A 115,343-nucleotide genomic window follows, 5' to 3' on the forward strand; every position below is an offset into this window, starting at 1 on the left:
GCGCGTATGAACCGTTACCGGGGACGGCAACCGCTGACCGCCCTGCTGATATTGCTGGCTTTCACCCTGCTGGTGCTACCGCTGTCGCTGCGCTACGGCAGTGAAACCCTCAGTTTTAGCGCGCTGTATCAGGCGATCAACCCGACGGACAGCCACTACTTTGCCCTGATGGACTATCGCCTGCCGCGCACCCTGCTGGCGATGGGGGTGGGCGCGGCGCTGGCGGTGTCCGGCGTGCTGGTACAGGGCGCGATCCGCAATCCGCTGGCCTCCCCGGAAATTCTTGGGGTGAATCACGCCGCCGGGCTGATGTCGATCGCCGGACTGATGCTGTTCCCGGCGCTGTCGGCGGCCTGGCTGCCGCTGCTGGCCTTTGCCGGTGCGCTGCTGGCCTTCCTGCTGCTGCGGCTGCTGGCCGGAGGTCACGCGCCTCTGCGCCTGGCGCTGCTGGGCGTGGCGCTGACCGCCTTCTACGCCAGCATCACCGACTATCTGATGCTCTCCCGCCCGCTGGAGATCAACCAGGCGCTGCTGTGGCTGACCGGCAGCCTGTGGGGGCGCGGCTGGCCCTTTGTCTGGCTGGCGCTGCCGTGGCTGGCCGTGCTGCTGCCGCTCAGCCTCTTATTGTGCCGCAGCCTCGATCTGCTGGGGCTGGGCGACGAGCAGGCTGCCACGCTCGGGGTGGATGTCCCCGTTGCGCGCCGTCGCATTCTGCTGCTGGCGCTGGCGCTGGCCGCGGTCAGCGTTGCCGTCTGCGGACCACTCAGTTTTATTGGCCTGGTTGCGCCGCATCTGACCCGGCGGCTGGTGGGCGGCCGCCACCGCTGGCTGATCCCCGCGGCCATGCTGACCGGCGCACTGCTGCTGATGCTGGCCGACCTGCTGGCGCGCACGCTGCATCCGCCGCTGGAGCTGCCCGCCGGGGTACTGACGGCGGCGATCGGTGCGCCCTACTTTTTCTGGCTGTTAATGAGAACCCGCTAATGATGCCACTATCCGTCGAAGGGCTGAGTGCCGGTTACACCAGTACGCCCATTTTGCATAATCTTTCGCTGACGCTGCCCGCCGGGAAGATCACCGCCCTGCTTGGCCCGAACGGCTGCGGTAAGTCCACGCTGCTGCGCTGCTGTTCGCGGCTGCTGAAGCCCAAAGCCGGCAGGGTCATGCTGGGCGATGACGATCTGGCCGCGCTGAGCGCTCGCCAGCTGGGGCAGCGGCTGGCGCTGCTTCCACAGCAGCACAGCGTGCCCGAGGGGATCAGCGTGCGGGAGCTGGTGGGCTACGGGCGCAGTCCGTGGCTTAACCTGTTTGGCCGCCCGGGCGAGATCGATCGCCAGCGGGTGCAGGCGGCCATCGATGAAGTGCAGATCGGCAACCTCGCCGAAAAGCCGCTCAGCACGCTTTCCGGCGGCCAGCGGCAGCGGGCGTTCCTGGCTATGACCCTGGCGCAGGACACGCCGCTGCTGCTGCTGGACGAACCGACAACGTGGCTCGATATCAACCACCAGGTCGAGCTGTTACGGCTGCTGCGCCGCCAGCAGGAACAGGGCAAAACCGTGGTAACGGTGCTGCACGATCTGAATCAGGCCAGCCGCTACTGCGACCATCTGGTGCTGATGATGGCCGGTCAGGTGGTCGCCAGCGGCACGCCAGAGCAGGTCATGACCCCGGAACGGCTACGGCAGGTGTTCAGTATCAATGCGCAGATTCATGCCGATCCGGTTTGCGGACGGCCAATGTGCGTGGTGGTTTAATTGACCAATTTGCCTGGATAACTGGCACTTTCCGGAAACCCCCTTCCTCTGAAACCCTTGATACCACGATAACTGACATATTCACGACGTTATCCAAGGGTTTATCTTTGCCAAAAATGGTCAATGAGGTAATGTTTGCTATCTCAAGATCGGTGGTTTCCTGGGACTACAACGCGTCTATCCTGGAAGGTCAATGAAAAACAAACACAGCACGGTTGCCAATTTGCGCCGGGAGTTCACGCGTAATGTTATCGCGCCAGTGGTGGCGGTGGTGCTGTTTTCTCTGCTGGGGTGTGGGCTTACCGCCTGGTGGGTCACGGCACAGAGCAATAATAAGGCGCTGGAAAAACAGCAGCAGGTGATCAAAAACCTGCTGGCCCAGCATCTTGAAGAGTTCAGCCAGCAGCATCGCAACCTGCTGCGGGAAGCGCAGCCGGTTTCACTGCTGCTGCAGTCCGATGCCGCCGCCCCGTGGCTGTTCCGGCTGATTGGCGATGATGAGGTCTATCTGGTGGACCCCCACCAGCGCCCGCTGGCTGCCTGGCTGTCGGACGCCCCGGCTCCCGTTGAACGCTACCATGAGATAGCCCAGGCGCTGGCTCCGAACCTGCATGCCTCGAACGTGCTGACCAGCGATTTTATCCGCCTGCGCGAGCGGGTGGCCGAAGTGGCCGTTGCCAGCCTGCCCGGCGACGATCGCGGCTATCAGCTGGTGTTTATCCGCTACCTGCGCAGCAGCTTTGTTGATTTTTTAACCCATCGCGGCGTGGTGACCAACTTCAGCTTCAGCCCCAGCCAGCCGGACCAGCCAAACAGCGCCGGCTTTCTGCTGACCTCGCACCAGGGAACGCCGGTCAGCGACGTCTCGTGGGAACCGATGCGCCCCGGCAGCCAGATGCTGCTGTTTACCGGCCCGCTGATTGCGCTGGCGGTGCTCAGTATTGCCCTGATGTGCCTGGTGATGACCCGCCGCCTGTGGCACTCCTCGCTGAATCTGACCCGCTCGATGCAGAAGCTGGCCGCCAGCGAAGCCCGCGCCAGGCATATTGCGCTGCACGATATTTTAACCGGCCTGCCTAACCGTAAATGGATTGAGCAGCAGCTTAATCATCGCCTCAGCATGCTGACGGTCGATCGGGATAATCTTGCCCTGCTGCTGCTGGATCTCGACCACTTTAAGATCGTCAACGACACCTACGGCCACCACACTGGCGATGAGCTGCTGATGGAGGTCAGTAAACGCCTGTCCAGCCTGCTGCCGATCAAAGATTCTATTGGCCGACTGGGCGGCGATGAATTTGTCATCATGATGGGGAACGTCACGGATGAGCATCAGGTAGACCAGCTGTGCCAGCAGATTATCGCCTGCCTCTCTCAGCCGATGCAGCTGAACGGCAACGCGCTGTGGATCGGCGTGAGCATCGGCGTGGCGCTGGCGCCGCTCGACAGTACCGAACGGCTGGAGCTGATGCGTAAGGCGGATATCTCCCTTTACGCCGCCAAGGCCGAAGGCGGCGGACAGTACCGGCTGTTTATTCCCGCGATGGATGAAGCCCTGCAAAAGCGCCAGCGGCTGGCGCAGCAGCTGCGCCTCGCGCTGGAGAACGACAGCGGGCTGACCCAGCTGTACCAGCCGATTGTTGATATCAGCGGGAAAAAACCGGTCGCCGTCGAAGCGCTGCTGCGCTGGCATCATCCCAAACTGGGTGCCATTTCGCCGGCCGATTTCATTCCGCTGGCGGAAGAAACTGGCCTGATCATTCCTCTCGGCGACTGGGTCGTTGAGAAGGCCTGTCAGATGGCCACCACCTGCCCGCGGCTGATCGTGGCCATTAACGTTTCGCCGCTGCAGTTCCTGGCCGACAACTTTATCAGTACCCTGATGGACACGGTGGCGCGCCACTGTATCGATCCCCGTCAGATCGAGCTGGAGATTACCGAAGGCGTGCTGCTGGAGGATAAAGAGCGCGCTTTACAGAACATCAATACCCTGCGTGAAGCCGGATTCAGTATCGCGCTGGACGATTTTGGCACCGGCTATTCCAGCCTCAGCTATCTGATTCAGTTCCCGGTCGATACCATCAAGATCGACCAGACCTTTACCCAGTCGCTGGGCGTGCGCGATAACTCGGCGACCATCGTCGAATCGGTGATCACCCTCGGCCACAGCCTGGGGATCACCGTGACGGCGGAAGGGGTGGAAACCGACGCCCAGCGCATGATGCTGGAAGCCGCCGGCTGCGATCTGCTGCAGGGCTTTTTATTCAGCAGGCCGCTGACGGCGGACCAGCTGCACGCCCTGCTGGATGAACAGCGCCCGTAGAGAGCTGAACGTTGCTTTTATCCAGCCCGACTGCACAAATGTGGCATAGAGCCATAATGCTTGCGCAAGCGTCCAGGATGCGGGTGGCTTCAGCTACGTTGCCTGCGAGCGTCGATACTCACCGGGCGTCTGCCCTTCGTGCCGTTTGAATGCCCGCCCAAAGGTGATCGCGGAATCGTAGCCCACCCGCTGCGCGATGGTTTCCAGCGCCAGCTCGGGATGCCGCAGCAGGCAGCGCGCGCGCCAGATGCGCCAGCGGCCGAGATACTCTCCCGGCGTTTCCCCGGTCACCTGCTTAAAATAGGCGCTGAACGCCGAACGCGACATCCCCGCCTCCTTCGCCATCTCATTCAGCCGCCACGGAAAGTCTAACCGCTGATGGATCTTCTCCATCACCGGGCGCAGGCGGCTGTCGGCCAGCGCGGCCATCCAGCCCTGCTGCGGCTGGATTTGCTGATAATGCGTGCGGATGGCCTGCACAAACAGCACGTCCGCCAGCCGGCTGATGACAATTCGCGATCCCAGATGCGGCCGGTCGGTTTCCAGCGCCAGCAGCTGTAGCGTGGCCGCCAGCAGCGGCGATCGTCCCGCATCCGCCGGGATCGTCACGCAGTCAGGGAGCAGCGACAGCAGCGGCTGAGCGCCGCTGGCGTCAAAGGTCAGCCAGCCGCACAGCAGCTCGGCCTGGTCTCCCTCACCGCCAAATACGGCGCTTTTACCGGCGCAGTCGGCAAAAACCGCCTCGCAGGTGCGGGTCGGCGTTTTCGGATCGTCGCTCAGCGACAGCAGCACGCCCGGTCTGGCAATAAACCCCTCTCCGCGGTGCAGCCGCCGCGGAGGCTGGCCGTTGACCGTCAGCCAGCCCTCGCCCTCCAGCATAAAGCCAAAGCGAATCGACGCACTTTCAACAAAACTGACGCCCCACGGCGCGCGCGGCTGCAGGCGCGAGTGCAGCGCGCCGCTGACGCGCATCGCGGCAAAAACATCATCAAGCGGATCCATTTCAGGCCCTCTTCCTGGACGATTAGTCAGTAAAAATACCTTTCCAGTCATTATCTGTACAGCCCGGGGCACGTAAGGTAGCGGCATTACATCAGCAGAGGACACCACCATGTACAGCTATCGCCTGAATGATTTTGGCAGCATCGACCATCTCCAGCGCGTTGAAGAGCCGCGCCCGCGGCCCGGACGCCAGCAGGTACTGATCCGCGTGGCCGCCGTCAGTCTGAACTATCGCGATCTGGCGATCCTGCATGGCAAAAGCACGCTTGCCCCGCAGGCCGGGCTGATCCCGTTGTCGGACGGCGTCGGCTACATCGTGGAGTGCGGAGAAGACGCCACGCGCTTTGCCTGCGGCGATCGCGTAGCGGGGATCTTTTTCCCGCAGTGGCTGGGCGGCAGCCTGACGCCGGGTAACAGCGGCGGCGCGTGGGGCAGCCGCGCGGACGGCTGGCTCACCGAGTACAAAGTGATTGATGAAGCGTCGCTGGTTTCCGTTCCGGATTATCTCAGCGATGAACAGGCCGCCACCCTGCCCTGTGCGGCGGTAACGGCCTGGAACAGCCTGACTCAGTCGCGTCCGCTGCAGCCCGGTGAAACGGTGCTCACCCAGGGCACCGGCGGCGTGGCGCTGTTTGCCGTGCAGTTTGCCCGGCTGATGGGGCTGAAGATTATCGCCCTGACCTCCAGCGAGGAAAAAGCGGCGCTGCTGCGTGAGCTGGGGGCAACGCACACCGTGAACTACCGCCTGCATCCCGACTGGTATCAGCAGGCCAGGGCGCTGACCGACGGCGTGGGCGTACAGCGGGTGGTGGAGATTGGCGGGCCGGGAACGCTGCAAAACTCGCTGAAGTCGACCGCCTCCGGCGGCGAGATTGCCCTGCTGGGGTTCGTTGCCGCCGGGGACGAGTCCGTTGATTTCATGACCCTGTTTACCAGCGGTGCCACCGTCCGGCCTTTCAGCGTGGGCAGCCGGGAAGATTTCGAGCGGATGAATCTGGCGCTGGCGCAGAGCCGGTTAAAGCCGGTTATTGACCGGGTCTTTTCCTTTTCGGAAACGCGGGAAGCGTGGCGTTATTTCGATCGGCAACAGCACTGCGGGAAGGTGGTGATAAAGATGGATGCCGTAAGGCAGTAGAACGGCTCAGGGGACAAAACTCAGGGGACCACGCTCCGCGTAGCCCCCTGGAAAATACTGCGTCTTTGAAAAGATTTCCTGAACTTATTATTTTATAAATTATCAGTTATCTTTCTTTATTTTCACTCTATTCGCGTCGATCTCAGCGAGAAACTGAGCGGTATAATCGAGAAATTGCCCTGGTGAGGCGTAAACAAATCTTGTCAAACCACCCGGCAAATTGATAATAGTGTGATCTGTGTTGCTGCTCTGCCCGGTCGTCACTACAGTAGTTCTTTTCGTCCCACTTGGGAACGGGAGAAAAACACTCTTGTCAGTCGAAAGGTAAAATGATAATTACCCATTGTTAATGTGCAGGTTATCTTATTAATTTACTTTATTTCATGATGTTGGACTAACAATGAAAATGACTATGACTGACAAACCGGCTGCCGCGGATGAAGAGCTCGTTATCGACAGCCTGTGGGCCCACAACGCCAGAACGACTCCCGTTGATATTCACCCTCTGTTTCTGACTTTACGCAATGAGCAGGACCAGATAGTGGCCGGTCTTGTGGCCCGCACCTGGTGGGGAGGGCTGGAGGTGCAGTACCTGTGGGTCAGCGATGACTGCCGGGGCCAGGGCGTCGGCCGCGAGCTGATGCAAAGCGCAGAGCAGGAAGCAAAAAAACGCGGTTGCCATATGGCCTATGTCGACACGTTTGATTTCCAGGCGCGGGGCTTTTACGAAAAGTTAGGCTACGCCGTCTACGGTGAACTGGGTGATTATGCCCATCAACATACCCGACACTATCTGGCGAAGAAGATCGGATAATGGAGGGCCACAGGGGGAAGAGATGAACGTATCAGATGCGAAACAGCACTCCAATTTGAGCGCACTGATTGCCATGATGGAACACCTGGCTGAACCCTGGGGCATCAAAGATTCAGAATCACGCCATCTCTATATGAATGATATGGCGTATCGCTACACCAGCACGCCAAAGGAGTTCGCCGTTGAGGGAAAGCTCGACAGCGAATTTCCCGCCGCCTGGGCCGAATGCGAAGACGAACTGATTGAGCACGACAGGCGCACTGAAGCCAGTCACGGGCGGGTGGCGGTGATTGAAACCCACTACTGGTTCGGGCAGGACAGCCTGACGCCTTACGTCAGCGAAAAGATCCCGCTGTACGGCGACGGCGGCGTGTTTATCGGCGTGGCGTGGAATGCCAGGCTGCTTGATACCCTGTCGCCGCTGAAATACATCACTCAGCAAAAACCCGGGGTGCTGACCACCGAAGTGAGTACCGATCTGTTTACCCGCTCCGAGCTGGATACGCTGTTTCTGCTGCTGCAGCGCTTATCCACCAAGGAGATCGCCCGCATCTATAACCTCAGCCATCGCACGGTAGAAAACCGGATTTACAGCATCTACCAGAAGGCCGGGGTGCACACGCTGAATCAGTTTGAAGAGTATTGCCGTCACGCAGGATTAGACAATTTTATACCGGACCGCCTGATCGAAAAGGGCATCCAGTTTATTTAATTTCAAGGAAACAGAACGTGATAAAAATAGAAGACTACCCGCTGAGCCGCGTTCCTGAGAACAAGCGCGTCTCCTTCCTGAGCGTTGCCGTAGTGCACATGGGCATGCTGACCGCGCTGGATCAGTTTATGCTCGGCTCGGTGCTGGGTGACTCGATGGACCTGGCCAGTGCATTTCTGGCCATTTTAGCCGGCAGCGTTATTTTCGGCATCGTCACCTACGGTCTGGGCTATGCCGGGATGCGGGAAGGGATCTCCGGCAGCCTGCTGGCGCGCTGGTGCGGCTTTGGCCGTGTCGGTTCCGTGCTGATTGGCCTGGTGGTGGCCGTCAGCCTGCTGGGCTGGTTTGGCATTCAGAACGCCATCTTCGCGAAATCGCTCAACTTCGCGCTGGGCGACAGTCTCGGCTTCCCGCTGGCGGCCAGCCTGTCCGGTCTGCTGCTGACCGTGCTGGTGACCTTCGGCTTTAAAGCGCTGCGCGTGACCGCCCGCATCGCCGTACCGCTGTTTATCTGCCTGGTGGCGTTTATCTCCTTCCACACCCTTTCCGGCCATACCCTGCAGCAAATCATCGATCTGCCGCCAACCGGTTCGCCGCTGACCATCAGCGCGGCGATTACCATGGTGGTCGGCGGTGCAATCGTGGCCAGCCTGATGACCCCGGACCTGACCCGCTATTCAAAGTCGTCTAAACACGTCGCGGGTATTACGCTGCTGACCATTATTGCCGGTGAGTTTATCGTTAACGGCCTGGCGATTCTGATTGCCCGAACGCTGCAAACGGCGGATGTGGTAACAATTATGTCGCAGGCGGCGGGCGGTGTCGGACTGCTGGTGGTGATCCTCTCTACCCTGCGCGTTAACGACCTCAACCTCTACTCCTCTTCGCTGGGGGTGATTAACGCGGTGGAAGGGATCTGCGGCAAAAAGCTGAAATATCGCAGTACCACGCTGGTGATCGGCCTGCTGGGAACCCTGCTGTCGGTGCTGGGGATTCTGGATCGCTTTGTGGATTTCCTCACCGTGCTGGGCGTGGTCTTCCCGCCGATCCTCGGCATTATGCTGGTGGATTACCTGCTGCTGCGCACGCACCGTGGCCTGCTGGACCGCAGCCGCCAGCGGGGTGAACTGCCGACGGACAGCGAAACGCCGGTGATTGGCTGGGTGGCGATCGTCGCCACGCTGGTGGGTAGCGCAGTGGGGTTACTGACCGAATGGGGCGTGCCGACCATCAATTCGCTGCTGATTTCCTGCGTAATTTATTACGTGGTTAAACTGGCGCAGCGGCGCAACCGTCCGGCAGCGGCATCGGCCTGAAACCACTAAGGCGGACATCGTCCGCCTTAACTCTCCCTCTGCAATTCACTTCATCATGCGGCGTGCAACCACGCTGTTTACCAACACGTAACCACAGCCTGCAACCAATCCGGCCAGGGAAAACAGCAGCACAATCAGCGTGCGTTTTGGCGCATCGCGGATTAGCGGCTCGAACGGCGCACGCATGTATTTAAACGGCACATCCTCCGGGGGGGAGATGTTCAGCGCATCCAGCTTCTCAAGGTACAGGCGACGGCTCTGCAGTTTGTCGTTCAGCGCCCCGGCGGGCAGCGATTTCTCAATGTCCAGCTTGCGCGCCAGGCCGTCAGCACCCAGCGTCACCGAAAAATCCGGGTCGTCCTGAATCGTGGTGCCGTTACTCCACGACGGTCTTTTAATCCCAGCCGATCTGGCAATATCCAGCGCGTACTGCAGGCGGTCGATCTTACTGCTGTGTTTAATCTCCTCCTGCATCATCTCCAGATCGTACAGCGCTTTTTCTTTCATTCTGGCTTCGTCAATCTGATACTCCAGCCGCTGATACAGCTCGTCGTTCACCTCGCCGGTAATATAGTTAATGTAGCCTTCCAGTAAATCACGGGCATCAACGGCGGTTTCGGCGGTATATTTCAGATCGTAGTAGCGATACTCTTTTTTATCCGCCTCTTTATCCTGCACCGAGCTATGCGAGTCGATATTCCCGTGCAGGATGTCGTTAATCAGTCGGTGGCGTGAATCCGCATCATCCGTCTTTTCTGACGCCAGCTTTTTAAAATAGTTGGTATTAACCAGATATTTCTCACGCAGGCTGCGCGAGTCGAAATTACGCATAAATTCAGACAGCAGTGAATCTGGCGTAATATCCGTTTTAATCCCCAGTACCGACAGCTCGGTAAGAATATTATTGATATTTTTCAGCTGCGCCGGTTCGGCCGGCACCAGCATCGCCGTGCTGGTCCAGCGCTGCGGCATAATAAAACTGACCGCCACCGCGATCAGCGCCGCGACGAAAATAAAGGCCAGAACGGTCAGTTTCCGCCGGAGGATGATGGCGAAAATATCCAGTAAATCCAGTGGGTCATTCGGTTCGGGAAAGAGGGGAAGAGCAGACGGTAGCGGCGAATGATTCGCAGCATTATCCGGCGTGGTACTCGCCATGTAAAACTCCTGCAGTACAGTATGTAGATAAATCGTAAATTATCCGCATCGCAATCCGTTGCGGCTGCCAGAGTGTAAACGAAAAAAGACCGCGTTTTTTACCGAATAATTGCAGCAGCCTAATTTTAATAAAATCATTACGCAGCAACAGGGAGGAGCGGCGGAAAACAGGGCAGAGAAACGAGGTGAATACGGCCTGATATTACGCTAAATACGTTTCAGGCCGCCCCGGCTGTTTAATTCCGCTACGCCTTCTTTGCCCCCGATTTACCAATCGCCCGATACAGCTCCTGAATACGCTTCATCGATTTAATCGTCCGCTGCGGCGCGGTGGAGGCCACCGACAGAATAATCATCTCCAGGCATACCAGCACCGTGCCGTGCAGCGGCACTTTGCCATTTTCCCCGCCGCGCGGCACGTTGATCACCACCTGAACCTCTTTGCTGAAGCGGGAATCGGTGGCGTGGGTCAGCAGAATGGTGGGGATCCCCAGCCTTTTCGCCTCGCGCAGCGTCGTCAGCCCTTCCCGGTGGGCCGACTTCTGCGCCATCATCACCAGCACGTCACCGCGCTGCAGATTGATCAGCTGTTCGGCCAGCATCACCCCGGTGCGGTTAAGCGCGGTGCCGGGAATGCCGTTGCGGCTGAACAGGCGTGCGGCGTATTCGGCCAGGATGCTGGAGGCACCGATGCCGAAAATCGCCACCTGCCGCGCCTCCGCCAGCAGCGCCACCGCCCGGGACATGGCGGCACGGTTATGGGGTTCAGACAGCACTTCACAGGCGCGCTGGTGCCCTTCCAGAACAAAATCGATGCTGGAGTTCACGTCGCTGGCGAGCGCATTCACCGTTGAGCTCATTTTTTCCGCCGAGGAGATCCCCGGCCCGAACCAGCTTTCCATGGTCTGCTTCAGATCGCGCAGCCCGGCAAACCCCAGCGCCTGAATGGCCCGGACCACGGTGGCGTCGGAAGTCTGCGTTGCGGCGGCGATTTCCATCGCCGTATGTTCCAGCACAACCTCGCGGTTATCGTTGATGTAGCTGGCTACCGCCATCAGGCGCGGCGACAGCCCCGGACCGCGGGCGCGAAAGCGTTCACCGTAAATATCCACGCGGGTTTTGGTTTTTTGGGTCAGCAGTCTGTTCATCCCTGCCCCTTGATGAATTCATTCAGCCGCTGGCGCTGTGCGTGCAGCATGACCTCATTCAGCGGCAGATAGCCCTCTGGCGACGCGCTTTGTGCGGCCACCACCTGCTGGCCGGCATCGGACAGCGCCAGCCGCAGGAACGCCGCCAGGCGGGGTTCAGGGACGCCGCCGGGGGGCAGATCGAACCACAGCGTAACGGCACTCCCCAGCGGATAGTCCCCCGCCTGAACCGCCTGCGCGTCGGGCATAAAGTAGGCTCCTTCGCGCTGGCCTAACGGCAGCACGCGCACCCCATCACCGAATTCGGCGGCATTAAACCAACCGACGGCGCCCAGCGAGAAGGGATCGGCAGCCACCGCTTCCAGCACCGCGCGGCGGTCCGGCAGCGGTTCATAGTGGTGGGGGAACTGCCGGTTGGCGAGATGGGCGCGGCGAAAACCGCTGGCATATTTACCGTCATCGCGCAGGCCGTAGAGATGAATGCGCCGGTGCTGCCAGGCGCCACTCAGCCCCAGCTGGGACCAGCAGGTGATATCCCCCTGCGGCGTACCGGATGAAAACACCGCCGCCAGCTGCGCCATACTCAGCCCGGCCAGCGGATTATCACGATGCAGCCAGATGGCGGGCGGCGTTTTCGCCCCCGCGCGCGGGCCGTATCCGCACCAGCCCACCTGAATACCGGTCGGCGAATACCCCTTAACGTTGCGAAAAGCCGCCAGCTCCTGCGCCCAGGGCGCGCGCGACATCGGGGCCAGCAGGCAGGCATCCGCCGCCAGCGCCATGATTGCGGTAGACGACCCGGCCAGAGACAGTTGAAAGCACTGCTCCGGCCGCTCGGCGGACAGCATCGCGCACCACGGCTCGATCAGCGACGCCATGCCGTCATTGCCGGTAATGTTAAAGAATTCAGACATCAGGCTCCCTCCGCCAGATCCAGCTTTAGCCGCTCCGCCCGGGCATCCGCCGCGCTGAGCGGCAGATAACCGTCGGGCTGGGAGGCAATCATCTGCTGCCCCTGCCGCGACAGCGTAAAGCGCAGAAATTCCCGCTGCAGCGCATCCAGCCCGCCGCCGTAGCGCGTTGCCGGGTAGAACCACAGGTAGCGCCCCAGCGCGTATTCGCCCGCCGTCATCTCCGGCACGGTGCCGCTCAGCCACGGTCCACTGTCGTCAGCGGCCAGCGGCAGCGCGCGCAGCAGGGCAGTTTCCCGGCCGATGGCCGCCACGCAAATGGCCGACGGCTCCTGCTCCAGCCGCGCCAGCAGGCGATCGGTGCCGACCAGATATTCACAGTCGGCGCTGAGCGCCCGCCCGCCGAAGTGGTGCTTCTGCATATAGCTGCCGAAACCGCTGAACTGCTGGGTGGTCAGCGGCACAATGCGTCTGTCCGCCCACTCCCCCGTCAGCCCCAGCTGCCCCCAGCGGTTGAAGTCGCCAGCGGGGTGACCGGCGGTGAAGATCCGGGCCAGCTGGCTGAGGCTTATCCGCGCCAGCGGGCTGCTGTGATGCACGTATACCGCCAGCGAGGTTGCCAGATGCTGGCGGGTATCCAGCGCGGCGCACGCCACCCGAACCGCCAGCGGTTCCGCACCGCGCTGTTTGCGCCAGGGGACGCTTTCCATCGGGGTGATTTCACGCCCCATCACGCTCAGCATCGCCTTATCGTTGATGGCGAAGGCCATCGCGGTCGGGGTGCCCTTCAGCTCAATGGCAAAACGCACCTCAGGGTGATAGTGCGCGAACCCGGCGGTCAATTTTTCAAGGATATAACGCGCGTGGCCGGAGCCGCTCAGGCGCACGGCTCCGTCAGCGGTCAGCCAGCCGACGCGGGCTTCCGCCGTCAGCGGCTGCGGCAGATAGTCGGTCAGTTCCGCATCCAGCGGGCGCGGAACCCATCCGGTGCGTTCGGTTAAAGAATTCACAAATGCTCCTCAGAAGATGTCGGATTTTTGCGGCGCTGCCGCCGCTTCCAGTACATCAGCAGCCCGGTGATAAAAAACAGCGGCATGCTCAGGCTGGAGATCGTTATCGCCAACCGGCCCGGGATGCCAAACAGCGCGCCGGTATGGATCGGGTCCATATCGGTCAGAATACGTTCACCGGCAGGCAGACTGCGGTAAAGCGTCTGCCGGGTAACGTTCAGGGTGCGGGGGTTGATGCTCAGCTCATCCAGCGCGCGGGCGTGGGGTGCATCAACCGGCAGAACGCGGACGCGAATCGCTTTCCCCGGCGCGGGAATAAACAGCAGCGCCGACCGGTAGTGACTGCCGTAGCGCTGGACCACCTGCTGCCAGACGCGATCCCAGTCCGCTTCCACGGGCTTTGCCGCCGTTTTTTTCTCAGCGGGGAGCTTCTTCACCACCTCTGCCGGGGCGCTGCCGAGCAGCCACGTCACGCCCTGGCGATACCACTGCGATGACCACCACAGGCCGGAGAGCGCACTGACCAGATAAAGCACGGCCAGCCAGCTCCCCGCCACCTGGTGCAGCATGCGGTACAGGGCACGGCCGCTGAGGCGAAAGTCCGGCCGCAGCCACTCCCGCGCGCTGCGGCTGCCCGCCGTCCAGCGCAGCCACAGCCCGGAGAGGGCAAAGAAGATCAGGCTGACGGCGCTGGCACCGGTGATCGCCCGTCCGATGGCGTTATCACCGTTCGGGGAGAGGAAGCGGTGCAGGTTGCGCACCGTAGCAAAGAACACCGCGCCGGTGGCTTCCCCGAGGATTTGCCCGCTGTACGGATTAATCAGCACCCGCAGGTTGCGCTGCCCTTTACCGCGCTGAAAGGCGGCGGTCCAGGCGCGGTCTGCCTGCTGCTCAATCTGTAACGACATCAACCGCTCGCCGGGCCGCTGCTGGCGTAGCGCGGCAATCATCGCCGCCGCCGACATCGGCACGCCATCCTGCGGCGGGCTGACGGTCATCTGCGGGCTGAGCGCCTGCATAATTTCATCTTCAAAACTCATCGTCACGCCGCTCAGCGCCATAAACGACAGGCTGGCGCCGAGGGTGATCCCCAGTAGCCAGTGCAGTTTCAGCAGAATAAGGCGCGAACGCGTCATGGATTATTTCGCCACCGGCATCGGGCGCCCGGCGATATGCGACTGCACCTGCGCCACCATCAGGCTCAGCGCCGCAAAGGAGTTAGAGATCGTCTCTTCACGCGGCAGCAGGATGTAATGACCGCTGCGGCAGGCGTTCAGGAACTGGCACCAGCCGGGCATAATGGCGTTCATCGCATCCAGCTCTTCCTGCGGTTTCCCGCCGGTATCGGAACGCCAGGTATCGAAAATAAAATCGGCGTCCAGCTCCGGCAGCCGCTCGGCGCTGACCTCAATACGATCGCCGTCGGGAATGCTGTCAATCAGCGGCGGGAAGCGGAAACCGGCATCGCGCAGCACGCGGCCCAGCGCACGGTAGGTGTGATGGACGGTGATTTTGCCCTTGTTCGCCTGGATCACCGAGACGGTGATGTGCTGGGTATCCACCATCAGCTTCAGCTGTTTGATCTGCTCCTGGTAACGGCGCTCAAGGATCGCCAACTGCTTCTGGCTGCCGGTCAGCTGCGCCAGCTTGCTGTAGATGCGCGGCGCACCGCCCACCAGGTGGTCAATACTGACCGTTGGGGCAATCTTTTCCAGCTGTTCGATGGCGGTGTTGCGGCTGGGCTCGGTGATAATCAGGTCGGGCTTTGCGGCGGCGATGGCTTCAATATCCATATCGGCGGTGCCGATAAACTGGATCGATGAATTGTCGAAATCCACCCCGGTCAGCAGCCCGCTGGAGCGCAGGAAGTGCGAACCGTCCGCCCGCGTGCGCCCATGGCTGGCCACCGGCGGCACGCCCAGCTCAATCAGGGGGATGGTAATATCCAGATCGTGCAGCGAAACAATGCGCTGCGGATGCAGCGGCACGGTGACGGTACGGCCCAGATCGTCGGTGAACTGCTGCGTTGGTTCGGCAGCGGTGGCGCTCAGGCAGGTCAGGAATAACAGGGAAATTAGCAGGCGCATAGCCATCCTCAGGGTTTTACAGCGCGTCACGACGACGCCACAGCAGCAGAAGAAAGAACGGACCGCCCACCAGCGCCATCACAATACCCGCCGGAATTTGCAGCGGGGCGAAGGCCAGCCGCCCGATGGAGTCCGTCAGCAGAACCAGCAGTGCGCCCAGCAGCGCGCTGCCGCTGAGCAGTGCCACCTGGCCGCCGCGCAGCAGAAAGCGGGCCATGTGCGGCGCAATCAGCCCGACAAAGCCCAGACTGCCGACGCAGGACACGCTGGCCGCGGTCAGCAATACCGGGGCGCAGAAGCGCACCAGCGACAGCCGCCGGAGGCGAACACCCAGCCCGGTGGCGGACTGGTCGCCGAGCAGCGCCACGTCCGATGCCCGGGCGGTCAGAAACAGGATCAGCGCCCCCGGCAGCGCCCAGCAGAACGCCACCGCCAGCAGCGACCAGGTGGCGGAGTGCAGGCTGCCCGCCATCCACACCAGCGCGGTCTGCACGTCGCGCACGTCGGCGGTGGTCATAAACACCCCGATCCCGGCGGCAAATGCCCAGGACACGCCGATGCCGATCAGAATAAAGCGCGGCCTTGAGAAATCGCGCGCCAGCAGCACCACGATCAGCGCCACCAGCAGCCCACCCGCCATACCGGCCAGCGGCCGCCACAGCAGGCTGAGCGCGGGAAACAGCAGGATCAGCACCAGCACGACGGCGCTGGTCCCTTCCTTGACGCCGATCAGCCCCGGATCGGCCAGCCCGTTGCGGGTGATCGACTGCATTGCCGCTCCGGCCATTCCCAGCATCGCCCCGCTCAGCAGCGCCATCAGCAGGCGCGGCAGGCGAATATCCCAGACGATATAGTGCTGCTGCGCAGTGAGCTGCTGCGGGTAAAACAGCGCCCGGCCGATGTCCGAAGCGGGAACGGGCAGCGTGCCCTGCGTCAGGCCGAACAGCGCCAGCAGCAGCGCAACCGCGGCCAGCAGCACGCCCGTCGCCAGCAGGCGCGGGCGCAGCAGCCGCGTGAACGGCCCCAGCCTGAGCCGCCGAAAGCCCGGTCGTTGCGCGGCTTTTTTCATTTGAAGTACCTGGCAGCGATAAAGATAAATACCGGCGCACCGACCAGGGCGGTCATCACCCCGGTCGCCAGCTCCTGGGGCGCGATCAGCACGCGGGCCACCAGATCGGCCAGCAGCAGCAGCAGCGCCCCGCCCAGCGCGGACAGCGGCACCGCCAGGCGGATATCGTCGGTCATCAGCCGCCGCACGACGTGCGGCACCACCAGCCCGATAAAGCCGATGGGGCCGGCCACCGACACCGCGGCCCCGCAGAGCAGCGCCGCCGCGATCAGCCCGATCAGTCGGGTCCGGGCGATGTGTACCCCCAGCCCGCTGGCCACCTGATCCCCCAGCGCCAGCACGTTCAGCCGTGGCGCAATCGCCAGCGCCAGCAGCATACCGACCAGCGCGGGCAGCGCGGCGGCGGCGGTCACCGACCAGCTAAGCCCGGCGAGATCCCCGGCCAGCCAGGTGCGCATTTCCAGCAGCGTCTGCTCGTCGAGGATCAGGATCGCGGCGGTCACCGAGGAGGCAAAAGCCGAGAGCGCGACGCCGCAGAGCGTCACCTTCAGCGGCGTCATTCCCGTGCGCCCGGCGGAAGCCAGCAGCATCACCACGGCAAACAGCGCGGCGGCCCCGCAGGCGGCAACCAGCGGACGGCTGGCCAGCAAACCGCCCCACCCTGCGCCGGCCGCCGAGGCGATCACCACCGCCAGCGCCGCCCCGGCATTCAGCCCGAGAATATGCGGTTCACCCAGCGGGTTACGGATCACCGACTGCAGCAGCAGCCCGGCCACGCCCAGCGCCGCGCCGGTCAGCAGGGCCGCGACCAGCCGCAGCAGGCGCAGCTCGACAATGACCTTATGGTCGAAGCTGCGCGGATCGAAGTGCAGCAGCGCCTGGAGTACGGTTGAAGGGCCGATGTAGCGCGCGCCCAGGCCAAGATGCACCACCGACCCGGCCAGCAGCAGACCAAGCAGCAGCGGCAGCGCCAGCGCGGGGCGCAGCGGATGGCGATCGACGGAGTGGAGCCGGCTGCGCATCAGCGTTGGCCATCGCGGCGGCGGAACGGCATAAAGAACGGTTTCTGCGTCAGCGGGTTAATCGACATCTGCACGTCAACGTCAAAGGCCGCTTTGATCATCTCCGGCGTGCAGCTTTCATCTTCGCCGGTGACGCCCAGCAGACGCCCCTGCTTTAAAAAGACCAGCCGGTCGGCGTAGTTCACCGCGAAGTTAAGATCGTGCAGCACCACCACCACGGTACGGCCGTGCAGGCGGGTCAGGTCGTGCAGCAGTTCGAGGATCTCCACCTGATAGCGCAGGTCGAGGAAAGTGGTGGGTTCATCCAGCAGAATGGTCTGGGTTTGCTGCGCCAGCGCCATGGCAATCCAGCAGCGCTGCCGCTGACCGCCGGAGAGGCTGTCCACCGGCAGATGGGCGAATTCGGCGGTGCCGGTCAGCCGTAACGCCTCCTCTACCGCCGCTTCGTCCGCGTCAGACCACTGGCGCATAAAGTTCTGCCACGGGTAGCGCCCGCGTGAAACCAGCTCAAATACGGTCAGCCCTTCCGGCAGCAGCGGCGACTGCGGCAGCATGCCCAGCTGGCGGGCCACGGCTTTGGTGGGCTGCTGATGAATGCTTTTACCGTCCAGCATCACGCTGCCGCCAAGCGGGGCCAGCATGCGCGCGATGGTGGTCAACAGGGTAGATTTTCCCGAACCGTTGGCGCCGACCAGCACGGTCATTTTCTTCGCCGGAATGGTCAGGCTGATATCATCGACGATGATCTGCTTTCCGTATCCGGCCGACAGCCGATCCAGCACGATCCCCTGCTGCTGCTGAGCGATACGATCGCCGGTATTCTGCTCCACCCGCTGTGGCATTCACTACTCCTGCACCGCAACGGCGTGGCTCCGGGCCAGCGCGCGCGTAAGTCTTAAATAAAAATAACTCTCATTATCTTTCTCGATCATGCGTAGAATGGATGTAGTAGTCAAGAAATAACGCGGCGCTTATTAAAACATCGCCCTGCAATGTTTTATGGAGTTATCAGGAAACCTGAAATTACTCAACACAAAATAAAATCAACAGGTTAAAAAACAATAACCCGACGATAAATGTGACAAATCGGTGTTAAAAAACCTGCATGATTTTTTCCTGATTTTTGCGTTTACTACTACATAACCGCATGTTTGAATGATTCTCAATTACATATCTGACCCCGCAAGACGGGCTAACGGATAGGCAGCGGTAACGTAATCAATCGGGCAATGAAATAAGAAACCTCTTCTCATCGATCCAAATGACGATGGGATACGTGCGGGATAAAAATTAAATGAGTGAGTTAACACCTTCTTTTCTGGGAAAAAAAGGTTACGCGTTGTTTTCAGCGATCTTCATTGGTGCGCTGTCATCTTCAGTAGCGATAGCGGCCCCCACCCCGGATGCCACCGGCACCAGCGACAAAACCGTTAAAGATGCAGGCACCATGACGGTAGACGCCAGCGTCGCCGATGCCGATAAACCGATGACGTCCGGCTATCAGCCGCTGAACTCCACGACGGCCACGCTGACCAATATGCCGCTGCTGGATATTCCGCAGGTGGTGAATACCGTCAGCGATCGGGTTATTGAGGATCAGCACTCCACCACGCTGGATGAAGTGCTTAATAACGTCAGCAACGTGGTGCAAACCAACACCCTGGGCGGCACGCAGGACGCCTTTGTGCGCCGTGGCTTCGGCAGCAACCGCGATGGTTCGGTAATGACCAACGGCCTGAAAACCGTTCTGCCGCGCAGCTTTAACGCCGCCACCGAGCGGGTTGAAGTGCTGAAAGGTCCGGCCTCAACGCTGTACGGTATTCTCGATCCGGGCGGGCTGATCAACGTGGTCACCAAGCGCCCGGAGCGCACCTTTGGCGGCTCGATCTCGGCAACGTCCACCAGCTTCGGCGGCGGTAACGGAACCGTGGATCTGACCGGCCCGATCGAAGGTACCAACCTGGCGTATCGTCTGATTGGCTCCTACCAGCACGAAGACTACTGGCGCAATTTCGGCAAAGAGCGCAGCAGCTTTATTGCCCCGTCTCTGACCTGGTTCGGCGACGATGCAACGATTAACATCGCGTATTCCCACCGTAACTACAGCACCCCGTTCGATCGCGGCACCATTTTCGATCTGAATACCGGGCACGCGGTCAATGTGAATCGCGAAACCCGCTTTGATGAAGAGTACAACATCACCGACGGCGAATCGGACCTCGCGCAGCTGAACGCCGAATACCGTATTAATAACCAGTGGACGGCGAAGTTTGACTACAGCTTCAGCCAGGATAAATACAGCGATAACCAGGCGCGCGTGATGGCCTATGACGCCACCACCGGCAACCTGACCCGCCGCGTTGACGCCACGCAGGGATCGACCCAGCGCCAGCACTCGGCACGCTTCGATCTGCAGGGCGACGTGGTGATTGGCGGCCTGTACAACGAGATCCTGACCGGGGTGGCGTATGAAAACTACGATCTGCTGCGCACCGATATGATCCGCTGTAAGAACGTGCAGGACTTCAATATCTACAATCCGTCCTACGGCTCGACCGGCAAATGCACTACGGTATCCGCGTCGGACAGCGATCAGACTATTCAGCAGGTCAGCTACTCGGCCTATGTGCAGGACTCACTGTATCTGACCGATAAGTGGATTGCGGTCAGCGCCCTGCGCTATCAGTATTTTACCGAATACGCCGGTAAGGGTCGTCCGTTCAACGTCAATACCGACAGCACCGACAATGCCTGGGTACCGAAGTTTGGCCTGGTGTATAAAGCCACGCCGGGTATCTCGCTGTTCGCTAACGTTTCACGCTCGTTTATGCCGCAGTACTCGATTGCCAGCTACATCGGCGAGCTGCCGCCGGAAACCGCCACCGCGTGGGAAGCCGGTGCCAAGTTCGATCTGTTTGACGGCGTTACGGCCAACGTGACTCTGTTTAACATCAATAAAAACAACGTGCTGTATACCGAAACCATCAATGATGAAAGCGTAGCGAAAACCGCCGGTCGGGTGCGTTCACGCGGGGTCGAGGTGGATGTGGCCGGCGCGCTGACGCAGAACATCAACGTCATCGCCAGCTATGGCTATACCGATGCCAAAGTGATGGAAGATCCCGATTACCAGGGGAAGATGCTGCCAAACGTGCCGCGCCATACCGGATCGCTGTTCCTGACCTACGACTTCCACAACGTGTTTGATGGCAATACGCTGACCGTGGGCGGCGGCGGGCATGCGGTCAGCCGTCGTTCCGGTGACAACGGTGAAGACTACTCCCTGCAGGGCTACGCGGTCGCCGATGCCTTTGCCTCTTACAAAATCAAGGCAGAACATCCGGTTACGCTGCAGGTTAACGTGAAGAATATCTTCGACAAAACCTATTACACCTCATCAATCGCGACCAATAATCTCTCTAACCAGATTGGCGACCCGCGTGAGGTGCAGTTCACGGTGAAAATGGATTTCTAATCCGCACGTTTAAATTAGCGTTCATCCCGTTGTAAAACGTAGTTTAACTCCTGAAGTACATCGGATGTTATGACGACGCCAGTCGTTACCTTCAGGAGATTCACTATGGCAGAGCAGCAATTTGACTATATTATCATCGGCGGCGGTTCCGCAGGCTGCGTTATCGCCGCCCGACTGATTGAGGCCCAGGCAGGTAGCGTCCTGCTGCTGGAAGCGGGCGGCCGTGACAGCAGCCTGTTCCACAAAATGCCCGCCGGACTGGTAAAACTCTCACCCCATACACGCTGGCCCTATCGCACCCTTCCCCAGCAATACGTGAATAATCGCATTATGCAGGTCGGCCAGGGCCGGGTTCTCGGCGGCGGCAGCGCCGTCAACGGCATGATCTATCTGCGCGGCCAGCCGCAGGACTATGACGACTGGGCAAATCAGTACGGCTGCCAGGGCTGGGGCTGGGAAGATTTGCTGCCGTGGTTCAGAAAAGCGGAAAAAAATATCAGCCTGAGCGGCAAATATCATGCGCAGCAGGGGCCGCTCAGCGTGAGTGAAAGCCTGTTCCACCATCCGTTAACCCAGGCGTTTGTCCGCGCCGGGCAGGAGCAGGGGCTGACGTATGTCAATGATTTCAATAACGGTAGCCCTTCGGGTATCGGGCTCTGGCAAACCACCACCCACCATGGCGAACGCGCCAGCACCTCACGGGCCTACCTCGATCGGGTCAAGAACGATCCCCAACTGACCGTGATCACCGGCGCGGAGGTGCAGCAGCTGATTGTGGAAGGCGACCATGCCCGGGGTGTGATTTACCATACGCACATTCCCCATCCTCACCAGGCCTTTGCCCGCCGGGAAATCATTGTTTGTGCGGGGGCTTTCGGTAGTGCAAAAATTTTGCAGCTGTCGGGCATCGGGCCGCAGAAACTGCTCGACAGCCTGGGTATTCCTGTCTGCGCTGATTTACCCGTTGGCAAGTACTATCAGGACCATCTGCATATGTCGCTGAATGCCACCGTGACCACCGCAAACAGCATGTGGGGGGAGGACCGGGGTCTGCGCGCGGTTAAAAACTTCGTGCAGTGGCACTGTTTTCGCAGCGGCCTGCTGACCAGCAACATTCTGGAAGGCGGGGCGTTAATCGATACCACCGGCCGCGGCCGGGCCGATGTGCAGTTCCATTTTCTGCCGGTGCTGGATAATTTTGAGAACGGACCCGATGCGAACCCGGCGGGCAGCGAGCATGGGCTGACGGTCAAGGTAGGATTTCTGCAGAGCCAGTCGCGTGGTGAAGTCCGGCTGACCAGCAGCAACCCGGCCGATGAACTGGCGATTGATGCCGGCTATCTCAGCGATCCTGCCGATCTCGCCGGCCAGATCAGGGCGGTAAAAGCGGGGCTTCGCCTGCTGCGCAGCCCGTCCCTGCAGTCCGTGGTCGGGCATATTTTGCAGCTGGATGAGGTGAATGAGGAGGATGAAGAGGCCATTACTGCCTTTATTCTTAACGATATTAAAACCGTCTATCACCCGGTCGGCACCTGCCGTATGGGCCCATATCCGGCAACGTCCGTGGTCGATCTGCAGCTGCGCGTACACGGTATGTCGGGTTTACGGGTGGCAGACTGCAGCATCTTTCCTCAAATCCCCAGCGGCAATACCAACGCGCCAACGATAATGATCGCCGAGCGCGCGGCCGATCTGATCCTCACCGAGGCCGCCAGCCCGGTTTGCTGACGGCAGTCCCACCCGGCTTCTGCCCTGTGGCAGAAGCTTCTTATTCAACTAGAATTAATAGATTAGCAGATAAATCTTAAAGAGATTAATTCTCATTCCGATGATATTCAGGGCTGTAATTATTAATAAGAATGGTTATCAAACTTATTTAAAAATCGAAACGAATTATATTTAATTAAAATAAAAAACACATATAAATCATAATATTGAATACATAAAAATAAATTTAGCTTTTGCTATAATAAACGGTTTTTATTTTATCAGGATGCGTGCATAATGCGCAGAAATCACCTGTCATCCACAGAAAATAATAATTTTAAGGAGTCACCATGCTGACCAATGAAATGACCGCGAAGCTGAACGATCAGCTTAATCTCGAATTCTACTCTGCTAACCTCTATCTGCAGATGAGTGCCTGGGCTAACGATAAAGGCTTTGATGGTGCTGCCGCTTTCCTGCGTGAACACTCCGTAGAAGAGATGCAGCATATGCAGCGTCTGTTCAACTACCTGAGCGATACCGGCGCGATGCCGGTGCTGGGCACCATTGATGCACCACCGGTGACCTTTAACTCACTGAGTGAAGTGCTGGAGCAGGCCTACCAGCACGAGCAGCTGATCACCTCAAAGATCAACGAACTGGCTCATTCGGCGATCACCAGCCAGGACTATTCAACCTTCAACTTCCTGCAGTGGTACGTGGCCGAGCAGCATGAAGAAGAGAAGCTGTTCAAATCTGTTCTGGACAAGCTGGCGCTGGTTGGCAACACCGGTCAGGCTCTGTTCTTCCTGGACAAAGACCTGAAAAAACTGAGCGAGCCGGGCGCGCACTCCGCACCGTAATTCGCGTTGCCGGGCGTCAGCGTTTTGTTCTACGCCGCCGGATCCTTCGCCACCGAGCCACTCCCGAAAGGGAGTGGCTTTTTCATTATATGCCCACGCCATCACTCTTTTCCTTCGGCGGCGGCGCGGCGGGTGGTGCCTGGCTGACCAGGCGTTTCAGATACACCGCTATCGCTTTCAGATCCGACTTGCTCAGGTGCGGTGCGCTCGGCTGCTCGCCCTGGCGGGCGCGATCGGAAGCCATGCTGCGATCGTCATGGCACCCATCGTCCTGTGAGTCGCTTCCTGCATGAAGGGTGGCCGATGCCGCAATCAACAGAGCTGATAACCACCGCCGGGTATAAAGTTTCATGGCTCACTCCCTGTTATGCCGGTATCCGAAACTCAACGCGCTGTCCCCGCCTGGCGAAACCTCACCGACGGCAGGACACCGCTGTGAACCTGCGAATAAAATAAGGGAGAACGAAAAAGCGAACCGGTGTGAAGTGTTAGGGGATATGAGTGAAACGGCTAATAGCGGGATGTTATTCGCGCAAGACGCTGATTATTAGTCATTTAGACAAAGGGTGCGAATAGCACCCTTTGTCTGCCGATCAGTGGCTGGCCGGCAGGGTAACCCAGTAGCCCGGCTGGTAGGCCACCGGCAGGAAGCGCTGGTGGAATTCGCGGAAGGTAGCATCCGGATCGATGTCCTTAAACAGCTCCGGATGCAGCCATTTGGCCATCGCCTGAATCGCCACGAACTGATACGGACTGTCGTAGAACTGATGCCAGATAGCGTGTGCATTGCCGTTGGTGGCGACCGGCAGCGTGCGGAACGCCGGGCGCGCCATCAGCGCCGTCAGGCGTTTTGTTGCTTCCGCGAGATCCGCTCCCGGACCCACGCCCACCCAGCCACCGGCGGTATTGTAGTTCTTCCAGTTAGCGCCGGTCACAATCACCACATCAGGGCGCGCGGCGATAATCTGCTCGGGGTTCAGCGTGCCGAAGGTGCCGGGGATCAGCCCTTTGGCAATATTTTTGCCTCCGGCCACTTCCACCATCCGGCCAAAGTTTTCATCGCCAAACGACATGCAGCACTCTTCGGTGTAGCCACCGGCGCGGTCCAGCATCACCTCAGGGCGCTTGCCGGTGAAGTTTTTCAGGCGGTCGGTGACGATATCGATCTGCCGCTGGCGGAAAGCGACGATCTCTTCGGCACGCTCGGGTTTACCCACCAGCTGGCCCATAATGCGGATGCTCTTTTCGGCGTTCTCAAACGGCTTCTCGCGGAAATCGATAAACACCACCGGAATACCCAGCTTATCGAGTTTTTCGGTCAGCTTCGATTCGTCGGTCGCCGCCTTCGATTCCAGGTTCATCAGCACCAGATCGGGTTTGAGGGTCAGCGCCTGCTCAACGTTAAAGGTGCCGTCTTTAGCCCCGCCAAAGGTCGGCAGCTTTTTGATCTGCGGGTATTTTTCCGCGTAGATTTGGTAAGTGTCGAAATCGGCCTTTGGCAGATCGTCGCGCCAGCCCACTACGCGCTGGAAAGGTGCCCCGGTATCGAAGGCCGCCAGCAGATAGATCTGCCGCCCTTCCCCCAGGATCACTCTCTTCACTTCCGATTTAATTTCGACCTTACGGCCGCTGACATCTTCTACCACAAACGGTGCGGCCCACAGACTGGCTGATGCGATCAGCCCGGCCAGCAGAATGCCTGTTTTACCCCAAATCGTCATAATAAAACCCCACAAGGAAAATGATTATTATTCTCAGTTAAAATCCTGCAGGGGCATGCTACGTGGCGATGAAAGTTAAAACAAGATGTGTCAAAAAATTTCATTTAATGACAGTTTCAAAAGGTATACCGGTAAAATTTGGTATCCACCTTCATCACCGGAAAAGAGGCAGGCAGCTCGGGGACGGCGATTTCGGTAAAGCCATTTTTTTCATAGAAACGGTGCGCGGCAAGGAACAGTGACGTGGTGCCGAGGAAGATATCGGTCAGCCCCTGCTCACGGCCGTACGCCAGCAGGATGTTCAGCAGCGCCAGCCCGGTGCCATACGCCTTCCCGCGATACTCTGCCGCCACAAACATTTTGCGCAGCGCCGCCTGGCGATGACCAATATCCTTGAGCGCGATACAGCCGACCACGCGATCGTCCACCAGCGCCAGCCAGAACTGGCCTTTACCCTGCTGATAGAAGTTTTCGATATCGTTAAGATCGGGCTGCTGCTCTGCGGTGATGGGAATGCTGAACTCGTTAGTCTGGATCGGCAGAATTAAATCGAAGACCGCTGCCTGATGTTTTGCGCTGTAGGGTTCGATACGAAGGGTTGTGCCGGATTCGCTCATTGATGTTGTACTCTCTGGCGGCCACGGACCGCATTAGGGTTAGTCAATGCAGACGACAACAACAGATTGTCGCCTGCTTTTTCAGCCCATTCAGACTACATCATTAGCATGATAAAACATCAGGTTAATTCGCGTCCGGCGATCGGCGCATTCAACGCCCGGCCGACTTCACCGCATCGTGCAGGTTCAGGCGCTGCCAGAAGCTCTGCGACGCATCGCCGGAGAGCGGATAACCGTTCGCCAGCGCGGTGCGCACCATCAGCTGACGGCGCTGGGCGGCACTGAGGTTCGGCAATGGCGCTTCCAGCAGCACTTCGGCCCCTTCCGGCACCACCAGCGGCGCGGCTTTTACCTTCGCGGCGGGCAGGTTGTAGGTCATGGTAAAGCGATAGAAGGTCTGCATCGCCGGAGCGGCATACGGATCGTCCTGCGCGGGCACTTTCGCACAGTCGCGCAGCGACATGCCGCACTCTTTCTCCAGCGCGCTGCGCAGCTGCTGTTTCGCCGCATCGAACAGCTCACGGTAGCGCGGGTCGTTGAGGTAGTGCGCCACGTTGCGCTCGGCCACCATTCTGGAACCCATCACATCCAGCGGATAGTGCACCCCGAGCACGATGCGGGAATAGCCGTAGCGCGCGCCGCGATCGATCAGCGGCACGTAGCGCTCAGGCAGCATCTGCGCCATCAGCAGCGCGTCGGTGTAGCCGGTATTGGTGTGGCCGCTCGGGAACGAACCGCCGTCGGCGGTGTAGGGATGATTATCTTTCGCCACCGCGCTGTCCGGCACCAGGTGAATGGTGTTGCCGGGGATCAGGAACGGGCGCTTGTAGTCAAAGTGCTTTTTCGCTTCGCCGGTGCTGACTTCGCTGGCCTTGAGCAGCGCCGCCGCCTTGCCCAGTTCGCCTTTATCATAGGCGCGGATAAACGCCTCACCCAGCTTCGGCCCCAGCGCATCGGCAAGGAAGTACAGGTAGTTCTGCCCTTCAGCATCGACCAGCGCCTGGCGGCGTGCGCCGTCGGTGGCGTTCAGGTTGATGTTTTCTACCGTGGCCAGGTTCTGCGCCAGCGTCGCCTGCGGTAGCTTACTGAAGGCGCTCAGCAGTTCAATCCCCGCCTGTTGATTGGCCTTTTTACCGAAGTCATAGCCGCTGGCCTGTAGCCAGGCTTTGTCGACCTGCTTACCGCCCTGTTTTGCCGTTTCCAGCTGGCTGCGCGCCAGCGTGCTGCTGTCACCTTTGATGCTGTTAATCAGCGCGGTCTGCACCGAAGCTTCCAGCGCGACCACCGCCGGGCTGCTGCTGGCTGGCGTGGTGGTGTTGGCGATGGCCGCGATCTGCGGCAGTTCTGCAGTGGTTTTAGCCTGTGCCAGTGGGCCAGTCAGTAGCGAAACGGCAAGAAGCGTAAGACGAAAGCGCATAAATCATCCTCATTATTATCACGTTAACCCTGTCGCCCGCAGACTAGCCCCGCTCTATGGCACTTTTATTGCAAAACATATTCCGATACAGATTCCCGCGTCCTGTCATAAAACACGGTGAAAAATGGCCGCGTTTTCCTCAAACCTGCCACGGCAGCACGCCTTTATGGCGGCGCGCGCACCAGGACGCCAGCAGCATCAGGGCCACCACCACCAGAATCATCAGGCAGCCCACCGCCGCCGCCAATGTTGACGACCCGCCTTCATCGAGGAAGACGATGGTCGGCCCCAGCGTCTGGGTTGAGGAGGTCACCAGCAGGATCGACACCTGGATTTCGTTCAGCGCGGTGAGAAACACCAGGATTGCCCCGGCGATGGCCGAGGGCGCAACCAGCGGCAGCAGAATGTCACGCATGCGCCGCAGGAAGCCCGCGCCGGCCAGCTGCGCCGCCTCATCGAGCGAGCGCTCAACGCGGGCAAATCCCGCCAGCGTCGGGCGCAGCACCAGCGCGAGGAAGTTGGAGAGATAGGCGGCGAGAATAATCCACACCGTGCCGTACAGGCTGACGTTAACCAGCGGCAGCGGCCGCAGGAAAAACAGCAGCGCGGCAATGCCGGTCACCACGCCCGGCAGCGCATAGGCCAGCTCGCTGGAAAGATGCAGCACACGTACCAGGCGGCTGCGCCGCCAGCTGAGGTAGCAGGCCATAAACAGCGCCATCAGCGTCAGGATCGCCGCCGCAATCGCCGTCAGCCACAGACTGGTGAAGAAGGCATGGCGCACCGCCGGATAGTCAAACAGCGCGTTGCGGTAGTTAATCAACGTCAGCGTCTGCGCATTCAGCGCCTGGCCAAACCCCTGGGTCAGCGAGGTGCTCAGCAGCGCCGACAGCGGCAGCAGCAGGATCAGCGCCATCAGCAGCCAAGCGGTGGCTTCCACCGGCAGACGCCAGCGCCCGAGTGGCTGCGTCAGCGCCTGCGCCGTCCCGCTCACCCGTACATCGCGCCGGCCGCCCAGCAGGCTGCTGATCAGCATTCCGGCCAGGGTAATCGCCGCCAGCAGCAGCGACAGCACCGCCATATCCGGCAGGGCGCCCGGCCCGCTGCTGTTGAGCTGTTGGTAGATCAGGGTGATCAGCGTCGGCACCCGCGCCGGAATGCCCAGCATGGCCTGGATGCCAAAGTTACCGGCGGCGGCCACGAAGGAGAGCGCGGCTCCGGCGAAAATCGCCGGGCGCGCCAGCGGCAGGATAACCGTGAACAGCACCCGCAGCGGCGAAGCGCCGGCAATACGCGCCGCTTCCACCAGATCGGACGGCAGCCTCTGTAATCCGGCCCGCACGGCCAGAAACACCAGCGGGGCATTGTGCAGCCCAAGCAACAGAATAATGCCGCTCATGGAATAGAGCGGTGGCCGGCCGGCGACGGGCGACAGGCCCAGCCCGGACAGCAGCGTCATTAGCAGACTGGAGGGCGACATCGCCTGGACCCAGGCCAGCGCGGTCACCTGCGGCGGGATCATCAGCGGCAGGATAAAGGCAAAGACCCACGCCGCTTTGGCGCGGATGTTGCTCAGCGCCACCAGCCACGCCGCCAGAGTTCCCAGCAGCAGAGAAAGCGCGGTGGCACCCAGCGCAATAAACAGCGTATTGCCGGTAGCACGCAGCACCCGGTGCGTATTTAACAGCCGCAGCAGGCGCTCGCTGTCGGGTACGCCCTGCGGCGCAATCGCCGCCCAGATCAGCCGAGCCAGTGGCGCAATCGACAGCAGGCCGATCGTTATCGCCAGCAGCCAGAGGATCCACCGTTCACTGCCCGGCCAGCGGATAGCTCGGGGGTGACGGGCGCTACGCATCATACCGGGCAATACGCTCATCGGTTAACCGCCAAAGATTTCAGTGAATTTCTCACGCACCTGCGTATCGTCATTAACCGCTTTATCGCTGTCCAGCGTCAGCAGTTTGATTGAGTCGATCGGCGCAAAGCCGTCCGGCGCCGCCACGCGTTTATCGATCGGCCGGTTGCCCTGCTGCGCCACCAGCTGCTGGCCTTTTTCCGACAGCATAAAATCAACGAAGGCTTTCGCCGCAGGGACATTATGCGCACCGGCGAGGATCGCCACCGGTTCGGTCACAAAGGAAGCGCCTTCCTGCGGATACACCAGATCGACCGGCGAGCCCTGTTTTTTCGCGCGGATCAGGTCAGCATCGGTGATGATCCCGTATTTGGCGACGCCGCTGGCGACGGCCTTCAGCGCCGGCCCGTTACCGCCTTCCGGCGTAATGCCGTTGGCCGCCAGCTTTTTATAGAAATCCCAGCCGATTGTTGGCGTATTGATGGCGGTGTGCAGATGGTAGAGCGCCGCGCCGGAATAGAGCGGGCTGGGCACCGCCACCTGGCCGCGATTGCCGGCCTCGGTCAGCGCCATCCAGCTGTTAACCGGTTTGGCGTTCTGGGTGTTGTAGCCAATCACCGTGGCGATGATTTTGGTACCGAACCAGGTCTTATCCTTGTCGTAGAAATCCGGGCTGATATGGCTGACCGGCGCATCCGCGTAAGCCATCAGCTTGCCCTCTTTCTTCAGCGCGCCCAGGTTGATGGAGTCCGCCACCAGCAGCACGTCGGCTTTCACGTCGCCGCTCATCATTTCGGTGCGCAGCACGTTCATCAGCTGGGTGGTGCCGTTGCGGGTCCAGCTAACCTCAATTCCGGGGTTGGCCGCTTTAAAAGCTTCGATGGTTTGCTGAGCGATCTCCGGTGCCTGCGAGGTATACACCACCAACTTGCCGTCAGCCGCCTGGGCTGACAGAGAGGTGAACGCCAGCAGTCCCAGAATTTTTACCGTGCTACGCATCTGTAGTCCTTAATGAATTGAAAAAAGAGGTTATTGCGGGATCACCCAGCCGTCGGTGGCGGCCAGTCTGATACGATCGCCCACGCGCAGCGGCGCGCCATCGGCCTGCATCAGCGTCAGGCGGCACTGTGCGTCGCCGAGCGGTTCGATCTCCAACTGGCTGTAGCCGCCGCGATACACCACCCGCCGGAGAAGGCCGTCAAAGCCGGGCGCATCGTTCGCCACCCTTTGCAGATCGCCCGCGTGCAGGCAAATTTTTCCTTTGGGAAGGACCGCCTGAGTGGGGCTGGCGCGCAGCTTCACCCGCAGCCCAAACAGCGTGACCCAGGCAAAGCCCTGACCGTCGGGTTCGATATCGCCAACCGTGACCACCCGGCCATCGTCAATAAAGCGCGCCACCATTTCGCAGGCGGGCTGGCGGTAAAGTTCCTGCGGGCTGGCGAACTGCATCACCTGCCCCGCCTGCATCACCACGATGCGGTCGGCTAACGCCATCGCTTCATGCTGATCGTGGGTAATGTAGAGCAGCGTGGCGCCGGCATGATGGTGAAAACGGGTAAACTCCTCTTCCATCGCGGCGCGCAGATGCACGTCAAGGTTGGCCAGCGGTTCATCCAGCAGCACCAGCTGCGGGCGCGTGACCAGGCAGCGCGCCAGCGCCACGCGCTGCCGCTGTCCGCCGGAAAGGTCCGCCGGGCGGCGTTCGTCCATGCCGTCCAGACCGACCAGCTCCAGCGCGGCATCCACCCGGATGCGCCGGTTGGCGCGATCCATCCCCTTCACCTTCAGGCTGTATTCGATGTTTTCCGCCACCGACATATGTGGCCAGAGGGCGTAGTTCTGGAACACCACGCTCAGCTCGCGCTGCTCCGGGGGCAGATGCTGGCCCGGCGCGCTGTAGCAGCGTTCGCCGACGGTGATGCTGCCGGAATCCGGGGTTTCAAACCCGGCAATCGTGCGCAGCAGGGTGGTTTTTCCGCAGCCGGAAGGCCCAAGGACGGCGATAAATTCTCCGTGCTCAATCCGCAGCGAAACATTGCGCAGCACCGGCTGCTGGCCAAAGGATTTACACAGATTCTCGATCAGGATCGCAGACATCAGGCACTCGGACTCCGTTCAATTAAAGCAACGGCTTAGAACATACTGAGCAAAGATGACAGCGCGGTGACAGCCGACGGAATGAAAGGCGCGCCGTGCGCCGTCGCCGGCGAGGGCGGCGGGAAGATAAATTGTGCCAATCAGAGAGCGTCGCATCAAAGCGTAAAAGCCCGTGTGTATCTTGCGCATAGACTCGTTAAACTCATCACATGGCGACTAACGCAAGCAGATCACAATGAGCATCGATTCGGATATCACCGTTCGTAAACTGGAAATTTTTATCGCTTTTATGACCCGCGGTAATCTTGCGCGCACGGCTGAGGCGCTGGGGATCAGCAGCGTCAGCGTGCACCGCGCGCTGCACAGTCTGGAAGAAAGCCTGCGCTGTCCGCTGTTTATTCATCAGGGACGTAATCTGGTGCCGATGCCTGCCGCGCATACCCTGTGGGAATACAGTCAGGATGCGCTGGATCTGCTGTCACGCGGCGTGGAAGAAGCTCGCAAAACCGCGGGGATGAGCCAGGGCCGTCTGCGGCTGGGCACGCTCTATTCGCTCACGCTGGAGACGATCCCACAGCTGATCATGGGCATGAAGCTGCGCCGGCCCGACCTGGAGCTGGAGCTGACGATGGGCTCCAATAAAATGCTGCTGAGCCGCCTGGAGGAAGGATCGCTGGATGCCGTTCTGATCGCCACCTCCTGTGAGCACATTAACCACAGCCATCTGGAAACGCTGCCGCTTTTCGAGGACGATATTTTTCTGGCCGCCCCGGCCGCGTCCGGGCTGGACGTCAGCCAGGAGGCCGATCTGCGCGACTACCGGCTGGAGAAATTTGTTTCTCTTGATGAAGGGTTTGCCACCTGGCAGGGCTTTCGCGAAGCGTTCGCCATTGCCGGCTACGAGCCGGAGATTGTCACCCGGGTTAACGATATCTTTTCGATGCTGAGCCTGGTGCAGGCGGGCGTGGGGTTTACCCTGCTGCCGGGCCGCATGAAGCGGGTATACGAGAATTCGGTGCAGCTACTCAGGCTGGCGCAGCCGTACCAGATGCGCCAGAACATCGCCATCGTCTTTGAGCGCAACCGTGAGCACGACCCCAATCTGCTGGCGCTGGTGGCAGAAGGCAGGATGTACAGCCGCCAGCGCGGCGCTCACTCCTGATCCTCAGCGCAGGTCGGCCTGCTCGGCCCACATTCCTGGCTCTCTGCGCCACGTGCCCGGTCATCTCAGCCCGCGTTCCTGGCTCTCTGCGCCAGGCGGGATGCCAGCGCTGGCCCACTCTGCTCCAGCGAGATCGCTTCGCCACCGCGGCTGAACGACTGCCGCGCCAGGGCCGTCAGCACCGAGCCGGGGGGCATCTCAACGGCCAGCCCCACCTCACGCTCTTCCGCCGCCACCATCGCATCATACCAGTTAACCCTGCGGGCCATATTCCAGGCCAGATCGTTGGCAATCTGCTCCGGCTGCCACAGCACCCGGGCGCTGCTGCCGCTGAGATACGCACAGCGTGGACGCTGCAGCGTGACCTGCTGAAAGGCCTGCGCCAGCACCTGCGCGGGCTTCGCCAGCAGCTCACAGTGCGAAGGCACGCTCACCGCCAGCCGACAGGCGCGCTGGGCACCGCGAGACTTCGCCTCGGCCCCTACCCGCGCCATGGCCGCATCCGATCCGGCGATAACCATCTGGTGCGGGCTGTTCACATTGGCCAGCCAGCAGTCGTCGCCCAGCAGCGGCAGCAGCTCCGACTGCGGAAATCCAACAATCGCCGTTAATCCATAGCCCTGCGGCCAGGCATTTTCCATCAGCGTCCCGCGCTGAGAAACCAGCCGCAGCGCGTCGCTGAATGGCAGCGCACCGGCGATCACCGCCGCCGGATACGCGCCGATCGAGAGTCCGGCGGTAATATCGGCGACGGTGCCCTGCCGTTCCAGCGCGCGGGCGTGGGCAACCCCGCTAATCAAAATACACAGCTGCACCGCGCGGGTGTGCCGTAACGCACCGGCGCCGTCCAGCAAACGAACATCTTCATTCAGTACCTCGCTGGCTTCATCCAGCAGCACATCGCCATCAGGTAACTGTTGCAGCATGCCGGGGCGCTGTGCGCCCTGGCCTGGGAAAGTAAACAGGACTTTCATTCTGTGCTCCAGGGCCGATCGGTCAGGCACGGGCCATGCGGCGTTTTCAGCAGCACCCGTCCCTCCCGCAGCCATTCGTTTAACGCAAATCCCCCACGCGGCGTGCCAATCTGGGTATCCACCCGACAGGGTAGCTGGCTGACAAACGTCTGCCAGCGCGACAGCTCGGCGCGATCCAACGGCTGTTCGCTGCGGATCAGCAGGTCAAGATCGCTGCTGGCGCGCAGCACCGGCACTTCGGTCGCCAGCGCGTAGCCCACGCTGCCGGTAATCCCCCAGCGCCACGTCCACGCCTGCTGGGCCAGCTGAAGCGCGGCCTGCAGCGGCGGCTGGGAAATATACGGCGACGCCAGCAGCCGTGCGGGATCGCTCAGCATTTCCGGCGACAGAATACGTCGGATATGCCGGGGGTCGACCCAGCCTGCGGCGCGCAGATCGCGCCGCAGTCCCCGCACGCCAACCGGCACGCGTCCGCCTTCATCGTAGTCCCGACGGACCACCAGCGGCAGCGCAGACCGCCACTGGCTGGCCACCCATTCCGGCAGGTCACCCTGCAGTGCGGTGCGGTCGGAAACCCAAATCAGATCGTGTGGTGAACTCATTTCACATCCCGGAAGTCAGCGTGATAAATAACGGCAGGCTAAGGATACACAACAGTGAGGTGATCAGCAGCACGGCCTCGGCATCCGGTGACTGCACGCCAAAGCGGTTGCCGAATACCACCCCGAAAAAGCCTGCCGACAGGGCGATCATCAGGATCGCCGTGATCGCCACCTGGCCATGCAGGCCCAGCGCCAGCACCACGCCCCAGGCGATCAGCGGCTGGATCAGCAGTTTGGTAATACTGCCGAGGATCACTGCACCGTTGATACTCAACCTGCGGGCAGAGAGGATAACCCCGGTCAGGAACAGCGCGGCGGCGGTGGCGGCCAGGCCAAGCGGTTTAATCGCGGCCAGGACAATTTCCGGCATGCCGATCCCCAACCCGGAAAGCACCACGCCCAGCAGCGGACCCCAGACGATGGGTTTAGTCACCGAACGCCACATCAGGATCGGCAGCATGCCAATGCCGGACTGCTGGCTGTTACCCGCCGCCAGCGCTTTTTCACGCTCAAGGATCAGCAGGCAGAACGGCGTCAGCAGCACCGAACCGCAGGCGATGGAGACGGCAACGGAGAGTGACGTCAACGGCCCTTCGCCCAGTACGCTGCCGAGAATAGGCAGTCCCAGCGCCGCGTAGTTCGGCAGCGAGACGGTCAGCGTCAGTACGGCGGCATCCTGCGGTGACTTATGGAATAACCGCGTGGCGGTAAAATAGATGGCGAACCAGCCTACCCACATCGACACGACCAGCACCACGATCAGCGGCGACTGCTGGACAATCCCCAGCCAGGGGGTTTTTACCGTTGCGCTGAACAGCGCGGCGGGCAGAGCAAAATCCATCACAAATACATTCAGCAGAGCAACGTTTTTGTTGTCTACCATCTTCGCTTTCCCGGCGTAAAAACCGAGCAGCATAATCACAAAAATAGGGGCTAGCGCATGAATAATTATATAAGTCATAACATCACCTGGTCGTCAGATTGAGCACCGGTGCGATGATTATTATTTTATTTTTCAGGCCATTGCTGCGGGGGACGGATTCCGTTTGCCCCCCGCAGATAACCCGGCAGGTTTGTCTTAACTAATCGGTATTACCAGGCCGCTCGCATCCGTTCGCGAACCCGTTTAGAACTGCTGCGGTTCTCTGCCTGCAGGCGGCACTGCAGTCCGGGATCGCGGCGGGCAGCGGCCACGGCGGCGGCCAGTGCCTGTTGGACCTGGGCCATATCGCCCTCGTCCGGCGCGTCCGGCTTGCTGATATCCAGCAGCGACTCCAGCAGGCCCAGAGTCTGATAGTGACCGATGTCATAGGCCATCGGCGGGATGGTTTCCGCCAGTTTTTCCAGCGCTTCGACGCTGCGCAGAGTGATGCGCGCCGCCGCCGCTTTCCCCATGGCGTGGATCATTACGCCGCCGTCATCAAAGGCGATCAGCCGGTTGGCCTGGTAGCCGTGGGCCAGAAACGCCCCCGACATCGCCTTGCCAACGATCAGACCAATCACCACATGGCCCGCCAGCCGTGCGCTGGCGTAGGCGCCGGCCGCGGCGGCCAGCGACTGGTGAATGCCAAAGGCTTCTTCACGGCGGCCATAGGCCTGGCTGGGCACGTCAATCACCGCCACGATAATGCGCTTCTGGGCTTTCCCGGCATCTTCCGCCACGGTTTCACTGACCACTTTCGCCAGCGTCCAGCCTTCAAGCAGCCCGACTTCGCCGCCGGCGGCACGCGGATAGTGATTTTTTTCATCCGGCACTACGGCGATAAAGCGGGCGGCCTCGCCGTGGACTTCACCGTCGGCGACCTGAACGGACGGGCAAAGTCCGGGCAGGCGGCGCGCACCCGCCGTCAGTTTTTGCAGCCAGATTTCACCGCGTCCTGTTTGCTGTTTCATGACCGATCCTCCCTGCTGAAAATCCGTGTAATCTGCTGCGGGTCCGCCTGCTGGCGGGTATCAAACTTCGTCAGCCGCGGCAGATAGTTTTGGTAATTTTCGGAGCGATGCACCGCCGGTACGCCTTTCGCCAGCGCAGCAAGCATGGCCTGTTTCACCGCCTTCTGGCCGTCGCCGACCAGCGCATCCACCAGCCCGCTGGCCGCGCGGGTTTCGCCGCCGGTCATGCTCCAGATAAACGGACGATCGCGGGAGTCATATTCATCAATGCCCGCCTCCTGCTCGATAACCTGCGGGCCGTTCAGCCCCAGTCGCGCTTCACGGGTGACGATCAGATAGCTGCACAGTCCGGCGGCAATCGACATACCGCCGAAGCAGCCAACCGTACCGGCAATAATGCCTACCACCGGGGTATAACGACGCAGATCGACGATGGCCGCGTGAATATCGGCAATGGCCGCCAGGCCGAGATTGGCTTCCTGCAGCCTGACGCCGCCGGTTTCCAGGCACAGCACCGCGCGGGTCGGAATGCCGTTGCGGTTATCTTCCGCCGCCAGTTCCAGCGCCGCCGCCATTTTGGCCCCCGACACTTCCCCCATGCTGCCGCCCTGGAACGCCCCTTCAATGGCAATCACTACCGCGGGCTGCCCGTCGATGGTGCCCTTCGCCACCACCATGCCGTCGTCGGCCTGCGGGACGATCCCCTGCATTGCCAGCCACGGTGAGACGATCCCCTCAAAGGGATCTAACAGTTCGCGATAGCTGCCCTGATCCAGCAGCAGCCGCGCGCGCTGACGCGCATTCAGTTCAATAAAGCTGAGATCGTTACGCATCGGCTACCTCCTCAAATACCTGCTCAATGCGGATCCTCGCCACGCCGGGCGTGGCACCGAAGTCGTGGATGGTCATCTGACCGGCGGGCAGATCCCCGAAGGTGCCCAACCGTTCAAACAGCGCCGTCCAGCGCTTGTTGCTGTTATCCACGGAGGTGACGATTTCAACGTTCAGGGTGTCGCTGCCGTTGGCGACAAACAGCACTTCCATGTCGCCTGAGCCTACAACGCCCGCCAGCGCTCTGCCGTTAAGGCGTCGCGAGGCTGGAAAATAAAGGCTTATCTGTTGCATAAGATCCTCTTTAAATAAAAATCCTTGTTTCGGAATGTCAGGCATTCACGCTGACGGATGGGTCTCACCGCCCCGAAGGGGGGGAATGCATCACGTCGCGCTATGCCGGGCAGATACGGTCAAGAAACAGCGCAGCGGAGAGCAGGTCAGCCGCCCCACCCGGTGAGGCGTTTCGCGCCAGCATGTCCGCATCCAGCTGCGCCAGCGCACGCTGCCCCGCAGGCTGGCTGACGCCGCCCGCGTCCAGCACCGCCCTGGCCCCCTGTTGCATCGCCTCAAGCCCTTCCATGCCCGCCCGCGACAGCACGCAGGTATCGCTGAGTGACGTCATCATGATCATCAGCGTATCCAGCCGGGCTTCGCATTCGCTGGCCCCCTGCCGACGGCTGCGGTACAGCTGCGGCAGCGCCAGATTAACCACGTGCGGGAAGCCCTGCTGGGCCTCTTCACGCGCGCCCGGCAGGCGATAGCGCGAGCTGGCACGGTGACCGTTGCTGAACAGTTTCGGTGCCGCGTCATCGGGCAGCCTCGCCAGCGCGGCCGCATCGTCGGCTACCTGCTGCACGCTGCCTTCGCCACCGCGCATCGCGCTGGCCGCGATCAGCAGGCCCAGCGCCCAGATTGCCCCCCGGTGGGTGTTAACCCCGCCGGTGGTCTGCATCATCTGCGCTTCACCTTCGCGACCGAGCCGGCCGACCAGCTGGCGCAGGGCAATATCGACCGGTCGCTGCCAGCACTGCAGCGCCAGCGCGTAGAAGGTCGGCGTCAGGCTGTGGGCGGATCGTTCAAGGAGCGCCAGGGTGAGATCCTGATGCGCCCCACTTCCCCGACGGTCCACCAGGCCGGGCTTGGGCGTCAGGTTCGCCTCCTCCAGCAGGCAGTGGGTCGCCACCACGGCCAGATGTCGCGCATGGCGCTCTGCAACGATCGCGGCGAGCTGCCGCTGCGGGCTCATTACCAGCTCCTGAATTTAGCCGGTGGCTGATACAGCCCGCCGGACCATTCGACGAGGTCCGCGACGCTGCCCGCTGCCAGCAGTGAACGGCTGGCATCGGTACGCCGAATACCGATATCTTCCGGGAACACCACTTTGCCTTCGCGGCGCAGTTGGGCCACGCGCTTCGCATCCACGCCCAGACCCACGTCGGTGATACCGGCAACCGCGGCCACCATCGCGCGGCGCTCTTCCAGCGACTTAGCCCGATAGAGATAGGCAATCCCCTCTTCGGTCAGCACGTGGGTGACGTCATCGCCGTAAATCATTACCGGAGCCAGCGGCATGCCGGCCGTTTTCGCCACGTCTATCGCTTCCAGTTTTTCGACGAAGGTCGGTTTGACGCCCGCCTGGAAGGTTTCCACCATCTGCACCACCAGCTTGCGGCCGCGCGCCAGCGGGTCGGGTTCGTTGATCATCGCCAGCCAGGCCGGGGTGGCGTGACGGCGACCGTGCGGATCGTGGCCCATATTGGGCGCACCGCCAAAGCCGGAAAGACGGCCACGGGTGACGGTAGAGGAGTTCGCCTGACCGTCCACCTGCAGGGTCGAGCCGATAAACATATCCACCGCATACTGCCCGGCCATCTGGCAGAAGGCACGGTTAGAGCGCATTGAGCCGTCGTGTCCGGTGAAGAACACGTCGGGGCGGGCGGCAATGTAGTTTTCCATACCCAGCTCGCCGCCGAAGCAGTGCACGCTTTTCACCCAGCCGCTTTCAATCGCCGGGATGAGTGTCGGATGCGGATTCAGCGCCCAGTGGCGGCAGATTTTGCCCTTGAGGCCGAGTTTTTCACCGTAAGTGGGCAGCAGCAGCTCGATGGCGGCGGTGTTAAAGCCGATACCGTGGTTCAGCGACTGCACCTGGTGTTCGGCGTAGATGCCTTTGATCGCCAGCATCGCCATCAGCACGTGTTCCTGCTTAATCAGGCGCGGGTCACGGGTGAACAGCGGTTCGATAAAGAAGGGCTTGTCGGCCACCACCACGAAATCTATCCAGGAACCGGGAATATCCACGCGCGGCAGGTCGCATTCGTCATCCACCAGCTCGTTAACCTGAGCAATGACGATACCGTTATGGAAGGCCGCCGCTTCGACCAGCGCCGGGGTGTCTTCGGTGCTGGCCCCGGTATAGAGGTTGCCTTTGCGGTCGGCTTTAAATCCGGCGACCAGCGCCACATCGGGAGAGAGGTCGATAAACAGGCGGGCATAAAGTTCGATGTAGGTGTGAATGGCACCGATTTCCAGCAGGCCATCTTCCAGCAGCTGCGAAATACGCAGGCTCTGGGTGCCGGAAAACGAGAAGTCCAGCCTGCGGGCAATGCCCTTTTCAAAGATATCAAGGTGCTCGCTGCGCCCAACGCTGGGCATAATCATATGCAGGTCATGCAGCGTCTGCGGGTTCACCTGCGCCAGCGATCGGGAGAGAAAATCAGCCTGCTTCTGGTTGTTGCCCTCCATCACCACCCGATCGCCGGGGGAGATCAGTTTTTCAAGCATGGCGACGATGTCGTCGGTGGGCAGGACTTTATGCGGAATACCGAGGCTGGCTATACGGCGCTGTTTCTCGCGCCGACGTGTATCCCAGACCTGGGGTGACGGGGTAGATAACATGGTTAACCTCCTGTAAGTGCATCCTCTGAAGATGCTTTCAGTATGGTAGCCAGTCTGTACCGTAATGGATTGGGCATCAATTACGCTTTGTGCCTGATTGTTACTCTGAGAGTAACGATTAAAATAAAGCGCCCGTAGTTCAGAGGATTAGCGCTAACGCACGGAATGTATTCAGTTTATATCCAGCAGGCGGAATCAAAAATGCCACAAACGTGTGCCAGTTTATTAACCTGAACGTTTGTGGCGGGAAGGAATGGGGTCAGCCGACGGCGACTTCCTGCTCCGGCTGTTGATGAATGGCGATATAGCGCTGGAAGCGGCTCTCTTTCAGGCGGGTGAGGTCCACCAGCACCAGGCCGTCGATGCAGTGGTTAAAATCGGGGTCGCTGCCGAAGTCGATGAACTGTACGCCGCCGCTTACGCACAGCTCGGAATACTGCTTGTACAGCGGCGGAATACCGGTGCCAAGGTTGGCCAGCAGGCGTTTAAGGCGCTTGAGATCTTCGCTGTAGTTATCGCCGCTGAACTGGGCCAGCACGTCCGGCAGCGAGGCCGGATAGGGGCGACGCGAGGTGGCCAGCGGCAGTAATGGAGCGAAGTAGAGGCGATAGAAGGCCACCAGCAGATCGCGCGCCGCCAGCGGCAGCCCGCCGGAGATGGATACCGGGCCAAACAGATAGCGGTACTGCGGATATTTCGCCAGATACGCGCCGATGCCCATCCATAAATAATCCAGCCCGCGTTTACCCCAGTAGGCGGGCTGGATAAAGCTGCGTCCGAGTTCGATGCCCTGCATCAGTACCGGGTTCATCTGGTGATCGTAGTGGAACAGGCTGTGGCTGTAGATACCTTCCAGCCCCCGGCGTTCGAACTGCTCGGCGGTGGGGATAAAGCGGTAGGCACCCACAATATCCAGCGCTTCCTCGTCCCAGAGGATCAGGTGGTAATAGTCATCGTCATAGTCGTCGAGGTCACGGCGGGTGCCGCTGCCCTCGCCCACCGCGCGGAAGGCAATTTCACGCAGCCTGCCCAGTTCACGGAGGATGGGGACGTAGTCCTCGCCGTTGCGGCGATAGAGGTAAATGGTTTTGCCATCGGGCAGTTTACCCAGCACTTCGCAGCCGGCCAGCGCACGCTTCAGCACCGCGCGGTCTTCGCTGCGGGCAATGGCCGCTTCGGTCTGGAACAGCGCGGATTTTCCCTGCGCCACGCGATAGAGGTGGCGACGAAAGCGCGCGGCCAGCTCCTTCGCCGGGGTGCGGCCATCGTGCCAGCTGGCGTAGGGGATGCGCGCACCGATTTTCAGCTTCAGCCGTTCACCGCCGTTGCCGAACATCTCTTTCACCAGCAGCAGCATCGACAGCGGCTGGTAGATTTTTGAGGTGAGGTAGAACAGCGCGCTGTTGCGGCCGCTGACGTGGATCGGCACGATCGGTGCGCGGTAGCGCGCCGCCAGCCGCAGGAAACCGTGGCTCCATTTGCCGTCCTTCACCCCTTTGCTGCCGAAGCGCGAGACTTCCCCCGCCGGGAAGAAGATCAGAACGCCCTGGTTTTCCAGCTGGTCCTGCATCAGGCCCACCTGCTGGCGGCTGGTGCGGTTGCCCATGTTGTCCACCGGCACCATCAGGCTGCTCAGCGATTCCAGGCAGTTCAGCAGGCGATTGGTGACGATTTTCACGTCGCGCCGCACCTGCGATACCGCATGCAGCAGCGCCAGGCCGTCCAGCGTGCCGAGCGGGTGATTGGCGACAATCACCACCGGTCCCTGGCTGGGGATCTGCTCCAGATCGCGTTCGCTCAGCTCACAGCTGACATCGAGGTATTCCAGCACCTGCTCGACCATATCCAGCCCTTTCAGGTGTTTATAGCGCTGATTAAACTGCTGGAATTCTTTTTCATGCAGCAGGCGGCGCAGGACGCTTTTCTGCCAGGAAGGGGTTTCACGCTGAGGACAGAGGTCTTCAAGTACGGTTTCAATGGTAAACACAGGCTTATCTCCCGGGTGTTTTATCCGCACACTAACCACCGGGAATGACGCCAACATGGCAAAAAAATGACGAAAAGAAGACAGCGTGGCGCGGCCAGTTTCACCGCGCGGCGGGGGAGTCAAACGGGCGGGAAAATTACTCCTCTAACTGCAGCGACGGCAGCTGGGAGAAAACGCTTAACAGACCGCTGCTCCACAGCTGGCGGATCTGCGAGAAGTAGGGATGCTTCTCGGTAATATGGTGCTGCTGCGCACAGCTGAAGCTGTCCGCCGGGTAGGTCATCACGTCCAGCGGCAGACCAACGGAGATATTGCTCGCCAGGGTGGAATCCATCGAGATCAGCGCGCACTGCATCGCCTGATCCAGCGGCGTGTCGTAGCGCAGCACGCGGTCGATAATCGGCTTGCCGTATTTGCTTTCGCCAATCTGGAAGTACGGCGTGTCGGTGCTGGCTTCAATAAAGTTGCCCTGCGGGTAGATCTGAAACAGCCTCGGCTCTTCGCCTTTAATCTGCCCGCCGAGCAGCAGCGTGCCGCCAAACTCTTCGCCGTCGCGCCTGATCACCGTTCGCAGCGTTTCCCCCACCAGCAGCGCCACGTCGTACATATTGCTACAGCTCATCAGATTCGGTTTTTTACCGTCTTCACAGCCCCGGCGCAGCAGGCTCAGCGCGCTCTGCGTGGTGGCAAGGTTGCCGGCGCTTTGCAGCACCAGCGTCCGCTCATCATCCTGTTGGAATACATGGAGCTTACGGAAAGAGGAAATATGGTCCACGCCCGCATTAGTACGAGAGTCGGAAACGAAAATCATCCCTGACGATAAGCGCATTGCCACACAATAGGTCATAGTTTTCCCGATTAGATTACTGCTGCAAATTCACCTGCTGCACGGCGGCGAACGCCTGCATATCCTCGCTGCCGCCGCCGAGGCGCATACCGCGCACCGGGCAGGCATCCAGATAATCCACGCCGACGGCCAGCTTCAGGTGCTGGCGGGTGCTGCGGGTGTTGTTAGTGATGTCGAAGCTGTGCCAGCTGTTCTCGATCCACGCTTCCACCCAGGCGTGAGTCGCCACGTGCTCAACGTTGTCAGTATACAGATAGCCGCTTACGTAGCGTGCGGGAATCTGCAAACTGCGACAGCAGGCAAGAAATACGTGGCTGTGGTCCTGGCACACGCCGCTGCCGGCGGCGAAAACCTTCGCCGCGCAGTCGGTGACGCGGGTGCTGCCCGGCTGGTAAGGCATTTTCAGCAGCAGTTCGTCCATCAGGCGCTCCAGGCTTTCCAGCGGCGCCGCCGGGCGGTAATAGCGGCGGGCGAAGTCGCGGATGGCCTCGTCCGGCAGAGTCAGCGCGCTCTGGCGTAAGAACACCAGTGGCGACAGCGCGTTGACCAGGTCGGCGGCAAACTCGCCGCCGTCGATAATTTCCACCACCCCGCGAGCCTCAATTTCAATGGCCTGATGCGGCGTATCCAGCGTCAGCACGTGCAGCACGTTGCCCCAGGCATCGGTGGTGCAGACCGCCTCGCCCGGCAGCCGCAGCTCCCAGGAGAGAATGCGCTGATGCGCTGAGTCCTGCGGGGTCAGGCGCAGATATTGGGTGCTCTGCATTACCGGATCCTGATAGCTGAAACAGGTTTTATGTGCGATGGTCAGCTGCATTATTTCGCCTCCAGATAGGTGTGGTGAATGCTGTCGGACAGGGTGGCCAGTTCGCTCAGGAAAGCGCCGAGCCAGGCGTGCAGTCCGCGATCGAGTACCGATTCCCGGCTGCTGAAGCGCAGCTGCGCGTGCAGGACGCTGATCAGATAGCGCGGACGATCCTCGCCGCTGCTGCCGATCTGTTCGAGCAGCCCGGCGATCTCTTCCACGCAGGATCGCAGCGATCGCGGGCTTTCCTCGCGCAGGATCAGCATCTCGTTGACGCCCTCCGCCGCCAACTGCTGTTTGTAGATGCTGTGATAGGCTTCGCGGGCCGAGACCGAGCGCAGCAGCGTATCCAGCCGGTAATATTCACGTACCGTGTCGTCGTCGGCGTCCGAGAGGTACTGCCAGGTATCCATCAGGCGTGCGGTACAGTCCGCCCGCTCCAGCAGCGTGCCGAGGCGGATAAAATTCATCGCATCGCCGCGCATCAGCGTGCCAAACATCGCGCCGCGAAACAGATGGCAGCGCTCTTTCACCCAGTCAAAGAACGCATCCGCCCCGCCGCTGCCGACGCCGCGCCGGCGGATCTTACGCAGTTCGATCCAGCTGGAGTTAATGCTCTCCCACACTTCCGAGGACAGACTGCCGCGCACCGCGTGAGCGTTGTTCCACGCCGCCTGCCAGCAGTTATAGATACTGGCCGGGTTGCGATCGTCGAGGGCAAAAAAGCTGAACAGCTGCGGCATCGCCAGCGCGTCGCTGACCGACCAGTAAAGTTCGCTGCTGTTGGTGAGATTCAGCGGTACGCGCAGTTCGTTGTTGTGGCTGCCGCGCACCGGCATCAGCGACAGGCGATTGGTTACGTCGAGTACCCGGGCAATATTTTCCGCGCGCTCCAGATAGCGCGCCATCCAGTAGAGGCCAGTAGCCGTGCGACTCAGCATGCGTCATCCTCCAGAATCCAGGTGTCCTTGGTCCCGCCGCCCTGCGAGGAATTGACCACCAGCGAGCCTTCGGTCAGCGCCACGCGAGTCAGGCCGCCGGGCACCAGGCGGATCTCCGCGCCGCTGAGGGCAAACGGGCGCAGGTCGATATGGCGCGGTGCCAGCCCCTGCTCGACAAAGGTTGGGCAGGTGGAAAGCGCCAGCGTGTGCTGGGCAATGTAGTTCTGCGGCCGCGCCTTCAGCAGCGCGCGAAAATCCTCCAGCTGCTGCCGGCTGGCAACGGGACCGATCAGCATGCCGTAGCCACCGGCTCCGTGGACCTCTTTCACCACCAGCTTTTCAAGGTTAGCCAGCACCCAGGAGAGATCCTCCGGGCGGCGGCACTGCCACGTCGGCACGTTGTTGAGGATCGGGTCTTCATCCAGGTAGAAGCGCACCATATCCGGCACGTAGGGATAGATGGATTTGTCGTCGGCGACGCCGGTACCGATGGCGTTGGCCAGCACCACGTTGCCGCTGCGGTAGACCGACAGCAGGCCGGGGACGCCGAGCATCGAATCCGGGTTGAAGGCTAACGGATCGAGGAAGGCGTCGTCGACGCGGCGGTAGATCACATCCACCTTGCACGGCCCGGCGGTGGTGCGCATCAGCACCGCCCCGTCTTTCACAAACAGATCGGCGCTCTCCACCAGCTCCACGCCCATTTGCTGGGCGAGGAAACTGTGTTCGAAATAGGCGCTGTTGAAACGGCCGGGCGTGAGCACCACCACCACCGGATCGTTGACCGGGGAGCTTTCGCGCAGGGTTTGCAGCAGCAGCGACGGATAGCGCTCAACCGGCGCAATGCGCTGATCGGCAAACAGTTCCGGGTAGAGCCGCATCATCATTTTGCGGTTTTCCAGCATATAGGACACCCCGGACGGGGTGCGCAGGTTGTCCTCCAGCACGTAGTATTCGCCGTCGCCGTTGCGCACCATATCCACCCCGGTGATATGCGCATAGATATTGCGGTGCAGGTTGATCCCCTGCATGCAGGGCTGATACTGCTCGTTAACCAGCACCTGCTCGGGAGGGATGATGCCGGATTTCAGGATATGCTGATCGTGGTAGATGTCGTGCAGGAAGGCATTCAGCGCCTGCACGCGCTGGCGGATGCCTTTGTCGAGCATCGCCCATTCCGCAGCGGGTATAATGCGCGGGACGCTGTCAAACGGGATAAGCCGTTCCGCACCGCCGTCTTCGCCATAAACGTTAAAGGTGATCCCCACGCGGTGAAAGAGCAGCTCCGCCTCTTCGCGCTTGCGCGCAATCGCCTGCTGGTCAGCCTGCTGGAGCCACTGCCAGTATTCCCGATAGTGTTGACGATAGTGTCCATCGCTCAGCAACATTTCATCATAAAAGTGCGACGCTAATTCATAGCTTTGATTCATGATTTCCCTACCGCTGTCTGTGAACCCACGATCAAAGCTGCACAAAGCGTGCCAGTATCCGCACCCGGGAGGGACCCCGCGAGGCACCGCAGCGGATTACAGCGGGATTACGCCAGGTTTGTTAGCAAAATGCCTGAAAATGAGGCATGCACTTTCTTTCGCACCAGAACGGTGCGCGATCACAAATAAGACGGGTCAGTTGCGCTAACTGGCCGCCAACCGTCATACTATTCAGTGACAAACCCTGACCTATCGGTACTTATGACTCCATCCCTTATCATTCATCACTGGCTGATTGACCACGCCTCCGGTTCGCTGATCCACCAGGTGACCGGTGAACAGCGTCGGCTGGGTGAGTACCAGCTTAAGCTTTTGCAGGTTCTGGCCGAACACGCGGGTGAAACGCTGACGCGGGAAGAGCTGACCAATCTGGTGTGGGAACGCCGGGTCATTGGCAATAACAGCCTGCCCAACGCCATTCACGCCCTGCGCCTGGCGCTGGAAGATGACGGCAAACAGCAGCGCATTATCAAGACCGTGCCGAAAAAGGGTTACATTCTTGAAGCGGAGTTCTGTCAGTTTATTACCCTGGCAGATATGCTGCCGCAGGTGCAGTCTGCGGATGCCGAGTCTTCGGCAGAGCCGGTTACGTCGGACGAATCTGGCGCAACGTCCACGCTTGTCAGCCCCGATCGGATGCTGCCTCCACCGGTCCCCGCGCCGGCTGCAGAAGCTCCGTTCTGGCGCTGGCTGGTGCTGGGTCAGGTTGTGCTGCTGGCTGTCCTGCTGCTGATTATCGCCCGCAATTATTTCTCCGCTTCCCCGACGGTGCTGCAGGAAAAAAATTCGGTGGCCTACAGCAATATCCGCATGGTGGAGGTTCGCCGGGGCTGGGACGGATCTTCCGCCTCCGATGATTTGAATAAGCAGCTGGGGCCGGTGCTGTTTTCTTTAAATCAGTATCTGAAAAATCGCCAGGTTAACATGGAGGTGTTCTTCTTTACCTCCGGTTCCTCGCTGAACTACACCATGACGTTAACCAATCGCTGCGACCGCAGGCAGCTGGCGATGAATATTATCAACTGGCGGACGGACGGGCTGCAGCTGAGCGCGCTGATCTACCGGGAAGGCGAGAGAAAAATCAATGAAATGGCGAAATGTGTCACTCAGCCTGCTGGCGGCAACGCTGCTGCTGGTGCTGGCGGGAACAAGCCTGAAACTGCTGCCGATCGGTAATCGGGATCTGTTCAGCCGCGATTTTACCGGGGCGAGCCTGCAGCTGGGCTATTACGATCTGCTGGCCCGCCAGCGGGAAATTTACGACACCCGTTTTGTCATCCGGGATAATACGGCAATCATGACGATGACCAGCCCGAACGATAACCGCTTTATTGCCAGGGTCAGTCTGGAGCAGAAGAACGTCACCGCGCACAGCGTGGCGTTCAACTTTCATCAGATTTACTATGCCGACAGCGGCGCGGCGCGGATGATTAAAAATATCCTCGGCTACGCGCAGACCAACGGCGTGCGTTTTGAAACGCTGGAATTCGGCAAGGAGCAGTTATTGATCACTCCGTCAGGCCAGATTTTCAACTACCACTAGCCGCGCTGGCGCTTACTGGTCGGTAAACCTTGAGCGCCAGTTCGCCAGCGTTTTCGGCATGATGGTTTTCTCTTTTTCGGTCGTGACATAGTGCAGCTGAATGCCCTTGTTGTTTTTACCCGGCTCCACGCGCAGCGCCCAGATTTTTCCCTCCGGGGTGAACATAATCATCGCCGATTGACGATTGGCCATGCCCTTCACCCACAGCGTGACTACCGTTGCCCCCAGGCTGTCCTCGTCCTGGTTGTAAACGAAGCTGGTGGCGGTGTCCAGATACTGCTGATAATCGTCGCCCACCAGCTCACGAAAGCGATCGTCGATCGCTTTATTCGGGAAAATACCCAGGGTGAGCAGCGTGGCGGGCGGGCGGGGATCGCTGGCGGCTTTAACATACACGCCGTCAATCGCCATCTCTCCCGGCAGGAGCATATCGCAGCTGCCGCTGCTGTCGCTCCTGACCTCCAGTTTTCCATCGGCACGCGGCACCATAATGATGGCGCAGTGGCCCCCCCAGACAATTTCATTGGTGTAGCCCACGCCGTAGAATTCATTCACGCGGCCGCTCAGTATCGAACTGTAGACGCCGCCCCAGACGGTGGCGTCCATTTGAAAGCCCCAGTCGACGGCGCTGTGGACCAGGATTTTTCCGCCGTTGCCGTGGGTGGCGGTGGTATTCCACCAGACGCCCTGCCAGTCAAAGGTATCCGGCACACCGTAGAGCTGGCCAATACCGTTTAAATAGGCGCGTCGCAGGCAGGTATAGCTGGTGCAGGCATCGCGGGCGCGGGTCCACTCATTGACGATGCCGTCGGCCCGCTGCGGGTTGCCGACCACCACATCGCGAAATGAATCGGTAAGCTGGCGGTCAAGCCACATCAGTTCTTTACTGTCGCAGACGGTGTTCTCAACCACCGTAGAGGCTCGCCCGCAGTCGAGTGCCCGGGCCGTGGATGTGCCAAGCATGAACAGTAAGATAATCAGTAAAGCTCGGGAGTGGTTAACCATAATGCCTGTCCATTCGCTCTGTCGTTGGCCCTTCCGGGGGATAGGTAAAATTTTACACTGTGCGGCGCAGGGTCGCTACACGCTCCCCGCTACGGACAACTGTTATAGCCTAATCGCCCTAAACTGTGTCTGCTGTTACAGCGAAAACTGTGATTTACTTTCACTCTGCCCGGACTCTTTGAACAGAGGTAAAAAATGGAAGACGTTAAACAAATTCTGCTGCGCGAGATTGATACGCTCAATCGCGAGGAGCGGCGCGATAATAAGCCGCGTTTCAGCTTTAAATTCCTGAAAACCCATCCGGGCCTTTGGGCTTCTATGTATGGCTGCTACGTGCTGACCGTGGCGCTGATCTTTACCACCGACTTTCTGGGCTGGCCCGCGTTCTGGGGCGCTACGCTGTTTGTCCTGCTGATGAGCGGGCTGATGCTGATGGATATCAATCCGAAATATCGCTTCGAAGATATCGATACCCTCGACCTGCGCGTCTGCTACAACGGCGAGTGGTACTACATCCGCACCCTGTCGCCTGAAGCGGTAAACGATATTCTCGTCAGCGAAAAAGTGCCGGATAATGTCAAACAGGGTATCAACAAGCTGCTGTCGCTCAAGGGCGAAGTGGATTTCTACGACGTCTTCCACCTCGCCTGGGGTCAGAGAAACGCCGCCACCGTCTGATGGCCGCCCGTCGCGATCGGTTCACCTGACTCAGGCCGGTCGCGATAATAACAGTTCGCCGATCAGCGCTCCCAGCTGTGCCACGGCCGCCTCCTGCGATTCATCCCACCACGCGGTATTAAACCGGAAATAGTTGGCGTACTGCTCGCTGGAAGAGAACATTTTCCCCGGCGCGATGCTGATTTTCTGCGCCAGCGCACGATAGTACAGCTCGGTGGTATTCACCTGTTTCGGCAGCTCGATCCACAGGAAGTAACCGCCCCGTGACTCGTTGATTTTCGCGCCGCCGGGCAGATGACGTTTCAGCGACTGCAGCGCCAGATTCTTCCGCTGTTCCAGCACCTGGCGCAGCCGCCGCAGATGGCGATCGTAGCTGCGGGTGCCGAGGTAGGTCGCCAGCGCCTGCTGCATCGGCGCGCTGGTCGACAGGGTACTCATCAGCTGCATACGCTGAATGCGCTGGGCATGCTTGCCGCCCGCCACCCAGCCCACGCGAAAACCCGCCACCAGATTTTTAGAAAACGACGAGCAGTGCAGGACGTTATCATCACGATCGAAGGCTTTGGCCGGCAGCGGCTTCTCATTGCCAAAATAAAGCTCGCTGTAAACATCATCCTCAATCAGCGTCACGTTATGCTGCGCCAGCAGCGCCACCAGCTGCTGCTTTTTTTCCCGGCTCAGCGTACAGCCGACCGGGTTCTGCTGATTGCTCATCATCCACATCGCTTTGATCGGCCAGCTTTCCAGCGCCCGGCTGAGTTCATCCAGATCGATGCCGGTCTGGGGATCGGTGGCGATGGCGACCGTTTTCAGTTTTAACCGTTCTATCGCCTGCAGCGCGCCGTAAAACGAGGGGTTCTCAATCGCCACCCAGTCGCCCGGCTCGGTCACCGCCTGCAGGCTGAGATTCAGCGCTTCCATTGCGCCATTGGTGATGACGATTTCATCCGGCGAAACCTGTACGCCCTGCAGGGCATAGCGCTGGGCAAGGGTTTTACGCAGCGCCTCGTTGCCCGGCGGCAGATTGTGCAGGGCATCAACCGGTTTCATGCTGTGGGAGACCGTGGTCAGCGCCCGCATCAGCTGGCGCTGGGGGAACAGTTCCGGGTCGGGAAAGGCGGAGCCAAAGGGAACGATATGCGGATCGCGACAGGCCTGCAGCACATCAAAAATAAACGCATTGATATCCACCGACTCGGCCAGCTGCAGCTTTTGATGGCTGACCGGCTGGCTGAGAAATTCGGCGCGGGGCGCAACGTAGTAGCCGGACTGCGGGCGCGAAATAATCCATCCCTGGCTTTCCAGTACCTGATAGGCGTGCATCACCGTCATCAGGCTGACGCCGCTGAGGCTGACCTGCTCCCTCAGCGAGGGCAGTTTTTCCCCCGGAAGCCAGATTTCCGTTTCAATTTGCTGGCGGATTTGGGCCACCAGCTGTTCATATTTCGCCACGACTGTTACAGGCCATTGTCATCAAAAAGTAAACTATTATAGGTCACCCTTTGCACACAGTACAATCACCCAACATCCGCCGCTTTTGGCTTCTCCGGCGTGCTGCCGAAAGTCTCAACTGGCTTATCGCCAGTGAAAAAGTCCGACAGTTCGGGAACCTTATCTGCCGCCAGCGGGCGCCCCAGCAGATAGCCCTGTAGCGTATTGCAGCCGAGGCTGGTGAGGAACTGCTGCTGCTCCGGCGTTTCCACCCCTTCGGCCACCACTTTCAGGTTCAGGGTTTGCGCCAGCGCCACGATAGCAGAAACAATGGTGGCGTCTTCGGTCTGTTCCTGTAGCTCTTTGACAAAGGCGCGGTCAATTTTCAGCTCGCTGGCCGGCAGCCGCTTGAGGTAAAGCAGGCTGGAGTAACCGGTCCCGAAATCATCAATCGATGCCTTAACGCCCAACTCGGTCAGCTGGGTGAGGATACGGATGCTTTCGTCCGGATCGCGCATCGCCGTGGTTTCCGTTACTTCCAGGGTCAGCATTTCCGCCGGGATCTGATGCGTGGTTAACGCCTTGATCACCGTCTCAACCAGTCCGGTTTGTTCAAACTGCAGCGCCGAGAGGTTCACCGCCACCGACCATTGCGCGTTCCCCTGCAGATGCCAGACGCGAAGCTGGCGACAGGCTTCATTGATCACCCAGTTACCGATGTTGATAATCAGCCCGGTTTTTTCCGCCAGCGGCAGGAAGACATCCGGCGTCAGCAGTCCACGCTGTGGATGCTGCCAGCGCAGCAGCGCCTCAAAGCCGACCACCGGGCCGTCCGGCGCGCGGAATTTTGGCTGGTAGAACAGGCGCAGCTCGTCATTGTCCTGCGCCATCCACAGGTCGTTAATCAGCTGGCGCTGGTTCTGCGCGATAATATTCATTGAGGGCTGGAAGAAGCTGAAGCCGTTGCGGCCCTTATTTTTGGTGTAATACATCGCCGCATCGGCGTTAAACATCAGCTCACGTTCATCAACCCCATCCCCGGGGTAGACGGCCACGCCGATACTGAGCGACACCTGCAGCTCATAGCGGGAAATGTCGAACGGCTGTTCAATGCTTTTGACCAGCGCACCGGCCACCACCGCCGCATCGTTCGGATCCTCAATCTCCATCAGCAGCACGAACTCATCGCCTCCCAGACGCGCCAGAGTATGGTGCCCCAGCAGCAGCGACTTCATTCGCTCGGTGACGGCAATCAGCAGGCTGTCGCCGATATGGTGGCCAAAGGCATCGTTAACGCCCTTGAAGCCGTCCAGATCCATAAACATCAGGGCAAATTTCGAGTTTTCGCGCGTGGCTTTATTAATCGCCTGATCGAGCCGGTCTTCCAGCAGGATGCGGTTGGGCAGCCGCGTGAGGTTATCGTGCAGCGCCAGCTGGGCCAGCTCGCGGTTGGCTTCCGCCAGCGAGCTGGCCAGCAGTGAAGTCCGCGCCTGCAGGCGCGCGTCCAGCATGGAGACCAGCAGCGTAATACCGAGAATTGACAGCGTAACCACCACTACCAGAACCGCCAGCCAGTTGCTGTTAACGCCCAGATGGGTGGCATGGCTGGTCATCGGGAAACTCGCCGCCGCCATACCGGTATAGTGCATGCCGGCGATGGCAACCCCCATAATCAGCGATGCACCGCCGCGCATCAGCGTCAGGCGGCCGGTTCCCTGCCGCAAATGGAAGGCCAGCCACAGCGCGGCACCGGAGGCCACCAGCGCGATCAGCACCGACAGCGCAACCCAGCCCCAGTGCCAGACGATACCCGGCTGGACCATCAGCGCGGCCATGCCGGTGTAGTGCATCGCCACCACGCCGCTGCCCATAATCACCGCCCCCACCATCAGCCGGTACCAGGGCAGTTCGCCATAGCACACCGTCCACAGCGCGAAAATCGACGCGGCAACGGCAATGACCATCGAGATCACGGTCAGCGTGGCATCGTAGCTCATCACCATCGGCAGGCTCATCGCCAGCATGCCGATAAAATGCATCGACCAGATGCCGACGCCCATGGCGAAGCCACCGCCGAACAGCCAAAGCCGGGCCACTTTACCGCTGGCGGTGGCGACCCGTCCGGCCATATCCAGCGCGGTATAAGAAGCCAGGAAGGCGACGATAAACGAGATGATAACCAGCAGTTGGTTGTAGGAACTCATTAACATAAGACGATCTCGGGAGCTGTGGTTCTGAGCGTGAAATCTCCCCGTATGGCAGTTCAGCCGCGCCCGGATCGGTGTCGGGGTTTAGCCGCTGTTACGGGATGAAAAATAATGTAAAGAGTCTGATTCGACCATTGAGAATATCCCTATAATTTATAAAGTTTATTAATCATCCACTCTTTGCAGTGTGAAAATAGCATCACCACCCTATTTCGCCTAGTTTAGCCTAAGAATATTCTTGAAAAGTATAAAACGCTCCCGAGTGACGGGCGCTGCAATTTGCATATTTAATCGTCTGAACACATTATTTTTTTCCCCGGCCATCTTCACACGCCGAAAGAAGCTGCCTATAGTTAATTCAAATAATCTAACCTGTTAAGACAGGTAACATATTATGACTGTTGTAAAATTCAGCCATGATATCGTAATTTTTCCATTATTCTTGCTGCGTTTAGCGTTGCTTTCGCGGAATTTCATCAGGCGAAAAAGTTCTTTACTCTCTTTAATCATTAAGGAATGGTTATGAAAATAAAGCTTTTTCTGCTGGGCTGTGGTCTGAGTATGGGTGTGGCCACCTCGGGGATTGCTGCAACCACCGGGACCATCGCTGCAACACTGACCTTAACCGCCGGCTGTCTGGTCAACGGACAACCGGCCCTCACCAACGCCAACTTCGGTACGCTGAACTTTGGTAGCCAGGTCGCCACCTTCGGGGCTCTGCAGGCGGCGGTCACCGGTTCGCAGGGGGCGGGTATTTTCGTCCGCTGTACCGCCGGTGAAGACTACAATCTGCAAATCACCGGCAGTACCAACACGGCGCCCACCACCGTGTTCGGCACCGCACCCGCAACCGGCGCGCGCTATCTGATTCGTGCCACCGACCCAACGCGCGGCGTGGCTTACGGTCTTTACCCTTCAGCGGCATCCACCACGCCGATTGTGAATAACACCACCGTAACCCCGCTGGGTACTGCCGATCAGACCTACGGCGATAACTACACCATCTTCGGGAAAATCGCCGGCGGTAACAGCACCCTCGTCCCCGTCGGAGTTTATGTCGATACGATTAACGTGGCCGTAAACTACTGATAACTGGAAAATAAAGTATGGTGCCGGACCGCATCAAGTCAGTTTTGTGTTACTGGCACTTACTCACTCCGCTGCTGCTGTTCAGCAGCAGCGGGTGGTCAATGCCGGCCTCCGTCCCCGTGGAGGTGAAAGCCAGTATCGTTAATGGCTGCGTGGTTTCCGGTACTAACCCAGGCGCAATAGGTACGCTAAATTTCGGTACGTTGCCCGGTATCAATTCTGCCGCCACCACGGCTAACGCCGTTTTTGCCAACAATACCACCATCACCCTGGCCTGCACGCCGGGCACCACGCTGTATATGAGTATCAACGGCGGGCTTAACTACGCCAACAGCACCCGCAATATGAAGATCGCGAATAATACCGACGTTGTGTCTTACGGCCTGTTTACCAATGCCGCACACACCACGGCGATCCCACTGAATACGGCTCTGGCCGTCACTTATAGCAATGCTAACAATATTACGTTGCCGATTTATGGCCTGGCGCAGATCCCGAGAGTTAACCGGGCTGGCACCTACACCGATACGCTGACGGTAACGTTAAGCTGGTGATTTATATTTAAAAAAGGAACCGCTTATTATGAAACGCGCGCACATCATCGGCTCTGGCTTCCTGCTTTTAGCGTCTTTAACAACATTGAACACCTTGGCGGCAAACTCGGTACTGCTGTGGCCGATCGACCCGAAAATTGCGAGCGATGAGAAAGCCACCGAGCTGTGGATGGAAAACCGGGGAGACAACACCACGCTGATGCAGGTTCGCGTGTTCCTCTGGCAGCAGAAGAACGGCCAGGATCAGTATCAGACTCAGCAGCAGGTGCTGGCCAGCCCGCCGATGGTGCGCATCGAACCGGGAAAAAAACAGCTGATCCGCCTGGTGAAACAGACCCCGGTCCCCGCCGGTGAAGAAACGGCGTTCCGTATTTTGATCGACGAAATCCCGTCGCCTCAGGCGCAAAATACGGCGCCAAACCAGGCCGGGCTGAATTTCCAGATGCGCTATACCGTGCCGCTGTTCGTTTACGGTAACGGCGCCAGCGCGGCCAGCAATAAGCCGCAGCTGGCCTGGCAGTTGGTCAACAAAGATGGCCATCAGGCGCTGGAAATTACCAACCAGGGTAACGGGCATGCGCGCCTGAGCCACGTCTCGCTCGGCGGTCGCACCGTGTCCGACAGCCTGCTCGGCTACGTTTTACCGCACTCCAGTAATACTTTCCCCCTCAGTTTCCCGGCCACGGCGAATGCCGAACTGAGTGCGCAATTGAGTGATAAAACCGTCTGGCGCGGCCGCAGTTCCCGCTAATCAATGAGGATTGACTTTGTGGCGTCAACTCCCCTGAAGCTGGCTATTCTCGGCCTGAACGGCTGCCTCCTGCCGCTGTCCGTCGTTGCCGAAACGTGGAATTCACTGCCGCCGCCGCCGGCGGTGCAGGCCACTACGGGCGAGGCGCAAAGCTGGATGCTGGGGCTGGAGTTAAACGGCTATGATACCGGTGAGGTGGTCAGCGTTCAGTTCCAGGGCGATCACTATGTCATGCGCGCGGCAGATTTACTGAAGGTGGGTATCCCCAGTTCGAAGATTAACTCAACGATGATGGACGTCTCGGCGATGGAAAACGTTAAGGCCGAGTATGACCGCCGGGGTCAGCGGCTGCAGCTGACGGTTCCGCCGGAATGGCTGCCGCAGCAAACGTTCGGTAAAGCCACCCATAATGGCCCCCGCTATGACGGCCGCAGCAGCTCAGGGGCGCTGTTTAACTACAATGTTTACGGCAGCCAGACCAACGGCGGCGGCAGCCGTATTTCAGCCTGGAACGATCTACGCCTGTTTGGCAACTGGGGGCAGTTTTCCAACAGTGGGATCGTGCAACGCCAGCTGTCCGGCGACGCCGATTTGGGCGATGGTTATACCCGCTATGACACCTGGTGGTCGAATCAAAATGAAGATAATGCGCTGACCCTGCGGGTGGGCGATCTGATCACCGATTCCCTGCCATGGAGCAGCAGCGTTCGCGTCGGTGGCATTCAGCTGGCCCGCGATTTCTCGCTGCGCCCCGACCTGATCACCTATCCCCTGCCCGCGTTCTCGGGCCAGGCGGCCGTGCCGTCCACCGTCGATTTGTTTGTGAACGGTTACCGTACCAGCACGAACAGCGTGCAGCCCGGCCCCTGGTCGATGACCAATCTGCCGTTCGTGAACGGTGCGGGCAGCGCGGTGGTGGTGACCACCGATGCCCAGGGACGGCAGGTGACCACCACCCTGCCGTTTTACGTCGCCAGTAACCTCCTGCAGAGCGGCCTGTCGGACTTTGCGGTTTCTTCCGGAGCACTGCGTGAGAACTACGGCCTGAAGAACTTTGATTACGGCCCGCTGACCGCCAGCGGGTCATATCGCTATGGGTTAACCGACTGGCTAACTCTGGAGAGCCACGGCGAAGCGGCCGAGTCGCTGGCGCAGCTGGGCGGCGGCGGTCAGCTGCGGGTCGGCGCGCTGGGCGTGATCAACGGATCCGTCAGCCAGAGCCAGATGATGGGGCAAAGCGGCAATCAGTACAGCTGGGGCTATCAGTACAGCACAAGCCGGTTCTCCGTGGGCGTGCAGCAAATGCTGCGCTCCAGCGGCTATGGCAACCTCGCACTGTACGGTGACCGCAAGAATGCCGAGACGTTGAATAACGCGGAACCGGACTACTACACGCTGAGCCGCCGCAGCGCCCAGTACAGCGCCAGCCTGTCGCTGGACCGCTACGGCAGTCTGGGCGCCGCGCTGATCGATATCACCAGCGGCAACGGTGAGCGCACCCGGCTGCTCAACCTGACCTGGAGCCGCGGCCTGTGGGGAGGCAGCAGCATTTATGTCTCTGCCAGCCGGGATAACCTGGACAATAACTGGGCGGGAGCCATTTCGTTCAGCATGCCTTTCAGTACCCTGATGAGCGGCGGAGCCAGCGTAGAGCGTGATGCACAGGGTAAAAATTCCCAGCGGCTGTTTGTCTCCCGCTCCATGCCAAGCGACGGCGGTTTCGCCTGGGATGCTTCCTGGGCGAATCAGAGCAGCGGCGGTGACTACCGTCAGGGCAGTCTGCGCTGGCGTAATCAGCAGGTGGAAACCTCCGGCGGCTTCTACGGTGACGGTGATTACATGACCAAATGGGGCCAGGTTAACGGCTCGCTGGTGCTGATGGACAACCAGCTGTTTGCCGCCAATCAGGTCACCGACTCCTTCGTACTGGTCAAAACGGGCTACCCGAATGTCGGCGTGCGCTTTGAGAACCAGCTGCAGGGCCAGACCAACAGTAAAGGCTACTTCCTGGTACCGCGCGTGACCTCAAACTATGCCGCTAAATATGATATCGACACGCTCGACCTGCCGGCTAATCTGGGTACCGAGGACGTGGAGAAACGCGTTTCGGTGAAGCGCCAGAGTGGCTATCTGCTGGATATGGAAATCAAACCGCTGCGCGCCGCCAGCGTCATCATCAACGACCAACACGGCCAGCCGCTGCCGGTGGGCACCGCGATTACGCGCACCGCTCCACCGGCCGAAGTGGTGGGCTGGGATGGCATCGTATGGATGGATAACCTCGAACAGCGTAACCCGATTCGTGCACGTACGCCGGACGGGCGCACCTGCGAGACGGAGCTGACGCTGCCGAAAGAACTGCCTGATACGCTGGTGACCTACGGTCCGCTGGTCTGTCCGCTGTCGTCCCCTTCAGGAACAACGCCATGAAAAGAGTATTTTTATCCCTGACCTTTCTCCTGCTGATGAGCGGGTCATGGCTGGCGCAGGCCGCCTGTACGCTTAGCCCGACCAGTGCGACGGCCAGCTTTGGTACCATGACCTCGTTTGCGGTCACCACCGCGCAAACCACACTGAATGGCACCTACACTGTCGACTGTGGTGCCGGGGTATTAACGTTACTTGGCAACGACAATATCACCGTTAAACTGACGACAGCGACCTTCAGCTCCAGCACAACGCAGGCGGCGCTTGGGCTGGGCACCGATCGTATACCGCTGCAGGTATGTACCGACCCCAGTTGCACATCGGTGGTCACGCTGGGCGGCACGGGGGTGGTTATTCCCCGCAGTACTCTGCTGGACCTCGCCGGGCTGTTGAATGGGTATCGCTTTCCGATCCCGCTGTACGTGCGCCAGATGCCCGGCGCGGTAGTGGCGGCAGGTAACTATACCGTGGTACTGACGGTGACATTTACCTATGACATCTGTACCGCTATTGGCATTGGTAATCTCTGTGTGCTGGGGAACCGCCAGCAGGGCACCTTATCTTTACCGATTACCCTGAATATGACCGTCACGCGCGACTGCACCACCATTACCGCGCCGGGCATTGACTTCGGCAGCGCGCCGCTGCCCGCCAACTTCCTGCCGGTCAGCCAGTCGCTGAATGTGATCTGCACCAAAGGCAGCACCTATACCGTGGGCATTACCAACGGCGGCAATCCGGTGGGTAACCAGCGCTATATGATCTCAGGCAGTAACAAGCTGGCCTACCAGATTTATAAAGGCACCACCGGCACCACCTACTGGGGCCCGACCGGCACCGATCGCGTTGACAGCAGCACGGCCAGCGCGATCAGTAGCGATGGCTTGACCAAGACTTTCAGCTATCGCGCGCTGATTATCAGCACCCAGACGCCACAGCCGGCGGGGAGCTACCTGGATTCGGTGTCGGTGGACGTTACGTTTTAAATCAATGTACAAATTTTAACCCCTATGTGCATTGTTAATTATTTGTTACCAATATAAATATCCTGTGCCCGGTAACGGTGATGTGTATCACATTAATACCGTTACCGGCAGGCTAAAACGGGGGAAATCACACTAAGGATATCCTCATGACCCCTGAGACAGTCAGCACCTCATCGCGGCAGGGCGGTGCCCGAACCATCTTCAACGTTACCAGCGGTAACTTCCTCGAGATGTACGATTTTATGGTGTTCGGCTACTACGCCACCGCCATCGCCAAAACCTTCTTTCCCGGCGACGATCCCTTCGCTTCACTGATGCTGACGCTGATGACCTTCGGCGCGGGGTTCCTGATGCGCCCGCTGGGGGCGATTATTCTCGGTTCGTATATCGACCGCCAGGGGCGCCGCAAAGGGCTGTTGCTGACGCTGGGCCTGATGGCCATCGGGACGCTGACCATCGCGCTGACGCCGGGTTATGCCACGCTCGGTATGGCCGCGCCGGTACTGATCCTGCTGGGGCGTTTGCTGCAGGGCTTTTCCGCCGGGGTGGAGCTGGGCGGTGTGTCGGTGTATCTCTCCGAGATTGCGCCAAAAGGTAAGAAAGGGTTCTACGTCAGCTGGCAGTCCGGCAGCCAGCAAATCGCGGTGATCTTCGCCGCGCTGCTGGGGCTGGGGCTGAACCATCTGCTGGATAAGGGTCAGGTGACCGAGTGGGGCTGGCGTATTCCGTTTATTATTGGCTGTATGATCGTGCCGTTCCTGTTCTGGATCCGCCGTGCGCTGGAGGAGACAGAGGCTTTCAGTCAGCGTAAGCATCATCCCACCATGGGGCAGATTACCCGCTCCGTGGCGCGCAACTGGGCGCTGGTGCTGGCGGGTATGCTGATGGTGGTCACCACCACCGTGATGTTCTATATGATCACCGCGTTTACGCCGACCTTTGGTAAAACGGTGCTGATGATGAGCGATAAGCAGAGTTTCCTGGTGACGCTGTGCATCGGTATTTCCAATCTGTTCTGGCTGCCGCTGATGGGAGCCGCCTCGGACCGTTTTGGCCGCCGCCCGCTGCTGCTGCTGTTTACCGTGCTGATGATTTTGACCGCGTGGCCGGTGCTGCACTGGCTGGTCGGCTCACCGAGCTTTGCCCACCTGCTGGAGGCCGAGCTGTGGCTGTCGTTCCTTTACGGTAGCTATAACGGCGCGATGGTGGTGTATCTGGCCGAGGTGATGCCGGCAGAGGTGCGTGCAACCGGGTTCTCGCTGGCCTACAGTCTGGCCACGGCGCTGTTTGGCGGCTTTACGCCGGCGGTGTGCAGTTATCTGATCCATGCCACCGGCGACAAGGCGATGCCGGGCGTATGGTTAACTGTGGCGGCAGTGTGTGGTCTGGTCGGAACGCTGATTATTAAGCGGCTGGTGAAGCAGTATCAGGTTCGGCGGTTGTCAGAGCCGGCGATTACGGTTTAGCTGAGGGTTGCTGGCGTCGGCTGGCAGTTCGGCGATCTCGCCTACGGGCTGTCCCCGCTCATCCGGCGGTCCTCGCGCCGCTTCGCGGTGCCATCACTCCGCTCGTCAGCCTCACGGACCAGCACAGACGCGCGTCCTGCGCGGCTGTGCTTTTCGTCCGCGTCCATGCGGCCGAATCCTGGCTTCCTCTCTTCGTTCAGCGCTGCGGATTGCCGGGTGGGCGGACACAGCCCGTCTGCTTTGCCTGGCATGAGTTGCCTTTACGAAGTTTTCAATCACAACAGCTGTCCTGGCCTGCCCAATATCGTTCTGTCACCGAGATAAAGAAAAAGAAGGCTGTAAGGCGGGTAAATCCGATCGGGGGAGCAGTCTCTGTGGCAGATGGGTAATCCTCAGCACTGAGGCACTGACAGCGGGGCCGCAGAGATCAGGTGAAAAGAGGGAATGAGCGGATACAGGGGATGGCAGCTGGCAAGAAGCGAGCACGGTTTAAGCAGGGGGAGCGGCAAACACCGCAGCCACCAGCGATACGCATAAAAAAACCGCTATCTGAAAGACAGCGGTTTTAACGTTTGAACCGAAGAAACATCACCTGAATCGGCAGCCCGTTAAATCCGGGCACCGCGACCCGGTTATTTCGATACGGTTTCCATGCCCATCAGACCAATCTTCAGATAACCCGCCTGACGCAGCTTATCCATCACGCCCATCAGCGTTTCATAACTCACTGACTTATCGGCCTGGAAGAAGATAGTGGTATCTTTCTTGCCTTCGGTCTGCTTAACCAACGTATCCACCAGCGTCTCTTGCGATACCGCATCATTACCGATAAACAGCTGATTATCGGCCTTAATCGACAGATAAACCGGTTTTTCCGGGCGCGGCTGCGGAGTACTGGTTGAGGCAGGCAGATTGACGCGAACGTCAACGGTGGCAAGCGGCGCGGCGACCATAAAGATAATCAGCAGCACCAGCATCACGTCGATAAACGGCGTCACGTTGATTTCGTGCATTTCACCGTTGCTATCGAGGTCTTCGTTTAATCGCATTGCCATAGCGCTTAACCTACCCGCAGTTTCTGCGCCGACTGAACGCGGTGAGAGCTTTCGCTGGCGGCGAGGTCAAGATCGCGGCTCTGCAGCAGCAGAACCTGTGCAGCCACATCGCCCAGAGACGCTTTATAGCTGGCGATCATACGGGCAAACACGTTGTAAATCACTACCGCAGGAATAGCCGCTACCAGACCAATCGCGGTGGCCAACAGCGCTTCCGCAATGCCCGGCGCCACAACGGCCAGGTTGGTTGTCTGAGTTTTCGCAATACCGATGAAGCTGTTCATGATGCCCCATACGGTACCGAACAGACCCACGAACGGCGCAATCGCACCGATGGTCGCAAGGTAACCGTTACCGCGACCGGCGTGGCGGCTGAACGCGGCAACGCGGCGCTCAAGGCGGAAACCGGTGCGCTCTTTAATACCGTTGTTATCATCGGTACCGGCGGACAGTTCCAGCTCGTTTTCGGCTTCTTTAATCAGCAATGCGCTGAGGCTCTGACCGGTGAAACTGGCGCTGGTTTTTGATGCTTCATCCAGCGAACGTACGGTTGCCAGCTGCTGCTGCTCGCGCTTCAGACGTCTGCGTGCGGAACTCAATTCGATTGTTTTGCTAAAGAAGATGGCCCAGGTGACAACGGATGCCAACAACAGTCCAATCATTACGGCTTTAACCACGATGTCTGCATGCTGGTACATGCCCCAGACGGAAAGGTCCATCTGCATCAAATCATTTGTCACGCTGTGTCTCCAACATCTAATTGCTGATAGCGAAAAAATTCAGGCCAGATCATACCAAACCCGTTAGGAATTGATAGTAGTTCTCATTACTATTTACACCCTATAAGACATTTTTTGAACAATTTTTTTCTCATTTACGGATGTGATGGCGCTCACAGTGAAATTTTATCACTTACCTTCAGGCTGAATACCTCAGGAGAGGTAGCCGTGTTAACGTAAAAACAACACTGAATAAAGAGACCGTTTTAATGACCAGCAAAAAGATCGAAACGGCCCTGGTGGCCGCCGGACGCAGCAAACGATACACCCAGGGATCGGTGAACAGCGTGATTCAGCGCGCCTCTTCTCTGGTTTTTGACACCGTTGCCGATAAAAAGCGAGCCACCGCCGGGCGCGCCAACGGCGAACTGTTTTATGGCCGTCGGGGTACCCTCACCCACTTTTCGCTGCAGGATGCGATGACCGAACTGGAAGGCGGCGCGGGCTGCGTACTGTATCCCTGCGGTGCTGCAGCGGTGGCCAACGCCATTCTCGCGTTTGTTGACGCCGGGGATAACGTACTGATGAGCGGCAGCGTTTACGAACCGACTCAGGACTTTTGCACCAAAATCCTCAGCAAGCTGAACGTCAGCACCACCTGGTTCGATCACTGCATCGGCGCTGAAATTGCCGATTTAGTGCAGCCCAACACCCGCGTGGTCTTCCTGGAGTCTCCGGCATCGATCACTATGGAAGTGCAGGATATCCCCTCCATCGTGGCGGCGGTGCGCAGCAAAGCCCCTGAGGCCATTATCATGGTCGATAATACCTGGGCGGCCGGGATCCTGTTTCGCGCGCTGGATTTCGGCGTGGATATCTCTATTCAGGCGGCCACCAAATATCTGGTTGGCCACTCGGATGCGATGATCGGCACCGCCGTAGCCAATGCGCGCTGCTGGGCGCAGCTGCGGGAAAACTCGTATCTGATGGGCCAGATGGTGGATGCCGACACCGCTTACGTCACCAGCCGCGGGCTGCGCACGCTGGCGGTGCGCCTGCGTCAGCATCAGGAGAGCAGCATTCAGGTTGCGCAGTGGCTGGCCGGGCGCGATGAAGTTGAGCGGGTGAATCATCCGGCGCTGCCGGAGTGCAAAGGGCACGAATTCTGGCAGCGCGATTTCAGCGGCTGCAGCGGCCTGTTCTCCTTTATCCTGAAGGAACGCCTGAGCAGTGAGCGCCTGGCACACTACCTGGATCATTTCAGCCACTTCAGCATGGCCTACTCCTGGGGCGGCTATGAGTCGCTGATCCTCGCCAATCAGCCTGAAGAACTGGCCGCTATCCGCCCCGCAGGCGGCATTGATTTCACCGGTACGCTGGTTCGGGTGCATATCGGCCTGGAACACGTTGACGATCTGATCGAGGATCTGCGTGCGGGCTTCGACAGGCTGAGCCAGTAATCTTTGCTGCTTCAACAAATTATCAATAAGGCGCGCTGTTCGCGCCTTTGATCAAGATATCTGGCACGATTTGCGAGTAGTATAGGGGTATAGCTATAGCTGTAGTTAACGGGATAACGAATGGGTGTTTTACACGAGATTGTTCAGGCGCTCTGGCATCAGGATTTTACCGCGCTGGCCAATCCGGATGTGATTTGGGTTGTTTACGGGATTATGTTTATCACGTTGCTGCTTGAAAATGGTTTGCTTCCGGCTTCATTTCTCCCCGGCGACAGCCTGCTGCTGCTGGCCGGTGCCATGGTGGCCAAAGGCGTCATGGCATTTTTTCCCACGATGATCATCCTGACCGCCGCCGCCAGTATTGGCTGCTGGCTGAGCTATTTGCAGGGCCGCTGGCTGGGCAATACCCGGCTGGTGAAAGGCTGGCTGCTGCACCTTCCCGCGCAGTACCACCAGCGGGCATGGAACCTGTTTAACCGCCACGGGCTGCTGGCGCTGCTGGTTGGCCGCTTCCTCGCCTTTGTACGGACGATTCTGCCTACCATGGCCGGTATTTCCGGGCTGAAAAGCGGCCGCTTCCAGCTGTTTAACTGGCTCAGCGGGCTGCTGTGGGTGACGATTCTGGTCGCGCTCGGCTATGGCATCAGCCAGGTGCCGTTTATCAAGCGTCATGAGGATCAGGTGATGGCGATTCTGATGATCCTGCCGCTGGTGCTGCTCTGTGCCGGACTTACCGGTAGCGTGGTGCTGGTGCTGAGGCGTAAAAAGGCCCGTTAATCCGGGCCGGTTTTATCCCGGCTGCCGCATCCGGGTCATCTCTTCCCCCGGCGTGACGCCAAAGTAGCGTTTGAACTCGCGCGAGAACTGCGACGCGCTTTCATATCCCACTTTCATTGCCGCCACGCTGGCCTTCATCCCCTCCTGCAGCATCATCATGCGCGCCTGATGCAGACGGTAGCTTTTCAGGTACTGTAGCGGGGAGGTGCTGGTCACCGCCTTGAAGTTATGATGGAACGCCGAGACGCTCATATTGGCCTCCGCTGCCAGCAGGTCAACGCTCAGGTTATCGGTGAAGTGATGCTCAATACGCCGCAGTGCACGGGCAATCTGGCTGAACTGCGTCTGCCGGCTCACCAGCGCCAGCAGCGCACCGCCGCACGGCCCCTGCAGCACGTAGTAGAGGATCTCACGTACCAATTGTGGCCCCAGCACGCGGGCATCACGCGGATTGTTCATCATGTCCAGCAGACGCTCGGTTGCACAGAGCATCTCTTCCGTCAGCAGCGCCGAGTGGATACCGCAGGTTTTCGGTTCAGGATGAAAGCCGTCGTCATCGCCAATATCCATCAGGAGATCCTGGAGCTTCAGCGGATCGACCCGCAGCGTTATTCCGGCCAGCGGCGCTTCCGGCGTGGCAAAGGTTTCACACTCAAACGGCAGCGGAACGGTCAGCATCAGGTATTTATTGGCGTCGTAGCTGAATACGCTGTTGCCCAGGTAGCCGGTCTTCTGCCCCTGAAACAGGATCACAATCGCCGGCTGGTACATGACCGGGGTACGCGCCATATGCCTGTCGGCATAGATCAGGCTGATACCGGGCACCGACGACAGCCCTTTGTTCTGCGTCACCAGGCCAATCACCTGGCGGGCAAGCCGTTCGCATATCGCGTTTCTGTCCATCACTCTTCCCACCGCTGAAAGTTTTACGCCAGTATCATCGCCTGCTGCCCGACATTTCTCCAGAGGTTTGGAGGATCAGGCAAGAATCAGGCAGAAATGTGCATTGAGCAAAATTCGCCTGCTGCGCACAATGATCCCACTGATAACCATCCTATTCCCAGGATTAACGCGATGAATAATTTCGTACTGCATACGCCCACCCGCATCCTGTTTGGCAAGGGGCAAATTGCCCAGCTGGCCGCCTCCATACCCGCCGGCAGCAAGGTGCTGATCCTCTTTGGCGGCGGCAGCGTCAAGAAAAATGGCGTGATGGATCAGGTTTACAGCGCATTACAGGGTTTTGATGTTCAGGAGTTTGGCGGCATCGAGCCTAACCCGGATTTCTCCACCCTGATGCAGGCGGTGGAAATCGTTAAACGGGATAAGATCACCTTCCTGCTGGCGGTGGGCGGCGGGTCGGTGCTGGACGGCACCAAGTTTATCGCCGCGGCGGCGCTTTATCCGCATGACCCGTGGCATATTCTGGAAACCGGCGGTGCTGAAATTGAGCAGGCGCTGCCTGTCGGATCGGTGCTGACCCTGCCCGCGACCGGCTCCGAGTCCAACCGCAGCGCGGTAATTAATCGCCGCGCGACCCAGGATAAGCGGGCGTTTCGCAGCAACTATCTGTTCCCGCTTTTCGCCGTACTGGACCCGGTTTACACCTACAGCCTGCCGCCGCGCCAGATCGCCAACGGCGTGGTGGATGCCTTTGTGCATACCGTAGAACAGTACCTTACCTTCCCGGTTGACGCCCGCGTCCAGGACCGTTTTGCCGAAGGCCTGCTGCTGACGCTGGTGGAAGAAGGCCCGCGCGCGCTGGCCGAGCCGGAAAATTATGACGTCCGCGCCAACGTGATGTGGAGCGCGACGATGGCGCTGAACGGCCTGATCGGTGCCGGCGTGCCGCAGGACTGGTCCACCCATATGCTCGGCCACGAGCTGACGGCGCTGCACGGCATCGACCACGCGCAGACGCTGGCTGTCGTGCTGCCGTCTCTGCTCAACATCCAGCGCGACACCAAGCGGGAAAAACTGCTGCAGTACGCGGAGCGCGTCTGGGGGATCGCCGACGGCAGCGAAGCGGAACGCATCGATGGGGCGATTGCCGCCACGCGCGCTTTCTTTGAGCAGATGGGCATTGCCACCCGCCTGTCGGACTATCAGCTGGACGGCTCGTCGATCCCGGCACTGCTGGAAAAACTGGCAGAAAAAGGGCTCACCGCGCTGGGCGAACGCCAGGATATTACGCTGGACGTCAGCCGTCAGATCTATCTGGACGCACGCTAGCCCCCACCAATCCTCCGCTTATCGACTAGACTTACTTCCATCAACCGGTGCCACTGCACCGGTTTTTCCGCACAAAAGGAGCGAACATGGCAGATCAACCAATCATTAAACTGCACGATGGCAATATGATGCCGCAGCTTGGGCTGGGCGTCTGGCAGGCCAGCGTGGATGAGGCCCGGAGCGCGGCGGTGACCGCACTTGAGGTCGGTTACCGTTCGATTGACACCGCGGCGATATACAAAAATGAAGAGGGTATCGGCCAGGCGCTGCGCGAAACCGACGTCGCGCGGGACGATATTTTCGTCACCACCAAATTGTGGAATGACGATCAGCTGGATGCCGAAAAGGCGCTGGAAGCCAGCCTGAAAAAACTGCAGCTGGACAGCGTTGATCTCTATCTGATGCACTGGCCCTGCCCGGAGAAAGATACGTTTGTGGCCGCCTGGCAGGCAATGATCAAACTGCAGCAGCAGGGCCTGACCAAAAGTATCGGCGTGTGTAACTTTAATGAGCCGCACCTCAAGCGGTTGCTCGATGAGACCGGCGTCATTCCGGTGATCAATCAGATCGAGCTGCATCCGATGCTGCAACAGCGCACGCTTCATGCCTGGAATGCGATGCATCACATCCAGACAGAATCATGGAGCCCGCTGGCGCAGGGCGGGGAAGGCGTGTTCGAGCAGGACATTATCAAGCGGCTGGCGCAGAAATACGGCAAAACCCCGGCTCAGATCGTGATTCGCTGGCATCTGGACAGCGGTCTGGTGGTGATCCCGAAATCCGTCACGCCGTCTCGCATTAAAGAGAACTTTGAGGTGTTTGATTTCCGCCTGGAGAAAACCGAAGTCAGTGAGATTGCTTCGCTGGATCGTAATAATCGCCTGGGCCCGGACCCGGAAAGCTTCAACTAAACCCTGAACGTTTGCCCGCGGCCCCGCGGGCAAAATGCTTAATACTGCTGGGCAGGATTCACCACCATCTGCCCCGCCGTTCCGCGATCGGCCATTTCCAGCATCTGGCTGTAATAGACAAACGGGAAGTGCTCGGAGGACGGCTGGGTAAAGGACACCAGCAGATCGACGTCGCCATCGACCCATACCGTATCCTTCCAGCCGCGATCCTCTGCCATGGTCTGTGCACCGTTGACGCTTTTAATCAGGAACATCACGCCCTGAATATGAAATGCCTGCGGCGTATCGGCATGGATCATCCAGCGTTCAAAGCTGCCCTGCTGCGCCTGGGTATCAATGCGCGACATATTCCACAGCGCGCCGTTAATGCCCGGCGTGGAATCACCCAGGCGGAATTCACGGGTGCGGCTGACGGTGCCGGGGATCATCTGATCCGCCAGAATACGCATCGGTAAGTTATCGGTTACTAACGGTAACAGCCCCGTTGGGCGCAGGGTCAGCACCAGAGTGGAGATGAGAATGCTGGATGGTTCAAAGATGCCACGCAGCCTGTCGACAATGCCAGCCGCATCCCCTGCCGTAATCGAGACTTCATCGCCCTGGGTCATATCGATCAGCACTTCCCGGCGTTCACCCGGGGCCAGCGACAGCTGATCTACCGCCACCGGCGCGGGAAGGAAACCCTGATCGCTGGCAATGACGTTAAACGGCCGGGCATCACTCATGCGCAGCTGATAGCGGCGGGAATTGGAGGCGTTCAGCAGGCGCAGGCGCACCCAGCCGCGTGAAACCTCAAGGAAGGGGTTTTGTACGCCGTTGACCAGCAGCGTATCGCCGACGAAGCCACCGCTGCCCGGCGGGTCATATTCCGGCGAGCCGAAGTTATCCAGCCGCTTGTCCTGAATAATGACCGGGAAGTCGTCCACGCCGTAGTGTTTTGGAATAGGTAAGGACTTACTAACTTCATCTTCAACCAGCCACATACCCGCCAGCCCGTTATAAACATGCGGGGCCATGCGGTTAGGCGTATTGGCATGATACCAGCAGGTGGCGGCGGCCTGGCGGATCGGCACCACCGGTGACCAGTCTACGCCCGGCGACATCAGGCGGGCCGCGCCCCCCATCAGCGCACCGGGAACCTGCAGGCCGCTGACGGTCATCGCGACCGGTTCATTCAATCGATTGCTGTAGATAAGCTTGACGTCATCTCCGTTCCACACGCGCACCGTCGGGCCAAGATAAAGGCCGTTAAACCCCCATACCTGCGCCTTGCTGCTGCCGTCAAAAGACCAGTGGCTGCGCTGCATCGTCAGAAACAGCGGCTGCCCGCGACGGGACTCAATCAGCGGTGGAACCGGCAGCGGCGTGCCCGGGCCAGCCGCCCGCGCGCTGAACGGTAATGATGAAGCACAAAGGGCAATGCCTGAGGCCTTAAAAAACTGACGACGACTGAGGGACATACCCGACTCCGTAAGCCAAAACGGCCAACAGTGCGGCCGAGATCCATTGTTATCATTATCTGCGGGCTGTGCTGCCGCATGAACAACTACCGGCGTGAACATGATGGCACGCTCACCCCAGTAATTTATAGCTTACCTGATGCTTCTCTTGCAGCGACTTCAGCATTTAACTCTTCAAGTTTCGCCGCCATCAGTTCGCGACAGTGGGTTGCCAGCTTGCGCACCGACTGATTTTCAAACGCCTTGATATCCACCGGCGGCATCATTTCAACGATCGCCAGGCCATTTTTCAGCCGGTTCAGTTTGATCTTGTCATGGGTGTTGGAGACGACGACCGGAATGATCGGCACGCCGGCCGCCACGGCGGCATGAAACGCGCCGGTTTTAAACGGCAGCAGCCCACGACCGCGGCTGCGCGTGCCTTCCGGGAACATCCAGAACGAGATTTTTTTCTTCTGAAATTCGCTTACCAGCTCCCCGATGGTGCCGTGCGCCTTGGCACGATTGTCCCGGTCGATCAGCAGATTACCGGTCAGCCAGTACAGCAGCCCAAAGAACGGCACCCACAGCAGGCTTTTCTTACCGACGGTGACGGTGGTCGGCTCAACGATATTCGCCGCGGTGATCATGTCGTAGTTATTCTGGTGGTTACAGATGTAAATCGCGTTGGGGAAGTCTTTATGCCCTTCGGGACGACGCAGTTCAACCTTTAGGCCAAACACCGGCGCAAGGCGGCCGAAAAGCCGGCCGAAGGTAGAAACGTGCTTCGGGTTTCTTGGACTGAACAGGCACCAGATACAGCCAAACACGCACAGCAGTATCGAATAAATAATGACCACGATGATACGTAAAATAGAGAGCATCACAACCTCGTTATGGCATACAGACAGCGTATTCAGACGGGATTTATCCGGCATCATACGCTGACTAAAGAGTGGCTTAACCGTTTTTTATTTTGATATCGGCAGGCTGGCGACATTCACGGCCCCAGCCTGCCATCAGCGATGGCGAATTACTCTTCGCTGTCATCCGCCGCTGGACGTGACGGGCCATCGACATCCACGCGATCGATACGCTGCAATCCGCGCGGCAGCTGAGTACCACGGCGGCCACGCTCTGCCCGGAACTTCTGGAGATCTTCCGCTTTCAGCGTCAGCTTACGCTTGCCGACATACAGAGTAATGGCACTTTGTGGTGTCAGCAACAGCAGCCAGGCCAGCTTATCTTCCCCGGATGCCGCCTGGGCGGACGGGATAGAGATAATCTTATTGCCCTTGCCTTTGGAAAGCTGCGGCAGGTCGCCAACCGGGAACATCAGCATACGCCCGGCGGCGGTGATCGCCAGCAGCAGATCGTCATCGCCATGGATGGCGAGTGGGGTCATGACTTTGGCATTTTCCGGCAGGGTCAGCAGAGCTTTACCCGCGCGGTTGCGGGAAACCAGATCGCTGAAGGTGCAGACGAATCCGTAACCGGCATCCGACGCCATCAGCAGGCGTTGCTCATCGGCCTCCATCAGCACCTGTTCAATCGTTGCACCCGGCGGCGGCGTCAGCTTGCCGGTCAGCGGCTCGCCCTGCCCGCGTGCCGACGGCAGGGTGACCGGATCGAGCGCATAGCTGCGCCCGGTGGAGTCAATAAAGGCCACCGGCTGATTGCTCTTGCCGCGCGCCGCGGCGCGATAGCTGTCACCGGCTTTGTAATTAAGCCCGGCCGGATCGATATCGTGCCCTTTGGCGCTGCGCACCCAACCCATCTGCGACAGAACGATGGTGACCGGTTCGGAAGGCACCAGCTCATGCTCGCTGATGGCCTTCGCCTCTTCGCGTTCACGCAGAGGTGAACGGCGGTCGTCACCGTAGGTGTCGCTATCGGCCTGCAGCTCTTTCTTCAGCAGCGTATTCATCTTGCGCTCGGATGCGAGGATCCCCTGCAAATGATCGCGTTCTTTTTCCAGCTCCGCCTGCTCACCGCGGATTTTCATCTCTTCCAGCTTGGCGAGATGGCGCAGTTTCAGTTCCAGAATGGCTTCGGCCTGAGTTTCTGAAATATCGAAGCGAGACATCAGCACCGGCTTAGGCTCATCTTCACTGCGGATGATGTGGATCACTTCATCAATATTCAGGAAGGCGACCAGTAAACCAGCAAGGATATGCAGGCGCTTGAGTACCTTTTCAAGGCGATAGTTCAGACGGCGACGGACGGTATCACGGCGATAAACCAGCCACTCGCTCAGGATCTCCAGCAGGTTTTTCACCGCCGGACGGTTATCCAGACCAATCATATTCAGATTGATTCGGTAGCTGCGTTCCAGATCGGTCGTGGCAAACAGGTGATTCATCACCTGTTCAAGATCGACGCGATTGGAACGCGGTACGATAACCAGCCGGGTGGGGTTCTCATGATCCGATTCATCGCGCAGGTCTTCCACCATCGGCAGCTTTTTATTGCGCATCTGAGCGGCAATCTGCTCCAGAACGCGCGCCCCGGAAACCTGATGCGGCAGCGCGGTGATCACCACGTCGCCATCCTCTTTTTTCCACACGGCGCGCATGCGCACCGAACCACGGCCGCTCTGATAAATTTTGCGGATCTCGCTGCGCGGCGTGATGATTTCAGCTTCGGTGGGATAATCCGGCCCCTGCACGATATCCAGCAGTTCATCAAGCGTGGTTTTCGGGCTGTCGATCAGCGCAATCGCCGCCTTCGCGACCTCACGCAGGTTATGCGGCGGGATATCCGTGGCCATACCGACCGCAATACCGGTGGTGCCGTTCAGCAGGATATTAGGCAGGCGCGCAGGCAGCATTTTAGGCTCCTGCATGGTGCCGTCAAAGTTCGGAATATAATCGACCGTCCCCTGCCCCAGTTCGCCCAGCAGCACTTCGGCATACTTTGACAGGCGCGACTCCGTATAGCGCATCGCAGCAAAGGATTTCGGATCGTCCGGCGCGCCCCAGTTTCCCTGGCCATCAACCAGCGGATAGCGATAGGAGAACGGCTGCGCCATCAGCACCATCGCTTCGTAACAGGCGCTGTCGCCGTGAGGATGATACTTACCCAGCACGTCACCCACGGTACGTGCGGATTTTTTGAATTTCGCGCTGTTGCTCAGCCCAAGTTCGGACATGGCGTAAACGATACGGCGCTGAACCGGTTTCAGTCCGTCGCCTATATAGGGAAGCGCACGATCCATGATGACGTACATGGAGTAGTTAAGGTACGCATTTTCTGTAAACTTGTGCAGCGCAAGGCGCTCGGCACCATCCTGCATCTGATCGCTCATTATTCTCTTTTCCTCACATTGCAGCGCTTTGGCCCGACCTCATCGTTCTGCCACCTTGCTATCTTGTTAATAGCTGGCTTTACTCCGTCAGGCAACTCCGCCCCACATCGCGGTAAGTTTGGCGAGGATAGTACCTTATCCGGTTGGGGGCTGTCACAGGGTTCAGCAGGGCGCGCTGCAGCTCACGGTGCCAAAAACAGGCCGTATTGATAATTAAAAACTGAAAAAAATAAAAACAAACTTCCAAAAAAATCTAATTTATCTTAAAAAATAATAGGGCAATTACTATTCCCCCTAAAATCTCCAGGCTCTATACTGCTCAAAACGTATAACGCGAACCACTATAATCATGAAAAAACTCACCTGCCGGATAGGGTCTAACCCCGTCTGGTTGTTCGCTAACCGACTAAGAAATTAGATAATAAATTGCCAATTCGTTTTTATTTTAAAAATAAAGACAAGGAAAGCCTGCCTGCGTTCCAGGGACAATAAACCCTTGCTGGATTCAGGAAGTACAATGGAGAGTTCACGTGGCGCCGTCTTTTTATAAGATTCATTTCCTGACAGTCTTATTGATGTTTTTTTCGGGGGGTACATTTTCAGCCAATCCGGTGAGGGATATACAGCAGCAGAACGTTAATCAACAGGAACAGCAAAAGGCGTTACAGAATCAGCTGGATACTGCGGGTAAGGACGTTCGCTCCGAGCCTGCGCCTGATGTTTATAAAGGGCTAATTTATCTCGACACGCCAGACTGTTTAAAAATTGACAGCGTAAGCGTTGATAAAGACGATGCGGTTCCCCACTGGATCCCTCTGCAGCGGATAGCCAACCGGGCAACAGGCCACTGTATGAATGCGCATAATATCAAAACCGTGGCCATCATTTTACAAAACAAGCTTATTGCATCAGGGTATATTACCTCACGCACAGCGCTGCCGGAGCAAAATGTCAAAGAGGGCCATTTAATTATCAAGGTGGTTTCAGGCCTGATTGGGAACATTATTCTGGAGGACGGCTCGAATAAATATGTGCATATCGCCAATACGTTCCCAACGAAAAAAGGAAACATCCTCGATCTACGCGATCTTGAGCAGGGGCTGGAAAATATGCAGGGCATTCCGACTACGGATGTGCATATTAATCTCCTCCCCTCTTCTGAAGCCGGGAAAAGCGATGTGATTATTGACCGCTCGCAGGAATCATATTGGCGCGTGGCGGGCTGGACCGATGACTCTGGCAGTAGAAGCACCGGGCGCTATCAGGCGGGGGTGGCGCTCTATCTTGATAATCCAACGTCACTGAGCGACCTTTTTTATATCTCGGCGTCACACGATCTGCAGAACAGCCACAAATTCGCGAGTGAAAGCCGATCGTTTAATTACAGCGTTCCCTACGGATACTGGTCTTTTAACCTTTATGCCAGCCAGAATAAGTATCATCAGGCGCTGGTCGGTAACTTCTCGAAATATCAGTATCGTGGAAATAACAAGATTGTCATTGGAAAAGTCAGCCGCGTCCTCCATCGCGGTGCTCAGCAGAAAACCCTGTTCAGCACCCAGGTGATCAAGCGTGATGCGCATTACCACATCGGCGACACGGAGATGGATTTACAGAAAATAAATGTGACCAATCTGCGTTTTGACCTGGCTCACCGACACTACATAAACAGCATCGTGTTTGATGCCGACGTGAGTTTCCAGCGAAATGTACGCTGGCTCGGGAGTGAGAAGACGGCGAGTGCTAAATCCGGAGATGCCAGCAATATAAGCAGGATCGTAACGCTGGATTTACAGGCCGTGGTTCCTTTTGAGCTGGCAGGAATGACAATGAGCTGGCAGCCACACTATTACCAGCAGTATAGCCCGGATGAGCTGATTACACAGGACCAGTTCAATATAGGTAATCGCTGGAGCGTTCGTGGTTTTAACGGTGAAAACACGATTATGGGCGATCGCGGCTGGTATTTAAGTAATTCAATCAATATTGATATGCCTCAGTCATGGAATAATCAATTTTATATCGGCGTTGACTACGGGAGAGTTTCACATATTAATCAGGAATGGGTTACCGGAAAATCGATTACCGGCGGCACGGTAGGGTTGCGAGGAGTGCAGTGGAGAACCGGGTACGACATCTTTGCCGGAACGCCTTTTTCGAAGCCCGATGGATTAATTACGGATCGCCTTACGTTAGGATTTAACCTGCAGTGGATGTATTAGCGAACGGTAACCCGACCGTGCAGGAACTGAAGAACACCTGACTTTCAAAAAAATAACACCGTTGTACTTTTCAGCTCATTTAAAAAACAAGGATCAGTTATGTTATCAGTTAAGATCGTCCATTACGGATACAGAAACAGAAAAATAGCGAAGTTTTTCAAAGTCGCGCCGGTTTGTCTTATGACATGGGTAACGTTGGGCGGTTTGTTTTCATCGGAGGCGGCCGTTATTGCCGACCCGGCGATGGCAAATCAGCCGGGAATTCATGCTAATGCAACTGGCCCAACAATTGTTGATATTAACGCCGCAGCTCAAAATGGGATTTCACATAACCAATTTACGGAATTCAACGTTAACAAAAACGGTCTGATACTGAATAATAGCGTTGGCGACGCGACAACGACCCTGGGTGGAAAAATAGCGGGGAACAGTAACCTGTCTAATGGCTCTGCTAATATCATTATCAATGAAGTTGTCTCAAAAAACATGACACAACTTAATGGCATGATTGAAGTTGCGGGAAAAAAAGCGAAGGTCATTATTGCCAGCCCATCGGGTATCACCTGTGATGGCTGCGGATTTATTAATGCTGAACGCGGTATCCTGACTACCGGAAAATTCGATGCCACAGACGAGCCGAAGTTCAGCGTTTCAGAAGGAAGCATTCTCCTGAAAGGTGACGGTTTACAGGATTCCTCTGATTACACGGCACTGATCGCGCAAACCATCAGCGTGGTGGCGGAAGAAAACTCAGCGAATGACCTGACACTCATGGCTGGCGATCGTTCAGACGTCATTGACGTTGATGGTGTGCTGCAACGCGTGGCTTCCGGTGATGAGAGCACAAGCCTGGTGGGCATTGATGTTGCTAAACTTGGCGGCATGTATGCCGATAAAATCACCCTGGTCGCGGGTCAAAAAGGGGTGTCGATAAAAAACAGCGGCATTATCTCCGCAGATACCGATCTGGTGATCCAAAATAATGGGGCTATCAGGAACACAGGGGAAATATCCAGCGGGAACAATATGATTATCGAAGCTGATGATATAAACAACCGCAGAGGTACCCTGACGGCGGGGGGGAACTTCACATCTCATTCAACAAGGTTTGAAAACAAATCGGGCCAGATCCTTGCTGAAGGAGCCACCGATATTACAGCCAGCGCCAGTCTGAATAACTATCACGGCACTCTCTCTGCCGCAGAGATAAACATTAAGGCAGGATCGATCAACAATGCCGGGAAAGGCAAAAACAGGACTTCACTTTCGGATAAAAAGAGCGAAATCGTTGCTAAACAAGGTGATGTAACGATCGTGTCTGAACGAGAAATGATGCTCGGCGATGGCGGAGCGCAAATCGCGGCTGCCCAGGGGACCGTTTCCCTGTCTGCCGGTGAGGGTCTGGATATTCACGCCACTGAAATCAATGCGAAAAATATCATCATTAACGCCGCATATGCTGACAGTCCAACGGTTAACGGGCTGGATGGAACCCTTATCAAAGCTGAAAATGACGTCAATATGACGCTGGGTTCACTTGCAGCAATCACCTCAGATTCCGTCATCAGCGCTGGAAATGATGTGAATATGAACATTAATTCTCAGGGTGACGCGTTCAGAAACCTGAATAATTTAGGCACCCTTTCTGCCGGAAATGATTTGACGTTTAAAAGCGCCGGCGTATTTTCAAACTATGGTGACGTGAAAGCTGGAAAAACAGCAAATATCACCAGCGGTGATTTTATTAATTTTTCAAACGTTAGTGGTAATCTGATCGGCATTAGCTCATCCAGAGGATTTAACAACCGGGAAAGTGGTCTGATCTCGAGTAAAACGGGAATAACCCTCAGTGCAAAATCGCTGTTCAGAAACAGCGGTTCAATTTCCTCTGTTAATGGCACTAAAGTTTTTAGTAACTTCTATCGAAATGATGGAAAAATCACAGGCAAGGTAGACGTCCTCCCTAACAATTAATATTGTACTCCTCACGCTTTGGCGTGAGGAGTTAACTTTATGAAAAGAACCCTTCCGACATAATGTCTTATTTTTTAATGACAGGATCATTCAACTTTATATATACAGCAAGAAAACAAACCAATAAATATTACACCAACCATTATAATATTAGATAAATTACTATATATGTAATAATTAAAATAACTAGAATTAGCATCAGGCACTTATTCAGGTGCCCATTCTAAAAGATATGGAGATTGACAATGAGCAACGGAAAATCATCAAAAAAATTCAAGACCACGACAGTTTGCCTGATGACCTGGCTGGCAATGGGATACATTGCCTCAGCACAGGCAGCTGTAGTGGTAGATATTACACAGGCAGAAAAACCCTGGGTAAAAGCCAATTCTAACGGCTCTGTAACGGTTAATATTAATTCAGCATCACCTTCCGGGATTTCACATAATAAATTCACTCAGTTTGATGTAACGAAACAGGGTGTTGTGCTGAATAATAACACAGTGAACTCGACCACTCAGTTAGCGGGACAGGTCGCGGGAAACAGTAAGCTCAGCGGGGGGAAAGCAAGCCTGATTATCAATGAGGTCACATCGCGTAACCCAAGCCTGCTCAACGGGCAAATTGAAGTGGCAGGGCAAAAAGCAGATGTGATTGTTGCCAACCCTTCAGGAGTGACCTGTAGCGGCTGCGGTTTCATCAATACCGGCCGCGGCACGTTAACTACCGGCACGCCGAACGTTAGCAACGGTAAGCTGACCGGAATTAACGTTCAGAAAGGAAGGATAGTTATCACGGGTCTGGGAATGAAAGATGCTTCTGATTACACCACATTACTTGCAAACGTAATAAATGTGAATGGAAAAATCAATGCAAATGAAATACAAGTCATGACCGGTGTAAATAGCAATATCGTTACCTCCGGAAAAAACCTGGTCAATATTGGTTATACCGGAAATACAACCTCAGAATTAGGTCTTGATGTGGCCGCATTAGGGGGCATGTACGCAAATAAAATCACCCTGATCGCTACTAACAACGCTGATATTTTTAATAACAAAGGGATAATTTCTTCAAATACCGATCTCGAGATTAGCTCTCAGGGTTACATTATGAATAACTCGGGCACGCTGGAATCCAAGAAAGGGAAAATGAGTCTTAATGGCAACAGCATAGGAAACTCAAATGGGAAAATATTCTCGGGTGATAGTATCGATATTGTTGCTGGAGATTCACTTTATAATAAAAAAGGCCGGATTGACTCCCAAAAACTGGTCGCAGTCAATGCAACAAGAGTAGACAACGAGGGTGGCTACATAACCGGCGATGAGGTCAGCATCGTTTCAGGCAGCCTGGTTAACACTAACAGCAAAATTTACAGTGATAATCCTAAATCACAACTCGAAGGGGGCATCCATGCTGCAAAAGACGTCAGTATCAATACTAATGGATTGCTCAATAACTCAGCGGGTTGGGTAAACACCGATACAGGAAGTATATCTCTGGTATCGAACTCCGATCTCGTTTTAAACTATGCCCGAATTAACGCAAAAAAAGATATTTTAGTCTCATCGAATACGCTTGATTTTCCAGCAACCAGTAAACCCGATCCGATTGATGCCCACTTGAAGGCAGGGAATGATATTAACTTTAACGTCGGCAATCTCGGTAAGTTTGATAGTACCACCGTGCTGAATGCCGATCATGATATTAATTTTAACAGTCTTGACGGCCTGAATACCGGGACGTTCCTGAACTATGCGACGCTGATTGCAAGTAATAATATTACCTACAATCATGGAGACGTCGTCAATTACGGTAAAATTATTGCGGGCAATGAAATCAATATAAAAACTGAAAAACTTTTAAACCACAACACCATTTCTGGTTATGGTGACGTAAAAATTAGCGCGACAAATTCCATCTTCAATGATTATAACGGTGATATTATTTCATTTAAAAAACTCACACTTAACGGACCAACCATCAATAATTATCGTGGGAAATTAACCGGACAAAAAGGCATTGACATTTACGCCAGATCGTTCAGCAACAGCGGTTCCGCATTCGGGGAATTGAATAAATACGACTTCAAACCGAATATGTAATTAGCACCAAATAAAAACCCGCCCAGCAGCGGGTTTTTATTTATTAAAAAACAAATAGATTACTATTCTTATATAAAAGAAGACATCATAAAATAGTACGTATCAAAAAACACCCCACCATTAATAAGGAAGACTCATGAGCCGGATAAACTCATCATACGGATATAGAAAAACAACCAGTATAAATAAAATATTTCGCATAGCGCCTTTATGCTTAATGACAGGGTTAGCCCTGGGGTACATCGCAACGGCCAACGCTGAAATCATCTTGTCACCTAATCAAAATGGCAATCCGACAGTCAATAAAAATCCTAACGATTCTATTACGATAAACATCAACGCGGCATCACCCTCTGGAATATCCCATAATAAATTCACTCAGTTCGATGTCAATAATAGCGGCGTAATCCTTAACAATAACGCAACTGAAAGTACGACCGCCCTTGCTGGAAAAGTTGCTGGAAATAGCAACATGGCGAAAGGACCAGCGTCACTTATCATTAATGAAGTCATTTCAAATAATTCCAGTCAGTTAAACGGCCTGATTGAAGTCGCAGGAAAAAAATCTGATGTTATTATTGCCAACCCTTCAGGAATAGCCTGCGATGGATGTGGTTTTATTAACACCTCTAAAAGTACCCTGACCACCGGTAAGATAAAAATCCAGAATGATAAACTGGTCAGTATTAACGTTAAAAAAGGTGACATTACCATTTCCGGTAAAGGAATGGACGATAAAGCTGATTTCACCTCACTGCTGGCCAATACCGTCAAGGTGAGTGCGGATCTGCGCGCTAAAGATCTACACATCAACGTGGGTAAGTCTGGTTCCCGGGCTGGGAGTGAAAGTGGAACGGTGGGGCTTGATATCGCGACACTCGGCGGCATGTATGCCAATAAAATCACGCTGGTCATCGATCAGAGTGGCCCCGGCATTAGTAATAAAGGGTTGATAACGGCTGATTCCGACCTGAGTATCTCCACCATGGGCAACATCGACAACAGCGGTAAGATAAGTACCACTAAGGGAGATGCGAGCATTTTTGCGGAGAATATTGATAACGCTTCTGGCTCTGTCTCCGCGGCAGGCGACCTGTATATGATCGCCGCTGACGAACTCAGTAACAGCCAGGGTACGATTACCAGTGCGAAATCCATCACCCTTAACGGCAGTACTTTAAATAACACCTCCGGGCTGATTCAGGGTGACTCGGTAAGCCTGGTCGCTAATCAGATAACGAATAAAGACAGTAAAAAATATGGCGATGTAGATGGGGAGGACGTTGTTCAGACCCTGAAAGCCGATAAACCGGCAGGGGGAATACTGGCTAAAGGCAATATCGGTATTAATGCATGGAGCCTGTTGAATAATGACGCCGGTATTATCCACTCTGAAAATGACTCGGTGTCTCTGGCCTCTCAGCAGGACATGAACCTGGATAATTCAGACATTTCGGCGAAAGATATTAATATTTATGCAGAAGGATTGTCAGGCAAGGTTTCCGGCATCAGCTCAGGCAAGCTTCTGGCCAAAAATGACATGGTTATCGAGGCGAGTACGCCCGGCCTGTTCGATACTGATACCTCCGTTGAAGCCGGTAACAACCTCACATTCGGCAGTAATGGAAGCCTGGACAGCATCCAGTTCACGAATGAGGGTAGCTTAAAAGCAGGAAAAAAATTCAGCTACGAGCGCAAAGGATCGTTTATTAACTCGGGAAACATCCAGTCCGGTAATGAACTGGTTGTTAAAGCCGATAACATCGAAAATCGCAATATCATCAACAGCGCCAAACAGGCAGTGTTCAAAGCCAGCGCTACGCTGACAAATACCAGCGGCAAAATTTCTGCCGATGAGAAGTTAATGATTAGCGCACCCGAGGTTTTGAATATCAAAGGTGAACTCGCATCAGCAAAGCCTATTGAGATCCAGAGTGATAAGTTTGAAAACACCGGAGAAGCCTCTGAGGTGACTCTTACCCCTTTCCAAACCCCCTATCAGTAAACGTCAGCCTCTCCGTAGCCAAAGCCATCCGCTTTGAAGAGTAAACGTCTCCGGCTCCGCATATCAACGCGTGGGCCGGTTGACAGGTTTTGCCGCAATCCAGACGGGCATTTCCGGATTGTTGCCTGCCAGGCAAGAGTGTTGTGACCCAGGCCACATTTAACACCGCGATTTGCTGCTGTAGACTTGCGTCAACTTCACTGAATCAGGATTAAGTCATGCATATTTTAATTATCGATGCCGGTAAAACCTTCGCGCACTCTAAGGGTGAACTGAACCATACTCTGACCGGTATCGCCGCCAGCTGGCTGCGCGATGCGGGTCATCACGTTGATGTCACGGTGGTGGATGACGGATATGTGGTTGCTGACGAGATTGAAAAATATCTCGCTGCCGACACCATCATCTACCAGATGCCGGGTTGGTGGATGGGTGAGCCGTGGACGCTAAAAAAATACATTGATGAAGTGTTCACCGAAGGTCACGGCAAGCTGTACGCCAGCGACGGTCGTACGCGTTCAGACGCGGCAAAAAAATACGGATCCGGCGGCCTGCTGCAGGGTAAAAAATATATGCTGTCCCTGACGTGGAATGCCCCACTGCAGGCCTTTACCGACCCCGAGCAGTTCTTTGAAGGCGTTGGCGTTGACGGCGTTTATCTGCACTTCCATAAGGCCAATCAGTTCCTGGGCATGGAAGGCCTGCCAACCTTTATTTGTAATGATGTGATTAAGCAGCCTGATATTGCTGGAGAAATTTCACGTTATCGGACTCATCTGAGTACAATCTTTGCTTAACTTAGTCTGTCACCCAATTCATCGATCTGAGGAAGCGCTATGTTGACCGTCGTTGCTGAAATTTGTATTAAACCGGGCCGTCGTGCCGCAGTGCTTGAGGCGATTGAACGGCTGATCCCGCTGGTGCTGCAGGAAGAAGGCTGCGGCAGCTATCAGGCGCTGATCGATCATAAAGCGCAGGTGCCCTGGAAACAGCACTCACCAGACTCGATTTTTATGGTGGAACACTGGGAATCCCTGCGCCATCTGGAACTGCATCAGCAGGCGGACCATATGGAAACCCACCGTGCGGTCATCAAGGATGACGTCGTTGACGTGAAGATCTTCGTGCTGGAACCTGCGTAAAAAAACCGGGGGGCGGCTTACAGCAAGTTTTTGCTGGCAAGCTGCTCGCTGAGGTAGTCCAGAAAACAGCTAATGCGCGCGGCCAGGGTGCTGTTACGGTAGTAAACCGCATTAACGGGATGCCGCATCTCACAGGTTTCCGCCGCCAGTACCGGCACCAGCTGCCCGCTTGCCGTGGCTTCCCGACAGAGGAAATCCGAAACGCGCACGATCCCCTGCCCGTGCAGGGCAAGATGCAGCAGCGTTTCGCCGCTTGATGCCGCAACGGTGGGCTTGATCTGTAGCAGTTCACCATCGGCCTGACGAACTGGCCAGATATTGTGCTGATCCAGCTGGTTAAAGCCCAGCAGGCGGTGATGCGCCAAATCGGCCACGCTCTGCGGCGTGCCGTGCTTCGCCAGGTATGCCGGGCTGGCCATAATCCTTAACTTGCTGCTGCCCAGCGCGCGGGCGTGCATGGTCGAATCCCGCAGCTCGCCAATACGAATTGCAATGTCGGTCTGCTGCTCAAGCAAATCGATCACCACGTCATCGGTATTCAGTTCAAGCTCAATCAGCGGATAACGCTGCGCAAATCCGTCAATCAACGGCACGATGACGTGCAGCATAAACGGCGACGCGGCGTTAACCCTCAGCCTGCCGGACGGGATTTCTCGCCGCTGAGCGATCTGTTCTTCCGCCGCCTCCACCGAGGCGATAATTTGCCGGGCGTGCAGCAGGAAAATCTGCCCCTCTTCGGTCAGCGCAATACGGCGGGTCGTTCTGTGCAACAGCGTGGTTTGCAGTTTCTTTTCCAGCCGGCTCAGCGCCCGACTGATACCGGAAGTGGTCTGATTCAGCTGTTCGGCGGCGGCGGTGATCGAGCCACAGTCCACCACGACCACCCACGCACGCAGTTCTTCAAGGGTAATTTTCACTGTGCTGACCTTTGGCAGAAGGTGGGGAAGGAGATTTGATTAACGATTAGGGCATTGAGGCGGCTCGTAAATGACGAACCGCCCCCGGCTTTATACTTCGATTTCGGCGGTATCGCCCTTTTCCTGCAGCCAGTTACGGCGATCTTCCGACCGTTTTTTCGCCAGCAGCATATCCATCACCGCCAGCGTCTGGTCCACATCGCTCTCATCCACCGTCAGCTGAACCAGGCGACGGGTATTGGGATCGAGGGTGGTTTCCCGCAGCTGCAGTGGGTTCATTTCACCCAGACCTTTAAAGCGCTGCACGCCGGGTTTGCCTTTCTTACGCTTCAGTTGCTCAAGAATACCGGCCTTCTCTTCCTCATCCAGCGCATAGTAGACCTCTTTTCCGAGGTCGATACGATAAAGAGGCGGCATGGCCACATACACGTGACCGTTTTGCACCAGCGTGCGGAAATGACGAACGAACAGCGCACACAGCAGCGTGGCGATATGCAGTCCGTCAGAGTCGGCATCGGCGAGTATACAGATCTTCCCGTAGCGCAGCTGGCTGAGGTCTTCACTGTCCGGATCGATACCAATAGCGACCGAGATATCATGTACTTCCTGCGATGCCAGCACCTCGTCGGAAGAGACTTCCCAGGTGTTGAGGATCTTACCTTTCAGCGGCATGATCGCCTGATATTCACGATCGCGCGCCTGCTTGGCCGAACCGCCCGCCGAGTCCCCTTCCACCAGGAACAGCTCGGTACGGTTCAGGTCCTGCGCGCTACAGTCAGCCAGCTTACCCGGCAGCGCCGGCCCGCTGGTCAGCTTTTTACGCACCACCTTTTTAGCGGCACGCATACGGCGCTGGGCGCTGGAAATCGCCAGCTCGGCCAGCAGTTCCGCCGTCTGCACGTTGTTGTTCAGCCACAGGCTGAAGGCATCTTTCACCACGCCGGAAACAAAGGCGGCGCACTGGCGGGACGACAGACGTTCTTTTGTCTGGCCGGCAAACTGCGGATCCTGCATTTTTACCGACAGCACGTAGGCACAGCGATCCCAGATATCTTCCGCCGAGAGCTTAACGCCGCGCGGCAGGATATTACGGTATTCGCAGAACTCGCGCATCGCGTCCAGCAGCCCCTGGCGCAGGCCGTTAACGTGGGTTCCGCCCTGCATGGTCGGGATCAGGTTTACGTAGCTTTCCGTCAGGAGTTCCCCCCCCTCCGGCAGCCAGAGCAGCGCCCAGTCAACGGCTTCGACGTCGCCGGTATGCGCGCCGACAAACGGTTTTTCCGGCAGCAGCGGCAGCCCGTTGACCGCCTCCATCAGATAGTCGGTCAGGCCATCGGCGTAGCACCAGGTCTGTTCGGTATTGTTCAGTTTGTCTTTAAAGACGATTTCCACGCCCGGGCACAGTACGGCTTTCGCCTTCAGCAGGTGGCTGAGGCGCGACACGGAAAAGCGCGGGCTGTCGAAGAAGGATTCATCCGGCCAGAACTGCACGCGGGTACCGGTATTGCGTTTGCCAACCGTCCCCGTTACCGACAGATCCTGCACCTTATCGCCGTTTTCGAACGCCATCTCGTAGACTTCGCCGTTACGGCGCACGGTCACTTCCACGCGTTTTGACAGGGCATTCACCACCGAGATCCCCACGCCGTGCAGGCCGCCGGAGAACTGATAGTTTTTGTTGGAGAATTTACCACCGGCATGCAGGCGACAGAAAATCAGCTCAACGGCCGGCACGCCCTCTTCGGGATGGATATCCACCGGCATGCCGCGCCCGTCGTCGATAACTTCCAGCGACTGATCGGCGTGCAGGATCACTTCCACACGTTTGGCATGACCGGCCAGCGCTTCATCCACGCTGTTATCGATCACTTCCTGGCCTAAATGGTTAGGCCGTGCGGTATCGGTGTACATACCCGGGCGACGACGCACGGGTTCAAGGCCGCTGAGAACCTCAATGGAATCAGCGTTATAGCTGGATTGAGTCATGGTAACAATCTGAATTAGTGGCTAAAAATGATTGGCCAAACTCCGTCTCATCTTACGCTTGCCGGGTGAGTCCCAGGAAATCAAACATGGCGGAGAAATGGCGTTCGAATCCGATAAAAGCATGATTTCCGCCCTCTTCTACCGTCTGACGACAGGCGCTGTAGTAGTCCAGAGCCTGGCGGTAGTCGAGCACTTCATCACCCGTTTGCTGCAGCAGCCAGATCAAATCCGGCGACTCTAACGGGTCAATCTGCATCACTTTTAGATCGTAAATATGGCGCGACTCTAACACATATTGCTGGCCGGTGTAGGGGTTCTCATTTTTCCCGAGGAAATTCAGCAGCAGCTCAAACGGCCTGACGGCGGGATTCACCACCACCGCTGGCACCGTAAAACGCTGCGAAAGCCAGGTCGCGTAATATCCGCCAAGCGATGAACCGATAATGCCCAGCGGCTCCCCTGCGGCCTGCATCACGATATTTTCCAGCATTGCCGCCGCTTCTGCCGGGAAAGCGGGGAGCTGGGGAACCTGCAAATTAACCGACGGATGCTGTGCTTTCAGCCAGCTCCCAAACGCGGTCGCTTTAGCCGACCGGGGCGAACTGTTAAAACCGTGCAAATAGAGCAGCGTCGCCATCGATCAGTAGCCTTCCGAGTCCAGATCCGGGCTGAAAATACGCGTAGTCAGTCGGCAAACTTCCGTTTCTACACGACCATCATCGAACAGATCCAGCCAGCGCCAGCCGGGGGATTCCGCGTCAATGGTAAAGTTGGTGCAGTGCGGCTTGAACTGTACGCAGGTCGAGGGGGATGCCAGCACGCGCCGCCCCTGCCATTCGAGGTCCAGTTCCTGATGGATGTGACCACAGAGCAGGGTTTTCGCCAGCGGATAGCGTTGCAGTACGGCGTCCAGCATGTGCGGATTCCGCAGGCTGTGCTGATCGAGCCAGGAGCAGCCTGAAGGCAGCGGATGATGATGAAGTAACACCAGCGTATGGCGCTGCGGTTCCTGAGCCAGCGTTCTGTCCAGCCACTCCAGCTGATACTCGCTCAGCTCGCCGTGAGGCACGCCAAAGACCTGGCTATCCAGCAGCACAACCTGCCAGCGGTCGCCGATCAGCACGTGTTTTTCATCGGCGATACGGGCACTGGCCAGCGTGCTGAACATGGTCGGCTGAAAATCATGATTACCGGGCAGCCAGACGCAGGGAGCAGGCAGGCGCGCAATGCCCTCAGCAAAATGCTGATAGGCCTCGGTGGTGTGATCCTGCGCCAGATCGCCCGTTGCGACGATCAGATCATAATGTCGACGTTGTGCAACGATGGCTTCCAGCACCGCTTCATAACTGGCCCAGGTATTCACACCCAGCAGCGTTTCATGTTTACCTGCAAAAAGGTGAGAATCCGTTATCTGTAAAATCCTGATACTGGACCCACTCGCCACAGGAAGTTTCAACAAGCTATCCAATCAAAGTCCTTAGGGTTACCGCTCTCTCGTAACGTGTGCAGCGGGTTCAACAAACCGGAACGGCTATCGCACCATGGGACAAACAGTAGCGCAGCCATTCCGCCAGAAACTGGTTAATCTGGTGTTTTTCATCACGCTGGTGAAGCTTTTTATTAGGATAATCATAGCGTGCTTTAAATCGATAGATCTGCTGTGTTGAACACACTTCCGCCACCATTGCATCGTGATACAGCCTGACCGACATCGAAGGCAGGCTCCAGTAGCTGACGGCCGGGGCGGTTTGTTTAATCTCCACCAGCGTGGTGTAGCGCGTCGATTCCAGAATGGTAATCTGATAGCTGGCACCGTTCACCTGGTACGCCACTGACACTCCGGTCTGGTCATCACGCGGTAGTAAACGACGCAGCTGGGCAAAATTAGTTTCGCACACGCGCATCATTTCTGGAAAGTCAGGGACGTAACGCTTCATCATTAAGGCTTCCACTCATTACACAGTTGTTTATAGTGCAGCTCCAGCCATTGCAAGGCAATGATCGCAGCAGCATTATCGATTTTCCCCTCTTCCACCCATTGATAAGCCTGACTGCGGCTCACCACATGCACGAGAATATCCTCATTCTCTTCCTCCAGGCCGTGGTTTCCCTTCGCCACGCTGGCATCCACTTCACCTACATACATGATTAACCGTTCGGTCGTGCCGCCTGCACTGTAGAGGTAACTGGAAATGGGTTTAGTCCGCCCGGCGGTCAGTCCGGCCTCTTCTACCGCTTCCCGTCTGGCGACGTCTTCCGGCGTTTCGCCTTCTTCAATCATTCCAGCAACCAGCTCCAGTTTCCAGGGCGTCGGGCTGGTGTCCCACGAGGCGATGCGGATCTGTTCGATCAGCACGACTTCATCCCGCTGCGGGTCATAGGGTAGCAGCACCGCAGCATGACCGCGCTCGAAAATTTCCCTGCTTACTTCACCACTCATTTCACCGTTAAACAAGCGGTGGCGAAAGCGATAGCGCTCCACTGAAAAAAATCCGCGGTACAGTGTCTCTCGTGCGATAATTTCTACATCGTCTTTGGTGAACGTTACCGGGAATGTGTTACGGATTGCCATAGGAACCTCTCCTGAAAATGATCACAATGACGATAAGTACAATAGTAATACCGCCAGTTTTGTAGTTTCTGATGAATCATTTAGGTAAATTAAAGCGAGATGGCACTTTCAGCCAACTTACCTTATCGGCACTCTCTGATAGAATCGGCGATAATTTTTTGGCCTACGCCAGCGCTACCATAGCAATTTTGCGGCACTACAAGGAATGCAAATGAACAAACTGCTCCCTTTACTCATTGGTCTGAGCCTGGGCGGCTTCAGTGTTGCCAGCCAGGCTGAAAACCTGCTGCAGGTCTATCAGCAGGCCCGTTTATCTAACCCTGACCTTCGTAGCTCAGCGGCCGATCGCGATGCCGCATTTGAGAAAATTAACGAAGCCCGTAGCCCGCTGTTACCGCAGCTTGGTTTGGGAGCGGACTATACCTATACGAATGGTTACCGCGATGCCAGAGATTCGAACAGCGATACAAAAAGCGCCTCGCTGCAGCTGACTCAGACCATTTTTGATATGTCCAAATGGCGCGCGCTGACCCTGCAGGAAAAAACCGCCGGGATTCAGGATGTCACCTATCAGACCGCACAGCAGAAGCTGATTCTGGACACCGCGACGGCGTATTTCAACGTTCTGAATGCGATTGATACCCTGTCCTATACCGAAGCGCAGAAGCAGTCAATCTATCGTCAGCTGGATCAAACCACGCAGCGCTTCAATGTGGGTCTGGTGGCGATTACCGACGTACAGAACGCTCGCTCACAGTACGACAGCGTGCTGGCCAGCGAAGTCAGCGCTCGTAACGATCTGGATAACGCCGTAGAGTCTCTGCGTCAGGTCACCGGCAATTACTACCCAAGCCTGGCGTCGCTGAACGTCGATCGTTTCAAAACAGATAAGCCACAGCCGGTGAAAGATCTGCTGAAAGAGGCCGAAAGCCGTAACCTCACCCTGCTCTCCGCCCGCCTGTCTCAGGATCTGGCGCGTGAGCAGATTCGCTCCGCCGAAACCGGACATATGCCAACCGTGGGCCTGACCGCGTCAACCGGTCTGTCCAACAATCGCTACCACGGCGATCGTTCTACCGGTACTGACAATATCAGCGGTAGCAATCAGGTTGGGCTGAACTTTAGTCTGCCGCTGTACAGCGGTGGCTCGGTCACCTCCCAGGTGAAACAGGCACAGTATGCGTTTGTCTCCTCCAGCGAACTGCTGGAAAGCGCCCACCGCACCACCGTGCAGACCGTACGTTCTTCATTTAACAACGTGAACGCGTCTATCAGCAGCATTAACGCTTACAAGCAGGCCGTCGTCTCTTCACAGAGCTCGCTGGATGCCATGGAAGCCGGCTATCAGGTGGGAACGCGTACTATCGTTGATGTCCTGGACGCAACGACGACGCTGTTCAATGCCAAACAGCAGCTGGCAAATGCCCGCTACAGCTACATGATTAATCAGCTGAATATCAAATCCGCGCTGGGTACACTCAACGAGGAAGACCTGACCGCGCTGAATAATCATCTTGGCAAAGATGTCGGCACAACGCCGGATGCCGTCGCGCCTGAAACCCCACAGCAGGACGCCGCAGCAGATCGCGATTTAAGCCAGCCAACCAGAGCATCGGCAGGCATGAAAACCAGCGGTAACCCATTCGGGCAGTAATCCGTTATAAAGGGCAGCATCGGCTGCCCTTTCTCCACTTTGCCACCTTTTGTCAGCTTTCCTTCACAATCAAACGTATAGCTTCGTAAAGATCCGCTTGCCGCCTGGCCCCATCGCTTCATTTTTCACCGCCTTTCCCCTATCCTATGCACTATCTTTGGGCACAGGACAGAAAGCCATGAAACGGACTAAACAGATCAATCACGCCTCTTTTCGTAAAAGCTGGGGCGCACGTCATTTAACGCCGGTGGCCCTGGCGGTGACCGCCGTCATCATGCTGGCGGGCTGTGAGCAAACGGACGAAAGCGTTTCGATGTATATGAATGCGGATGACTGCTCCAGCGCCAACCCGGGTAAATCCGAGCAGTGCACCGTGGCGTTTAATAAAGCGAAAGAAGAAGCGGTGAAAACCGCACCGAAGTACGCCAGCCGTGAAGACTGCGTGGCCGAATTCGGCGAAGGCCAGTGTCAGCAGGCGCCTGCCCAGGCGGGCGTCACCACAAATGCAGAAAATCAGTCCAGCGGCAGCTTCTGGATGCCGCTGATGGCCGGCTATATGATGGGCCGTATGATGAGCGGCGGTATGGGCCAGCAGCAGCCGCTGTTCAGCTCAAAAAACCCGGCCAGCCCGGCTAACGGTAAGTTCGTCGATGCCGCAGGTAAGAGCTATGGCCCGGCCGCTTCAGGCCGCACCATGACCGTACCGAAAACGGCCATGGCACCTAAGCCGGCCACCACCAGCACCGTAACGCGCGGCGGCTTTGGCGAAAGCGTGGCGAAGCAGTCCACCATGCAGCGCAGCAGCGCAGCCAGCAGCAACCGTTCCGGCACCACCAGCCGCAGTTTCGGGGGTTAACGCCGGATGAAACGCATCGCGATTGCTGAGCGTCCAGACTGGCGAGAAAAAGCGACCGAATACGGTTTTAATTTTCACACCCTGTACGGCGAGCCCTACTGGTGTGAGGATGCCTATTATCAGTTTACCCTGCAGCAGATTGAAAGCCTGGAAGATGTGACCAGCGAAATCCATCAGATGTGTCTACAGGCGGTGGATTTGGTCACCGGCAGCGAAGAGCTGCTGGAGAAGTTTCGCATCCCTAAGCACACCTGGGACTTCGTGCGCGAGTCCTGGAAAAGCGGGCAGCCCTCGCTCTATTCCCGGCTGGACCTGGCATGGGACGGGCACTCTCCTGCCAAGCTGCTGGAGAATAACGCCGATACGCCCACCTCACTCTATGAAGCGGCGTTCTTCCAGTGGATCTGGCTGGAAGAGCAGCTTAACGCCGGAAACCTGCCGGCAGGCAGCGACCAGTTTAACAGTCTGCAGGAGAAGCTGATCGCGCGGTTCGCCGACCTGCATCAAAAACACGGTTTTGGCCTGCTGCACTTTGCCTGCTGCCGCGATACCGAAGAAGATCGCGGTACGGTGCAGTATTTGCAGGACTGCGCAACCGAAGCCGGTCTGCCGAGCGAGTTTCTGTTTATCGACGAGATTGGCCTGGGTGAGAAAGGCCAGTTCACCGATGTGAACGACCAGGTGATTAGCAACATGTTTAAACTCTATCCCTGGGAGTTTATGCTGCGCGAGATGTTCTCCACCAAGCTGGCCGATGCGGGCGTACGCTGGCTGGAGCCGGGGTGGAAAAGCATCATCTCCAATAAGGCGATGCTGCCGCTGCTGTGGAAGATGTTCCCGAATCACCCGAATCTGCTGGCCGCTTACTTCGCGGAGGATAACGTGCCGCATATGGATAAATACGTGGTTAAGCCGCTGTTTTCCCGCGAAGGTGCCAATATCAGCATCGTCGAGAACGGTAAAGAGATTGCGCGCGTTGACGGACCTTATGGTGAAGAGGGAAGGATCGTTCAGCAGTTCCATCCGCTGCCGAAATTTGGTGACAGCTATACGCTGATTGGATCCTGGCTGATCGATGACCAGCCCGCAGGGATCGGCCTGAGGGAAGATCGGGAACTGATCACTCAGGATCTGTCCCGCTTCTACCCGCACGCATTTATCGAGTAACCTTCCGGGCGAGGGTACGTGAGGAGGCGAGCACTGCCCAATCCCGGAGCGGCAGGTAAACCCGTGTAACAGCCGTCGGTGGCGCAGCCGATCCGGGTGCGAACAGCGCACAGCCCCCGGAGCGTACACATGTACGTGAGGAGGCGAGCACTGCCCAATCCCGGAGCGGCAAGTAAACCAGGCTGTCAGCCCACCTGGACTGACAGCATACTCAACGACCCCATCACAATCCCATCCACCGGTATCGTCACCGCTTCATCGTTTGCCCGCGCACCGAGCACGTACAGCAGCGGCAGGTAGTGCTCTGGCGTTGGGTTCGACAGGGCGGCGCCGTCATGCTGCATAAAGTTAACCAGCGGATGCTGGGCATCGTCACCCTGCCAAGCCAGATTGTCGCGTACGTACTGGTTAAACGACTCGGCCCATGGGTAGGCGGTCGCTTCTCCCTGCCAGCGAACCATGCGCAGGTTATGCACCACGTTGCCGCTGGCGACGATCATCACGCCCTGCTCGCGCAGCACGGCCAGTTTGCGCCCCAGTTCGAAGTGCCAGGCCGCCGGCCTGGTGCCGTCAATGCTAAGCTGCACCACCGGGATATCCGCATCCGGATACATCTTGATTAACACGCCCCAGGAGCCGTGGTCAAAGCCCCACTCCTGATCCAGCTGAACGTCTACCGGTGACAGCACTTCTGCAATCTGGCGGGCCAGCGCCGGAGAACCGGGCGCGGGGTAGCGTGTGTCAAACAGCGCCTGAGGGAAGCCGCCAAAATCATGGATCGTCCGCGGTTTTTCCATCGCGGTTACCGCCGTGCCACGCGTATACCAGTGTGCGGAAACCGCAATAATCGCTTTTGGCTTCGGTAGCGTTTCACCCAATTTGCGCCAGGTTTCGGTATAGATATTCTCTTCCAGCACGTTCATCGGGCTGCCGTGGCCAAGGAAAAGTGCAGGCATACGTTGGTGGCTCATGGTTTTACTCCAGAAATATTCGTTCAATGGCGCTTACCTTACGCCCATATGTCACGCGATGAACCTGGATAACCCTGATGAAGATATTCAGATAATTTGAACAGAGAAGACAATACAGACGATGGAAGACCGCTGGCGGCGCGGTTTCAGGATCGGGAGTCGGGAATTGATGCCGGGGAGTGGGAAAATACAGGGCCGGTTAAACCGGCCCGGAGCAGATTAGCTTGCCTGACGCGTTTCATGGCTGCGGCGGTAAGCAACCAGATCTTCGATAGTCACGACCGGCATATCATGCTGTTTAGCGAAGACAACAACTTCGGCCGCATGCGCCATGGAACCATCATCGTTAGTCAGCTCACACAGCACACCCGCCGATTTGAAGCCCGCCAGCGTCACCAGATCGATGGTGGCTTCGGTGTGGCCACCGCGGGTCAGCACGCCGCCTGGACGACCGCGCAACGGGAAGACGTGGCCAGGACGATTCAGATCGGCAGGCTTCGCATTATCCGCAATGGCGGTACGAATGGTGGTGATGCGGTCAGAAGCCGAAACGCCGGTGGTTACGCCCTGTGCGGCTTCGATGGTGACGGTAAAGCCGGTGCCGTAGGCGCTGGTGTTGTCCTCAACCATCATTGGCAGGTCAAGCTGGCCAAGGCGTTCTTCGGTCAGACACAGGCAGACAATTCCGCTGCCGTGACGAATAGTGAGAGCCATCTGCTCAACGGTCATGGTTTCGGCAGCGAAGATCATATCGCCTTCATTTTCACGATCTTCATCGTCTAAAACCATTACGCCGCGGCCGGCGCGAAGCGCTTCGATAGCACGGGTTACACGCTGTTCAGGCGTGCCAAATTCAGAAAGTAGCGACTGATTCATGGTAAATAAACCTTAATAAATGTATGGGTTACCAGAATCAGGGCGAGCTTAGGAGTGTCAAGCTGTGACAAAAAAATAACGCGAGGCGAGCGCAGGCCCGACAAGATACGTTACTCTCTCCCATCCGGACTCTAACCGTCGGCCCCGGAATTACACCGGATCTGCTGTCCTTCAGGAATGACCCTGAAGCGCTCGCGGGCTTTCAGCCGTAGCTGATTTACCGCCGGTGGGGAATTTCGCCCCGCCCTGAGAATAAGCAGACTTACTATAACGCTGATAATGAACGCGGGCAACGAACAAAACTGGCAAATTTATATCCATTTATTCGCTATGCTCATTTCAGGTTTATCCTTTTCCCCTGAGGGATTACACTTAGAGAAAATTTGCAGCTACCAGGAAGCCGCCATGATTGATGCTAAAAAAATTGAACAACTGGCCCGCCAGATCCATGAATCTATGCCAAAAGGTATCCGCGAGTTAGGCGATGATGTGGAAAAGAAGATCCGTCAGACTATCCAGGCGCAGCTGACCCGGCTTGATGTGGTCAATCGTGAAGAGTTTGATGTGCAGACTCAGGTGTTGTTGCGCACCCGCGAGAAGCTTGCGGTACTTGAACAACGCCTGACGGCGCTGGAGAATCAGTCGACTGCACCCGCTGCCCCGGCCGCAGGAGCTGCAACGGCGCCGGTAACGGCCGCGCCCGCTGCGCAGGCAGCCTCAGAGCCTGACGATACGAAAGACCCGGCCTGATGCATAAAGAAAAAGCTGCCCTCTGAGGCAGCTTTTTTTTGCTCTGACGATTGATATCGGTGCGCTCTGGCAATCGATATCTGCTAATTCTTACGATTGATAATCGTCTTAATGATATTGCTGGTTGAGATACCGTCTTCAAAGTTAAGCACGCGTACATCACCGCCGTTTGCCCACACTTCTTTGCTACCGGCGATATCCTCTGGCTTGTAGTCACCGCCTTTCACCAGCAGGTCCGGTAGCACTTCAGCAATCAGGCGCTGCGGCGTGTCTTCTTCAAAGCCCACCACCCAGTCGACCGCTTCCAGCGCGCCCAGCACGATCATCCGGTTGACCAGCGGGTTAACCGGACGGGTTTCCCCCTTCAGGCGACGAGTAGACGCATCGCTGTTGACCGCCACAATCAGGCGATCGCCCAGCCGGCGGGCATTCGCCAGATAGGAAACGTGCCCGGCATGAAGAATGTCAAACACGCCGTTAGTCATCACCACGCGCTCGCCGCGCTGACGCGCTTTCGCCACTTCCGCCTTCAGCTGCGCTTCATCCATCACGCCGAAACCAGACTCGGGACGCGCGTGGATAGCATTTTCCAGCTCAATCGGGGAAACCGTCGATGTGCCCAGTTTGCCGACCACCACGCCCGCTGCCGCATTCGCCAGGAAGCAGCTTTCCTCCAGGCTGTTGCCCGCCGCCAGCGCCGCCGCCAGCACGCCAATCACCGTATCGCCCGCACCGGTCACATCGAACACTTCCTGCGCCTGCGTAGGCATATGGAAAGGCTCTTTGCCCGGCTGCAGCAGCGTCATGCCGTTTTCAGAACGGGTCACCAGCAGCGCCGACAGACCGTGCTTTTGCATCAGCGCCGTTCCCCGCTCGACGATTTCAGCCTCGCTTTTGCACTTACCGACCACGGCTTCAAATTCTGAGAGATTCGGCGTCAGCAGTGTGGCACCGTGATAGCGGCTGAAATCGGTCCCTTTCGGATCCACCAGCACCGGCACACCGGCATCACGCGCCAGCGCGATCATGGTTTCCACGCTGGTCAGCGCGCCTTTCGCGTAGTCAGAAAGCACCAGCGCACCAATTTTAGGTAATGCCTGCTGAATGCGCTCATGCATCGGCTCGGGGTTAACCCCTTCAAAACCTTCTTCAAAATCCAGGCGGATCAGCTGCTGATTACGCGAAAGAACGCGGAGCTTGGTCACGGTGGGGTGGGTTGGCACAGAAACAAAATCACACTGCACGTTAACCCCGGTCAGCGTCTCGCTCAGCACGCGCGCGGCATCGTCAATGCCGGTCAGTCCAACAAGGCGAGATTCCGCACCGAGAGAAGCGATGTTCATCGCCACGTTAGCCGCGCCGCCAGGGCGCTCTTCCACGTGTTCAACCTTAACGACCGGCACCGGCGCTTCGGGAGAAATACGGCTGGTTGGCCCGTGCCAGTAACGATCCAGCATCACATCACCCACAACCAGAACACCCGCACGTTTAAAATCAGGCAGTGTAACTTTCATTCAGACACTCCACACCAGACGACACAAAAACAGAAAATTCAGGCGCGCGATAATAGCACATTTGTTGCCGTGCCTGACTATCGCGGCCACGTAGTTCACTTTGCCACCGGACTCACGGTGCGCAGGATGGCTCAGTCGCCAAACCAGATTTGCCAGCTTTGATTAACCTGGGCTTTCTCAGCGGCATAGGCACTCTCTTCCACATGACCCGGCAGCTCCTGCAGCGCCAGATGGTGCAGCGCATCCCGCAGGGTGACGTAGGCGTGCGTCAGTGCTTTCGCCTGCGTCTCCGCCATTTTGTCACTGTTCGCCAGCAGTTCCAGAATGCGCACATTATCGGACCAGCGGGTCAGCGTCAGATCCTGTGACGCATAACGTAGGACCAGATATTGCGTAATGAATTCAATATCCGTAATGCCGCCCGCATCCGCCTTGATATCCCAGCGGCCTTTATGCTTTTGCCCCAGATGCGCGCGCATTTTTTCACGCATCTCCCGGACTTCAATCTTGAGTTTTTCCGCTTCACGCGGCAGCGCCAGGATCCCGCGACGAATTTCCCCAAAGCGCTGGCTGAGCGCCGTATCACCGTAGACAATGCGGGCGCGAACCAGCGCCTGATGCTCCCAGGTCCAGGCTTCACTGCGCTGGTATTCATCGAAGGCTTCAAACGTGCTGACCAGCATACCGGCAGCACCCGAGGGGCGCAGACGGGCGTCGACTTCATAAAGAATGCCCGATGAGGTTCGGGTACTGAACAGGTGCATCACCCGCTGGGCCAGGCGCAGATAGAACTGGCGGCCGTCGATGCTGCGTTCCCCCAGCGTGACCGCTTCCTGAGGACAGTTGTGCAGGAATACCAGATCCAGATCCGAGCTGTAGCCCAGCTCCCAGCCGCCCAGCTTGCCGTAGCCGACCACGGCAAAGCCACGCTCGCTGTCGCTGGCCAAATGCGATGGCCGGCCGTAGCGCTGCACCATCATATTCCAGGCCTGCTGCACCACCGCTTCAATCATTGCTTCAGCCAGCCAGGTCAGATGATCGCTGACCTTCATCACCGGCAGGGTGCCGGCGATATCCGCAGCGGCAATACGCAGATGCTGCGCCTGTTTAAACTGCCTGAGGGCTTCCAGCTGCTGCTCCTCATCCTCTTCCGGGATACGCAGCAGATACTGACGAAGCTCGTCGCGATAGGCATCGGTGGCCGTTGGCTGGTAGAGCGTCGCCGGATCAAGCAGCTCATCAAGCAGCAGGGGATAACGCGCCAGCTGGCTGGCAACCATCGGAGAGGCGGCGCACAGGCGGATCAGATGCTGCAGCGCGCCGTGGAATTCCGTGAGCAGTTCCAGATAGGTGGTACGCGTGACCACGCCGAGCAGCAGCGGCGTCAGGCGGCCCAGCGTGATCACCGCGTCATCGCGCGGCACCACCTCGCTGAGCAGACGGGGCATCAGCTGGTCGAGCGCCTGGCGACCGCGTGGGCCAATCGTGCGCTTGTCCACATCCATGCGGAAATCGTTGATGGCACGCAGCAGTTGCTGGCACGCTTCACCGTCCAGATGCGGGACCAGCGGCAGCAGCTCCGCTTCCTCCAGCCGATCCTGCCACAGCACGCCATATTCTCCCGCTTCGCGGTTATCGCCGCTTTCCGGGGCATCGTCACCAATCAGTTCGTCAAAAATGGCGCGTACCGATACCATATGCTCGTCCAGGCGGTGATGCAGCGCCGCCCAGTCGGCAAACCCCATCGCCCAGGCCAGGCGTGCGCGATCCAGCTCACTGGCCGGCAGCGTCTGCGTCTGTTCATCGTTGATACTCTGCAGCAGGTTTTCCAGCCGCCGCAGGAACAGATACGCGTCGTGCAGCTGGGTAACCTGCTGCTGCGACAGTAAATTCAGTTCGCTGATTGATTTGAGGGTAGGCAGCAGCGAACGCAGCTGCAGCGATCGTTCACGACCGCCGCGGATCAGCTGGAAGACCTGGACAATAAACTCGATTTCGCGGATACCGCCAGCACCCAGCTTGATGTTATCCGTCAGCCCGCGTCGGCGTACCTCGCGCGCGATCATCGCCTTCATGTTGCGCAGAGACTGGATCACGCTGAAATCGATATAGCGACGGAAGACGAACGGGCGCAGCATCTGCCGCAGCTCCTGGCTCCAGCGATCGTCGCCGCCGCCCATCAGCCGGGCTTTGACCATCGCGTAGCGTTCCCAGTCACGGCCCTGCTCCTGGTAATAATCTTCCAGCGCTGCGAAGCTCAGCACCAGCGGGCCGCTGTCGCCGAAGGGGCGAAGCCGCATATCCACGCGGTAAACGAAGCCGTCAACGGTCGGCTGATCGAGCACTTTAATCAGCCGCTGGCCCAGGCGGGTAAAGAACTGGGCGTTATCCAGCTCGCGCCGTCCGCCCTGCGTCACGCCGTTTTCCGGCCAGGTAAAAATCAAATCGATATCGGAAGAGAAATTCAGCTCACCGCCGCCCAGTTTCCCCATCCCGAGGATCAGCAGCGGCTGCGGTTCTCCGGCGGCGTTGACCGGCGTGCCAAAATCCTTGCAGCAGGCGTGCCACAGCCAGTCGCGGGCAGCCACGATCAGGATTTCCGCCAGTTCGCTCAGCTGCGTTAAGGTTTGTTCGGTGCTGCTGGTCGCCAGGGTTTGCATCCAGGCAATGCGCGTCAGCATATGGCGGCGGAAAAGCCGCAGCTCGCGCATCAGCGTATTTTCGTCCACCACCGGGGCCAGCCGCTCTGCCAGCCACGCGGCATAGTGCTGCCACTCGTCGGCAAGCGGCGGCTGCGTTTGCAGCCGTTGCCACCATTCGGGATGCTTCGCCAGGTTATCGTTAACGAAGTCACTGAACGCCAGCACGGACTGCTGCTGTGGCGTAGCGCCGTCCGGCAGGGGATCGATAACGGCGATCTGTTGAGCCAGCAAGGATGGCAGCGGCTGTGATAGTAAAGGCACCATAAACACTCCCTGATTAATCACCCCTGATTCTCAGGCTCCAGGGGCGTTGGCTGCCATCCTGCAACACACAATCAACGGGCATGGAAAATAAGCGTTTCTACAACTCAGGCGTTACCGTTTTTCCAGAATACCGGCTGCTTCAAGGCCTGGCGACGATGACCATCCAGCCAGACATCCTGCCGATCGATAATGGCCTGACGCAGCAGCTGCCAGTTGCCCAGCCACGTGTTCACGGCGGCATCGTCATAGCTGCCGGCCAGGAGATGTACGGCGAGCTGCTGGCGATGGAGGCGCGTCAGCTTATCCTGATATTCATTCAGCTGATTAACCTGGCCGAAGGTTTCCTTAAGGTCGGCGGAAATGCGGCCCAGCATAATATCGGTGAAGCGCTTAAAGGAGCCCTGCAGTTTGGCATCGGTTTTCTGATCGATAAAATCACGCCAGCGCGCCGTTGCAATCCAGGTAGTCAGCGCCAGCTGCGTTTCCAGCCAGAGCGGACTGAAGCAGATGGACACCGCATCCAGATCGTCTTCCAGCAGTGCGCCTTCCAGCTCGGTGAGCCGCTGGCGCAGATCGCTGCTGGCCTTACGCGGCACCAGCGCGCCGTACAGGGAAAATGCCTGGCGCAGCGTTTCCAGCGCATCCTGAATTTCACCCAGCGCCTCAGCGTTGCCGCGCAGCCACAGCTCTTCATGATACTGCCACTGGCTGAGCGCCAGCAGGAAAGCGGCCTGCATCCCCTGCTCAACGGTTGCCTTAGGTTTAACCTTAAGCAGCGGAACCGGGCGCAGTTTACGGGGTGGGTTCCCTTTCGCCAGCGCGTAGCCGCGCGCGGCTTTACTCAAGCTTCCCAGACGCAGGCCGCCCATTTTTGCCAGCTCGGCGGCAAAGGCCAGAAGATCGTCACGGTGGCCGCTTTTCAGCTCCAGCTCAATTTCATGCAGGGGTTCACTCAGATCCCCGGCGCTGACTTCACCGAGATCGAAAGCCACTTCAATTTCGCTTTCCAGGTAGCTCACCACCCACTTTTCGCGCACGAAGTTCGTGCTGAACAGCGGATTCAGCTGCTGCTGCAGGGCATCAAGATCGGTTCCCTGAGGCCAGACGTCCGCGGGAAGCTGGTGAATATCCAGTACCGGCTCTTTCAGTGCGACGTTGTATTCCGGCCGCTGGTGCAGGCCACCAATGGTCTGCCCGGCCGTTTTCAGCGTCATCTCGAAACTGTCACCAAAACCCCGGATGCGCAGGCCCATATCCCAGCTGCGCAGCTGGCCGTTGGCGGTTTCGAAGTAGGTGTTACTCAGCTTCTGTCCGGCGGTGTGTACATGAGGCCAGAGAGCCAGCTGGCTGGCGAGTTTTGTCGCGGCATCGGCGGTGGTAATGAACTTTAGCTCGATTTCGATGGTCATAGTGTCTTATCTAAATGATTACCGGCACGGTAAATGGTGGTAGTGTTTGATAATACCCGCAAATTTCCCGATAGCGCAGAAAGAGCTGGTTCAGCCACTGCAAAACGGCGGGTCACTTACGGATCATCGCACCTGTGATATCAAGAAGAGTAATGCACAAGCAGCAGGGATGTCTCTGCTTTATTACGCTTTCGCGCGTTGCCTCCCATGTCGCCTGAGATCAGGATAGTTCTCATTCTGCTTTCCACGAGGCCGCTCCAGACTGTGTTGCTACTTTTGTCCAGTACTTATGCAAAAAGAGTTCGAATGAAAAAAACTCACATTATTGGCCTGACTTTTCTGGCTTTTAGCGCCGTAGCTAACGTGCATGCTGAAGAAAAACGTTACATTTCCGACGAACTCTCGACCTGGGTTCGCAGCGGTCCCGGTAATGACTACCGTCTGATCGGCACGCTGAACGCCGGGGAAGAAGTCACCCTGCTGCAGTCTAACGAGAACAGTAAATATGGACAGATCCGTGACTCGCAGGGCAGGACAACCTGGATCCCACTGAGCCAGCTCAGTGAACAGCCCAGCCTGCGCTCCCGCGTTCCGGAACTGGAACAGCAGGTCAAAGATCTTACCGCCAAACTGGCGAATATCGACGGTAGCTGGAATCAACGCACGGCAGAAATGCAGAAAAAAGTGGCGGGCAGCGACGATGCGATTAACACCCTGAAGGGTGAAAATCAGCAGCTGAAGAACCAGTTAGTGGTCGCCAGTAAAAAGGTGGATGCCGCAAACGTTCAGTTGGATGATAAACAGCGCACCATCATTATGCAGTGGTTTATGTACGGCGGCGGCGTTGCCGGATTCGGCCTGCTGCTGGGTCTGCTGCTACCGCATATGCTGCCGCGCAGGAAGAAAAACGACCGCTGGATGAACTAACCGTCCCGATTTGGCCAGAGGGTATCCGTGGATGCCCCCTTTCGCATACCTGCAATTTGGCATCCCTCCCGGCGGATGTTGTAGTATTACGGCTTACTATAAAAAAATGCTTTCCCTCTGACCTGACGTTTTATTCTGGAGATGTGCAGTGAAAACATACCTTGTCGGTGGCGCGGTCCGTGACGGACTGCTGAATTTGCCGCTGAAAGATAAAGACTGGGTGGTGGTCGGCGCTACCCCCGAGCAGATGCTTGCGCTGGGCTATTCCCAGGTCGGGCGTGATTTCCCGGTTTTCCTCCATCCAGAAAGCCATGAGGAATATGCGCTGGCGCGCACCGAGCGTAAGTCAGGCAATGGCTATACCGGGTTTGTCTGCTATTCAGCACCCGACGTGACGCTGGAGCAGGATCTGGCGCGCCGCGATTTGACCATCAACGCCATTGCACAAGATGCCGACGGCCGGTACTACGACCCTTATAACGGTCGTGCTGATATAGATCAGCGCATTCTGCGCCACGTTTCCGCCGCGTTTAATGAAGACCCGCTGCGCGTGCTGCGCGTCGCGCGATTTGCCGCGCGCTTTGCCCATCTTAACTTTCGCATCGCAGAAGAAACGCTGGAACTGATGCGTTCCATGACCCACAGCGGCGAGCTGAATCACCTGACGGCGGAACGCGTGTGGAAGGAGACGGAAAGCGCGCTGCTGACCCGTAATCCACAGGTCTTTTTCCAGGTGCTGCGCGACTGCGGTGCGCTCGCCGTTTTATTCCCCGAGCTGGACAATCTTTACGGCGTGCCGGCCCCAGCGAAATGGCATCCGGAAATCGACAGCGGCATTCACTCGCTGATGACGCTGGCGATGGCCGCGCATCTGAGCCCCGAGCTGGACGTTCGCTTCGCCACGCTGTTCCACGATGTCGGCAAGGCACTGACATTGCCCGAGAAATGGCCCAGCCACCACGGTCACGGACCGGCTGGCGTACCGCTGGTTGCCGCCCTGTGTGAGCGCCTGCGCGTGCCAAATCACGTTCGCGATCTTGCTCTGCTGGTGACTGAATTCCACGATCTCGTTCACACCATTCAGAACCATTCAGCCGCAACGCTGGTCAACCTGTTCGACAGGCTTGATGCCTGGCGTAAGCCGCACCGCGTTGAGCAGATTGCGCTGACCAGTGAAGCCGATGCGCGCGGCAGGAGCGGGTTTGAAAATAACCCCTATCCGCAGGGAACCTATCTGCGGGAAGCATTCAGAATTGTGTCAGAGGTGCCTACGCGCGATGTGGTCGCGGCCGGATTTAAAGGTGCAGAAGTGAGGGAAGAACTGACGCGCAGACGTATTGCGGCGCTGGAGGCCTGGCAGGCGCAGTAAGGGCGGATCGTCACGACCCGCCCTGTTATGACTTACAGCACAAACACCGCGTATACGGCAGCGGCGATAATAAAGCGGTAGATTGCGAACGGAATAAACGAGATCCGTTTGATGATATGCAGGAAGCTCTTGATAGCAATCAGCGCCACGATAAAGGCGGTGACGAATCCGACCGCAAACATCGGCAGATCGGCGAGGCTCAGGAAGCCCATGCTTTTGTAGAGATCCAGCGCGGTGGCGCCCATCATCATCGGTACAGCCAGCAGGAACGAGAACTCCGATGCGGCATAGCGGCTTACGCCCATCAGCATACCGCCGGAGATGGTTGCACCCGAACGGGAAAAACCGGGCCACAGCGCCAGACACTGGAAGCAGCCGATGATGAAGGCCTGGCGATAGGTGATATCATCCACGCCCACCGCTTTTGGCTGTTTTGGCTTCAGCAGTTCAGCGGCGATCAGCAAAACGCCGCCAACCACCAGCGCATACATCACGTTTACCGGGTTAAACAGCGTTTTAATCTTATCGTGCAGCAGCAGGCCGATAACCACTGCCGGTACCATACCCAGCAGGATGTGGATCAGCGTCAAATGGCCGGTGCCGGTCCCTTCATGCTTAACTTCACCGAAGTGAATGCCAATCAGACCAAATAAACGACGCCAGAACATCACGACTACGGCCAGAATCGAGCCCAGTTGGATAACGACTTCGAAAGTTTCCGCTTTCTCTCCCTCAAACCCCAGCAGATGACCCACAATGATCATATGTCCGGTAGATGAAACGGGGAGAAACTCCGTTAACCCCTCAACTATCCCTAGTATCGCTGCAACCCATAGCTGATGAATATCTGCCATCAAATTACCTTTAGCCCTATAAAATCAATAAAATGGCGGTCGCCAACGCGCCCGCCAATCAGCCCTGAATCTACTTAAAAATCCAGGATCACCCTAAGTCGCAACTTATGACAAACCTTACTGTGATTTGGTTTCATTGTGATGGCAATCACATTGAATTTATTTCGGAATATTACCTCGTTCAATAATCACGCCAACCTGACGCGCCTGCGCGACGGCCCCCGGCTTGCTGACCTTAATCCGAACCCAGGGCGAGGCGAACTGGTTCAGCAGTAATGTGGCAATCTCTTCCGCTACGCGCTCAACCAGTGCAAATTTACCGTTCTGCACGTGGGCAACGATCGCTTCAGAAACATCGGCATAGCTCAGACAGTCATTCACATCGTCGCTGGCGGCAGCTTTACGGTTATCCCATGCCATTTCGACATCGAACACCAGCTTCTGCTGGATGGTCTGTTCCCAGTCGTAAACGCCGATGGTGGTGATAACGGACAATTGATCAATAAATACGATATCCATGATACGGCTCTCTGTTTTTGTGGTTGCCGGATACCATCCCCGGCGGTTTATGCGTATTATCCACGGATGTTAACCACAAAACGACCCCAACAAGACGGAACGGTGTTATGAGTGTATTCGCGCTTGGCATGATCATTTTCGCGTATCTGTGTGGTTCTATCTCCAGCGCGATTTTGGTCTGCCGACTGTTCGGATTGCCGGACCCCCGCCAGAACGGATCGGGCAACCCTGGTGCCACCAACGTACTGCGCTTAGGCGGGAAAGGTGCGGCGGCAACGGTGCTGGTTTTTGATGTTCTTAAAGGCATGCTGCCGGTCTGGCTGGCCTACAGTCAGGGCATTACGCCGCTCTACCTCGGACTGACCGCCATTGCAGCCTGCCTTGGCCATATTTATCCCGTCTTCTTTCATTTCAAAGGCGGCAAGGGCGTTGCAACGGCATTCGGTGCCATTGCCCCGATCGGCTGGGATCTGACCGGCCTGATGACCGGAACCTGGCTGCTCACCGTGCTGCTCAGTGGATATTCATCGTTAGGTGCCATTATCAGCGCGCTGATTGCGCCGTTTTATGTCTGGTGGTTCAAACCGCAGTTCACCTTCCCGGTGGCGATGCTTTCCTGCCTGATCCTGCTGCGGCATCATGACAATATCCAGCGCCTGTGGCGCGGCCAGGAAAGTAAAATCTGGAAGAAGAAAAAGAAAAACGGCCAGGATAAATCCCAGCCGTAGTGAAAGGCAGTCAGCCTGAAACAGAGCGATTTCAGGCGATTTTCGGGCTTAAATCGCCGGCAGTTCAGCCAGCGGCCAGCGAGGACGCACCGTGACGTTCAGCCCGGCGTAGGTGCCGCCTTTAAGACGCACCATGCCCGCGTAGGCAATCATCGCACCGTTGTCGGTACAAAACTCAGGCCGGGCATAAAACACTTCGCCACCGCGCTTCTGCATCATCTCTGCCAGCCTGCTGCGCAGCGTGCGGTTAGCGCTGACGCCACCCGCAATCACCAGCCGCTTAAAGCCGCTTTCATCCAGCGCACGACGGCATTTTATCGCCAGCGTATCCACCACCGCATCTTCAAACGCGCGCGCAATATCGGCACGGGTTTGATCGCTGTTGTCATTATCCCGAATGGTATTGGCGGCGAAAGTCTTCAGGCCGGAGAAGCTGAAGTCCAGCCCCGGGCGGTCGGTCATCGGCCGTGGAAACACAAAACGCTTCTCCACGCCCTGCTGCGCCATTTTCGACAGCATCGGCCCGCCGGGATAATCCAGCCCCAGCAGCTTCGCGGTTTTATCGAAGGCTTCACCGGCGGCATCGTCAATCGATTCGCCCATCAGCGTATACTCGCCGATGCCGGTCACGCTAATTAACTGGGTGTGACCGCCGGAAACCAGCAGCGCAACGAACGGGAATTCCGGCGGATTCTCTTCCAGCATCGGCGCCAGAAGGTGCCCTTCCATATGATGAACGGCAATCGCCGGCACATCCCATGCGAAGGCCAGCGAACGACCAATCGTTGCCCCCACCAGCAGCGCACCGACCAGTCCCGGTCCGGCCGTGTAGGCTACGGCATCGATATCCTGCGCCTGAAGGCCCGCTTCACGCAGCGCCGCCTGGATCAGCGGGACGGTTTTACGCACGTGGTCGCGCGAAGCCAGTTCAGGCACCACGCCGCCGTAGTCGGCATGCAGTTTGACCTGGCTGTAAAGTTGGTTAGCGAGCAAACCCGCAGCATCGTCGTAAATGGCAATGCCGGTTTCATCGCAGGATGTTTCAATTCCGAGAACACGCATGGCTGTCTTTTTACCTCAATTCTTGCGGCGCGCAGTGTAGCACGCGCACGCTTTTAGCGGCGGCAATTTTAACCTTCCTGCGGTTAACTGTTGTGCAAAAAGCAAATTTTTTCCCACCGCCGATAGCGGTTTGATGTATAATCGGCCCCCTGAAAAAAGCCGGCAGCCGCACAGGCGCATCTGTTGGTTACTTTATGCTATGGTGCTTTACAACGCAGCCTGTGTTGGAGTAAAATTCCGCACCATTTTGAAATGAGCTGGCACTGATGCCAGCGGCAAAACCGAATTTATCCGAGGTGAGAGTTACATGCCGGTAATTAAAGTACGTGAAAACGAGCCATTTGACGTAGCACTGCGTCGCTTCAAGCGTTCTTGCGAGAAAGCAGGCGTTCTGGCTGAAGTTCGTCGTCGTGAGTTTTATGAAAAACCTACTACCGAACGTAAGCGCGCTAAAGCGTCTGCAGTAAAACGCCACGCGAAGAAACTGGCTCGCGAAAACGCACGCCGCACTCGTCTGTACTAATCTTTTGAGGGTTCGCCCTCACGTTTCACAGACAAGTTAGTAGTTATCAGGCCGTGCTTTCCGAAAGGAATGCGCGGCTTGTTCTCGTTTATAGCCATAAGTGAATAACGGATTATTCTCAGGGCAGCATTCGAAGGGGATTTATGGCTGGACGCATTCCGCGTGTTTTTATCAATGACTTACTGGCTCGCACGGACATCGTGGATCTTATCGATGCGCGCGTTAAGCTAAAAAAGCAGGGTAAAAACTATCACGCATGCTGTCCTTTTCATAATGAAAAAACCCCCTCCTTTACCGTCAACGGCGAGAAGCAGTTCTACCACTGTTTTGGCTGTGGTGCGCACGGTAACGCCATCGACTTCCTGATGAACTACGACCGTCTGGAGTTTGTCGAAAGCATTGAAGAGCTGGCGACAGCCTATGGTCTGGAAGTGCCGTACGAAAGCGGTTCCGGTCCCAGTCAGCTTGAGCGCCACCAGCGTCAGAGCCTTTATCAGTTGATGACCGGCCTGCGCGATTTCTATCAGCAGTCGCTGTCTCAAAGTCAGGCCGCGGGCGCGCGTGATTATCTCGCCCAGCGCGGGCTGAGCAATGAGGTTATCCAGCACTTTTCTATCGGCTTTGCTCCCGCAGGTTGGGATAATGCCTTAAAGCGTTTTGGCCGTAATCCGGAAGATAAGCAAACGCTGATCGATGCCGGCATGCTGGTGACCAACGACCAGGGACGCAGCTACGACCGTTTTCGCGAACGCGTAATGTTCCCCATCCACGATAAACGTGGTCGGGTCATTGGCTTCGGCGGCCGCGTACTGGGCGACGGGATGCCGAAGTATCTGAACTCGCCGGAAACCGATATTTTCCATAAGGGTCGCCAGCTTTACGGCCTTTATGAAGCGCAGAAGAATCATCCTGAACCGGCAAAACTGCTGGTTGTTGAAGGCTATATGGATGTGGTTGCCCTGGCGCAGTTTGGCGTGGATTACGCCGTGGCGTCTCTGGGAACCTCAACCACGGCAGAACATATTCAGCTGTTGTTCCGCACCACCGATACGGTTATCTGCTGCTACGACGGTGACCGGGCGGGGCGCGAAGCCGCGTGGCGCGCGCTGGAAACGGCCCTGCCTTACATGAATGACGGACGTCAGCTACGCTTTATGTTTCTGCCCGACGGTGAAGATCCGGACACGCTGATTCGTAAAGAGGGCAAAGAGGCGTTTGAGGCGAGGATGGAGCAGGCCATGCCGCTGTCAGGGTTTCTGTTTGATACGCTGATGCCGCAGGTTGATCTACGCTCTCCTGATGGCCGCGCCCAGCTCAGTACGCTGGCGCTGCCGCTGATAAGCCAGGTGCCCGGCGAAACGCTGCGCATCTATCTGCGCCAGGAGCTGGGCAACAAGCTGGGCATTCTTGATGACAGCCAGCTTGAAAAACTGATGCCCGGAAAGGCCGAAAATGCGATACCGCCCACGCAGCCTCAGCTAAAACGCACGACCATGCGTATACTTATCGGGCTGCTGGTGCAGAATCCACATCTGGGTGCCATGGTCCCTTCCCTTGAAGGACTGGAGCAGTCCGAGGTGGCAGGATTCCCGCTCTTTGTAGAATTAGTGAGTACTTGCGTTGCTCACCCTGGCCTGACGACCGGACAGCTACTAGAGTTATACCGTGGAACAAAATTTAGTCAGAGCCTTGAAACGCTGGCAACCTGGAACCATATGATCGTTGATGACGAAGTCGACACCATGTTTCAGGACGCACTGGCCAGCATGTACGACGCCGCGCTGGAGCGTCGGCTTGAAGAGCTGATCGCCCGCGACCGCACCCACGGCCTGAATGCCGAAGAGCGCCGCGAACTGTGGGCCCTCAGCCAGGCGCTGAAAAAGCAGTAAAAGCCGTATCGGCTACAATACAGATTAGTGACAGCGGATGACAATTTTATTGCTCACCCGCTCAGGCGACAGAATTCAGAAGCGCGAGCTTCGAAACAAGATCTCAGCGGCTTAGGTGCCGATTATCCGTCAGGTAGACCCTGACAGCCGCCACGATGGGCAGCGGCAATAATCCAAACGCCCTCACTGTTATTGTTGGCATCTTAGCCGACCGACACCAATCTAATTTAACAGAAGTGTGGATACCGTCTTATGGAGCAAAACCCGCAGTCACAGCTGAAACTTCTTGTCACCCGTGGTAAGGAGCAAGGCTATCTGACCTATGCCGAGGTCAATGACCATCTGCCGGAAGATATCGTCGACTCCGATCAGATCGAAGACATCATCCAGATGATCAACGACATGGGCATTCAGGTGGTAGAAGAAGCACCCGATGCCGATGATCTGATGCTGAACGAAAACAGCACCGATACGGATGAAGACGCCGCCGAAGCTGCTGCTCAGGTCTTATCCAGCGTCGAATCCGAAATCGGTCGTACAACCGACCCGGTGCGCATGTACATGCGCGAAATGGGTACCGTTGAGCTGTTAACGCGTGAAGGCGAGATCGATATCGCCAAGCGTATTGAAGATGGTATCAACCAGGTTCAGTGCTCCGTCGCGGAATATCCTGAAGCCATCACTTACCTGCTCGATCAGTACGATCGTGTTGAAGCGGGTGAAGCACGTCTGTCCGACCTGATTATCGGCTTTGTCGATCCGAATGCTGAAGAAGATCTGGCCCCTACTGCTACGCATGTAGGTTCCGAGCTTTCTGAAGAAGAACGTGAAGACGACGAAGATGAAGACGAAGAGTCTGACGACGACAGCTCAGAAGATGATAACAGCATCGACCCTGAACTGGCGCGCGAGAAGTTTAACGATCTGCGCGTTCAGTATGAAGCAACCCGTACCGTCATTAAGGCGAAAAGCCGCAGCCACGCTGATGCTATCGCTGAAATTCAGAATCTGTCCGACGTCTTTAAACAGTTCCGCCTGGTGCCGAAGCAGTTCGACTACCTGGTGAACAACATGCGTACCATGATGGACCGCGTTCGTACCCAGGAACGTCTGATCATGAAGCTGTGTGTTGAACTGTGCAAAATGCCGAAGAAAAACTTCATCACCCTGTTCACCGGCAATGAAACCAGCGAAACCTGGTTCAAAGCCGCACTGGCGATGAACAAACCGTGGTCAGAGAAGCTGAACGATGTTTCAGACGATGTGTATCGCAGCCTGCAAAAGCTGCAGCAGATTGAAGAAGAAACCGGGCTGACCATTGAGCAGGTTAAAGACATCAACCGTCGTATGTCGATCGGTGAAGCGAAAGCCCGCCGTGCGAAGAAAGAGATGGTTGAGGCTAACCTTCGTCTGGTTATCTCTATCGCTAAAAAGTACACCAACCGCGGTCTGCAGTTCCTCGACCTGATTCAGGAAGGCAACATCGGCCTGATGAAAGCGGTAGATAAGTTTGAATATCGCCGTGGCTATAAGTTCTCAACTTATGCAACATGGTGGATCCGTCAGGCGATTACCCGTTCTATCGCCGACCAGGCGCGTACCATTCGCATCCCGGTACATATGATTGAGACAATCAACAAACTCAACCGTATCTCCCGTCAGATGCTGCAGGAAATGGGCCGCGAGCCAACGCCGGAAGAACTGGCCGAGCGTATGCTGATGCCGGAAGATAAAATCCGTAAGGTGCTGAAAATTGCCAAAGAGCCAATCTCGATGGAGACGCCAATTGGTGATGATGAAGATTCACATCTCGGTGATTTTATCGAAGACACCACGCTGGAGCTGCCGCTGGACTCTGCCACTTCTGAGAGCCTGCGTTCCGCAACCCACGACGTGCTGGCTGGCCTGACGGCCCGTGAAGCAAAAGTTCTGCGTATGCGTTTTGGTATTGATATGAATACCGACCACACGCTGGAAGAAGTCGGCAAACAGTTTGACGTAACGCGTGAGCGTATTCGTCAGATCGAAGCGAAGGCGCTGCGCAAGCTGCGCCACCCAAGCCGCTCCGAAGTGCTGCGCAGCTTCCTTGATGATTAATCGAGGTATTGCGTAGTCAAAAATGGCCCCTCAGGGGCCATTTTTTTTGCAGAAAACGAACAGCTTATGTGCCATCTTTGGCCTCCTTCTCCATTACTTTTCAGCAGGTAAAAGGCTACCTTTCGTTGTCGGTCGTAAAGAGCAGCCTCACTTTGATTAACATCAAGTGGGGCTTTTCTCTTTTTAAACGCTTAAACGCCTCGCGCCGTCAGCGCCTGTTCCAGCGCCGCATAGGCCGCGCTCATTTCATCCTGTGAAGCACGATTCAGCCCGCTGGGGTTAGGCAATACCCACACTTCGGTATCCCCGATTAACTCCGGCTGCCGGCCCCACACCACTTTGCTGCGGCGAAACGCCTGCTGATAGGCCTGCTTTCCCAGCACGGCCAGCGCCGCGGGCCGATAGCGTTCGATTTTTTCTCTTAGCGCCAGCCCACCGTCGCGCAGTTCGTTGCCCGCCAGTTCGCTGGCCAGCACGGTCGGACGCTCCACCAGCATGGTAATACCGCAGCCGGTTTCCAGCAGGCGCTGCTCCTGCTCGGGTTTGAGCTGAGTGCGGGTAAATCCCGCCTGAAATATGGTTTTCCAGAAGCGGTTACCCGGGTGGGCAAAGTGGAAACCGGTATGCGCGGAAGACTTCCCGGGATTGATACCGCAGAACAATACCCTGAGGCCGGGCTGAATAATGTCCGTAATGCCATGCGCTTCCATACTGCAAAAACTCCTTTCAGGCGGGCCTCGGGTTAAAGAGGCCCTGATTGATATCAGATAGCGGCAATCACCGCCGCGGTGATTTCCGCCGTTGTTAAACCACCGTTCACTTTCGCTTCCGCCGTCACCGTTTCCACGGCGTGCAGAATGGCATCGGCCGCGTTGGTTTCCCCCAGATGCTCAAGCATCAGTGCCGCCGACCAGATCGACGCAATCGGATTGGCGATCCCCTTACCCGCGATATCCGGTGCAGAACCGTGAACCGGTTCAAACATGGAGGGCACCTCAGGGTTCGGATTGAGGTTAGCTGAAGCAGCATACCCCAGCCCGCCCTGAATCGCCGCACCCAAATCGGTCAGGATATCGCCAAACAGATTAGAGGCAACAATCACGTCCAGGGTTTCCGGGTTCATCACCATGCGGGCAGCAATCGCGTCAATATGGTAGCGCGTTACGCTCACGTCGGGATATTCACGGGCGATCTCTTCGGTCACTTCATCCCACATCACCATCGTGAACTTCTGCGCGTTGGATTTGGTCACCGACGCCAGGCGTTTGCTGCGCTTGCGGGCAGCCTCAAAGCCGAAGCGCAGGATGCGTTCAACGCCGCGGCGGGTGAAAATCGAGGTTTCAACCGCCACTTCATCCGCCGTACCCTGATGAATACGCCCCCCTGCCCCGCTGTACTCGCCTTCGGTATTTTCACGAATGCAGAGGATATCAAAATCACCTTTGCGCAGCGGACCTTCCACGCCGGGCAGCAGGCGATGGGGACGAACATTGGCAAACAGATCGAACTGCTTGCGAATCGGCAGCAGCAAACCATGAAGCGATACGCTGTCGGCGACTTTTTCCGGCCAGCCCACGGCGCCCAGCAGCACCGCATCGAACTGGCGCAGCTTATCAATACCGTCTTTCGGCATCATCTCACCGTGCTCAAGATAGTATTCGCAGGACCACGGAAAACGCTCGCCGCTGAGGGAAAAATCAAACTTCGCCGCGCTGTGCTCCAGTACCTGCCAGGCCGCGTCCGTCACATCCACGCCGATACCGTCGCCGGGGATCACCGCCACTTGATAGCTTTTCATGACTCTCCTTACGTTAATTCAGGGCAAAATAGCTCAGCACCTCACAGCCGCGGCCGACCGACGGCGTGGCAATGACCTGCATGCTGGCCACATCGATCACGCTTAGCGTGCCGTCGTCTTCATTGGCGATCAGCAGCTGGCTGTTATCCGGGCTGAAGCAGCCATCCATGGGTTTATGGCCGACGGCAATCTGCCCGAGTGGATTCAGGGTGGCATCAAACAGGCTGATAACGGGTTCATTATCGCCGATGACCACCAGCAGGGATCCATCTTCGCTGAAGCGGGTAATTTGTGCTGCTTTATTGTGGCCGTCCAGCGGCAGATGCTGCCGAATACGGTGGCTCTGCGCATCAACCACATACAGCAGCGGCCGCCGTGCATCGGTGGCGACCAGATAGGGATAAAGTGGGGAAGCGGCGATACCGTTAATCGGCCCCGGCATCAGAATATTATCAAGCACTTCCCCCCTGCCGTTGGCCAGCCCCACCACGGTTATCGTTGCATCCTCTTCATTATCCGTGAACAGTTTCCGCCCCGAAGGCAGGATGGTGAGACGATGACTGTTGTAGGAGGTCAGCGGAATATGACCGATCATGCGTTCGATTTCCGGGTCGAGTATCAGAATCGTCGCGCTGTTTTCACAGCACATATAGACGTAGCCATCGCTTCCCAGCCGCCCGGTGTGGGGCGACTCCAGCGGGCTGATGTCGATAAACCCCGTCAGCTCGCGCGATATCAGGTCGATCACCGCAATTTTATGGCCGGGATGGGGGTTGTCACCGTGAATGCCATCACCGTAAATCGGCACCCAGGCCTTACGCTGTTTGGGCAGGATCAGTAACTCATGGGGGCGGGGCGGAAAGGCGTTAAGCTCGCGCTCTACGGCAAAGGTCTGCGGGTGGAGAAACAGGACATTGCTGCCCTGCTTATCAACGGCAATCAGGCCGAATCGGCGATCGGTTAGCGTCATACACATTCCCCTTATCGTTATCACACCATAAGGGTAGTTCATCCGGCTACACGACGACGGCTCAGAGCACCTGCTGAATGGCCCAGACGGCCAGCGCGTGGTCCTCGTGAGAAGGCAGGCCGCTGACGGTGACCGTGCCTATCACTCCGCCGTTGCCCAACAAGATCGGGAAACTGCCGCCGCTGTCGGTGTAGCGCTCGGGATCCATATAGTTCATCTCAGACATCGGAGTACCCTGCGACTTATTCAGCTCCTGAGTGTAAAGGGAGGAATGCGCATTACGCAGCACGGTATGGCGCTTACGTGCAATCCACTCAAGGTTCTCTGCGCTGGAGCCACTCAGCGACGTACTGAACAATACCTGCCCAAACGCGAAGACTTCGATGGCGACCGGCATTTTCTCTTTGACGGCGCGCTCGCGGATCAGCGAACCGATTTTCCAGGCGGTATCAAAATCAAACTGGCTGACGCGAACGGTGGCTTCCTGCTGTAACAGCGTTTCAAGGCTGGGAATGGCTGACATATAAACATCTCCGGCAAGTTTGACGAAATAAGGCTTGCAGGATAAATGAATTTATTTTTTCAACAAATCACAAAAGGAAATAAATATTTTATTTGAGAGGCGGATCAATAATTTTATGCAACCGGTGGCAATCAGCCCCTCTTCCCTTTAAGCGACAGGTTTATGCGGCAGAAAAAGCCGCCCTCAGCCAGTGAATAAACCCGCTGACCGCACGCGGAACCTGAGCAGACCAGGGCCGCACAACGTAGAGCATATCGGCAAAAGCCCCAACGGTTTGCCACTGCGGCAGAAGCTGTATCAGCCTGCCTTCTTTTAAGGCCGTTTGTGCGCTGAAATCAGGCAACAGCGCAATTCCCAGCCCCTCCAGCGCCGCATCACGAATGGATTCGCTGTTGTTGGTGGCAAAAGGCCCGCTGACGTTAACCGCCAGTCTTTCCCCCCCGGCAAGAGGCTGGAAGGTCCAGCGGGGAGGCTCCACGCCGCGTGGATAATACAGACACTGATGCTCACTCAGGGACGACGGCGTCTCAGGCGTGCCGTAGCGCGCCAGATAGTCCGGGGAAGCGACCACCAGCGCATGAGTGCTGCACAGCGGAAGCGCCACGTGCGTCTCCGGCAGCGTATTGCTGTGCCGGATTGCCAGATCGAACCCTTCACTCGCAAGGGAAACCAGCCTGTCGGACACCTCCAGCTGCACCCTGACCTGCGGATGTTCGCGCAAAAAAGCGGTGATATGCGGCACCAGCTGCTGGCGGGCAAACGCCACCGGCGCGGTGACCCGCACCAGTCCACGCAGCGGTCCGGCGGAATCCCGCACGCTGAAAAAGCTCTGTTCAATCTGGGCAAACGGCGCACGGAGATCGTCCACCAGCTTTTCACCCGCGCTGGTCAACCGCACGCTGCGCGTGGTTCGCGTCACCAGGGGCACACCCGCCAGCTGCTCAAGCTCTTTAATCTTCTGCGACATCGCCGCCTTGCTGACTTCCAGGCGATCGGCCGCGGCGGTAAAGCTGCCCTGTTCGGCCAGCACCGTCAGCCAGTGCAGATGGGTCCACAGCGCATCGGTCTTCAGCTCTTTCATATCAATTGTTCACTATAGTAAATAATCATTTCAAGTATAGCGCTTTTTCCCGACGGAATTTATGGGTAAATTTATCCCCAGAGACGAGCAGGACACGCTGAGAGCTTGACTAAAAAGCACAGCGCTCCAGCCCGATAAATCCAGCAACAGAGAGTGTCGAGGTTATTATGCCATTACTGCAATTTGATGTTATTCAGGGCCGTTCCGAGTCAGAGCTGAAAACGCTGCTGGATGCCGCGCACCGTGCAGTGCTGGCGGCATTTAACGTCCCGGAGCGCGATCGCTACCAGATTGTTCATGAAAACAAAGGCTATCAGATGGTATTTGAGGATACCGGCCTGGGTTTACAGCGTACCGATAATCTGGTGATGGTGCGGGTATTTACCAGCCCGCGCAGCAGCGAGCAAAAACAGTTCTTTATGGCGGAACTGTGCCGCGAATTTCAGGAAAGCTGCGGGATTTTGCCATCGGATGTGATGATCACATTCATCACTAATGAAAAAGGTGACTGGAGCTTCGGTAACGGCGTGGCGCAGTACCTGACCGGTGAACTGTAAGACGTAAACAATCAAGAAGCTCCCCGACTGTCGCCGGGGAGCCGATAAATCAGAAGTCGTAGCGCAGGCGCACCAGGTTCATATCACCCAGATTGTCGGTGCTTGAGGTAAAGACGTGCTCATAGTCAACACGGAAGCCGTAGTCCAGCTTGAACGTCACGCCCAGGCCGTTGTCGATACGTTTGTAGTTACGGCCGGTCACGTACTCCAGACGGTCACCCATCACATACGGCATCACTGACTTAAGTCCGTACTGCTGCACCGGAATGGTATAACCCGCCAGGTATTCAATACCCCACGCATCACCGGCAAAGTAGTTGTGAACGTTAGCCTGCTTGGTGGTCAGGAAATTATCATACCAGCCACCGCCGGCGGTGAAGGTCCAGTTATCCGGCGTCCAGCTCAGTGCCGTACCGAAGATATTTTGATCGTAGGATTTATCATCGCCGTTGCCAGGATTGCGCATTTCAGCGCGAGTATAGTTCCATGCAGTACCCCAGGTCAGATCTTTAGTGATGTGGTAGTCCACACCCAGCGAGCCGCCGCCCTGACGTTTGTAACGCAGGCCATTACCCGGCAGGTACTCATTGTCGGAGAACAGATAGGACGCGTAAAAGTCGGTATCGCCGAAGGTGTTTTTGTATTTAAGCATTTTGCGGCTACGATAAGAGCCATCGTAGTCACCATTAATCCCGTTACCCGACGCCTGGCCCAGCATGTCGTAGTCCCAGATATCGGTTTTAGCGCCGACAACATCGTAGTAGACGCTGTTCTGCTGACCAAAGGTCAACTGGCCCCAGGTCGCACTCTTCAGGCCGGTATACAGCATACGACGCGACGTATTATTAGCACCGTCAGCATGGTGGTTATCCCAGTCAAACAGCGCAGGGATGTTCACGCCCAGTTCATAGTAGCTAATCCAGCTAATATCATCGAAGAGATAATAATCAGCGGCGAAGCGAAAACGCGTTCCGCCATCAAACCCGTTACGCTTATAGGAACCTTTGTCGCCGTCGCCGGTCATATTGTTAAACTGAGGTCGGATACTGCCGCCCACGGTGAAGTTAAGGCGGCTGAGCGGGTCACCCGCCTGAGGATCCTGTTTTAAAAGGGTTATTTCCGCATTTGCGGCAAAAGAGGCGCTTCCAACAACCAGCCCCAGAGTCACTGCCTGAGCAAGCAAACGTGTTTTTATTAACATCTTGTATTCCTGTGTAATATTAAAATAAATATTGAACGAAATATTACCCTGAAAGGATAAATTTAAAATATATCAATATTATTGTTTTGTGCTATTTCGCGAGAAAATTAATCAATAATTGATTTCAATATATTTCAAACACGATCCAATTAACCATTTTGTGCTTATTATCTATACCTTAGTTAAACAATAAGTATTGTTTCCAGGGTTTAAAACCTTACGCCACCCATCCGGGCTGCGGCTTAGCGAGACGCTACTCGTTACCAGTAAAATCGTTGACTGAAGTCAGTTCCCCTCCATCGGGCACCGGGCACCGGGCATCGCCTGCTCCTTCATCCCCGTGCAAGGCCGCCGCTAAGGCCTGGGCATGAAACATATCCGGGCGCTTTTCTGCGGTTCAGAATGGCCAACATGGGGCAGCGAGATGTCTGTCATTGCTGATTATCACAAACGATAATTTTAACAGTCACGAA

At 57.4% G+C, this 115,343-nt stretch carries 101 protein-coding genes and 1 riboswitch (1 of these 102 running past the window's edge); of the genes, 42 read left to right on the forward strand and 59 right to left on the reverse strand.

Annotated elements, in window-relative coordinates:
• The 4 genes from fecC to PGH32_RS14560 form a co-directional block, all read left to right on the forward strand.
• A protein-coding gene (fecC, locus tag PGH32_RS14545; protein ID WP_337894633.1) for an iron-dicitrate ABC transporter permease FecC crosses the window boundary here: on the forward strand, positions 1–10 show its 3' portion. The gene continues 983 nt to the left of window position 1, outside the view; only the last 10 of its 993 coding nucleotides appear in the window; the start codon falls outside the window, past its left edge; it ends in the stop codon at positions 8–10.
• Positions 7–984, forward strand: coding sequence for a Fe(3+) dicitrate ABC transporter permease subunit FecD (fecD, locus tag PGH32_RS14550; protein ID WP_337894397.1), 978 nt, complete (start codon positions 7–9; stop codon positions 982–984). The genes fecC and fecD overlap by 4 nt, the downstream gene beginning before the upstream one ends.
• Positions 985–986: 2 nt before the next feature.
• Positions 987–1,754, forward strand: coding sequence for a Fe(3+) dicitrate ABC transporter ATP-binding protein FecE (gene fecE / locus PGH32_RS14555; protein ID WP_337894634.1), 768 nt, complete (start codon positions 987–989; stop codon positions 1,752–1,754).
• A 193-nt stretch (positions 1,755–1,947) separates the two neighbouring features.
• Complete coding sequence (locus PGH32_RS14560) at positions 1,948–4,077, forward strand: putative bifunctional diguanylate cyclase/phosphodiesterase (RefSeq protein WP_337894398.1); 2,130 nt, start codon at positions 1,948–1,950, stop codon at positions 4,075–4,077.
• Between the two features lie 93 nt (positions 4,078–4,170).
• Here the strand turns inward: PGH32_RS14560 and PGH32_RS14565 are convergent, their stop codons facing one another.
• Positions 4,171–5,079 carry an AraC family transcriptional regulator gene (locus tag PGH32_RS14565; protein ID WP_337894399.1) on the reverse strand — a complete coding sequence of 303 codons (909 nt, stop codon included), beginning with the start codon at positions 5,077–5,079 and terminating at the stop codon, positions 4,171–4,173.
• A 109-nt stretch (positions 5,080–5,188) separates the two neighbouring features.
• Here PGH32_RS14565 and PGH32_RS14570 point away from each other — a divergent pair, with 109 nt between their 5' ends.
• The 4 genes from PGH32_RS14570 (at position 5,189) to PGH32_RS14585 (ending at position 9,056) form a co-directional block, all read left to right on the forward strand.
• Positions 5,189–6,214: a zinc-dependent alcohol dehydrogenase family protein gene (locus PGH32_RS14570; protein WP_337894400.1), complete on the forward strand. Its 1,026-nt coding sequence runs from the start codon at positions 5,189–5,191 to the stop codon at positions 6,212–6,214.
• Between the two features lie 400 nt (positions 6,215–6,614).
• Entirely contained in the window at positions 6,615–7,028 is a 414-nt protein-coding gene (locus PGH32_RS14575) for a GNAT family N-acetyltransferase (protein WP_337894401.1), read from the forward strand.
• A 22-nt stretch (positions 7,029–7,050) separates the two neighbouring features.
• Positions 7,051–7,740 carry a helix-turn-helix transcriptional regulator gene (locus PGH32_RS14580; protein ID WP_314418026.1) on the forward strand — a complete coding sequence of 230 codons (690 nt, stop codon included), beginning with the start codon at positions 7,051–7,053 and terminating at the stop codon, positions 7,738–7,740.
• A 17-nt stretch (positions 7,741–7,757) separates the two neighbouring features.
• A complete protein-coding gene (locus tag PGH32_RS14585; RefSeq protein ID WP_337894402.1) occupies positions 7,758–9,056 on the forward strand; it encodes a cytosine permease in 1,299 nt (432 codons plus the stop codon).
• Between the two features lie 45 nt (positions 9,057–9,101).
• Here the strand turns inward: PGH32_RS14585 and wzz(fepE) are convergent, their stop codons facing one another.
• The 9 genes from wzz(fepE) to PGH32_RS14630 form a co-directional block, all read right to left on the reverse strand.
• Positions 9,102–10,214 (reverse strand): LPS O-antigen length regulator Wzz(fepE), encoded by a 1,113-nt coding sequence (gene wzz(fepE), locus PGH32_RS14590; protein ID WP_314418023.1) that lies wholly within the window; start codon positions 10,212–10,214, stop codon positions 9,102–9,104.
• A 245-nt stretch (positions 10,215–10,459) separates the two neighbouring features.
• Positions 10,460–11,362 (reverse strand): MurR/RpiR family transcriptional regulator, encoded by a 903-nt coding sequence (locus tag PGH32_RS14595; protein WP_314418021.1) that lies wholly within the window; start codon positions 11,360–11,362, stop codon positions 10,460–10,462.
• Entirely contained in the window at positions 11,359–12,276 is a 918-nt protein-coding gene (locus PGH32_RS14600; RefSeq protein WP_337894403.1) for a PstS family phosphate ABC transporter substrate-binding protein, read from the reverse strand. Before PGH32_RS14600 ends, PGH32_RS14595 begins: the two co-directional genes overlap by 4 nt.
• Entirely contained in the window at positions 12,276–13,283 is a 1,008-nt protein-coding gene (locus PGH32_RS14605; RefSeq protein WP_337894404.1) for a hypothetical protein, read from the reverse strand. Before PGH32_RS14605 ends, PGH32_RS14600 begins: the two co-directional genes overlap by 1 nt.
• Positions 13,280–14,419 (reverse strand): PepSY-associated TM helix domain-containing protein, encoded by a 1,140-nt coding sequence (locus PGH32_RS14610; protein WP_337894405.1) that lies wholly within the window; start codon positions 14,417–14,419, stop codon positions 13,280–13,282. Before PGH32_RS14610 ends, PGH32_RS14605 begins: the two co-directional genes overlap by 4 nt.
• 3 nt (positions 14,420–14,422) lie before the next feature.
• Entirely contained in the window at positions 14,423–15,370 is a 948-nt protein-coding gene (locus PGH32_RS14615; protein ID WP_337894406.1) for an iron-siderophore ABC transporter substrate-binding protein, read from the reverse strand.
• 16 nt (positions 15,371–15,386) lie between these two features.
• Entirely contained in the window at positions 15,387–16,439 is a 1,053-nt protein-coding gene (locus tag PGH32_RS14620; protein ID WP_337894407.1) for a FecCD family ABC transporter permease, read from the reverse strand.
• A complete protein-coding gene (locus tag PGH32_RS14625; RefSeq protein WP_314418009.1) occupies positions 16,436–17,461 on the reverse strand; it encodes a FecCD family ABC transporter permease in 1,026 nt (341 codons plus the stop codon). Before PGH32_RS14625 ends, PGH32_RS14620 begins: the two co-directional genes overlap by 4 nt.
• Complete coding sequence (locus tag PGH32_RS14630; protein WP_337894408.1) at positions 17,461–18,303, reverse strand: ABC transporter ATP-binding protein; 843 nt, start codon at positions 18,301–18,303, stop codon at positions 17,461–17,463. Before PGH32_RS14630 ends, PGH32_RS14625 begins: the two co-directional genes overlap by 1 nt.
• A 452-nt stretch (positions 18,304–18,755) precedes the next feature.
• Between PGH32_RS14630 and PGH32_RS14635 the strand changes: the two genes are divergently transcribed.
• The 3 genes from PGH32_RS14635 (at position 18,756) to ftnA (ending at position 23,506) form a co-directional block, all read left to right on the forward strand.
• Complete coding sequence (locus tag PGH32_RS14635; protein WP_314418006.1) at positions 18,756–20,936, forward strand: TonB-dependent siderophore receptor; 2,181 nt, start codon at positions 18,756–18,758, stop codon at positions 20,934–20,936.
• A gap of 105 nt (positions 20,937–21,041) precedes the next feature.
• Positions 21,042–22,664, forward strand: a complete 1,623-nt coding sequence (locus tag PGH32_RS14640) for a GMC family oxidoreductase (RefSeq protein ID WP_314418004.1) — start codon at positions 21,042–21,044, stop codon at positions 22,662–22,664.
• Positions 22,665–22,993: 329 nt separating this feature from the next.
• Positions 22,994–23,506, forward strand: coding sequence for a non-heme ferritin (gene ftnA, locus PGH32_RS14645; protein ID WP_314418003.1), 513 nt, complete (start codon positions 22,994–22,996; stop codon positions 23,504–23,506).
• 85 nt (positions 23,507–23,591) lie between these two features.
• Here the strand turns inward: ftnA and PGH32_RS14650 are convergent, their stop codons facing one another.
• The 7 genes from PGH32_RS14650 to PGH32_RS14680 all read right to left on the reverse strand — a co-directional run bounded on the left by PGH32_RS14650 (position 23,592) and on the right by PGH32_RS14680 (position 31,213).
• Complete coding sequence (locus PGH32_RS14650) at positions 23,592–23,858, reverse strand: hypothetical protein (protein ID WP_314418002.1); 267 nt, start codon at positions 23,856–23,858, stop codon at positions 23,592–23,594.
• A 241-nt stretch (positions 23,859–24,099) separates the two neighbouring features.
• On the reverse strand, positions 24,100–25,227 hold the full coding sequence (locus tag PGH32_RS14655) for an ABC transporter substrate-binding protein (RefSeq protein WP_337894409.1): 1,128 nt from the start codon (positions 25,225–25,227) through the stop codon (positions 24,100–24,102).
• 116 nt (positions 25,228–25,343) lie between these two features.
• Positions 25,344–25,844 carry a GNAT family N-acetyltransferase gene (locus tag PGH32_RS14660; RefSeq protein WP_314417998.1) on the reverse strand — a complete coding sequence of 167 codons (501 nt, stop codon included), beginning with the start codon at positions 25,842–25,844 and terminating at the stop codon, positions 25,344–25,346.
• 151 nt (positions 25,845–25,995) lie between these two features.
• Complete coding sequence (locus PGH32_RS14665) at positions 25,996–27,261, reverse strand: acid phosphatase (protein ID WP_337894410.1); 1,266 nt, start codon at positions 27,259–27,261, stop codon at positions 25,996–25,998.
• A 139-nt stretch (positions 27,262–27,400) separates the two neighbouring features.
• A complete protein-coding gene (locus PGH32_RS14670; RefSeq protein WP_337894635.1) occupies positions 27,401–29,119 on the reverse strand; it encodes an ABC transporter permease in 1,719 nt (572 codons plus the stop codon).
• A gap of 21 nt (positions 29,120–29,140) precedes the next feature.
• The gene (locus tag PGH32_RS14675; RefSeq protein WP_314417996.1) at positions 29,141–30,115 is read right to left on the reverse strand and encodes an ABC transporter substrate-binding protein; all 975 of its coding nucleotides are present in this window, start codon (positions 30,113–30,115) and stop codon (positions 29,141–29,143) included.
• 30 nt (positions 30,116–30,145) lie between these two features.
• Entirely contained in the window at positions 30,146–31,213 is a 1,068-nt protein-coding gene (locus PGH32_RS14680) for an ABC transporter ATP-binding protein (RefSeq protein WP_337894411.1), read from the reverse strand.
• A 235-nt stretch (positions 31,214–31,448) separates the two neighbouring features.
• Between PGH32_RS14680 and PGH32_RS14685 the strand changes: the two genes are divergently transcribed.
• Positions 31,449–32,375 carry a LysR family transcriptional regulator gene (locus tag PGH32_RS14685; protein ID WP_314417991.1) on the forward strand — a complete coding sequence of 309 codons (927 nt, stop codon included), beginning with the start codon at positions 31,449–31,451 and terminating at the stop codon, positions 32,373–32,375.
• 65 nt (positions 32,376–32,440) lie between these two features.
• Here the strand turns inward: PGH32_RS14685 and mdcH are convergent, their stop codons facing one another.
• From mdcH to PGH32_RS14750, 13 genes are all read right to left on the reverse strand, one after another.
• Positions 32,441–33,349, reverse strand: coding sequence for a malonate decarboxylase subunit epsilon (mdcH, locus tag PGH32_RS14690; RefSeq protein ID WP_337894412.1), 909 nt, complete (start codon positions 33,347–33,349; stop codon positions 32,441–32,443).
• A complete protein-coding gene (locus PGH32_RS14695) occupies positions 33,346–33,951 on the reverse strand; it encodes a malonate decarboxylase holo-ACP synthase (protein WP_337894413.1) in 606 nt (201 codons plus the stop codon). The genes mdcH and PGH32_RS14695 overlap by 4 nt, the downstream gene beginning before the upstream one ends.
• A 1-nt stretch (position 33,952) precedes the next feature.
• Positions 33,953–34,912 carry an AEC family transporter gene (locus PGH32_RS14700; RefSeq protein ID WP_314417984.1) on the reverse strand — a complete coding sequence of 320 codons (960 nt, stop codon included), beginning with the start codon at positions 34,910–34,912 and terminating at the stop codon, positions 33,953–33,955.
• Positions 34,913–35,043: 131 nt separating this feature from the next.
• On the reverse strand, positions 35,044–35,844 hold the full coding sequence (gene mdcE, locus PGH32_RS14705) for a biotin-independent malonate decarboxylase subunit gamma (RefSeq protein ID WP_314417982.1): 801 nt from the start codon (positions 35,842–35,844) through the stop codon (positions 35,044–35,046).
• Entirely contained in the window at positions 35,841–36,677 is an 837-nt protein-coding gene (locus PGH32_RS14710) for a biotin-independent malonate decarboxylase subunit beta (protein WP_314417979.1), read from the reverse strand. Before PGH32_RS14710 ends, mdcE begins: the two co-directional genes overlap by 4 nt.
• Complete coding sequence (mdcC, locus tag PGH32_RS14715) at positions 36,670–36,969, reverse strand: malonate decarboxylase acyl carrier protein (RefSeq protein WP_314417976.1); 300 nt, start codon at positions 36,967–36,969, stop codon at positions 36,670–36,672. Before mdcC ends, PGH32_RS14710 begins: the two co-directional genes overlap by 8 nt.
• A gap of 100 nt (positions 36,970–37,069) precedes the next feature.
• The gene (locus PGH32_RS14720) at positions 37,070–37,924 is read right to left on the reverse strand and encodes a triphosphoribosyl-dephospho-CoA synthase (RefSeq protein ID WP_314417974.1); all 855 of its coding nucleotides are present in this window, start codon (positions 37,922–37,924) and stop codon (positions 37,070–37,072) included.
• Complete coding sequence (gene mdcA, locus PGH32_RS14725; RefSeq protein WP_314417972.1) at positions 37,924–39,576, reverse strand: malonate decarboxylase subunit alpha; 1,653 nt, start codon at positions 39,574–39,576, stop codon at positions 37,924–37,926. Before mdcA ends, PGH32_RS14720 begins: the two co-directional genes overlap by 1 nt.
• A gap of 259 nt (positions 39,577–39,835) precedes the next feature.
• On the reverse strand, positions 39,836–41,563 hold the full coding sequence (locus tag PGH32_RS14730; RefSeq protein ID WP_337894414.1) for a lysophospholipid acyltransferase family protein: 1,728 nt from the start codon (positions 41,561–41,563) through the stop codon (positions 39,836–39,838).
• Between the two features lie 136 nt (positions 41,564–41,699).
• Positions 41,700–42,410, reverse strand: a complete 711-nt coding sequence (locus PGH32_RS14735; protein ID WP_314417970.1) for a proteasome-type protease — start codon at positions 42,408–42,410, stop codon at positions 41,700–41,702.
• A gap of 16 nt (positions 42,411–42,426) precedes the next feature.
• Entirely contained in the window at positions 42,427–43,227 is an 801-nt protein-coding gene (locus PGH32_RS14740) for a transglutaminase family protein (protein WP_314417968.1), read from the reverse strand.
• A complete protein-coding gene (locus PGH32_RS14745) occupies positions 43,227–44,156 on the reverse strand; it encodes an alpha-E domain-containing protein (protein ID WP_337894415.1) in 930 nt (309 codons plus the stop codon). Before PGH32_RS14745 ends, PGH32_RS14740 begins: the two co-directional genes overlap by 1 nt.
• Positions 44,150–45,586, reverse strand: coding sequence for a circularly permuted type 2 ATP-grasp protein (locus PGH32_RS14750; RefSeq protein WP_314417962.1), 1,437 nt, complete (start codon positions 45,584–45,586; stop codon positions 44,150–44,152). The genes PGH32_RS14745 and PGH32_RS14750 overlap by 7 nt, the downstream gene beginning before the upstream one ends.
• Positions 45,587–45,847: 261 nt before the next feature.
• Here PGH32_RS14750 and PGH32_RS14755 point away from each other — a divergent pair, with 261 nt between their 5' ends.
• Positions 45,848–46,822 carry a winged helix-turn-helix domain-containing protein gene (locus PGH32_RS14755; protein WP_337894416.1) on the forward strand — a complete coding sequence of 325 codons (975 nt, stop codon included), beginning with the start codon at positions 45,848–45,850 and terminating at the stop codon, positions 46,820–46,822.
• Positions 46,746–47,189 (forward strand): hypothetical protein, encoded by a 444-nt coding sequence (locus tag PGH32_RS14760; protein WP_337894417.1) that lies wholly within the window; start codon positions 46,746–46,748, stop codon positions 47,187–47,189. The genes PGH32_RS14755 and PGH32_RS14760 overlap by 77 nt, the downstream gene beginning before the upstream one ends.
• A 12-nt stretch (positions 47,190–47,201) precedes the next feature.
• Here the strand turns inward: PGH32_RS14760 and PGH32_RS14765 are convergent, their stop codons facing one another.
• Complete coding sequence (locus tag PGH32_RS14765) at positions 47,202–48,194, reverse strand: lysozyme inhibitor LprI family protein (protein ID WP_337894418.1); 993 nt, start codon at positions 48,192–48,194, stop codon at positions 47,202–47,204.
• A 195-nt stretch (positions 48,195–48,389) separates the two neighbouring features.
• Between PGH32_RS14765 and PGH32_RS14770 the strand changes: the two genes are divergently transcribed.
• Positions 48,390–48,872, forward strand: a complete 483-nt coding sequence (locus PGH32_RS14770) for a YlaC family protein (protein ID WP_337894419.1) — start codon at positions 48,390–48,392, stop codon at positions 48,870–48,872.
• A 30-nt stretch (positions 48,873–48,902) separates the two neighbouring features.
• On the opposite strand, the gene PGH32_RS14775 is transcribed toward PGH32_RS14770, so the two are convergent.
• Both PGH32_RS14775 and PGH32_RS14780 read right to left on the reverse strand, forming a co-directional pair.
• Positions 48,903–50,324, reverse strand: a complete 1,422-nt coding sequence (locus tag PGH32_RS14775) for an aminotransferase-like domain-containing protein (RefSeq protein WP_337894420.1) — start codon at positions 50,322–50,324, stop codon at positions 48,903–48,905.
• A gap of 65 nt (positions 50,325–50,389) precedes the next feature.
• On the reverse strand, positions 50,390–52,513 hold the full coding sequence (locus PGH32_RS14780; protein WP_337894421.1) for a putative bifunctional diguanylate cyclase/phosphodiesterase: 2,124 nt from the start codon (positions 52,511–52,513) through the stop codon (positions 50,390–50,392).
• Positions 52,514–53,032: 519 nt separating this feature from the next.
• On the opposite strand from PGH32_RS14780, the gene PGH32_RS14785 reads away from it, so the two are divergent.
• From PGH32_RS14785 to PGH32_RS14810, 6 genes are all read left to right on the forward strand, one after another.
• Entirely contained in the window at positions 53,033–53,599 is a 567-nt protein-coding gene (locus PGH32_RS14785) for a spore coat protein U domain-containing protein (protein ID WP_314417948.1), read from the forward strand.
• 17 nt (positions 53,600–53,616) lie between these two features.
• Positions 53,617–54,153, forward strand: a complete 537-nt coding sequence (locus PGH32_RS14790) for a Csu type fimbrial protein (RefSeq protein WP_337894422.1) — start codon at positions 53,617–53,619, stop codon at positions 54,151–54,153.
• A gap of 28 nt (positions 54,154–54,181) precedes the next feature.
• Positions 54,182–54,904 carry a fimbrial biogenesis chaperone gene (locus PGH32_RS14795; RefSeq protein ID WP_314417946.1) on the forward strand — a complete coding sequence of 241 codons (723 nt, stop codon included), beginning with the start codon at positions 54,182–54,184 and terminating at the stop codon, positions 54,902–54,904.
• Between the two features lie 18 nt (positions 54,905–54,922).
• Positions 54,923–57,334: a fimbria/pilus outer membrane usher protein gene (locus PGH32_RS14800; protein WP_443112785.1), complete on the forward strand. Its 2,412-nt coding sequence runs from the start codon at positions 54,923–54,925 to the stop codon at positions 57,332–57,334.
• Positions 57,331–58,317, forward strand: coding sequence for a Csu type fimbrial protein (locus PGH32_RS14805; RefSeq protein ID WP_337894423.1), 987 nt, complete (start codon positions 57,331–57,333; stop codon positions 58,315–58,317). The genes PGH32_RS14800 and PGH32_RS14805 overlap by 4 nt, the downstream gene beginning before the upstream one ends.
• A 146-nt stretch (positions 58,318–58,463) precedes the next feature.
• Positions 58,464–59,783, forward strand: a complete 1,320-nt coding sequence (locus PGH32_RS14810; RefSeq protein WP_337894424.1) for an MFS transporter — start codon at positions 58,464–58,466, stop codon at positions 59,781–59,783.
• A gap of 632 nt (positions 59,784–60,415) precedes the next feature.
• Here the strand turns inward: PGH32_RS14810 and exbD are convergent.
• Together exbD and exbB are read right to left on the reverse strand one after the other, a co-directional pair.
• On the reverse strand, positions 60,416–60,838 hold the full coding sequence (gene exbD / locus PGH32_RS14815) for a TonB system transport protein ExbD (RefSeq protein ID WP_337894425.1): 423 nt from the start codon (positions 60,836–60,838) through the stop codon (positions 60,416–60,418).
• A 5-nt stretch (positions 60,839–60,843) separates the two neighbouring features.
• Positions 60,844–61,578 carry a tol-pal system-associated acyl-CoA thioesterase gene (gene exbB / locus PGH32_RS14820; RefSeq protein WP_337894426.1) on the reverse strand — a complete coding sequence of 245 codons (735 nt, stop codon included), beginning with the start codon at positions 61,576–61,578 and terminating at the stop codon, positions 60,844–60,846.
• A gap of 248 nt (positions 61,579–61,826) precedes the next feature.
• Here exbB and metC point away from each other — a divergent pair, with 248 nt between their 5' ends.
• The gene (gene metC / locus PGH32_RS14825) at positions 61,827–63,017 is read left to right on the forward strand and encodes a cystathionine beta-lyase (RefSeq protein ID WP_314417934.1); all 1,191 of its coding nucleotides are present in this window, start codon (positions 61,827–61,829) and stop codon (positions 63,015–63,017) included.
• A gap of 120 nt (positions 63,018–63,137) precedes the next feature.
• Positions 63,138–63,794: a DedA family protein gene (locus PGH32_RS14830; RefSeq protein WP_337894427.1), complete on the forward strand. Its 657-nt coding sequence runs from the start codon at positions 63,138–63,140 to the stop codon at positions 63,792–63,794.
• A 12-nt stretch (positions 63,795–63,806) separates the two neighbouring features.
• Here PGH32_RS14830 and PGH32_RS14835 read toward each other — a convergent pair whose 3' ends face one another.
• The gene (locus PGH32_RS14835) at positions 63,807–64,697 is read right to left on the reverse strand and encodes an AraC family transcriptional regulator (RefSeq protein WP_314418100.1); all 891 of its coding nucleotides are present in this window, start codon (positions 64,695–64,697) and stop codon (positions 63,807–63,809) included.
• 171 nt (positions 64,698–64,868) lie between these two features.
• Between PGH32_RS14835 and yqhD the strand changes: the two genes are divergently transcribed.
• Both yqhD and dkgA read left to right on the forward strand, forming a co-directional pair.
• The gene (yqhD, locus tag PGH32_RS14840; RefSeq protein ID WP_337894428.1) at positions 64,869–66,026 is read left to right on the forward strand and encodes an alcohol dehydrogenase; all 1,158 of its coding nucleotides are present in this window, start codon (positions 64,869–64,871) and stop codon (positions 66,024–66,026) included.
• Between the two features lie 86 nt (positions 66,027–66,112).
• The gene (dkgA, locus tag PGH32_RS14845; protein ID WP_337894429.1) at positions 66,113–66,937 is read left to right on the forward strand and encodes a 2,5-didehydrogluconate reductase DkgA; all 825 of its coding nucleotides are present in this window, start codon (positions 66,113–66,115) and stop codon (positions 66,935–66,937) included.
• Between the two features lie 38 nt (positions 66,938–66,975).
• On the opposite strand, the gene ftsP is transcribed toward dkgA, so the two are convergent.
• The 3 genes from ftsP to parC form a co-directional block, all read right to left on the reverse strand.
• The gene (gene ftsP / locus PGH32_RS14850; RefSeq protein WP_314417928.1) at positions 66,976–68,397 is read right to left on the reverse strand and encodes a cell division protein FtsP; all 1,422 of its coding nucleotides are present in this window, start codon (positions 68,395–68,397) and stop codon (positions 66,976–66,978) included.
• A gap of 125 nt (positions 68,398–68,522) precedes the next feature.
• Positions 68,523–69,260 (reverse strand): 1-acylglycerol-3-phosphate O-acyltransferase, encoded by a 738-nt coding sequence (locus tag PGH32_RS14855; protein ID WP_337894430.1) that lies wholly within the window; start codon positions 69,258–69,260, stop codon positions 68,523–68,525.
• A 149-nt stretch (positions 69,261–69,409) separates the two neighbouring features.
• The gene (gene parC / locus PGH32_RS14860; protein ID WP_314417922.1) at positions 69,410–71,683 is read right to left on the reverse strand and encodes a DNA topoisomerase IV subunit A; all 2,274 of its coding nucleotides are present in this window, start codon (positions 71,681–71,683) and stop codon (positions 69,410–69,412) included.
• Between the two features lie 530 nt (positions 71,684–72,213).
• On the opposite strand from parC, the gene PGH32_RS14865 reads away from it, so the two are divergent.
• The 6 genes from PGH32_RS14865 (at position 72,214) to PGH32_RS14890 (ending at position 81,134) form a co-directional block, all read left to right on the forward strand.
• A complete protein-coding gene (locus PGH32_RS14865; RefSeq protein ID WP_337894431.1) occupies positions 72,214–73,905 on the forward strand; it encodes a ShlB/FhaC/HecB family hemolysin secretion/activation protein in 1,692 nt (563 codons plus the stop codon).
• Positions 73,906–74,004: 99 nt separating this feature from the next.
• Positions 74,005–75,879, forward strand: coding sequence for a filamentous hemagglutinin N-terminal domain-containing protein (locus tag PGH32_RS14870; RefSeq protein ID WP_337894432.1), 1,875 nt, complete (start codon positions 74,005–74,007; stop codon positions 75,877–75,879).
• Between the two features lie 245 nt (positions 75,880–76,124).
• A complete protein-coding gene (locus PGH32_RS14875; protein ID WP_337894434.1) occupies positions 76,125–77,987 on the forward strand; it encodes a two-partner secretion domain-containing protein in 1,863 nt (620 codons plus the stop codon).
• Positions 77,988–78,123: 136 nt separating this feature from the next.
• The gene (locus tag PGH32_RS14880) at positions 78,124–79,992 is read left to right on the forward strand and encodes a filamentous hemagglutinin N-terminal domain-containing protein (RefSeq protein WP_337894435.1); all 1,869 of its coding nucleotides are present in this window, start codon (positions 78,124–78,126) and stop codon (positions 79,990–79,992) included.
• Positions 79,993–80,210: 218 nt separating this feature from the next.
• Positions 80,211–80,789: an NAD(P)H-dependent oxidoreductase gene (locus PGH32_RS14885; RefSeq protein WP_337894436.1), complete on the forward strand. Its 579-nt coding sequence runs from the start codon at positions 80,211–80,213 to the stop codon at positions 80,787–80,789.
• Positions 80,790–80,828: 39 nt separating this feature from the next.
• On the forward strand, positions 80,829–81,134 hold the full coding sequence (locus PGH32_RS14890; RefSeq protein ID WP_123331397.1) for a putative quinol monooxygenase: 306 nt from the start codon (positions 80,829–80,831) through the stop codon (positions 81,132–81,134).
• Between the two features lie 17 nt (positions 81,135–81,151).
• Here the strand turns inward: PGH32_RS14890 and PGH32_RS14895 are convergent, their stop codons facing one another.
• The 6 genes from PGH32_RS14895 to nudF all read right to left on the reverse strand — a co-directional run bounded on the left by PGH32_RS14895 (position 81,152) and on the right by nudF (position 86,609).
• On the reverse strand, positions 81,152–82,051 hold the full coding sequence (locus tag PGH32_RS14895) for a LysR family transcriptional regulator (RefSeq protein WP_314417912.1): 900 nt from the start codon (positions 82,049–82,051) through the stop codon (positions 81,152–81,154).
• Positions 82,052–82,141: 90 nt separating this feature from the next.
• Positions 82,142–84,037, reverse strand: a complete 1,896-nt coding sequence (gene parE / locus PGH32_RS14900; RefSeq protein ID WP_314417909.1) for a DNA topoisomerase IV subunit B — start codon at positions 84,035–84,037, stop codon at positions 82,142–82,144.
• Between the two features lie 52 nt (positions 84,038–84,089).
• Complete coding sequence (yqiA, locus tag PGH32_RS14905) at positions 84,090–84,674, reverse strand: esterase YqiA (protein ID WP_314417908.1); 585 nt, start codon at positions 84,672–84,674, stop codon at positions 84,090–84,092.
• A gap of 3 nt (positions 84,675–84,677) precedes the next feature.
• Positions 84,678–85,505 (reverse strand): 3',5'-cyclic-AMP phosphodiesterase, encoded by an 828-nt coding sequence (gene cpdA / locus PGH32_RS14910; protein ID WP_314417907.1) that lies wholly within the window; start codon positions 85,503–85,505, stop codon positions 84,678–84,680.
• 46 nt (positions 85,506–85,551) lie between these two features.
• Positions 85,552–85,977 carry a DUF1249 family protein gene (locus tag PGH32_RS14915; RefSeq protein WP_314417905.1) on the reverse strand — a complete coding sequence of 142 codons (426 nt, stop codon included), beginning with the start codon at positions 85,975–85,977 and terminating at the stop codon, positions 85,552–85,554.
• Positions 85,977–86,609: an ADP-ribose diphosphatase gene (gene nudF / locus PGH32_RS14920; protein WP_337894437.1), complete on the reverse strand. Its 633-nt coding sequence runs from the start codon at positions 86,607–86,609 to the stop codon at positions 85,977–85,979. Before nudF ends, PGH32_RS14915 begins: the two co-directional genes overlap by 1 nt.
• A gap of 211 nt (positions 86,610–86,820) precedes the next feature.
• Between nudF and tolC the strand changes: the two genes are divergently transcribed.
• The 3 genes from tolC (at position 86,821) to PGH32_RS14935 (ending at position 90,286) form a co-directional block, all read left to right on the forward strand.
• Positions 86,821–88,263, forward strand: a complete 1,443-nt coding sequence (gene tolC, locus PGH32_RS14925; RefSeq protein WP_314417900.1) for an outer membrane channel protein TolC — start codon at positions 86,821–86,823, stop codon at positions 88,261–88,263.
• Positions 88,264–88,441: 178 nt separating this feature from the next.
• On the forward strand, positions 88,442–89,119 hold the full coding sequence (locus tag PGH32_RS14930) for a DUF1190 family protein (RefSeq protein WP_314417899.1): 678 nt from the start codon (positions 88,442–88,444) through the stop codon (positions 89,117–89,119).
• A gap of 6 nt (positions 89,120–89,125) precedes the next feature.
• Entirely contained in the window at positions 89,126–90,286 is a 1,161-nt protein-coding gene (locus PGH32_RS14935; protein WP_314417896.1) for a glutathionylspermidine synthase family protein, read from the forward strand.
• Positions 90,287–90,471: 185 nt separating this feature from the next.
• On the opposite strand, the gene ygiD is transcribed toward PGH32_RS14935, so the two are convergent.
• Both ygiD and ribB read right to left on the reverse strand, forming a co-directional pair.
• Positions 90,472–91,257 (reverse strand): 4,5-DOPA dioxygenase extradiol, encoded by a 786-nt coding sequence (gene ygiD, locus PGH32_RS14940; RefSeq protein WP_337894438.1) that lies wholly within the window; start codon positions 91,255–91,257, stop codon positions 90,472–90,474.
• Positions 91,258–91,476: 219 nt separating this feature from the next.
• Positions 91,477–92,133 carry a 3,4-dihydroxy-2-butanone-4-phosphate synthase gene (ribB, locus tag PGH32_RS14945; RefSeq protein WP_337894439.1) on the reverse strand — a complete coding sequence of 219 codons (657 nt, stop codon included), beginning with the start codon at positions 92,131–92,133 and terminating at the stop codon, positions 91,477–91,479.
• Positions 92,134–92,241: 108 nt separating this feature from the next.
• Positions 92,242–92,391, reverse strand: a riboswitch (FMN riboswitch).
• Between the two features lie 147 nt (positions 92,392–92,538).
• On the opposite strand from ribB, the gene ubiK reads away from it, so the two are divergent.
• A complete protein-coding gene (gene ubiK / locus PGH32_RS14950) occupies positions 92,539–92,883 on the forward strand; it encodes a ubiquinone biosynthesis accessory factor UbiK (protein ID WP_314417889.1) in 345 nt (114 codons plus the stop codon).
• Between the two features lie 83 nt (positions 92,884–92,966).
• On the opposite strand, the gene hldE is transcribed toward ubiK, so the two are convergent.
• From hldE to PGH32_RS14965, 3 genes are all read right to left on the reverse strand, one after another.
• The gene (gene hldE, locus PGH32_RS14955; protein ID WP_314417888.1) at positions 92,967–94,397 is read right to left on the reverse strand and encodes a bifunctional D-glycero-beta-D-manno-heptose-7-phosphate kinase/D-glycero-beta-D-manno-heptose 1-phosphate adenylyltransferase HldE; all 1,431 of its coding nucleotides are present in this window, start codon (positions 94,395–94,397) and stop codon (positions 92,967–92,969) included.
• 131 nt (positions 94,398–94,528) lie between these two features.
• Entirely contained in the window at positions 94,529–97,363 is a 2,835-nt protein-coding gene (gene glnE / locus PGH32_RS14960; protein WP_337894440.1) for a bifunctional [glutamate--ammonia ligase]-adenylyl-L-tyrosine phosphorylase/[glutamate--ammonia-ligase] adenylyltransferase, read from the reverse strand.
• A gap of 104 nt (positions 97,364–97,467) precedes the next feature.
• A complete protein-coding gene (locus tag PGH32_RS14965) occupies positions 97,468–98,772 on the reverse strand; it encodes a CYTH domain-containing protein (protein ID WP_337894441.1) in 1,305 nt (434 codons plus the stop codon).
• Positions 98,773–99,078: 306 nt separating this feature from the next.
• Between PGH32_RS14965 and PGH32_RS14970 the strand changes: the two genes are divergently transcribed.
• Together PGH32_RS14970 and PGH32_RS14975 are read left to right on the forward strand one after the other, a co-directional pair.
• Positions 99,079–99,699 carry a TIGR04211 family SH3 domain-containing protein gene (locus PGH32_RS14970; protein WP_314417881.1) on the forward strand — a complete coding sequence of 207 codons (621 nt, stop codon included), beginning with the start codon at positions 99,079–99,081 and terminating at the stop codon, positions 99,697–99,699.
• Positions 99,700–99,847: 148 nt separating this feature from the next.
• Complete coding sequence (locus PGH32_RS14975) at positions 99,848–101,068, forward strand: multifunctional CCA addition/repair protein (protein ID WP_314417879.1); 1,221 nt, start codon at positions 99,848–99,850, stop codon at positions 101,066–101,068.
• 32 nt (positions 101,069–101,100) lie between these two features.
• Here PGH32_RS14975 and bacA read toward each other — a convergent pair whose 3' ends face one another.
• Together bacA and folB are read right to left on the reverse strand one after the other, a co-directional pair.
• Positions 101,101–101,922 (reverse strand): undecaprenyl-diphosphate phosphatase, encoded by an 822-nt coding sequence (bacA, locus tag PGH32_RS14980; protein ID WP_314417877.1) that lies wholly within the window; start codon positions 101,920–101,922, stop codon positions 101,101–101,103.
• Positions 101,923–102,081: 159 nt separating this feature from the next.
• Positions 102,082–102,441, reverse strand: a complete 360-nt coding sequence (gene folB, locus PGH32_RS14985) for a bifunctional dihydroneopterin aldolase/7,8-dihydroneopterin epimerase (RefSeq protein ID WP_337894442.1) — start codon at positions 102,439–102,441, stop codon at positions 102,082–102,084.
• Positions 102,442–102,548: 107 nt separating this feature from the next.
• Between folB and plsY the strand changes: the two genes are divergently transcribed.
• Positions 102,549–103,169, forward strand: a complete 621-nt coding sequence (gene plsY / locus PGH32_RS14990; RefSeq protein WP_314417873.1) for a glycerol-3-phosphate 1-O-acyltransferase PlsY — start codon at positions 102,549–102,551, stop codon at positions 103,167–103,169.
• Between the two features lie 48 nt (positions 103,170–103,217).
• Here plsY and tsaD read toward each other — a convergent pair whose 3' ends face one another.
• Positions 103,218–104,231 (reverse strand): tRNA (adenosine(37)-N6)-threonylcarbamoyltransferase complex transferase subunit TsaD, encoded by a 1,014-nt coding sequence (gene tsaD / locus PGH32_RS14995; protein WP_314417872.1) that lies wholly within the window; start codon positions 104,229–104,231, stop codon positions 103,218–103,220.
• Between the two features lie 307 nt (positions 104,232–104,538).
• Between tsaD and rpsU the strand changes: the two genes are divergently transcribed.
• From rpsU to rpoD, 3 genes are all read left to right on the forward strand, one after another.
• Positions 104,539–104,754: a 30S ribosomal protein S21 gene (gene rpsU / locus PGH32_RS15000; protein ID WP_001144069.1), complete on the forward strand. Its 216-nt coding sequence runs from the start codon at positions 104,539–104,541 to the stop codon at positions 104,752–104,754.
• Between the two features lie 143 nt (positions 104,755–104,897).
• Positions 104,898–106,643 carry a DNA primase gene (gene dnaG, locus PGH32_RS15005; RefSeq protein WP_314417861.1) on the forward strand — a complete coding sequence of 582 codons (1,746 nt, stop codon included), beginning with the start codon at positions 104,898–104,900 and terminating at the stop codon, positions 106,641–106,643.
• 252 nt (positions 106,644–106,895) lie between these two features.
• Complete coding sequence (rpoD, locus tag PGH32_RS15010; RefSeq protein ID WP_314417860.1) at positions 106,896–108,740, forward strand: RNA polymerase sigma factor RpoD; 1,845 nt, start codon at positions 106,896–106,898, stop codon at positions 108,738–108,740.
• A 191-nt stretch (positions 108,741–108,931) separates the two neighbouring features.
• Here the strand turns inward: rpoD and mug are convergent, their stop codons facing one another.
• The 5 genes from mug to PGH32_RS15035 form a co-directional block, all read right to left on the reverse strand.
• Positions 108,932–109,450 (reverse strand): G/U mismatch-specific DNA glycosylase, encoded by a 519-nt coding sequence (gene mug, locus PGH32_RS15015; protein WP_337894443.1) that lies wholly within the window; start codon positions 109,448–109,450, stop codon positions 108,932–108,934.
• A 53-nt stretch (positions 109,451–109,503) separates the two neighbouring features.
• On the reverse strand, positions 109,504–110,538 hold the full coding sequence (locus PGH32_RS15020) for a tartrate dehydrogenase (protein WP_337894444.1): 1,035 nt from the start codon (positions 110,536–110,538) through the stop codon (positions 109,504–109,506).
• 13 nt (positions 110,539–110,551) lie between these two features.
• Entirely contained in the window at positions 110,552–111,514 is a 963-nt protein-coding gene (locus PGH32_RS15025) for a WD40 repeat domain-containing protein (RefSeq protein ID WP_443112786.1), read from the reverse strand.
• Between the two features lie 55 nt (positions 111,515–111,569).
• Positions 111,570–112,031, reverse strand: coding sequence for a heme-degrading domain-containing protein (locus PGH32_RS15030; protein WP_314417853.1), 462 nt, complete (start codon positions 112,029–112,031; stop codon positions 111,570–111,572).
• A 160-nt stretch (positions 112,032–112,191) separates the two neighbouring features.
• Positions 112,192–113,112, reverse strand: coding sequence for a LysR family transcriptional regulator (locus tag PGH32_RS15035; RefSeq protein WP_314417851.1), 921 nt, complete (start codon positions 113,110–113,112; stop codon positions 112,192–112,194).
• A 167-nt stretch (positions 113,113–113,279) separates the two neighbouring features.
• On the opposite strand from PGH32_RS15035, the gene PGH32_RS15040 reads away from it, so the two are divergent.
• The gene (locus tag PGH32_RS15040) at positions 113,280–113,669 is read left to right on the forward strand and encodes a tautomerase family protein (protein WP_314417850.1); all 390 of its coding nucleotides are present in this window, start codon (positions 113,280–113,282) and stop codon (positions 113,667–113,669) included.
• 49 nt (positions 113,670–113,718) lie between these two features.
• Here PGH32_RS15040 and PGH32_RS15045 read toward each other — a convergent pair whose 3' ends face one another.
• Entirely contained in the window at positions 113,719–114,870 is a 1,152-nt protein-coding gene (locus PGH32_RS15045) for a porin (protein ID WP_443112787.1), read from the reverse strand.
• Positions 114,871–115,343: the final 473 nt, after the last annotated feature.

Origin of the sequence: Erwinia sp. SLM-02, assembly GCF_037450285.1 — a bacterium.
Taxonomy (GTDB): Bacteria; Pseudomonadota; Gammaproteobacteria; order Enterobacterales; family Enterobacteriaceae; genus Erwinia.

Bases quoted from the DNA above. Each gene is read 5' to 3' on its own strand.
- glnE (WP_337894440.1), bottom strand. From the start codon at position 97,363: ATGGTGCCTTTACTATCACAGCCGCTGCCATCCTTGCTGGCTCAACAG.
- PGH32_RS14650 (WP_314418002.1), bottom strand. From the start codon at position 23,858: ATGAAACTTTATACCCGGCGGTGGTTATCAGCTCTGTTGATTGCGGCA.
- bacA (WP_314417877.1), bottom strand. From the start codon at position 101,922: ATGGCAGATATTCATCAGCTATGGGTTGCAGCGATACTAGGGATAGTT.
- PGH32_RS14835 (WP_314418100.1), bottom strand. From the start codon at position 64,697: ATGGACAGAAACGCGATATGCGAACGGCTTGCCCGCCAGGTGATTGGC.
- PGH32_RS14595 (WP_314418021.1), bottom strand. From the start codon at position 11,362: ATGAACAGACTGCTGACCCAAAAAACCAAAACCCGCGTGGATATTTAC.
- exbD (WP_337894425.1), bottom strand. From the start codon at position 60,838: ATGGCAATGCGATTAAACGAAGACCTCGATAGCAACGGTGAAATGCAC.
- PGH32_RS14660 (WP_314417998.1), bottom strand. From the start codon at position 25,844: ATGAGCGAATCCGGCACAACCCTTCGTATCGAACCCTACAGCGCAAAA.
- PGH32_RS14915 (WP_314417905.1), bottom strand. From the start codon at position 85,977: ATGATGAAGCGTTACGTCCCTGACTTTCCAGAAATGATGCGCGTGTGC.
- metC (WP_314417934.1), top strand. From the start codon at position 61,827: ATGACCAGCAAAAAGATCGAAACGGCCCTGGTGGCCGCCGGACGCAGC.
- PGH32_RS14970 (WP_314417881.1), top strand. From the start codon at position 99,079: ATGAAAAAAACTCACATTATTGGCCTGACTTTTCTGGCTTTTAGCGCC.
- PGH32_RS14735 (WP_314417970.1), bottom strand. From the start codon at position 42,410: ATGACCTATTGTGTGGCAATGCGCTTATCGTCAGGGATGATTTTCGTT.
- PGH32_RS14565 (WP_337894399.1), bottom strand. From the start codon at position 5,079: ATGGATCCGCTTGATGATGTTTTTGCCGCGATGCGCGTCAGCGGCGCG.
- PGH32_RS14765 (WP_337894418.1), bottom strand. From the start codon at position 48,194: ATGGTTAACCACTCCCGAGCTTTACTGATTATCTTACTGTTCATGCTT.
- mdcC (WP_314417976.1), bottom strand. From the start codon at position 36,969: ATGCAACAGATAAGCCTTTATTTTCCAGCCTCGCGACGCCTTAACGGC.
- PGH32_RS14600 (WP_337894403.1), bottom strand. From the start codon at position 12,276: ATGTCTGAATTCTTTAACATTACCGGCAATGACGGCATGGCGTCGCTG.
- PGH32_RS14570 (WP_337894400.1), top strand. From the start codon at position 5,189: ATGTACAGCTATCGCCTGAATGATTTTGGCAGCATCGACCATCTCCAG.
- PGH32_RS14685 (WP_314417991.1), top strand. From the start codon at position 31,449: ATGAGCATCGATTCGGATATCACCGTTCGTAAACTGGAAATTTTTATC.
- PGH32_RS14830 (WP_337894427.1), top strand. From the start codon at position 63,138: ATGGGTGTTTTACACGAGATTGTTCAGGCGCTCTGGCATCAGGATTTT.
- mdcE (WP_314417982.1), bottom strand. From the start codon at position 35,844: ATGAAACAGCAAACAGGACGCGGTGAAATCTGGCTGCAAAAACTGACG.
- PGH32_RS15045 (WP_443112787.1), bottom strand. From the start codon at position 114,870: ATGTTAATAAAAACACGTTTGCTTGCTCAGGCAGTGACTCTGGGGCTG.
- PGH32_RS15030 (WP_314417853.1), bottom strand. From the start codon at position 112,031: ATGTCAGCCATTCCCAGCCTTGAAACGCTGTTACAGCAGGAAGCCACC.
- PGH32_RS14890 (WP_123331397.1), top strand. From the start codon at position 80,829: ATGTTGACCGTCGTTGCTGAAATTTGTATTAAACCGGGCCGTCGTGCC.
- ftnA (WP_314418003.1), top strand. From the start codon at position 22,994: ATGCTGACCAATGAAATGACCGCGAAGCTGAACGATCAGCTTAATCTC.
- parC (WP_314417922.1), bottom strand. From the start codon at position 71,683: ATGAGCGATCAGATGCAGGATGGTGCCGAGCGCCTTGCGCTGCACAAG.
- rpsU (WP_001144069.1), top strand. From the start codon at position 104,539: ATGCCGGTAATTAAAGTACGTGAAAACGAGCCATTTGACGTAGCACTG.
- PGH32_RS14575 (WP_337894401.1), top strand. From the start codon at position 6,615: ATGAAAATGACTATGACTGACAAACCGGCTGCCGCGGATGAAGAGCTC.
- yqhD (WP_337894428.1), top strand. From the start codon at position 64,869: ATGAATAATTTCGTACTGCATACGCCCACCCGCATCCTGTTTGGCAAG.
- PGH32_RS14870 (WP_337894432.1), top strand. From the start codon at position 74,005: ATGTTATCAGTTAAGATCGTCCATTACGGATACAGAAACAGAAAAATA.
- fecE (WP_337894634.1), top strand. From the start codon at position 987: ATGCCACTATCCGTCGAAGGGCTGAGTGCCGGTTACACCAGTACGCCC.
- PGH32_RS14720 (WP_314417974.1), bottom strand. From the start codon at position 37,924: ATGAGCCCGCAGCGGCAGCTCGCCGCGATCGTTGCAGAGCGCCATGCG.
- tolC (WP_314417900.1), top strand. From the start codon at position 86,821: ATGAACAAACTGCTCCCTTTACTCATTGGTCTGAGCCTGGGCGGCTTC.
- hldE (WP_314417888.1), bottom strand. From the start codon at position 94,397: ATGAAAGTTACACTGCCTGATTTTAAACGTGCGGGTGTTCTGGTTGTG.
- PGH32_RS14630 (WP_337894408.1), bottom strand. From the start codon at position 18,303: ATGCCACAGCGGGTGGAGCAGAATACCGGCGATCGTATCGCTCAGCAG.
- PGH32_RS14875 (WP_337894434.1), top strand. From the start codon at position 76,125: ATGAGCAACGGAAAATCATCAAAAAAATTCAAGACCACGACAGTTTGC.
- ftsP (WP_314417928.1), bottom strand. From the start codon at position 68,397: ATGTCCCTCAGTCGTCGTCAGTTTTTTAAGGCCTCAGGCATTGCCCTT.
- PGH32_RS14695 (WP_337894413.1), bottom strand. From the start codon at position 33,951: ATGAGTTCACCACACGATCTGATTTGGGTTTCCGACCGCACCGCACTG.
- plsY (WP_314417873.1), top strand. From the start codon at position 102,549: ATGAGTGTATTCGCGCTTGGCATGATCATTTTCGCGTATCTGTGTGGT.
- PGH32_RS15035 (WP_314417851.1), bottom strand. From the start codon at position 113,112: ATGAAAGAGCTGAAGACCGATGCGCTGTGGACCCATCTGCACTGGCTG.
- PGH32_RS14655 (WP_337894409.1), bottom strand. From the start codon at position 25,227: ATGACGATTTGGGGTAAAACAGGCATTCTGCTGGCCGGGCTGATCGCA.
- mdcA (WP_314417972.1), bottom strand. From the start codon at position 39,576: ATGTTATCTACCCCGTCACCCCAGGTCTGGGATACACGTCGGCGCGAG.
- PGH32_RS14635 (WP_314418006.1), top strand. From the start codon at position 18,756: ATGAGTGAGTTAACACCTTCTTTTCTGGGAAAAAAAGGTTACGCGTTG.
- PGH32_RS14790 (WP_337894422.1), top strand. From the start codon at position 53,617: ATGGTGCCGGACCGCATCAAGTCAGTTTTGTGTTACTGGCACTTACTC.
- PGH32_RS14620 (WP_337894407.1), bottom strand. From the start codon at position 16,439: ATGAAAAAAGCCGCGCAACGACCGGGCTTTCGGCGGCTCAGGCTGGGG.
- PGH32_RS14795 (WP_314417946.1), top strand. From the start codon at position 54,182: ATGAAACGCGCGCACATCATCGGCTCTGGCTTCCTGCTTTTAGCGTCT.
- ygiD (WP_337894438.1), bottom strand. From the start codon at position 91,257: ATGAGCCACCAACGTATGCCTGCACTTTTCCTTGGCCACGGCAGCCCG.
- mdcH (WP_337894412.1), bottom strand. From the start codon at position 33,349: ATGAAAGTCCTGTTTACTTTCCCAGGCCAGGGCGCACAGCGCCCCGGC.
- yqiA (WP_314417908.1), bottom strand. From the start codon at position 84,674: ATGGCGACGCTGCTCTATTTGCACGGTTTTAACAGTTCGCCCCGGTCG.
- dkgA (WP_337894429.1), top strand. From the start codon at position 66,113: ATGGCAGATCAACCAATCATTAAACTGCACGATGGCAATATGATGCCG.
- PGH32_RS14780 (WP_337894421.1), bottom strand. From the start codon at position 52,513: ATGTTAATGAGTTCCTACAACCAACTGCTGGTTATCATCTCGTTTATC.
- PGH32_RS14930 (WP_314417899.1), top strand. From the start codon at position 88,442: ATGAAACGGACTAAACAGATCAATCACGCCTCTTTTCGTAAAAGCTGG.
- PGH32_RS14665 (WP_337894410.1), bottom strand. From the start codon at position 27,261: ATGCGCTTTCGTCTTACGCTTCTTGCCGTTTCGCTACTGACTGGCCCA.
- PGH32_RS15040 (WP_314417850.1), top strand. From the start codon at position 113,280: ATGCCATTACTGCAATTTGATGTTATTCAGGGCCGTTCCGAGTCAGAG.
- PGH32_RS14785 (WP_314417948.1), top strand. From the start codon at position 53,033: ATGAAAATAAAGCTTTTTCTGCTGGGCTGTGGTCTGAGTATGGGTGTG.
- PGH32_RS15020 (WP_337894444.1), bottom strand. From the start codon at position 110,538: ATGAAAAGCTATCAAGTGGCGGTGATCCCCGGCGACGGTATCGGCGTG.
- folB (WP_337894442.1), bottom strand. From the start codon at position 102,441: ATGGATATCGTATTTATTGATCAATTGTCCGTTATCACCACCATCGGC.
- PGH32_RS14810 (WP_337894424.1), top strand. From the start codon at position 58,464: ATGACCCCTGAGACAGTCAGCACCTCATCGCGGCAGGGCGGTGCCCGA.
- PGH32_RS14640 (WP_314418004.1), top strand. From the start codon at position 21,042: ATGGCAGAGCAGCAATTTGACTATATTATCATCGGCGGCGGTTCCGCA.
- dnaG (WP_314417861.1), top strand. From the start codon at position 104,898: ATGGCTGGACGCATTCCGCGTGTTTTTATCAATGACTTACTGGCTCGC.
- PGH32_RS14965 (WP_337894441.1), bottom strand. From the start codon at position 98,772: ATGACCATCGAAATCGAGCTAAAGTTCATTACCACCGCCGATGCCGCG.
- PGH32_RS14740 (WP_314417968.1), bottom strand. From the start codon at position 43,227: ATGCAGCTGACCATCGCACATAAAACCTGTTTCAGCTATCAGGATCCG.
- PGH32_RS14675 (WP_314417996.1), bottom strand. From the start codon at position 30,115: ATGCGTAGCACGGTAAAAATTCTGGGACTGCTGGCGTTCACCTCTCTG.
- ribB (WP_337894439.1), bottom strand. From the start codon at position 92,133: ATGAATCAGTCGCTACTTTCTGAATTTGGCACGCCTGAACAGCGTGTA.
- PGH32_RS14680 (WP_337894411.1), bottom strand. From the start codon at position 31,213: ATGTCTGCGATCCTGATCGAGAATCTGTGTAAATCCTTTGGCCAGCAG.
- parE (WP_314417909.1), bottom strand. From the start codon at position 84,037: ATGACTCAATCCAGCTATAACGCTGATTCCATTGAGGTTCTCAGCGGC.
- rpoD (WP_314417860.1), top strand. From the start codon at position 106,896: ATGGAGCAAAACCCGCAGTCACAGCTGAAACTTCTTGTCACCCGTGGT.
- PGH32_RS14755 (WP_337894416.1), top strand. From the start codon at position 45,848: ATGACTCCATCCCTTATCATTCATCACTGGCTGATTGACCACGCCTCC.
- PGH32_RS14615 (WP_337894406.1), bottom strand. From the start codon at position 15,370: ATGCGCCTGCTAATTTCCCTGTTATTCCTGACCTGCCTGAGCGCCACC.
- ubiK (WP_314417889.1), top strand. From the start codon at position 92,539: ATGATTGATGCTAAAAAAATTGAACAACTGGCCCGCCAGATCCATGAA.
- PGH32_RS14625 (WP_314418009.1), bottom strand. From the start codon at position 17,461: ATGCGCAGCCGGCTCCACTCCGTCGATCGCCATCCGCTGCGCCCCGCG.
- PGH32_RS14750 (WP_314417962.1), bottom strand. From the start codon at position 45,586: ATGAATCAAAGCTATGAATTAGCGTCGCACTTTTATGATGAAATGTTG.
- PGH32_RS14580 (WP_314418026.1), top strand. From the start codon at position 7,051: ATGAACGTATCAGATGCGAAACAGCACTCCAATTTGAGCGCACTGATT.
- PGH32_RS14805 (WP_337894423.1), top strand. From the start codon at position 57,331: ATGAAAAGAGTATTTTTATCCCTGACCTTTCTCCTGCTGATGAGCGGG.
- PGH32_RS14770 (WP_337894419.1), top strand. From the start codon at position 48,390: ATGGAAGACGTTAAACAAATTCTGCTGCGCGAGATTGATACGCTCAAT.
- PGH32_RS14935 (WP_314417896.1), top strand. From the start codon at position 89,126: ATGAAACGCATCGCGATTGCTGAGCGTCCAGACTGGCGAGAAAAAGCG.
- tsaD (WP_314417872.1), bottom strand. From the start codon at position 104,231: ATGCGTGTTCTCGGAATTGAAACATCCTGCGATGAAACCGGCATTGCC.
- PGH32_RS15025 (WP_443112786.1), bottom strand. From the start codon at position 111,514: ATGTGTATGACGCTAACCGATCGCCGATTCGGCCTGATTGCCGTTGAT.
- PGH32_RS14880 (WP_337894435.1), top strand. From the start codon at position 78,124: ATGAGCCGGATAAACTCATCATACGGATATAGAAAAACAACCAGTATA.
- PGH32_RS14560 (WP_337894398.1), top strand. From the start codon at position 1,948: ATGAAAAACAAACACAGCACGGTTGCCAATTTGCGCCGGGAGTTCACG.
- PGH32_RS14745 (WP_337894415.1), bottom strand. From the start codon at position 44,156: ATGCTGAGTCGCACGGCTACTGGCCTCTACTGGATGGCGCGCTATCTG.
- PGH32_RS14710 (WP_314417979.1), bottom strand. From the start codon at position 36,677: ATGCGTAACGATCTCAGCTTTATTGAACTGAATGCGCGTCAGCGCGCG.
- fecD (WP_337894397.1), top strand. From the start codon at position 7: ATGAACCGTTACCGGGGACGGCAACCGCTGACCGCCCTGCTGATATTG.
- mug (WP_337894443.1), bottom strand. From the start codon at position 109,450: ATGGAAGCGCATGGCATTACGGACATTATTCAGCCCGGCCTCAGGGTA.
- PGH32_RS14610 (WP_337894405.1), bottom strand. From the start codon at position 14,419: ATGACGCGTTCGCGCCTTATTCTGCTGAAACTGCACTGGCTACTGGGG.
- PGH32_RS14700 (WP_314417984.1), bottom strand. From the start codon at position 34,912: ATGACTTATATAATTATTCATGCGCTAGCCCCTATTTTTGTGATTATG.
- nudF (WP_337894437.1), bottom strand. From the start codon at position 86,609: ATGGCAATCCGTAACACATTCCCGGTAACGTTCACCAAAGACGATGTA.
- PGH32_RS14670 (WP_337894635.1), bottom strand. From the start codon at position 29,119: ATGATGCGTAGCGCCCGTCACCCCCGAGCTATCCGCTGGCCGGGCAGT.
- PGH32_RS14855 (WP_337894430.1), bottom strand. From the start codon at position 69,260: ATGCTCTCTATTTTACGTATCATCGTGGTCATTATTTATTCGATACTG.
- PGH32_RS14885 (WP_337894436.1), top strand. From the start codon at position 80,211: ATGCATATTTTAATTATCGATGCCGGTAAAACCTTCGCGCACTCTAAG.